Here is a 115,343-nt window from a genome sequence, read left to right on the forward strand (position 1 = left end):
TCTGGAACGAATACGAAATTTATTTATCGAAAAATGCTTAAAAATTGTATTTTATATAAATGCCTATGAGGCATTTAATTATTTTTTAGGAGGGTATAGATGTCTACTCGATTATTTATTGTACGACACGGTGAGACATCGTGGAATAAGTTAAAAAAGATTCAGGGTATTAGCAATGTTGATCTTACTGATGAAGGAGTAAAACAAGCTTATTTACTTTCACAGAGATTAAAATACGAAAAAATAGATGTAATATTTTCAAGTGATTTAGATAGGGCGTATAAAACCGCATCTTTGATTGCAAAAGAATTTGATTTAGATGTAATAAAATTACAGGAATTTAGAGAAATATCTTTTGGTGTATGGGAAGGCCTTACAATTGATGAAATAGAAAAGTTGTATAAAGATTTATATCATACATGGAGGACAAATCCTTCTGAAGCCATAATTGATGGAGCAGAAAAGCTGGAAGCCGTACAGAAGAGAATATTAAGCATGACGTATAAAATAGTAGAACAATATAAAAATAAAAATATATTAATTGTTTCACATGGTACATCTATAAAGGCTCTTATTTTAGGTTTACTGAATTTGGATTTGAGCTTTTACCCCAAAATAAGGCAAGACAATACAGCTTTAAATATAATAGATATAAAAGATGATGGCAAGTGTGTGCTTGTACTGTTAAATGATACGTGTCACTTAAGGAGCGGTAATAATTGAAAAAAGTGTTTGTTATTGGTTGTGGTGCGGCAGGAATGATGGCTGCATTGATGAGCTCTATTAAAGGCAATAAAGTAACTATATTTGAAAAAAATGATAGACCTGGCAAGAAGCTGTTGATAACAGGCAAAGGCAGGTGCAATGTAACTAACACCGCAACAATAAAAGAATTTATAGAAAATACTCCAACAAATGGTAAATTTCTTTATAGCGCATTGAATAGATTTTCAAATAGTGATTTGATTGAGTTCTTAAATAAGAATGGTCTTATGACTAAAGTTGAAAGAGGAGGAAGAGTTTTTCCTGTTTCAGATAGATCAAAAGATGTCTTAGATGTGCTTTTAAAACTGATTAAGGCAAATGGGATAGATATTCATTACAATGCCAGAGTTACTGATATTTTATCTGATAGTTCGCGCGTGTTAGGTATAGTTGTAAATGGAAAAAAGGAGTATTGCGATAGCATAATTTTGTCAACTGGCGGATTGTCATATCCATCAACTGGATCTACAGGAGATGGATATGATATGGCAAAAAAGTTAGGACATACAATTATAGATCTGCATCCTGCCTTAGTCCCGTTTGTAACTGCTGAAGATGTAAGTGGAATGATGGGATTATCACTTAAAAATATTAATGCAAAATTGTACGTAAATGATAAGTTTATAAAAGAAGAATTTGGGGAAATGCTTTTTACGCATTTTGGACTGTCCGGACCTGTTATATTAACATTAAGCAGTTATATTAAGAATATTAATAAAAGTAATGTTGTTATAAAATTGGATTTAAAGCCGGCTTTAACATATGAAAAACTTAATGATAGAATACAAAGAGATTTTAAAAAGTATTTAAAGAAAGAATTTAAAAATTCTTTAAATGATTTACTACCACGTTCCTTAACTCCATATGTAATTAAACAAAGCGGTATTAATCCTGATAAAAAGGTTTCGGAAGTATCAAAATTAGAAAGAAATGCTCTGGTGCATGCTTTAAAAGAACTTGTATTCCACGTAATATCAAAAAGACCTATAAAAGAAGCTATTATTACTTCTGGAGGAGTAAGTACAAAAGAGATAAATCCTAAGACAATGGAATCTCGATTAATTAAAGGACTATTTTTTGCTGGTGAGATAATTGATGTTGACGCGTTAACAGGTGGATATAATCTTCAAATATCTTTTTCAACCGGTTATTTAGCTGGAATAAATTCTTAATAAAAAGTCTCCTTTCGCATTTTTTTATATATTTTGCATAAAATATATAAGAATGCATAAGGAGGATTATTATGGGAAAAAGAATAAAAAAATCAGGGCATGTGTATTTTATCAGCTTTGATAATTTAATAGCTTTTTTTGTCATGGCTGGTTTTTTAACAGTAATAATTACGCAGGTACTTATGTTAAATGATAATATCAGGGTCTTTTTAAATTCAACTGAAAAAATAGAAGGCATTAATATCAATACATATTTATCAAAGGATGGTACGTTGAAACTAGAATTAGTTAATATGGAAAAAGCACCGAGTGCATATGTACTTATAAATGGTGATCCGAAGTATAGCTTTAAAAATAAATCTGTGGATATTAGCATTAAACAGGGAGAGCTGATAGAAATCGATGGAACAAAATATAAACAAACATTGTATATTAAAGTTGCTGATTCAAGTGATAATGTAATAGAACCGCAAAGAACTGCAGTGGTAAAAGTTAATGGGGATATTGAAGTTGTTGGGCGTGTAAGGTTAAAATGATGTTGTTATAACATCATTTTTACTATATAATTATAAAAAGAGGATAAAAGAAAGGAGTATGATGTCCTATAAAAGCAATTAGAGGCGCAATAACGACTGAAAATACAAAAGAAGACATTTTTAAAGATACAATTAATCTTATAGATGAGATCTTTCGCTGTAACGAAATTAAACCTAACGATGTTGTATTGATATTTTTTAGTGCCACAAAAGATATTAATTCTGCATATCCAGCCGAAGCATTAAGACACCATGGAATTACTGATATTCCTATGATGTGTTTTCAGGAAATGGACGTTTCAGGTAGCCTTGAAAAATGTATTCGAGTTATTGTATTTATTAATTGTAATGATGATAAGAAAGTTAAGCATTTGTATTTAAAGAATGCAAAATTGTTAAGACCGGATTTATTGAATATAAAAGTTGCTATTGATGGTCCAGCCGGTGCAGGAAAGAGCACAGTCGCTAAAAAGCTAGCAGAAAAGCTTAATTTCACCTATATAGATACAGGTGCAATGTACAGAGCTTTGACATATAAGACTATCATTGAAGATATTGACATAAATAATAAAGATAAAATTGTAGAATTGGCTTCCAAAATTGATATTAAATTAGAAAATGATAGAGTATTGTTGGATGGTATAGACATTTCAAATGAAATAAGAACCCCGATTGTTTCAGAGAAAGTGTCATTAATTTCTAAGATACCTGAAGTAAGGGAAATAATGGTAAATTTGCAGAGACAATTGGCGAACAATGGTAGCGTTATAATGGATGGAAGAGACATAGCAACAGTTGTGATGCCTAATGCACAATTTAAATTTTTTTTAACAGCCAGTGCTGAGGTAAGAGCAATGCGGAGATATAATGAATTAGTAGAGAAAAAAATTTCCGTTAGTTATGATGATATATTAAGGGACATTAAAAAAAGAGATAAAATTGATATGGAAAGAGACATTGCACCTTTAAAAAAGTCTGATGATTCCATTGTAATTGACACATCAGACATGACGATAGAAGAAGTTGTTTGTAAAATGTATGATATTATTGTTAGTAAATAAAGGGGGACAACTGATGTTTTATTATATCGCAAAATACATTGTTCTCTTTATTATAAATGTAATTTTCAGGATAGAAGTTGAAGGTTATGAGAATATTCCTAAAGATGGGCCTATAATTATTTGCCCAAATCATATAAGTTTTCTGGATCCACCTATTATTGGAGCAGTTTTTACACGAAGAATATTTTTTATGGCAAAAGCCGAGCTTTTTAAAAATCCTATTTTTAAATTTGTTTTAAGCAATGGATTAGGTGCATTCCCAGTAAAAAGAGGCACATCTGATTTAGCCGCTATCAAAATTGCCTTAAATCACTTAAAAAATGGACATGTTGTAGGGATTTTTCCTGAAGGTACCAGGAGTAAAACAGGTGAACTTCAAAAAGCAGAGCCAGGTGTATCATTGTTATCAGTTAAAGGTAAGGCACCTGTTTTACCAATTGGAATAAAGTCAACATATAAGCTATTTTCAAAAGTTGTGATAAAAATTGGTAAGCCTATTTATTTTGATGAATATCAAAATGTTCATTTGACGTCTCAAGATATGGCAAATATAGGTGAAAAGATTATGTTTGAAATTTCTAAATTGATCTAGGAGGATATAATGAAAATATTAATAGCAGATAATGCAGGGTTTTGCTTTGGTGTAAAAAGAGCCGTAAAAGTAGCGTATGATCAAATAAATCGAGATGATAATAGACGGACATATACTTATGGGGAACTTATACACAATCCACAAGTAGTAAGGGATTTAGAAGATAAGGGAATAAAAACAATAGATGGAATTGATAATTTAAAAGAAAATGATAGAATAATTATTAGAACTCATGGTATACCAGAGAAAACATATAAAGATTTAAAAGAGAAAAAAATTGAATTAATTGATATGACTTGTCCTTTTGTAAAGAGAGTCCAAAAGATAGTAAATGGTTATTATAAAAAAGGTTATACTATCGTTATAATAGGCGATAAAAATCATCCAGAAGTCATAGGAGTAAATGGATGGTGCGACAATTCAGCTTATGTGATAGAATCAGTAAATGACGTTCAATTGCTACCGTATATTGACAAGGCTTGCGTTGTGGCACAGACAACGATAACACAAAAAATGTGGGAAGATAGTTTGAATTTATTAAAACTTAAAGTTAATGAATTGGTATCATTTAATACAATATGTGATGCTACAAACAAAAGGCAATCATCTGCTGAAGAGATATCTAAAAAAGCTGATGTGATGATTGTTATCGGTGGGAAAAACAGTTCGAATACTCAAAAATTAAAAAGAATATGCGAAAAGAATTGTAAGAGAACTATTCAGGTGGAGAACGCTGACGAAATTGATTTAAGTATTTTTAATGATAATGATATTGTAGGTATTACTGCAGGTGCTTCAACGCCAGATTATTTAATACAAGAAGTGATAAACAAAATTGCAATTAATAGAAAGGAAGATACTAATGGATGATTTTATGGATGAATATTCTTTTAATCTAATTCATGCAGGTGATATTGTTAAAGGTAAAATTATAAAAATACTTAGTGATGGGATTATAGCGGATATTAGCTATAAGGCCGATGCATATGTTCCTAAAGACCAATTGTCATTAGATCCAAATTTAGATATTAACAAATTTTTTAATGTAGGAGATGAGATTGATCTTTACATAGTTAAAAGAGAAGATGAAAACGGTGATGTATTAGCATCAAAGATAAAAGCAGATACAGAATTAGCAAAAGAAAAACTAGATACAGCATATAAAAATGGTAATATTTTAAGTGGAAAAATCATAGAAATAATCAAAGGCGGAGTACTAGCTGATATTTTAGGTGTAAAAGCATTTATACCTGCGTCACAGCTTGATATACATTATGTAAATAACTTAAACGATTATCTAGGGGAAAATGTCAAAGTAAAAATTATAGATTATATACCGAATAAAAAGTTGATAGCATCTCAAAAAGTTGTATTAGAAGAGGAAAAGTTAAAAAAGAAAGAAGAATTGTTGAAAACTTTACAAGAGGGACAAGTAATTCAAGGTGTAGTAAAATCTATAACTAAATTTGGTGCATTTATAGATATAGGTGGTATAGATGGACTAATACCTTTAAGTGAAATTTCATGGGTCAGAAATAAAAATATAAATGATATATTGCATATTGGCGAAAAAGTAGATGCATATGTTGAAAGAATAGATAAAGAAAAGGTCACATTAAGTTTGAGGAAACTCATTCCTGATCCTTGGACAACTATTAGTGCAAAATTTAAAGTTGGCGACGTCATCTTGGGTAAAATAGTAAACATAACAACTTTCGGCATATTTGTAGATATTAGTGATGGGGTAGAAGGTCTTGTACACAAAAGCGATTTATTAAAAAATATTAAAGAATACAGAATTGGGGAAAATATTTCGGTTGAAATACTGAATATTGATACTAATAATAAAAAGATGAGTCTAAGAGAAATCGATAAAAATAACGAATCCTATGAATTAGAAAGAGAAGAGTTGAATGTATCTATTATAGATAGACTTCAAAGTATAAAATAATTATTCATGGGTGTTATGTAAAATAGCTTGACAAAAGAAAAAAATCTGATAAAATTTATCTTATTGAATATCCGTACTTTTAAAATGCGAGGAGGCAAGATAATAGAATGAATGCTTTGGGTCGCCATATATTGGCAGAAATTTATGGTTGCGATGAAAATGTTCTTGATGATTGTGAATTAATAGAAGACATAATGGTAAAAGCAGCTATTGAAGCAGGTGCTGAAGTTCGTGAAGTTGCTTTCCATAAATTCAGCCCCCAGGGCGTTAGTGGAGTTGTAGTTATTTCAGAATCACATATAACAATTCATACTTGGCCGGAACTAGGGTATGCAGCCGTTGATGTGTTTACCTGTGGAAATAATGTGAATCCTTGGAATGCATGTAATTATTTAACGAAAATGCTAAAGGCAAAAAATATGACCGCTACTGAGGTAAAAAGAGGGGTTTTTGAGCAACCTGTCAAAGTTGTAAATATGTAATTTTATAAAATTTATTTTTATGTATATTTGATATTTAATGTGTTAATAATATTAATGAACCTCACAAAATACATTGAGACCCCCTTTACATCATTTAAGTGGCTAAGTTTAGCCACTTTTTTTATCATGATGTGAACACTTGGAGGTGTGCTTATTTTGAATTATGACGAATTTTTACTGAAGATATTTAATTTAACTGGTATAGATTTATCACTTTATAAAGAAAAACAGATGAAAAGAAGAATAGATTCATTTATAGCAAATAATAATTGTCAAAGTTATGATATTTTTTATGATAGACTTACTAAAGATACAAAAGTGTACAAAGAATTTTTAAAATATATTACGATAAATGTAACAGAATTTTTTAGGAATTTTGATCAATGGATGATACTTAAGAATGAAATACTTCCCAAGATAATCAAAAAAAACATGAGAATTTGGAGTGCTGCATGCTCAACAGGTGAAGAAGCTTATAGTCTTGCAATGATAATTTCAAACTTTATTGATCTAAACCAAGTGAATATTATTGCGACTGATATAGATGATGTTGTACTTGAAAAGGCTAAAAAAGGAATATATAGTAATAAGAGTTTAGAAAAAGTTCCTAAGGAATATTTAAAATATTTTTCGTGCTATAATGAGAATAACTATATAATTTCTGAGGAATTGAGAAAAAATATTGTTTTTAAAAAGCATAACTTGTTACTAGACAAATTTCCTGAAAATATTGATTTGATTGTATGTAGAAACGTATTAATATATTTTAATGATAAAGCGAAAGAAGAAATATATAAAAAATTTTATTCGAGCCTTAGCACAGAAGGCATTCTTTTTGTTGGTAGCACGGAGCAAATTATTTTTCCGTTTAAATACAATTTTACACCTGTTAAGACATTTTTTTACAAAAAAATGTCTAAATAGTTGTGAATTTAACATAAAACTTAGAATATAGTATAATATTATTATGGATTCATACTCAAAAATATTTTTCATAAACCTTTAATTGTTATATAATATAATGTTGTGATTAATTTAAGTGGAGGTACGTATTTGATGAGTGAAAGAAAAGAAATACTAGTCTCAGATGATGATATTAAAAAGCAAAAAGAGATAATAAACCAAATGGCTGTTTTAAATAGAGATAGATATCCAAAGTTTCACATAGAAACATACGGTTGTCAAATGAATGTCCATGATTCAGAAAAATTAGCAGGTATGCTAACTGAAATGGGGTACACACATACTGATAATTTAGAGGATGCAGATGTTATCCTCTTCAATACTTGCTGTGTCAGAGAACATGCCGAAATAAGGATATTTGGCAGAGTGTCACAGCTTAAAGAACTAAAACAAAGAAAGCCTAATATAATATTAGGAATTTGTGGATGTATGATGCAAGAAAAAGAAGTTGTTGAGGCTATAAAAAATGATTATCCATATATCGATATTGTATTCGGTACACATAATTTATTTAAATTTCCAGAGCTTTTACAAGAATCATTGAATTCAGATACTACTATTATAGACATTTGGGATGACAATAAAAGCATTGTAGAAGATATCCCCATAAGGCGTGCAGAAGGTTTAAAGGCATGGGTAAATATTATTTACGGGTGTAATAATTTTTGCACATATTGCATAGTGCCTTATGTACGTGGAAGAGAAAAAAGTAGAGAGCCTCATGATATTTTGAATGAAATAAAATCTTTAGCTAATGAGGGCTTTAAAGAAATAACGCTGCTTGGTCAAAATGTAAATTCTTATGGCAATGATTTACCTATCAAAATAGATTTTGCTGATCTTTTATATATGATAAATGATATTGATGGTATAGAAAGAATAAGATTTATGACTTCACACCCAAAAGATATTTCTGACAAATTGATTTTTGCTATGCGGGATTTGGACAAACTATGTGAGCACTTGCATTTACCAGTCCAATCTGGTAGCAATAAAATACTTGAGAGAATGAATAGAAAATATTCAAGAGAAAGATATTTAGAAATCATTAATAAATTAAGAGATAACATACCGGGTATTGCTATAACCACGGACATAATAGTAGGTTTTCCTGGCGAAACAGATAAGGATTTTCAAGATACACTGGACCTTGTAAAAGAAGTAAGATACGATTCAGCATACACATTTATTTATTCAAAAAGAAAAGGTACGCCTGCAGAAAAAATGTCAAATCAAGTCGATGAAGATATTAAACATAAGAGACTTGAAGAATTAATTAATTTGCAAAATATAATAAGCATTGAAAAAAATAACGAAATGAAAGGGAAAGTCGTAGAAGTTTTAGTTGAAGGTACTAGCAAAAGAGATAGTGAAAAATTAACTGGAAGAACAAGAACAAATAAAATTGTTCATTTTAAAGCGAAGCCTGAATTGATAGGTAAGTTTGTTAATGTAAAAATAATAGATACAAAAGCTTGGACTATGCAAGGAGAATTAATAAGTGAGTAGATGTGATAAAGATGTCATAATTGAAAAAGCAATAGAATTAGGCAAACTTTTAGCAAATTCTGATATATTGAATGATTTACGTGAAGCGGAAATTGCCTTTTTAAATGACAAGGAAGCGCAATTTTTACTTGAAGATATTAAAAAATTGAAAAAAAATGGCGATAAAAAAGAAGTTGGCAATTTAAGACTGAAGCTTTTAAAATTAGATAGTTATAGAAGATTGCTAGAGGCACAGGAGACTTCTAAAAAATTAATAGAAGAGATTCATGGTATATTGAATTATTATATAAATGGGACATTACCTAAGTGTGATGGTAATTCCTGTGCCAATTGCTCTAGACGTTGTATGAGTAATGAATAAGTTATTAGGGCTTATCTTTTTATGTAGTTGGAGGTAGTTTTTGATGCCATACACTCCCATGATGGAACAATATTTTAAAATAAAAGAAAAATACAAAGATTCAATTTTATTTTTTCGTATTGGTGATTTTTATGAAATGTTTTTTGATGATGCTATTATTGCAGCTAAGGAATTGGAAATAGTATTAACAGGTAAAGATTGCGGACAGGATGAAAGAGCACCAATGGCTGGAGTGCCATTTCATGCTGCTGATTTTTATATAGACAAGCTTGTGAAAAAAGGCTATAAAGTAGCAATTTGCGAACAACTGGAAGATCCCGCATCTGCTAAGGGATTAGTTGATAGAGATGTAATTAGAGTTTTCACTCCTGGTACGGTTATAAATACAAATTCTATAGAAGAAAAGAGCAATAATTATCTTTTATCAATCTTTAAAGATGAGAATAATTACGGATTGTCCTTCGTCGATGTTATGACTGGTGATTTATTTGTAACGCAGATAATTAAATGTGATGATATAAGGAAAATTTATGATGAAATAATGAGATATAATCCTTCTGAAATAATTGCAAATAACGATTTTTTTAGTTTAAAAAAACTTGTAAGAGTAATTAATAGCAGTAAAATTTATATTAATAAATACGAAAACAACTATCAGGATTTTGAAAGCATAATATCTAATCAATTTAATAAATCGCTTAATGAGCTAGGATTAGAAGGGAAAAATTATGCGATTAAATCATTGACAACAGTTTTAATATATTTGAAAGAATTACAGAAAGTACAGCTTAGTCAGCTAAATAATTTGACTTATTATGAAGACAATTCATTTATGTTGCTGGATAATAATACAATTAAAAATTTAGAAATTGTACAATCTCCTAATAGAAATAATTCCAGAGATGGAACATTATTAAGTGTATTAGATCAAACTGTTACACCAATGGGTGGAAGACTTCTTAAAAGATGGATAGAGGAGCCTTTAATAGATATTGAAAAAATAAATTTGCGGTTAGACTCTGTTGACGAACTTTTTAATGATTTTAAAGGTAGGTCAGATTTAAGGAATGCTTTAAAAGGAATTTATGATTTAGAAAGACTTTCCAGTAAACTTGTGTATCAAAATATTAATGCAAAAGACTTATTGTCTATAAAGGTTTCTATTGAAAGGCTTCCAAAGATAAAGGATTTAATTAGTAAATATAATTCAATTTATCTTAAAGAAATATTTTTAAAATTAGATACACTTCAAGACATATATGATTTGATAGATAAATCAATTAAAGATGAACCATCAACTTCCGTAAAAGAAGGAAACATCATAAAAGATGGATTCGATAAAAATGTAGATGAATTGAGAAAGGCTGCGACAAATGGAAAGTCATGGATTACAAATCTTGAATTGAATGAAAAAGAAAGAACGGGCATTAAGACTTTAAAAGTGGGATATAATAAAGTATTTGGGTATTTTATTGAAGTATCAAAATCTTATATATCGTCGGTTCCACAAAATTATATAAGAAAGCAGACATTAGCGAATGCGGAAAGATATATAACTCCTGAACTTAAAGAGATAGAGGAGAAAATTTTAGGTGCCGAAACGAAACTTGTAGAACTTGAATATGAAATCTTCAATGGCATAAGAGAACAAATAAAAAATGAGATTAACAGAATACAGATGACTTCAAAGTATATAGCTGTTTTAGATGTACTTACATCGTTGGCTATGGTGGCTGAATCAAATAATTATGTCAAGCCAATTGTCAATGACGGTGATAGAATCTTAATAAAAGATGGCAGACATCCTGTAATAGAAACTATAGTGGATGATTCGTTTATATCGAATGATATAGAAATTGATGAAAAAAAGCCTATTATGATTATAACAGGACCTAATATGGCTGGAAAGTCTACGTATATGCGTCAGGTTGCTTTGATAGTATTAATGGCTCAAGTTGGTAGCTTTGTTCCTGCTTCATATGCTGAAATAGGCATAGTAGACAGAATTTTTACGCGAGTAGGTGCATCAGATGATCTATTTTCTGGACAAAGCACTTTTATGGTTGAGATGAATGAAGTATCTGTTATATTAAATTCTGCGACGCAAAAGAGCTTAATTATACTTGATGAAGTTGGTCGTGGTACGAGTACGTATGATGGAATGAGTATTGCTTGCGCCATTCTCGAATATATACACGATAAAATAAAGGCGAAGACAATGTTTGCCACTCATTATCATGAATTGACTAAATTAGAGAACCAACTAAATGGCATTAAAAATTATAATATATCAGTTGATGAGACGAACGATGAGATTATTTTTTTAAGAAAAATAATACCAGGTTCGGCAGATAAAAGCTATGGTATACAAGTTGCCAAACTGGCTGGACTGCCGAATGATGTCATTGATAATGCAAAAAAAATATTAAACAGCCTTGAAAATAGCAATGGAGAAGTTGCAGTTGAAACAGCCGCAACTCAAATGGATATATTTAGTTTTGAAAAAGATGCTTTAATTGCTGAAATAGCTGATTTGGACATAGAAAATATTACACCTATACAGGCATTGAATTATTTGTATGGCTTAAAGAAAAAAGCCCTATCATTAAGGATGTGATTAAACATGAATAAAATAAATCTCTTGGATGATGAATTGATAAATAAAATATCTGCAGGCGAAGTTGTAGAAAGACCTGCATCAATTGTCAAAGAACTTGTAGAAAATTCAATTGATGCAGGAAGTAATAATATTACAGTAGAAATAATGGACGGTGGAATACCTTATATCAAAGTATCAGATGATGGTTGTGGCATGGATGAAATTGATGCCGTTTTAGCATTTGGGCGTCATGCTACCAGTAAAATTAAATCTATTAATGATCTCTTTAACATAGAAACTCTAGGCTTCCGTGGCGAAGCATTAGCCAGTATTGCTTCTATCTCAAAAGTTTTGTTAAAAACTAAAGAAGAGAACTCCTTGTATGGAACATTAATAAATGTTGAAGGCGGAAAAATAATAAAAAAAGTTAAATGTGGCTGCCCAAAAGGATGCAGCATAGAAGTAAGAGACATATTTTATAATACACCTGCTAGGAGAAAATTTTTAAAGCGTCCATCGACAGAGGCCATGTATATCACTGATATGGTAGCAAAAATAGCTCTTTCAAGACCCGATATATCATTTAAATATATAAAAGATAAAAAGATTGAACTTCAGACATCAGGAAATAACTCTGTTAGCGATGTTATTTTAAGGCTATATGGAGATGAATTATATTCTTCTTTAGTTCAATCAGAGTATACCAATGAATATTTAAATGTTAAAGTGTTTTTATGTAAACCATCATATACAAAAGGGAATCGCAATATGCAGATATTATTTGTTAACGGCAGATTTGTAAAAAACAAAGTGTATAATGTCGCAATTGAAGAAGTGTATAAAACATTGATACCTATAAATAGATATCCTGTTGTAATTACATATATAAACATTGATCCTAGGAAAATAGATGTGAATGTACATCCAACAAAATTAGAAGTAAAGTTTTCTGACGAAAAAGAAATCTTTGACTCTATTTACAATACTATTAAAAATGCTTTAAACAAGTCAAATCTTATACCTGTTGTAAAATATGAGAAGAAGTTTACTTTTTCAGATGTTGACAAAGATTATAAGCATGAGCAAACTCAAATTAATCAATTTGAAAGGACAACAAAAGAAATTACAAATCACAGTGGAGATGTTCCTTTCATTAAAGACGAAACAATATCTAGCTCTAATGGAAGCAATAAGAATATATATTTTGATAATGATAAAATTAGTGAGACAGTTCAAGATAAATATATAAGCAATTTTAATAGTTTACCTGATAACAATGATGATAAGTACAAACTAATTGGTGTACTTTTTTCGACTTTTATAATTGTAGAAAAAGATGATATGGTGTATTTGATTGATCAACATGCTGCACACGAAAGGATACTGTACGAAAGATTTATGAGTAAATATAACAATGTTCAAGGAAAACAGACTACGATACCAATATTGGTGAATATTGAACCTGGTGATGAAGAAATTATTAATGAGAACATAGAATTATTTAACAAATTGGGTTATAAATTTGAAAGCTTTGGGAATAATTCAATTATATTAAGAGAAGTACCTGTAATATTAGGACAGCCAGAATCAAGACAATTGTTTATAGATATAATTGATAAATTACGAAACGGAGATTTTAATAAAGATATCAAATTAAAAGAAGAAAATATTATTATGATGGCTTGTAAAAAAGCAGTTAAAGCTATGGATAAATTGTCAAAAGAAGAAATTAAATCTTTATTTGATGAACTAAAAATAACAGAAAATCCGTATACATGTCCGCATGGGCGACCTGTAATTATTTCAATTAAAAAATATGAAATAGAAAAGATGTTTAAAAGAATCATGTAGAGGTGTTTCAATGGCAATACCATTGTTAATTATTGTAGGACCGACAGCTTCAGGGAAATCAAAATTATCTGTAGAACTTGCAAAATTTTATGATGGCGAAATAATATCCGCTGATTCAATGCAGATTTATAAGTACATGGATATTGGAACTGCTAAAATCACAGATGAAGAAAAGCAAGGTATACCACATTATATGATCGATATAGTTGAGCCGAATGTAAAATTTAGCGTTGCGGAATTTGAAAAAATGGCAAAGCCGATAATAGATGATATTTACAAAAGAGGAAGATTACCTATTGTTGTGGGGGGAACAGGGCTTTATATAGATTCTTTAATATATATAATGAATTTCTCTGATTACATTGGAAACGACGATTTTAGATCTGCTTTAAAAAATATTGCTGAGGTACTTGGAAATGATTATTTATTTAATAGATTAAAAGTTGTAGACCCTAAAATGTTTGATAAACTTCATCCTAATGATCTGCGAAGAATTATAAGAGCACTAGAGGTATATCAATTTACAGGCAAACCGATTTCGGTTTATCAGGAATTGAGCAGTAAGAGAATGAATCCGGAGTACGATGTAATAATGATTGGCTTGAATTTTAGAGATAGAAATAAATTATATAAAAGAATTGATGACAGAGTAGATATTATGTTGAAAAATAATTTAGTAAATGAAGTGGTAAATTTACTAAAAATAGGGTATAATAAGTATGATACTTCAATGCAGGCTTTGGGATACAAAGAAATTGCAGAATACTTAGATGGAAATGTCACATTTGATGAAGCTATTAGTAATTTAAAAAAAAGAACAAGGAGGTATGCAAAAAGACAAATAACTTGGTTTAAAAGTTATAAAATCATAAATTGGTTTTATGTAGACGACTATATCGACTTTGAAGAACTTAAAAAAATATTATCTGTTTTTTAGCAGGAAAATTAAATTTTAAGTAGAATATTAATTATTATTACACAACAATAGAAGGGGGATGGCTATATGAATCAAAAGGCAGCTATCAATTTACAGGACATATTTTTAAACCAGGTAAGAAAGGAACATATCGCTGTAACTGTGTACTTGATTAATGGCTTTCAGCTAAAAGGCATAGTTAAAGGGTTTGATAATTTTACCGTTGTTTTAGAAACAGACAATAAACAACAACAACTTATATATAAACATGCTGTTTCTACAATAACGCCTTTGAAACCTGTGATTTTTACAACGACAGAAAAAGATGAAAAACAACAATAATGTGGTGAAATACGAGAAAACAGTATTAGAGTTAGCTAATACTGTTTTTTAAAATATTGGAGGTGTGCATTTATGAAAATTGGATTCATAGGAACGGGTAATATGGGCACAGCATTAATAAAAGGCTTAATTAATTCAAAGTATGTGCCTTCAAATTCAATATGTGCGTTTGATATTTCTAAAGACAAGCTTATGAAATTAAAAGAAGAATTAGGTATTAATATAGGAAACAGCAACAAAGAAATAGCCAAAGAATGCGATGTTATAATTTTAGCTATAAAGCCAAATGTATACAATGACATTTTGTTAGAGATTAAAGATGATATTGATGAAAATAAAATTATAATAATAATTGCTCCTGGTATAACTATTGAAAGTGTAAAAAATATTTTAAGAAGAGGTAAAGTAGTACGTACGATTCCAAATACTCCAGCTTTAATTGGTGAAGGTGTTACAGCTATATCTTACCCAGAAAATATATCATCAAATGATAAAGAGATAGTAGAAAAAATATTCAGATCATGTGGCGAAGTTGTTGAAGTAAAAGAAAATTTGATAGATGCAGCAATGGCTATTTCAAGCTGTAGTCCAGCTTTTGTATATATGTTCATTGAATCATTGGCAGATGCAGGCGTCTCACTAGGGCTACCACGGGATGTGTCGTATAAATTAGCATCAAAAGCTGTGTCAGGTTCTGGCAGTATGGTGTTAGAGACAGGCATGCATCCAGGTTATTTAAAGGATATGGTAACATCGCCTGGTGGAACTACAATTCAAGGTGTGAGAACACTGGAAAGGCTAGGTTTAAGAAGTGCTTTGTTTGAAGCTGTAATTTCATCTTATGAAAAAGTAAAGGGAAATTAAGATGGCAAATATTCCTGAAATAGACATATATACTGATGGAGCGTGCAGCGGTAATCCTGGACCTGGTGGTTGGGGCGCTGTACTTATTTATAATGGCATAAAAAAAGAAATATCAGGATATGAAGAAAATACAACCAATAATAGAATGGAATTAACTGCTGTAATAAAAGCGCTAAGTTTACTTAAACGCTCGTGTAAAATTAATATATATAGTGATAGCAGTTATTTGATAAATGCTTTTAATCAAAAATGGATTGAAAACTGGCAAAAAAGAGGCTGGCTTAAGTCTGATAAGACACCTGTTGAAAATAAAGATTTGTGGCTTAAACTTTTGGATTTATCATCATGTCATGATATTAAATGGATAAAAGTTAAAGGCCACTCTGATAATGAATATAATAATAGGTGTGATAAACTTGCCACTGATGAAATTAGAAAACACTCAATTTAATTTAAAAAGGTTTTTCTCCAATTATACGAAATAGTTATTTCGTATAATTGGAGATGGAAATTATATTGGAGGTGAATTCACCAGATGCGTATTTCTACAAATAATAATATTGAACTGCCACCCATCCTCGAAGAATTTCTTAATTATTTCTCTACTATAAAGGCTAGATCACCTAATACAGTTAAAGCCTATGAATATGATTTAGTATTGTTTTTTCGATTTATAAAAGTTAGAAAAAATTTAAGTTCTGATTCGGATTTTGATCAAATAGACATTAGCGATGTTGATATCTCTCTTATTGAATCTATAGATTTAAACGACTTATATGCTTATTTGTCATTTGTTACACATGAGCGGTCTAATACTCCTCCTGCTCGTGCTCGCAAAGTTGCCAGTCTTAGATCTTTTTATAATTATCTTTATGCAAAAAGAAAAGTTATAACTAAAAATCCTGCTTTAGAGCTAGAATCACCTAAACTCGGGATTAGACAGCCTGTGTACTTGACCCTAGATGAAAGTATGAAATTACTTGATTCTATAGATGGTCCATTTAAAGAACGTGATTATGCTATCATTACCCTATTTTTAAATTGTGGACTTAGACTATCAGAATTAGCTAATATAAATATAAGTGATATTAAGGATGATAAATTAACCGTCATTGGCAAAGGAAACAAGCAACGAACAGTTTATTTAAATGATGCCTGTATATCAGCAATAAATGAATACTTAAAAGTGAGACCGCACGATGGTGTTAAAGATAAAAAGGCACTATTTTTAAGTAAAAGATTGCAAAGGATTAGCATAAAAACAATACAATACATAGTAAAAAAGCATTTAAAAGACGCTAATCTTGATGGCAAAAAATATTCTACACATAAATTAAGACATACAGCAGCTACGCTTATGTATAGATATGGAAAAGTTGATATTAGAACATTACAAAGGCTGTTAGGACATTCAAATGTGTCGACAACGCAAATCTACACACATGTCGACGATAGCCAACTTCGAGATGCGGTAAGTAAAAACCCCCTCTCGGAATTGAATTCTAATAATAAGAACTAGTGTTTGATTTAATGATGTAATTATGCTATAATAAGTATAAGTTTGGAGGGGTTAAATTGTGAAAGACAAATCTAAAATCAGCCTAAAGCAACAAGAAATAATTGAATTTATTAAAAGTGAAATTAATCGAAAGGGGTATCCCCCATCTGTCAGGGAGATTGGTAAAGCTGTTGGTTTAAAGTCTACATCGACTGTTCATGGTCATCTATCACGACTTGAGAAAAAAGGTTATATAAGAAGGGATCCAACAAAACCCAGAGCAATTGAAGTTTTAAATAACGATAAAAGAGACTTAAGTGATGTGATAAAACTCCCTGTGATAGGTAAAGTTACTGCAGGTTCGCCGATACTAGCAGTTGAGAATATTGACGAATATTATTCTATTCCAAGAGATCTCATTGTTGGTTATGAAGGAGAAAGCTTTATTTTAAAAGTTCGCGGTGAAAGTATGATAAACGCTGGTATCCTTGATGGAGATTACATAATTGTAAGAAAACAATCATATGCAGATAACGGTGATATAATAGTAGCTTTAATTGAAGATGAAGCAACTGTGAAGAGATTTTATAAAGAAAGCGATCACATTCGTCTGCAACCAGAAAATCCTTCAATGGATCCGATTATAGTAGACAATGTTATGGTTTTAGGAAAAGTTGTAGGCGTTATAAGAAAACTCAAATGAATGTATTTTTCATTTGAGTTTTCTTAATTATATCTTAATAAATCCTTTTTCAATCATATTATTTATAGCGATCATAAGACTAAGTTTTACCTGATAATATGACAACCCGCCTTGTATATAAGCTGTATACGGCTTTCTGATGGGTGCGTCAGCACTTAATTCTATAGATGCTCCTTGTATAAAACCACCTGCTGCCATAATAACTTGATCATTGTAGCCTGGCATGTTCCATGGCTCCGGTACAACATGAGAATCAACAGGTGAACCCTTTTGAATGCTTTGAATAAAAGTAATTAGCTCTTCTTTTGTTTTAAATCTAACTGCTTGAACGATATCAGTTCTTGATTCGTTAAATTTTGGTAAAACGTCATAGCCCAGCATTTCCATAATTCTCGATAAAATTATTGCACCTTTTAATGCATTACCTACGATAAGTGGTGATAAAAACAGCCCTTCTAAAATTAATCGATTTATATTTAATGAAGGGCCTACTTTCTTCCCTATTCCAGGTGCATATAACCTATAAGCAGCATTTTTGACAAGTTCCTTTTTCCCTATTACATATCCTCCTGTAGGCGATAATCCACCACCAGGATTTTTTATAAGAGATCCTGCAACTAAATCAGCTCCAACATCGGTTGGTTCAAGTTCTTCGGTAAATTCACCGTAACAATTGTCCACAAATACAATTAAATCTTTCTTTTTATTTTTAATCTTTTCTATAGTATTTTTGATATCATTGATGGACAATGAATTTCTAAAATCATATCCTTTTGACCTTTGAATCATAACCATTTTCGTTTTATCAGATATGGCACCTAAAAGCTTATCAATATCAATTTTTCCACTTTCTAAAAGTGGAATTTCTTTATATGTTACGCCGAAATCAATAAGTGAACCAGTATTATTATCTCTTTCCTTCCCTATCACATCTGCAAGTGTATCATAGGGAGTTCCACAAGCCGATATAAGCTCATCGTTAGGTCTTAATACAGCATAAAGGCATAAGGATATTGCATGAGTTCCAGAAACAATTTGAGGCCTTACTAAGGCGTCTTCAGCACTAAATATATCAGAATATATTTTTTCTATTGTGTCTCTTCCGATATCTCCATATCCATATCCAGATGTTCCATTAAAATGAATATCACTTAAATGATTCTTTTGCATAGCATATAAAATCTTATATTGGTTTTTTTCTACTAATCTTTCTACTTTTTTAAACTCCTCCCTAACATCTTCTTCAGCTTTTTCCAGCAAAAAAATAACATCTTTTGGGATGTTGAACTTTTCTATAAGTATGTTCTCACTAGACATCATTCTTTCAATCCTCTCTAATATCTATGGAATCAATTATCATTAAATCATCTTTTGTTATAGTTTTTTTGTTCATAATTCTAACAGCATGTTTTCTTATAGCTCTCTCAATTATGTTTCTAACTAATCTGGCATTCCCGATTTCCCTTGTTGTGTTGTCATTAATTAAAACTTTCATGATTTTTCTTTTTGCACTGTCAGTTAGTATATACTGCCTATTTTTAACCATTAATTCAGCAATTTGCAACAACTCATCGATTGTGTAATCTGGAAAATCTATTTGTATAGGAAACCGAGATCTCAATCCTGGATTTGTATTTAAAAAATACTCCATTTCATCTCTGTAACCCGCTAGTATCAAAATAAATTCGTCTTTATAATCTTCCATTGCTTTTACCAATGTATCAATTGCTTCTTTTCCAAAGTCTTTGTCTCCACCTCTAGCCAGTGAATAGGCTTCATCCACAAATAATATACCACCTAATGACTTTTTTACATTTTCTTGTACTCTATGGGCAGTATGTCCTATATATTCGCCAACAAGATCAGCTCTTTCGACCTCTACTACGTGCCCTTTGCTAAGGACACCAATTCCTTTTAAAAGCTTACCAAGTATTCTAGCAACAGTTGTCTTTCCAGTACCAGGATTACCCTTGAAAACCATATGTAATACGATTGGGTCTGTTGCCAAACCTGCATTTTTTCTTTTAATTTGCACCTGTTCCAATGCATATAGCTCATTTATTATTTGCTTGACCTTATTTAAACCAATTAATGAGTTTAGCTCTTTTAATGCCTCTATCTCAAGATTTTTATCTTTATCAATGTTTTTATTTTCTTCAGATTTTGCTTTTCTTTCAATTTTATAATTATCAAAATTTACAGGCCATATACTCATTACAATCACATCCCAATATATAGATAATATGTTTATATTATTTTATGATATTGGGATGTGAAATGTTCTTTTTATTTGTTATGGACGAATTCTAGACAGTGTCCTTGGAAATGGTATGCATTCTCTTACATGTTCGGTGTTTGTTATCCAAGCCACAGTTCTTTCAATACCTAAACCGAAGCCAGAATGAGGAACCGAACCATATTTTCTTAAATCTATATACCAATCATACATTTCAAGCGGCAGATTTTCTTCTTTTAATCTTTTTATTAGTAAATCATAGTCATGTATGCGCTGGCTACCACCAATAATTTCTCCATATCCTTCTGGTGCAAGTAAATCAGCACACATTACGACTTCAGGTCTATCTTCTTTTGGTTGCATGTAAAAAGCTTTGCATTTTGCAGGATATTCGGTTATAAATACAGGTTTATCAAATTGATTTGACAAAAATGTCTCATCTGGAGAACCTAAATCATTTCCCCACTCAATTTCATAGCCGTTTTTCTTTAATATTTCAATTGCTTCATCGTACGTTAGTCGCGGAAAAGGTGTTTTAATTTTTTCTAGCTTGCTTAAATCTCTTCCTAATTCTTTTAGTTCTTTTGACCGATTTTCCAAAACAGATTGCACTATGTATTCTACAAGCTTCTCTTGTATTTCCATATTTTCGTAATGGTCTACAAAGGACATTTCCGGTTCTACCATCCAAAACTCATTTAAATGCCTTCTAGTCTTAGATTTTTCAGCTCTAAATGTCGGCCCAAAGCTATAAACTTTTCCTAAAGCCATTGCAGCTGCTTCTTGGTATAGCTGACCGGTTTGGGAAAGGTATGCATTCTCACCAAAATAATCAATTTGAAATAAGTCGGATGTTCCTTCGCATGTGGATGGCGTTATAATTGGTGAATCAATCCTTACAAATCCATTGTTATTTAAAAACTCTTGAATAGCTTTGATTACCTCATGCCGAATAGATAGAATTGCATGCTGTTTTGGTGTTCTTATCCAGAGATGTCTATTATCTAATAAAAAGTCTACACCATGCTCTTTTAAGGAAATTGGATAATCATTGAAAGCCATTTGAATCAATTTAATGCTTGAAATTGTAAGCTCATATCCGTATGGAGATCTATCATCTTTTCTAACTACACCTGTAACTGTTATGGAAGATTCTTGCGTTAATTTGTCGCACAGTTCAAAAACATCTTCTGCTACTTCGTTTTTTACTACCACACCTTGGACAAATCCAGAACCATCTCTAATTATTAGAAATTTTATTTTACCACTGGATCTTTTATTGTACAACCAGCCTTTTATTGTTACTTCTTCCCCCACAAAATCCTTCATTTCACTTATACGTATTATATTCATTTTCATTTACGCCTCCTATCACGTAAATTATAGCATAATTATATTTATACTTCTATATCAGCTTGTACATCTTCAATGTTATTTGCATTCAATAACGGCTTTACAACATTTTCTATATATTCTATTGTTTGATTTTCAGCTCTGCCAGTGAATTTTTTAGGATCTAAAATATTGTCAATTTCAACATCAGATAAATTTATCCGTTCATCTTCTTTCAAATAATTTAAAAGTGGATTTTCCCCACCTTCTTTAATTACTTCTTGAGCCTTTAATGAATTTGTGCGTATGACTTCATGTAATTCTTGCCTGTCACCGCCTTTTAATACACATTCCATTAGTATAGCTTCAGTAGCCATAAACGGTAACTCATTCATTACATGCTTATTTATTATTTTCATATTTACTTTAAGTCCAGACGCTACATTTAAGTACAGATTTAATATTGCGTCCGTTGTAAGAAACATTTCTGGAATCACAATTCTTCTGTTAGCTGAATCATCTAGTGTTCTTTCGAACCACTGAGAAGATGATGTTATAGATGAATTTAATAGGGCTGTAATAACATATCTGCACAGTGATGCCATTCTTTCACATCTCATAGGATTCCGCTTATATGCCATTGCAGATGAACCTACTTGTTTTTCTTCGAAAGGTTCTTCAATTTCTTTTAAATGTTGTAATAATCTTATATCATTGCTAAATTTATGGGCACTTTGAGCTATTTCGCTTAATACAGAAAGAAGAATAAAATCGTACTTTCTTGTATATGTTTGACCTGTTACATCAAAAACGTTGCTAAAGCCCATTTTTTTTGCCACAAGTTTATCTAGTCTTTTTACTTTTTCTTCGTCACCATTAAAAAGTTCCATAAAGCTAGCCTGTGTGCCTGTTGTGCCTTTGACACCTCTAAGTTTTATATTTTTAAGCCTATATTCTAAGTCTTCATAATCAAATATCAGATCTTGAATCCAAAGGGTTGCTCTTTTCCCAACTGTAGTTAATTGTGCCGGCTGAAAATGAGTGAAACCCAAAGTAGGTACATTTTTGTATTTTATAGCAAAATCAGAAAGCACATCAATAAGCTTAAGCAATTTCTTTTTAATTAATTGGAATGCCTTGTACATAAGTATTATATCCGTATTATCATCGACAAATGCAGATGTTGCTCCTAAGTGTATAATAGGCTTTGCTTTAGGACATTGAAGGCCAAATGCTCTTATATGTGCCATAACATCGTGACGAAGTTCTTTTTCAAATCTTTTTGCGTCCTCATAATTTATATCTTCAGCATGCATTTCCATCTCTTCGATTTGTTCATCAGTTATGTTTAGTCCCAATTCCTTTTCGCTTTTTGCTAATGCTATCCATAATTTTCTCCATGTTTTAAATTTTTCATCATCAGAAAATATTTGAGCCATTTCTTTACTTGCGTATCGTGTGATTAAAGGATTTTCATAGATACTTGACATAGTTGCCTCCACTTTCTAAATATTTTTTAAAAGATTTTCAATTCTATTAAGACCTTCTTCAATATTTTTTATTGAAGTAGCATATGATAATCTTATATAATTATCATTTCCGAATGGAAGACAAGGAATTACAGCGACTTTAGCTTTTTCCAAAACAAAGTTTGCAAAGTCAACAGATCCATTTATTATCTTTCCGCTTATATTCATTCCAATATATTTGCTTATATTCACTATTACATAAAATGCTCCTTGAGGCTTAATGCACGTTAAACCGTTTATTTTATTTATTCTTTCCACAATGTAATCACGTCTTTTTTTAAATTCATTAACCATGTTTTCAATAATATCATAACCGGTACTCAATGCTTTAACACTGGCGTATTGTGCTATCGTATTTGGATTTGATGTCATATGGCTTTGAATATTGCTGATAAGATTTGCTATTTCCTTGTTTGATGCGGAATATCCTATCCTCCAACCTGTCATAGAATAAGCCTTCGACATACCATTGATTATTATAGTCAAATTTTTTATTTCATCATTAAATGACGCTATGCTTATATGTCTACCATCGTAAATTAATTTCTCATATATTTCATCGGAAATTATAAAAATATTATGCTTTACAGCAAAATCAGCAATATTTTTTAATTCTGTTTCATTGTAAACTGCTCCTGTAGGATTATTGGGGCTATTTATTATAATTGCTTTTGTTCTATCAGAAATTGCTTCTTCTAGTTGTTCTACGGTAACTTTAAAATTGTTGCGTTCGTCAGTCTCAACAAAGATTGGAACACCATTAGCTAGTTTAACCATTTCCGGATAACTAAGCCAATATGGTGATGGGATTAAAACCTCATCTCCTGGATTTAAAATAGCACATAAAGTATTGTATATTGATTGTTTTGCACCATTTGAAACTACTATTTGCGACGTTTCATATGATAAGTTATTATCGTTTTTTAATTTACTTACAATAGCTTCTTTTAACTCAATAATCCCTGAAGTAGGCGTATACTTTGTATAACCTTTTTCAATTGCTTCAATAGCAGCCTTTTTTATGTAATCAGGTGTATCAAAATCCGGTTCTCCAGCGCCAAAGCCGATGACGTCTATTCCAAGTGATCTCATTTTATTTGCATTAGCAGTTATATCCAGCGTCAAAGAAGGGCTAATACTACGTGCTTTTTCTGATAATTTCATGATTCCACCTCCAACAATATATTTATTATTTTATCTTATTTTTGATATTATTTCTACACCAAATTACTTCCTTTAAGTTTTTCTATATACTTATAATCTAGTTTTACAGTTCCAAGCAAATATTCTCCATCCACGTCTACTCCATGAAAATCAGATCCACCTGTTATTAATAAGTTATTTTCTAATGCGAAATTCTTAAAAAATTCTATATCAGTCTTACTATGTTTAGAATGATATACTTCTATCCCTTTTAAACCATTTGCAATTAGATGTTTTATAATTTCTTTGTCAATTAAAAGTCCAGGATGAGCTAAAACTGGAATGCCGCCGGCATTTGTTACCATTTTGATTGAGTCAAAAGGATGTAATCTGTATCTCTTAACATATGCAGGTTTATCTTCGCCTATATATTTATCAAAAGCTTCTTTTACGCTTTTGGCATAACCTGCTTTGACTATCGCTCTTGCTATGTGTGGTCGTCCTATAAACGACTCTTTTGTATGTGATAATACATCATCATATGTTATATTGATGCCCATTCCATTAAGCTTTGATATTATAAGTTTTGCACGGTTAACCCTTGATTCCCTAATATCTTTAAGCTTTTCCATTAAATCATTATTTTTATAATCTATGAAATAGCCCAATATATGTACATCTTGTCTATCGTCATATGAATTCAACTCAATTCCCGGTATTATTTCTATACCATATAATTTTGAAGCTTCTTTGGCTTCATCAATTCCATCTAACGTATCGTGGTCAGTTATAGCAATTGTACTCAAGTTTTCATTTTTAGCCATTTGTACTACTTCTTTTGGTTTACATGTTCCATCAGATTTTGTTGTATGTATATGTAAATCGCCAAACATTTATTTCCACTCCTAATATTAAACTAAAAACAACCTATTTTGCAGGTTGTTTACCTTGGTTCTACAATTAATTTAATGGCAGTTCGTTCTTCGCCATCGATTTCAATGTCTGTGAAGGCTGGTATACAAATCAGATCAATACCACCAGGTGCAACAAAACCCCTTGCTATTGCTACTGCTTTTATTGCTTGATTTAATGCACCCGCACCTATTGCTTGTACCTCAGCTCCACCGCGTTCTCTAAGTACTCCAGCTAGTGCACCTGCTACTGAATTTGGATTGGACTTTGCTGAGACCTTTAAAACCTCCATCGTATATCCCCCTTTTAATATATCGAATACATTATCTATATTCTACAAAAAAATTAAAAATCCTTCTTTAACGATATTTATATGTAATTTTTGTTTATTCTATAAATATCAATACACTTTCCTGTATTTTCATCAATATTTATGACTAATCCATTTATCTGTGCAGGTCCTTTTGCTATATCAAATTTTACAGGGATAGACGATGTAAATTTTTTTATTATCTTATCTTTATCCATTCCGAGAACTGAATCATATGGTCCTGTCATACCGACATCTGTTATAAATCCCGTGCCACCAGATAAAATTTTTTCATCAGCTGTTTGAACATGTGTATGTGTCCCATATACGCAGGACACTCTTCCATCTAAATAATGCCCTAAAGCTATTTTTTCTGATGTTGCCTCTGCATGAAAATCTACAAGTATTATATTCGTATGTTCTCTCAATGCTTTTACTTCATCGTCTGCAATTAGAAATGGGTTCTTATTACATTGCATAAACACAGTCCCTTGTAAATTTATAATTCCTATTTTAACGTTGTTAATATTTAGTAATGAAGAACCTCGCCCAGGTGTATTGGGAAGGTAATTTGCAGGTCTAATTATCCTTTTTTCATCATCAATAAAATTGAATATCTCTTTTTGGTCCCACACATGATTTCCCATTGTTAATGCAGATATTCCCATTTCAAAAAGCTCATCTGCTACTTTTCTAGTTATTCCATTGCCCCCTGCCGCATTTTCAGCGTTAGCAATAACCAAATTTATTTTATTTTCTTCAATTATTTCCTTTAATTTCTCTTTTAATATATTTCTTCCAACTCTTCCAACTATATCGCCTATAATAAGGGTATTCATAGAAACCTCCATTCTCTATACATAATATTATTATATTACTTTAATTAGAATTTATAAATCTAATTATAAATCTAAAAGCGTGCATATGCACGCTTTATTTCAAATTTATTTAGCATAGTCAACTGCAATTGTTTCCCTAACCACAATAACTTTAATTTGCCCAGGATACTCTAATTCCTCTTCAATCTTTTTAGTAATTTCTCTAGCTAACATAATTGTGGATTCGTCATCAATAATTTCAGGTTTTACCATTATTCTTATTTCGCGTCCAGCTTGTATTGCAAATGACTTTTCAACACCATCAAATGAATTAGCGATTTCCTCCAATTTGTTTAGACGTTTCAAATACGATTCAAGTGTTTCACGCCTTGCGCCAGGTCTTGCTGCTGATATGGCATCTGCAGATTGAACTAAAACCGCTTCAACAGTTTGCGGCTCAACGTCATTATGATGTGCCATAATAGCATGAATTACTTCATTAGACTCATGGTATCTTTTTGCAAGATCAGCACCTATCATTACATGAGGACCTTCTATTTCATGATCAACTGCTTTTCCTATATCATGTAGCAATCCAGCTCTTTTGGCTATATTAGCGTCTGCTCCTAATTCATACGCCATAAGTCCTGCTAAATGTGCAACTTCAATTGAATGTTTTAATACGTTTTGTCCGTAGCTAGTCCTAAACTTCAATCTTCCAAGTAATTTAATCAATTCAGGATGAATTCCATGAACACCTGTTTCGAATGTTGCTTCTTCTCCAGCTTTTATAATGACATTATCTACTTCTTTTTTTGCTTTCTCTACCATTTCCTCAATCCTAGCAGGGTGTATTCTTCCATCTTCTATCAATTTCTCCAATGCTATACGTGCAACTTCTCGCCTTATTGGATCAAATCCAGAAATAACTACAGCTTCAGGCGTATCATCAATAATCAAATCGATACCTGTTAAAGTTTCCAGAGTCCTGATATTTCGCCCTTCTCGTCCAATAATTCTTCCTTTCATTTCATCGTTTGGTAAAGCGACAACTGAAACTGTGGTTTCAGCTGCGTGGTCAACCGCGCATCTTTGAATAGATGTAACTACTATTTCTCTAGCTCTGCTTTCAGCTTCCTCTTTCGCTTTTGCTTCTATATCTTTTATCATTAACGCAGCTTCATGAGAAATTTCATTTTTAACATCATTCAACAAAATATTTCTGGCTTCTTCTCTAGTTAATTCTGATATTCTTTCTAATTCTTCAACTTCTTTTTGATGCATAATTTTAATTTCTTCTTCTAAATTGCTAATTTCTTTTTGCTTTTTTTCAATTAAAGCATCTTTTTGTTCTAATGTTTCGGCTCTTCTATCGAGAGACTCTTCTTTTTGGATTAAACGCCTTTCCATTCTTTGAAGTTCGCCTCTACGATCCCTTACTTCCTTTTCCAGATCTGTCCTTTGTCTGTGAATTTCTTCTTTTGCTTCCAACAGCAATTCTCTCTTTTTATTTTCACCATCTTTTTTTGCATTTTCCAAAATAGTACTGGCCAATTCTTCTGCACTTTTTATTTTGGATTCCGCTATAAATTTACGTACGAAATATCCGATAAAAAGACCAATTGCTATAGCGATTAATACAAATACTGCTAAAATTAGTGGACTAATGTTGTTAATACGCCTACACCTCCTTTGTTGATACTCATTTTATATTTTAGTCCTATTTCAAAATTATGTCAAGTTAGGCTCCTTGCCAATCTCCATGATTAAGAATATACTATGTGTGAACCATTTTCATCTTTTGTTATTTCTATCGAGTATGGAAAACTATCTTTAAGTTCATCTATATGCGTTATAACAATTATTAATTCAAATTCATCTTTTATCATATTTAAGACATCAATAATATTTTGACGCCCTATTACATCTTGTGACCCAAAACCTTCATCTATTATTAATGTTTGTAAATTAACTCCTGCTCTTTTTGATAAAAATTTTGATAGTGCAATTCTCAATGCAAAGTTAATCCTGAAGGCTTCACCTCCACTGAATAGTTCATATTTTCTTTTGCCAAGTTCATCAGAGATCTCTATATCAAGGGTTTCCTGTACCGAACCACTTTTATTAGTCTTTTGAGTTAATAAACTTACATACATTTTCCCATCTGAAAGTTTAGAAAGAAAATTATTTGCTGTATCTTCAAATTCTGGCAGAGCATTCTCGATTATAAGTGCTTGTATGCCTTTCTTGCTAAAGGACCTTTCTAATATCTCATAATAATGTATTTCAGTCAAATAATTATCTTTTTCTTTATTTAAGTCATCAATTTTCGTTTCTAAATATTTGATCCTGCTTATTCTGTCAGAAATTGATGCTAAATTTGCATTCAAGTTTAGAAATTCATTATTTGAAATATCTAATTTTTGTTTTAGAGATTTAATATCATTTATTAATACATCGTATCCGCTGCATTGAGATTTAAAATACTCCAAAGCTTCTTTGTCTTTTTTTAAGTTTTCAGTGTACATGTCTATCGTTTTTTTATAATTGCTGTATGTGTTTTGATAATCAACAATATTTTGTTTTGAGATATTTAGCCTTTCATATTTCTTTTCATAATCTCTATATTTTTCATATTTAACTTTTATGTCTTCATAAAATTCCACTGAAAAATTCAACTCTTTTAACTTATTTTCAATTGAAGCCAACTTTTCTATTTCTTTAACTGCATATCTATTGCTATTTAAACGATCTGATATATCTTCTATTTTTCTTTTTAATTCATTTAACTGGTTTAAAAGATTTTCTTTGTCTGATAGATTATTTTTTAATGTGTTTATATTAGCAACTAATCTTTCACGCTTTTGTTGTAAAATCGATAGATTTTCTCGCTCTTCTCTTAAAACTTCTAAATTATTTTGTTCTTTTAAAATTTTATCTTTGAGTATAGATATTTCTTTTTTATACCCATTAATTTTTTCTTTAAAATCGCCTAGCAAACTACTTTTCTTATCTTGATCAAGAGGCGAATTACACAAAGGACATTTAGCATCTGTTTTTAATATCGTATTATAATTTTCTTTAAGTTCATTAATTCTATCGTTGCAGCCTTTAAATGAAGCTTTAAGTTCGGCTATTTTTTGAGTGCACTTTTGGATTTCATCTTCATTATTCATTATTTCATCTTGTAAATTGCTGAGCTTTTCTAGCTCTTTTTCCAGAGTTTCTACTTCTTTAGTATTATTTTCAATATCTTTATATTTTTCTAAGCTTTCATTGTATTTAAATTGCAAATTCTTAAGCTCTAATTCGGTTTCTTTTTTCAATAAACTAATATCGTTTTTTATTTTCATTTTATCTTTTTCAAGAACATTAAATTGCATATATTTATTATCTAGCTCTTTTAATTGATCTTGCAATGACTTAAAAGTATTGTAACCTTCAATAATAGAATCTTCATTTTTTATAAGTTTGTTGATTTCATTTATTTTATTTTTAAGGTCACTCAGCATAAATTTATATTCTGAAATGACTTTTTCATCCATTTTAATTCTCTCGATGTATTCATTGTACTTTATTATAGTATCGTCCATGTTTCGCTTTTTTTCTTGCAATATGTTCATTTCATTGTTTAACTTATCAATTTCAGATTTTTTTTCATTGCACTTTTTAGATAATTCTTCCTTTTGATTGATTAATTCATTTTTATCTTTTATTTCATTCATATACAATTTTAATTGTTCATCTATTATATTAACTTTTTTTTCATATTCATTTCGCTTTAATTTCGACTTTTCTTGTAATTTGTCATAGATATCTAAGCCCAATACTTCTGAAAATATTTCTTTTCTTTTAGTAGGATCAGCCTCTGAAAAGAAACCGTATTTATTTTGTGGCATAAATGACGATGCTACAAAAGTGTCATAATCCAGCATAATGGTTTTTTCAATCTTGTTTTTTGTGTCTTCCAATTTTTCTTGAGTTAATGATTTTAATGTTCCATCATCGTTTATAATATTAAATTCCAAAATGGAATTTGAATTCCTTTTTTTCTTTCTTAAAATTCTATATTTAGTATTATTGATTTTAAATATGAATTCTACTTCCATTTCATCAGCACCAATTCTTATAAGGTCATCACTGCCTCTGCCTGCACTATCCAATCCTCTGGCTCTTCCCCATATACACCATGTTATAGCATCCCAAAGTGCTGACTTACCATTTCCGTTTTTACCTACGATTGCTGCTACATGAAACCTTGTAAAATCCATCACTTCATGTTCAGAATAAGACATAAAGTTTTTTAAAGTGAGTTTTATTGGTACCATTTATTTATTCACCTCTTCAATTAGTTCTTTATATAAGAGGGAGGCTCTTTTTAATAGCTCATTTTTATCCACATCTAAATCAATAGATAAGAAATATTTTGAAAGTGCATCTAAAGGGTTTAGTTGTTCGTTAATCTCGGGATTCCTTAAGGCTCCTTTATCTATATCAAAATCCCTTTTAATTCCAACAAAATAATATGAATTTTGAATAAAATATTTATTAATTTCTCTATATCGTATATGTTTATCAATCTCTTTTGTAGTTTTTAAATTTAATCTTACAATAGATTTACTAAGATCATACCTTTTTAATTTGTCTAATATTTCTTCAGTAGGTGAAATATTGCTTTTGACTTGTATATTAATGGTTTTGAACTCTCGTGAATTTGTACTGATAAATTTATGTAGTACTTTTTCACCATCTATAATAACATGGCAAAATCCCTTTTCATCCCTTTCTTCTCCAAAATCTATTTTCTCTATACTTCCACTGTATACTGTAAGAGGTGTATCCCAGACAACTTGATATTTGTGTATATGTCCAAGAGCTACATATTTATATTGATGTCTAGCAATAACACTTATAGGAACGACGACGTCGTCACCAATCATTATACTTTTTTCACTGCTTGTTACGGCACCTGTGACTGATAAGTGTGCGGATAAAATTGATGGTATCGATGAATCAAGTTTTGATGTCAATATATCTAAAATCGTATTTATTTTTTCTACCATTTTTTTGTTGATATCATCGATACTTAAATTTTTGCTTTCTTCCAGTTTAAGTAAAAAACTCTTTGGGAAATATGGCAGACACGCGATTTGTATTGGACCGTTTTTAGTTTTTATAAGAAAAACGTCTGGTTTATTTGCCACATATACATTGTCTACATCCAGTATTTTATATATATCGAAGGCTCTTGCTTTTGAATCAGAATTAGGCTGATCATGATTCCCATTGTTTATGACGACAGGTATGTGTTGTGAAAGGCGTTTAATCCTTTTGGCTAATTCGCGTTGCTGTGTAGGATTTGGCTCTCTCGATTTATACATGTCACCCGAAATAACAGCTATATCACAATTTTCTATTGAATAATCGACAAACTTATCAAAAGCATTTAGGAAATCTTCCAATCTTGTATTTAAACCGGTTTTTTTATTGATAGTTCCATAATTTTCAATGCCAATATGTATATCAGCGGTATGAGCGATATTTATCACAGTGTTCACCTCTTCTAGTTAATCTGGAAACAATTCATCGATCTTTTCTTTTTCTATTAATTCCAAAAAAGGCTTATCTATAAAGTCACTATCATTAAAAGTTGAAACATCCTTATAAAATTCCTGATCATAATTTCTTGTCTTAATAACAACTGGCATTGGTACAGCATGGCCTATTATTAAAGCTTGTTGCTTTTGGTCAAGGCTTGCCAATACATTCCTTAATTTTGAAGCGTTATTTACACCAGATAAGAATGAACTTATATCATTGTCATCTTCTAACCTGCATGTAATCTTTGTGCCAATCTGTGACATTACTTCTGTATCAATTTGAGATGTTCTCTGATCCACAATCAACAACGTAACATTATATTTTCTCATTTCTCTTGCTATTTCTCCCATTGTAGTCTCTTTAGATATAGATGGATCTAAAAATCTATGTGCTTCTTCCACTGTAATGACTAAAGGTAAGGGACCTTTGCTGTTATTTGCTATAGCTTCTTCTGATTTTTTAACGTACATGTCATGTATATGTCGCGTTATTATGTTCGCTACTAGCATGTAGCCTAATGTAGAGACATTACCAAATTCTATTACGACATTTATTCCATTCTGTAAATAATCCATTATCTGTTTAATACAGTCATTTGGAGTTACATTCATCAAAAAAGGCAGTTTTGTGAACCTTTCTAATTTTCTTCTTAAAGCTTGCAGTGAACTTCCATTAGCACCTATTTCCAATGCATATTCATCGATTTCTGATGCATCAATGTTTAAAAAGTTATACAACCAATTATTACCTTCTTTTTTCATTATTTGATATATACTCTCAATTGCTGTGCTATTCAAATTCAACATAGAATTTAAAAGCAAAATATCATCAGGAGTTATCTGATTGTAAGCTATATTTAAAACACCGTCTATAGGTACTTGCCTTCGTAAAGAAGATTCTCTATCTAAAGTAAATATAGCAACTTTACTCCCAAATAATTGCTTTAATCCTTTTACATAACCGCTGTTTTCACTTTTTGCACCATAACCATATTCGTTGTGTGCATCAAAAATAAGGCTTACAGCAAGCTTAGATTTTACTAATCCAGACAACAATAGTCTTGTTAAGTACGTTTTTCCTGTACCTGCACGTCCAAAGATACCTGTGCTTCTTTCGACAAGTTTTTTCAAATTTATGCAAATTGGAATGTCCATTTCAGGTGGTGTACCGATGTAGAAATTCTCATCAGAAGGTTCTCCAAAAACTGCATATATATCGTCTTTATCTGCATCTAAAGCATATGAACCATAAGATGGTATTGATTTAACAGTTAATGGATTTTGATTTTCATCAACTTGTATCATTGGTGATAGTGTAATAACACCGTACACTCCTGTTCCTTCTATTATTTTTTCATCTATCTCGCTATCAAAATCTGTTCCACTTATCATGATTTGAGGATTCACAGCTTCATATTTAATATCTGTTACCATGCACAAATATTTATTTTTCTTTCCGGCGACAACAACAAAATTGCCAACTTTTATATCCTCTATAATGCTGTCTCCTGTAAGCTTAATATCTAAACCTGATGATATAGAGCCTCTAAAAAGTTTACCTTTCATATGTTACACATCCTTTTTATTGTTACATATCTATCAAAATCATTTTTCAATAATCTTATTAATTCCTTGCCTACATCTATTAAATAAGATTCTTCATGGTTTGTAGCATAATATAAGTTTCTTATAGCAGCTGCAATAAGTTCATCTTCTACACCTGTTTTTCCATTTAATATATATTTTATAAAGTTGAGATCTTCCCTTATACAATTTAGATCATTATCATCACATTGATAAGTAAATGCATGTATTTTTACTGGCTTAGGAGGGACTAATCCTATATACCTGTCTTTTTTATAGCCTATTATTTGAACATCGAAATACGTATGCATCAATTCAAAAATCTGCGGTTGTTGCATTTTCAACTCTTCTTCGGATAATCCAAATGCAACTGGCCTCCTTGTTTGATCATCACTCATCGTGGAAACATTGTAGACAATACCATATATAGTTATGTCGTTTGATATTGCCTTTACAAAACTTCCAAAATCAGGACCGTCATTTAACTTTACAGATTGGCATGTAAATCTCAGTGTACTTGTTTCTATTACTTCGCCAATATGATTTTTCATAAAATACTACTCCTTTTTCTCTGTGTTTTATATGAACGTGATATTTTGATGCCATTTTTTACATATAAATTTGACAGAATATTGTAAAACAGATCCCTATCAGCACCTGTAACAACGGCTTGTTCATGTGCTTCTGATAGCGATATAGGATATCCATTCCCTTTTTTTGACTGATCATAGCATATGAAATGTACTAAATCTAAATTTCTTTTATCATTTGCAACCCAATATGGAATTTCTATTCTGGCAATTTCATATCCGGTATTGAGATAAAAGAATGCAATTTTATGATCACCGTAATTTTCCAATATATGTGATGTACTTAAAAATAATGGAGACCTCTCTCCATTTTTAAGTATTTTTAAAAATAAATCTGCGTCATTTATTTTGTTTATCATGCTGCATGGCAAACTTTTATCATTTTTTAAATAAGGACAATTATTGCAATTTACAAAATCTTGTGGGCACAATGATATCCGAAGCATATTTATAAAATCATTGCTTTTAGGTGAACTAATGTACCCAACAATAGGTGTATTAAACTTTTGAGCAGTATCAAAAGTTGTAAGTATATTGTCAATTATAAATTGCTCATTAGGATCTCCCTGCACCATCCATTCAATCAAAGTGCCGTCAATAAAAGCGATTTTATTTTCGTCTTCTACTCTTGATATACATTCGGCAACTTTGTTGTATTCCATAATTGTTCTTTTAAATGTTATATCTTTTGCGCTAATTAATGTTTTTATTCCACCATACTCCTTATATAGATCATCTTCATTAAAATATAAAGTCGGTTCTGATTTTAATTCGGCATTTGAATTTTTCCCGTAATTAAATATCACATAGCCTATGTTTATCAAGTAGCATAAGCGAACTTCATGCCTATCAGGCATTATTTGAGAACCATCTACTGCTATAACACTGTAGTTTTTTGCTACTTCGCATACAGGTTTTGTATCATTTAAGCTTTCGATAGGAATTGCAGTAAGCCAAGATGTTTTGCTTGACTTTATCTTTTTAATCAATTCATCTTCCGTGCCCTTTACTTTATTAAACTCATCAAGAGCATATTTTAAATCCTTAATCAGTTCATTAAATACATTTTTTTCGCTTTTTATTAAAGCATTAATTAATGGAATCAACTTAGAGCTATTTAGCAATTTATTTAACCTCCTCATCTAAGAGGACTTTATTTATGTCTTCAATCATGAATCCCTTTCTGAACAAATAATTTTTGATTTTTAATTTGTCATTTGTGGAAACACGTTTTTTGATAATCAATTTTTTAATCGTATCTATTTCATCTTCATATAATTGGTCAAGCTTAGATGTAATTATTGAAGGATCAATTCCTTTTCTATAAAGCTCATTGTATATTCTATATTTGCTGTAAAGCCGTTCCTTTTTTTCTTTTATATATAACTCTGTATAATATTCATCATCTATGTAACGCTGTTTAATCAGTTTTTCTAAAACATTATTGATTATAGAATTATCATAACCCATCGATTTTAATTTATTTATAAGTTCCTTTTTGGTTCTCATAGAATATGAAAGAAACTTTATTGAATCATTATATGCACTTTTATTAATCAAGTAGTTTACATAATAATTATATTGTTCCTCATTTATGTCAATTCCTTCTTCTAAATTAAATTCTTTTTTTTCTTCATAAGAAACTGAAAATGCATATTTATTGTCAATATAAACATTAAATCGCATACTATTGTTTTTTTGTTTTTCAATGTTCGTAATCTTCATTTTATCACCTTTTATAGAAAAATAACCCTATATAGGGTTACTATTCTTGTTCAATTTCGTCATCACTAACTGACTTCTTTGTTGTTACTAAAAGATTAAAATTTTCTCTAATTTTATTTTCTATTTCATCTGCAATTGACTTATTATCTTTCAAATATTGTTTTGCGTTCTCTCTGCCCTGTCCAAGTCTTATGTCGCCGTAAGAATACCATGCACCACTTTTATCAATTATATCGATGCTTGCAGCTAAATCCAAGATGCTGCCTTCTCTAGATATGCCTTCGCCATACATAATATCAAATTCTGCTTGCTTAAATGGAGGTGCAACTTTATTTTTTACAACTTTTACCCGTGTTCTATTGCCTACAACATCATTGCCCTGCTTTATAGCATCTACTTTTCTTACATCAAGGCGAATTGTAGAGTAAAATTTTAAAGCTCTACCGCCAGGAGTTGTCTCCGGATTTCCAAACATTACGCCAACTTTTTCTCGAAGCTGGTTTATGAAAACAGCTACAGATTTTGTCTTACTTATAATGCCAGATAATTTTCTTAAAGCTTGTGACATAAGTCTTGCCTGTAATCCTACATGAGCATCTCCCATATCACCATCTATCTCTGCTTTTGGAACGAGAGCAGCAACAGAATCGATTACTATTACATCGATAGCACCGCTTCGCACAAGTGCCTCCACAATCTCAAGAGCTTGTTCACCTGTATCAGGTTGGGAAACCAATAAATTATCAATGTTAACACCAACGTTTTTGGCGTATGCGGGATCCAATGCATGTTCTGCATCGATAAATGCACCAGTTCCTCCTAATTTCTGTGCTTCAGCTAATATATGCAATGCAATAGTCGTTTTGCCAGAAGATTCTGGGCCAAATATTTCTATGATTCTTCCTCTTGGTACTCCTCCCACTCCCAAAGCTATATCAAGGTCAATAGAGCCAGTCGAAATAACCTCTACATTAAGTTTACTGTTATCACCAAGTCTCATTATCGAGCCTTTTCCAAATTGTCTTTCGATTTGACTTATAGCCATATCAAGGGCTTTTTGTTTTTCTATCATAATTTCTCCTCCCGCCAAATTTAGGCAATCTTCATAATTCAATTATATATTAGGAAAATTTAATAGTCAATTTTTAAACCAGTCAAATGTCTTCTCAACATGTCAAGTGCATGCATTGCAGAATTTAATCTTACTTTATCTCTATTACCATTTGAAATTAATTTTTTTACGTATATTTCATCTTTGTATGCAAGTCCAATGTAGACTAATCCAACAGGTTTTGCAATCGTACCTCCACTTGGGCCAGCTATTCCTGTAATAGAAAGTCCGTAGTCTGTTTTTGAAATATTTTTTACGTTCATAGCCATTTCTCTTGCTGTCTCTTCACTTACAGCCCCATGTCGTCTGATAATCTCACCTGAAACCCCCAAAATATTTTCTTTTGATTCGTTACTGTATGTTATTGCACCAAATTTAAAGACTTCAGAAGCACCTGGTACGCTTGTAATTTTTTCTGATAACAACCCACCTGTACATGATTCAGCCGTAGAAAGCGTAGATCCTTTGTCTTTCAACAAATTAAGAACTATTGATTCCATAGTATCATCATCTACACCAAAAATATATTCACCAAAAATTTTTCTTAAACTTACTTCAATGTCATCAATCATTTTTTTGGCTTTTTGAACATCATCGGACTTGGCAGTTATTCTTAATGTAACAAAACCATTTCCAATAAGTGGCGCAACAGTTGGGTTTTTTGATAACAACATATCACTTACCATCGTCTCAACTTTTGATTCTCCTATGCCAAATATTTTTATTACCCTAGAAACAATGATGTCATTGCTTAATGACTTTAGGAATGGGTAAACATAATTATTAAACATAGGTATCAATTCTGAAGGAGGTCCAGGCAATATTACAACTTTTTTACCGTTTTTTTCAAAAATACATCCTGGTGCAGTACCATTGTCATTTGGCAAAATTTTAGAACCTTCTGGAAATAAAGCCTGCTTGTAATTATTTTGAGTCATTTCTCTCATTGATTTTTTAAAATAAGATTCAATCTTTATTTTTGTATCTATGTCTACAACAAGCTTAAGTCCAAAAAACTCTGCCACCGTTTCTTTAGTTAAATCATCCATTGTTGGACCTAAACCACCAGTTAATATTATGATATCAGAGCGATTTGAAGCAATTTTTAGACATTCCAAAAGTCTACTTTTATTATCACCTACATTAGTTTGAAAGTAGACATCAATTCCCAATGAAGTTAACATTTCAGATATAAATTTTGCATCTGTATTTGCTATTTGTCCAAGAAGAAGCTCTGTACCTACAGATATTATCTCACATTTCAACAATAACACCTTCTCATTCTAATATTATGTTTCTACATTTTACAATATAATCTATGCCTGAATAGACTGTCAAAAATAATGCAAGATATATTGCTACAGTAGAAAATGGAAAAAAGATATATTCAAACGGGTAATTATTTAACATTAGAGAAATAATTGCTATTATTTGAAATGTAGTTTTATATTTTCCAAGATTACTAGCTGCAATTACGACTCCTTTATTAGCACCTATTGTTCTTAAACCTGTTATTATAAACTCTCTAGATAAAATAATTATCACAATCCAACTTTGAATACGACCAAGCTGAATTAAAACAATTAAAGCCGAAGAAACCATAATTTTATCGACAAGGGGATCCATAAACTTACCTAAATTTGTTATCTGATTGTACTTTCTTGCAATATATCCGTCTAGTTTGTCAGTCAAGGAAGCAATTGCAAATAAAACTGCTGATATTATGTTGCCGTATTTAATACCAGATAGCATAACAATTATAAAAAAAGGAACCAATATTAATCTTGCTATAGTAATTTTATTTGCTACGTTCACAACAACTCCCCCATTAAATCATAATCAAATGCTTTGGAGATTCTAACTTTAACAAAATCGCCAATATTTAATTTTCTATCTGACTTGACAAAAGTAACTCCGTCAATATCGGGTGCATCAATATAACTTCTACCATAATATAAACCGTCTTTATAACCCTCTATAACAATTTCTAATTCAGTACCTATTAAGCTCTTATTATTATTTAAAGATATATTTCTTTGTAAGAGCATTATTTCGTTGTACCGTTTTTGCTTTATTTTTTCTGGAACTTGATTTGGCATACCATATGCTTCGGTATCTTCCTCTCTAGAATACGTAAATACACCCAATTTATTAAATTTCTTTTCTTTGATAAAATCTTTCAAATCATCAAATTCAGTATCTGTCTCACCTGGAAATCCAACTATAAATGTTGTCCTTATTACCATTCCAGAAATAGTACGAAGTTTGTCTATTATTTCTTCAATTTTTTCTTTTTGTGTATTTCTTTTCATCCGTTTAAGAACATTATTATTTGAATGCTGCAATGGCATATCAACATATTTCAGTAATTTGCTATTTGTTCTGATCTCTTCTATTAGTTCATCAGTTATGCTGTCTGGATAAGCATATAAAATTCTTATCCATTTTATTTCATCTATTTTAGACAATTCTCTCAATAAAGTTGGTAACATAAATTTCTTATATATATCAATACCATATTTTGTTGTATCTTGTGCAATCAAAATTAATTCTCTTACACCATTTTTAGCCATTATTTTTGCTTCATTAACTAAATCCTCAATTTTAACGCTTCTATAATGACCTCTAAGTTTTGGTATTATGCAAAAAGAACATTTATTATTACACCCTTCTGCAATCTTCAAATAACCATAATGTTTTGGAGTACTTAACATTCTTGGTGAGTTTGCATCATCTAATTCATCAGCATGGCCATATTCTAAAACACGCTTGCCATTTAAAGTACTTTCAATTATTTCAGATATTTTTAGAAAATCACCAGTTCCTATGACTGCGTCTAATTCTGGTAAATTGCTTAGAAGCTCTTCTTTATATCTTTCGGATAAACAACCAGCTGCTATTAAAGATTTTAATCTTTTTTCTTTAAGCTTACCCATTTCAATTATATAATTAATTGATTCTCGCTTAGCACTTTCAATAAATCCGCAAGTGTTTATAATCAATACATCGGCATCATTTTCGTTATTTACAATGTTATATCCTTTTTCTTTTATTATTCCAAGCATTTTTTCAGAATCAACTGTGTTTTTTGCACAACCCAGTGATATTATTCCGACATTTACCATTTAAAACTCCTTTCATTTAATTAATTCTTCTTTATTTACAAAGAAAAGTATATACTATATAAATTATATTGTAAAGAATATTATCTACCCGTTATCTTTTTTATTTCCTCTTCTGAAAGCAATATTTGCCTTGGTTTGGAACCATCATAACCGCTTATAATTCCCTTTTGTTCCATTTGATCTATTATTCTAGCTGCTCTGGCATACCCTATACGAAGCCTTCTTTGCAACATTGATATAGAAGCTTGTCCGGTTTCTACAATAATATTAATTGCATCGTTCATTAATTCATCTTCTTCTATATCTTTATTTAATGAATTTTTAGGCTCAACAAATATTTCTTCATATTTTGGCTCTGATGTATTTGTTTTTAAAAAGTTTACTATATCCTCTACCTCTTTATCAGATATAAAAGCACCTTGAACGCGTATTGGTTTTGATTCACCAATCGGATAGTACAGCATATCACCTTTCCCTAGCAATTTTTCTGCACCTGCCATATCCAATATGGTTCGCGAATCTATTTGAGATGTTACTGCAAATGATATTCGTGATGGTATATTAGCTTTTATGACACCTGTTATTACATCTACTGAAGGTCTCTGTGTTGCAATCACTAAATATATACCAGCAGCTCTTGCCATTTGTGCTAATCTGCATATGTATTCTTCTACTTCGGCAGGTGATACCATCATAAGATCTGACAATTCATCAACAATAACGACTATTTTAGGCATTGCATTGACGCCATGTATTTTATTATATCCATCAATATCTCTAACATTGTTTTCTGCAAAAGTTTTATACCTTTCTGTCATTTCATTGACAGCCCAGTTAAGAACACCTGCAGCTTTTTTAGGATCAGTAACAACAGGTGTAAGTAAATGTGGAATCCCATTATATATGTTTAATTCAACAACTTTTGGATCTATTAATATCATCTTCACTTTGTCGGGTGAAGCTTTAAACAAGAGGCTTACAATCAACGTATTTATACAGACACTTTTACCTGAACCTGTAGCACCAGCTATTAATAAGTGCGGCATTTTAGATAAATCAGCAACAACTATATTTCCAGCGATATCTTTGCCTAATGCTATTGTTAAATCTGATTTGCTATCTCTGAATTTTTTCGTATCTATAACTTCTCTAAGGGTTACAACTGATATCTTTTCGTTTGGTACTTCAATACCAACAGCAGATTTCCCTGGAATTGGCGCTTCGATTCTTACAGATGGTGCCGCAAGGCTTAATGCAATATCGTCAGTTAAACTAACTATTCTACTAACTTTAACACCAGGACTTGGCTGTATTTCGAATCTTGTAATAGCTGGTCCTCTGCTGACCTGAATTACCTTTGCGTCAATAGCGAAGTTTTTCAAAGTTTGCTCTAATTTTCTAGCGTTTTCTATTATTAAATTATTATTAAGTTTTTGCTGTGGTGTACCTTCTTTCAACAAAGTTATAGGAGGATAAATATAATTATCACTTGCTTTTTCCACATTTCCATTTTTAGTTTTTGACTGATTCTTATAATCTATGTAATTAGCTTTTTCTTCTTTTTCTTCGAAAACCGGTTGGATAATTTTAAATTGTTCGTCATCTTTTTCCTCTATTTTTTTTCTTTCACTTTTACTTATAGGCTCCTTTTCTATTGTAGTTGGCATATTGTCTTTATTTTCTATTTTTAGTATCTTTTTTTTGCTTTTATATAAGTCTATCAATTTATATATGTATTTATATGCTGATTTTATAGCTTCAATGAAAGAGATATCTGTAAGAATTATGCCACAAATGATTAATGTGGCGATTAATAGTAGCCAACTTCCTACGATTCCCAAAAACTTGATAAGTACGAATACAATAATAGCAGCAATCGCACCACCACCTGAGTTTTTATTGCCATATTTTACACTATCGATCACATAATTTTTAAAAAGTCCAATATCATGATACAAATATATTTGAGCTATACTTATAAAACATAAAAATATAATTAATAGATAAATAATTTTCTTATAATCTAAAAAGTCTTTACTTTTAAATAAAAGAAATAATGCATATATAAAAATTAATAGAGATAAGGCATATGCTCCAATACCAAATAAACTTTTTAACAAAATTACTATTTCTTTACCAACTATACCAGTCGTATCTGAATAAAGGCTAATCAAGGAAATAATTGAAAAAGTTAAAAATATTATACCAAGTACTTCATCGCTGAAATTGTTTTTTGCTTTTGCTTTCATTATTATCACCCAATAATTAATTCTACATTTTTCATTAAAATCCTTTTTCTCAAAAAAATAGATGTGCTAAACACATCTATTATAGCATAATTTATATTTTTTTAAAATCAATTGAATTTCCTGGCATATATTTAGTTTCTAAATAATCATTCGGATTTGTTGAATATAACCTTATAATTTTATACCTGTTTTCTTCTTTTTCTAAAAGAAACATTTTTCCTTCTATATTTGTTTCAATAATATTATCTTTTATTTCATCGCGATGTTCAAATATAAGCTCATATGGTATTATTGTATATAACATTACATATCACCTTTTATTTTCTTTTTCTTTAATCAACTGTTGAAGTTTATTTATTGCTTCAGAAACACCTCCAACCTCATCAATTAGGCCATAATCTACAGCTTCTTTACCTACTAAAATGGTACCGACATCATTTGCTAGTTCTCCTATTTTTAGCATAAGATTCATAAAAGCGTCTCTTTTAATTCTTGAATTTCTTATCACAAACTCAACTATTCTGTCCTGCATTTTATTGAAATAGTCAAATGTTTGAGGCACACCTATTACTAATCCTGTCATCCTTATAGGATGGATTGTCATTGTTGCACTTGGCACTATAAAAGAATAATTGGACGACACTGCTAGAGGCACACCTATACTATGCCCACCACCTAATACAATTGATACTGTTGGTTTCGATAAGCTAGATATCATTTCCGCTATAGCTAATCCTGCTTCAACATCACCTCCGACTGTATTTAATAGTATCAATAGGCCTTTTATTTGAGGATTTTCTTCGATAGCTACCAGCTGTGGAATTATATGTTCGTATTTAGTTGTCTTGTTCTGCGGTGGCAAAATAAGGTGCCCTTCAATTTGGCCAATTATTGTAAGACAATGTATACTACTTTCGAAGTTTGGTAAATTTGTTTGTCCAAAACTCTGTATGTTCTGTTGTACTGCTGTGTTCGTTTGTGGAGGTAAGTCATCATTTTTAAATGTATCCATTTTATCACACTCCTATAAATTTAGTATAAAAAAATTAGCGCATATTATGCGCTAATTGTAATTTTCTAGCTTAAATTCATCGTGTAAAACTTTAACAGCTTTATCTGCTTTATCTTGACTTACAAGGCATGATATAGTGTTATGAGAGTCAGCCGTTTGATAAATTTCAATGCCATTTTCAGATAATGATTTTATTATTCTTGCCATGACACCTGGCACACCACGTATTCTGTTGCCAATTATTGAAACTTTACTGCAATTTTTCCTTTTTTCGTATTTTATTTGATTTTCATTTAATAACTGTTCTAATTTTGCTAAATCAAACTCAGAAATAGTAAATATTTTTTTGTCAGGGAAAACATTTATCAAGTCAATGCTGATTTTTGCTTCTGCAATTTTCCCAAATATATCTTTATCATCTTTATCTAAATCCATAATAATTTGAACTCTGTTATTCATATTTGCTATTCCTGTAACAAGATTATCAGATTCATAAATATTATTATAAACATTATTGTATTGAGTAATTATTGTTCCAGGGCTATCAGTCATTGTATTTTTTATTATCAACGGTATATTGCCTCTCATTGCAATTTCTACTGCGCGTGGATGTATAACTTTAGCGCCTTGTTCTGCTAGTTGAAAAACTTCATTATAACTTATTCGTTTCAATATGTGTGCGTTAGCTACAATTCTTGGATCAGCAGTCATAATGCCATCTACATCTGTATAAATTTCGACAGCGTATGCCTTCAATGCTTCGCCCAGCAGTGCAGCGGTCGTATCACTGCCACCTCTACCTAATGTTGTCACATCACCATCTACTGTTATTCCTTGAAAACCTGCCACAACAGGAATTATATTTTGATTTAAAGCATCAAGAATGTACTGCGGCTCTACTCTAATTATTTCTGCATCTCCGAAATTATCATCTGTAATGATTCCTGCTTGTCCTCCAGTAAAAACTTTTGATTTATAGCCTCTGCTGATCAATGTATTGGCAAAAATTACGCTTGAAATGATTTCACCACAGGACATTAATATATCAAGTTCTCTTTTGGGTATATCCTTATATATGGATTTTGCAAAGTTAATCAATGTATCAGTTGCATAAGGATCTCCACTTCTTCCGATAGCTGATACTACGACAACAGGCATAAATCCTTGTTCAATAGCATCTACTACTTTTGATACTGCCATGTTTCTTCTTTCAGCTGTTGATACTGACGTGCCTCCAAATTTTTGAACTAAGATGTTCGTATTAACCACCCTTTCATTATATGTCATGCCAAATAAAAAATCATTTTAATAATATTATACTTTATTGTGTTAATAAAGGAAAGTACATTTTCCTTTATTAACAATCATAAAAATTTTCTCATCCTATCGAGTTCAACTTCAACAATTATCATATCGTTACCTATTTTTTTAACGTATTCCCATGGTATTTCTACATAATTAGGCTTGCTTCTAAAAAGAGAGCCTTTTGATTCGTATACAATAATTGAATTTATTTTCCCTGTATTTTCATCTATTATAAGATCTGAATCTTCTATCAAGCCAAGTTTTTTGCCGTCATTTAAATTGATGATTTCTTTATTACCAAATTCACTTAATCGCATTTTACCCTCCCTCTAAAATTATAGACCTGTATGGCCAAAACCATTTTCACCTCTTTCAGTATCATCTAATTTAGATACTTCTAATATCTCTGGTAATTCTACTTTATTTATAATCATTTGGGCAATTCTAAGACCTCTTTTGACGATAAAGTCTGATTTTCCTAGATTAATAATTATTAATTTAATTTCACCTCTATAATCAGAATCAATGGTACCAGGTGAGTTTAACATTGTTATACCATTTTTTAGCGCAAGTCCACTTCTAGGACGAATTTGTGCCTCATATCCTTCGGGTAATTGTATCATTATACCTGTTTCAATCAATTTAATTTCGCCTGGTTTTATTATTACATCTTCTTTAACTTTTGCATACAGGTCCATGCCTGCAGCACCACTGCTCATGTATTTTGGCAGAGGCAAATCTAAAGCGTCATCGGTTTTTTTTATTTTAAGTACTATTTTATTGTTCAATTTTCAACCATCCTATCTGTTTTTCATTTATATTTCCTACTACAGAAATTCCTAACTGATCTATATTAAATATTTTTTTTGCAAGATTATTTACATCTTCATATTTAATAGACTTTATTTTATCTATTATATCATCAACAGTGTAAATTTTTCCTAGAAAAAGTAGCGATTTTCCTATTACAGACATTCTGCTACTAATGCTGTCCATATCCATTAAAATACTTATTTTAAGTTGTTCTTTAAATTTGTCGATTTCATCTTCTGAAAAACCATTTTCTTTTACGCTGTATATTTCATCATTTATAAGTTCATATACGTCCTTCAAATTTTCAATTGATGTGCTAGCAAATATTGTAAACGCACCTGTGTCAATATATGTGGATGGATATGAATATATTGAATATACAAGTCCTTTTTCTTCGCGTATTTTTTGAAATAGCCTAGAGCTCATACCACCTCCAAAGGCATTGCTAATAATAGATAGAGAATATATATTTTCAAATGAGTATTTTATGCTAGGCATACTTAAGCATATATTTACCTGTTCAAATTCTTTGCTTTTAAAAATAATTCCTTTTTTCCAGATGGGCTTTTCCACTATTTTGCCTGTTTCGGAAGACATAACGTTTGATGTTTTTTCAGCAATAGAATCAAATATTGAATCGTCAAAATTTCCAGCGATAGAAATAACAATATTCTCTTTTATATAATTGCTTTTATAATATTTTATTATTGTGTCTCTATCCATTGATTTTATGGTGCCTTCTGTGCCAAGAACCGGAAATGACAATGAATTGCCATTCCAAATAAGGCTTGACAACATGTCATATGCAAGATCCTCTGGAGAATCATTATTCATGTTTATTTCTTCAATGACAACTTTTTTTTCTTTTTCTATATCATCACAGTTGAAAAGAGGATTAAATACCATGTCAAAAAGTACATTAATTGCTTTTTCTACGTATGACTTGTATACTTTAACGTAAAAGCAAGTACTTTCTTTTCCTGTAAATCCGTTTAGCTGTCCTCCAATGTTATCAATTTCTTCTGCAATGTCTTTAGCATTTCTTCTTTTTGAGCCTTTAAACACCATATGTTCGATAAAATGAGATATACCATTTTGTTCTTTTTTTTCATGTCTTGAACCTACTTTTAGCCATATTCCTATATAGACTGAACTAACGTATGGCATTCTATAAGCTACTACGTCTATATCATTAATCTTCTTTTGTATGTACATTTACTACCTCCTCGATCATTTTAAAATATTTGAAACGTTGGTAATTACATAACCTTTCTCCTTTAAATCTTTTATAATATTAGGCAGCGCTTCTACCGTTCCTTTAGTGGGATGCATTAATACAATTGCTCCATTGTGTGCTTTTTTTACAACTCTGTCGATAATATTGTTAACTCCTGGGTTACTCCAATCAATGGTATCAAGACTCCAAAGAATAACTTTATATCCCAAATTTTCAGCGGTCTTTACAACGTCATTGTTAAAATCGCCGTATGGTGGAGCAAAAAGATTGGGTTTAACGCCAGTTATTTTTTTAAGTACATCTCCAGCTTTTGTGATATCTTCTGTATATTTTTCCTTGCTCCACTGCGTATATTTAACATGGGTATATCCATGACTTGCAATTTCGTGGCCTTCTTTTGAAATCTGTTTAACTATTTCTGGATTTTTTTCTGCCCATTGCCCTTCAAAGAAAAAAGTTATTTTTATATTATTTTCTTTAAATATTTCTAACATTTTTGGAATATATTCATTTCCCCATGCTACGTTGCACGCAAAAGCTATCTTTTTTTCGTTAGCATCTCCTCTATATATAGGATCATTTGTGTTAAATGTAGCTATAGAATGATTAATTAATATGCCTAATAAAATTATTGCAATAATTATTACTAAAATCAATAAAATAGTAGATTTTTTAGGGTATTTTATATAATATATTTTCAATGCTAACACCACCTTATCTATTTTCTTACTAAATTTTATTAGATGGTGTTAACATATATTACATTTTTATTAAATTAAATGGCAAGTTAACTTTTAAATTAAATAAAAAACATAAACCATAAGTGGTTTATGCATTTTACATTTCCTTGTCATTTTTAGATTCGTCTGGCAAAGCATCTTTCCTTGATAAATTTATTCGTCCTTGTTTATCAATCTCAGTTACTTTTACTAAAATTTCATCTCCTATGTTTACAACATCTTCAACTTTATTTACATGTTTTTTATCTAATTTTGAAATATGCACTAAGCCTTCTTTTCCGGGTGCAATCTCAACAAATGCACCAAATGAAGCAATTCTAGTAACCTTACCTAAATATATTGCACCAACTTCCACATCTTTTGTTATAGCTTCAATAATCATTTTTGCTTTTTCGCCTGCTTTTAAATCAGTAGATGATATAAACACTCGTCCATCATCTTCTATATCTATTTTGACACCTGTATCAGCAATTATTTTATTTATTGTTTTACCACCAGCTCCAATTATATCCCTTATTTTTTCAGGGTCGACATTTAAGCTAATTATTCTTGGAGCATAAGGAGATAATTCCTTTCTAGGCTCTTTTATTGTTTCTAACATTTTATTCAATATAAAAAGTCTACCTTTTCGTGCTTTTTCTAGTGCTGCTGATAGAATGTCGCGATCAATACCAGCAATTTTTATATCCATTTGAATTGCTGTTATTCCTTTTTCAGTACCAGCTACTTTAAAATCCATGTCACCGAGAAAATCTTCTATTCCTTGTATGTCTGTCAGAATCGATACCGTTTCACCTTCTTTAATTAGTCCCATAGCAACACCTGCAACAGGCGCTTTAATCGGGACACCAGCATCCATAAGAGCCAGTGTGCTTCCACATACACTTGCTTGAGAAGTAGAGCCGTTTGAACTTAGTACCTCCGATACCAATCTTATTGTATATGGAAACTCTTCTTCGGATGGTATCATAGGCTCTAGTGCTCTCTCTGCTAACGCACCATGTCCAATTTCCCTTCTTCCAGGACCTCTTAATGGTCTTGTTTCACCAACACTAAAAGGAGGAAAATTATAATGATGCATATATCGCTTAGATTCTTCATCACCTAATCCATCTAATATTTGTATATCTCCAAGCGGTCCTAATGTTGCGACTGTCATCACCTGTGTTTGTCCACGAGTAAAGACTGCTGAACCATGTGTCCTAGGCAAAACTCCTATATCACAAGTTATAGGCCTGATATCATCAAGTCCTCTTCCATCTACTCTTATTTTTTCTTCAGTGATCATTTTTCGCATTTGCTCTTTTGTAATTGTATATAGAACCTCATCAATATCAGCAAGGTTATCTGGATATTCATCTTTAAAATGCTCCAATACCTCTTCTTCAACTTTGTCTATGTTATCATTTCTTTCCTTTTTTTCCTCTGTTCTAAGTGCATTATATATTTTTTCTGTTGCAAATTCTCTGACAAGGCGTTCTAAATTGCTATCTATTTCATGTATTGTTACTTCTGCTTTAGGAAGCCCCACTTCTTTTACAATTCCCTCAATGAAATCTACTATTTTCTTTATGTACTCATGAGCATACATAATTGCATCTAACATTACTTCTTCTGGAACTTCATTAGCACCTGCTTCAACCATCATAATAGCATCTTTTGTACCAGAAACAGTCAAATGGAGATCGCTTTTTTCCCTTGTAGCCAAATCAGGATTAATTATAAATTTTCCATCTACTAGCGCTACTGACACGGAACCCGTAGGGCCATTAAATGGAATATCTGATATAGATAATGCAACTGAAGACCCTATCATAGCTACAATCTCTGGCTGTACATCAGGATCAACAGACAAAACAGTAGCAATAACTTGTACGTCGTTTCTATAACCATGAGGAAACAATGGCCTTATAGGCCTATCTATCAATCTTGATGTTAAAATAGCTTTTTCTGTAGGCTTACCTTCTCGTTTAATAAAACCACCTGGTATTTTACCCACAGAATACAGCCTCTCTTCATAATCAACGCTTAACGGAAAAAAATCAACGCCTTCTCTCGGCTCTTTTGAAGCGCAAGCTGTTACTAATACCACTGTATCACCATATCTAACAAGTGCACTACCATTAGCTAGTTGCGCAAGCTTTCCAGTTTGAACTATTAATTTTTTTCCAGCAAGGTCAAGTTCGAAATTTCTTTCCATAATATCCTCCTTTCATTCTTAATATATTTTTTTCATTTAACAAAAGCTTTAATACAGAAAAAAGAGCGAGGTTACCCGCTCTATTTTCTTAAATCTAACTTTTCAACGATGGCACGGTACCTGTCCATATCCTTCTTCATTAGATAATTTAATAATCCTCTTCTTTGACCAACCATCTTAAGCAAACCACGTCTTGAATGATGATCTTTTTTATGAACTTTTAAATGTTCATTTAAAGAATTAATCCTCTCAGTTAGTAATGCGATCTGAACTTCTGGAGATCCAGTATCCTTCTCATGGATTCTGTTTTGTGCAATTATTTCATTTTTTCTTTCTTTGTTTAACATGATTTCACCTCCGCTTTTAAATTCGCCGAATAGCATTGATACCGCCGGTGAACGAATATCAAAGCTATGGTAACTACGGATATAATTTTATCATAAAAATTTAATTATGTAAAATATAATTATGAGATTTTGCAAATATATAATCTTCTTTCATTTGCTCTATGAGTTCTTCTTCACTATTAAATTTTATTTCATCGCGTATACGCTTAATAAATTCAACTTCTATAAACATACCATAAATATTTTTATTAAAATCTATTATGTATGTTTCTACAGACAAATTATTGACATTAAAAGTAGGATTAATACCAACATTCGTTATGCCCAAAAAATATTTATTAAGTATTTTTACTTTTGTTAGATATACACCATTTAAAGGCAGGATATAATCTCTATCAATGCTTATATTTGCAGTTGGAAATCCCAGCTTTCTTCCGACCTTTCTCCCGCTAATGACATAACCTTCTAAGCTGAAATATCTTCCAAGACACTTGTTGGCTTCTTCAATTTTACCTTCTTGAATCAAAGAACGTATATAACTGCTGCTAATTACGATTTCATTCAACTTCACAGGTTCAATGACTTCTACTTTATAATCATAGATTTTAGAAAAACTCTTAAGCAGCTGAATATCGCCACTGGCCCTGTAACCGAATCTATAATTTTCTCCTACTATAGCAATTTTCATATTTAATTTGTCAATGAGAATATCTTTAATAAAATTTTCAGGTGAAAGTAATGAAAAATCTTTATTAAAGTCATAAATTATGGCATAATCGAGCATAAACTTAGAGAATTCCTCTAATTTTTTTCTATTAGTTATTAAAAGTTTAGGAAATTTATTTTCACATATCGTCTTCATTGTATGCTGTCTAAATGTGAAAGCAGAGCTTGATATTTTGTTAACCTTAGATAATTCAATGGCTTTTTTTATTAATTCTTGATGTCCAAGATGAATTCCATCGAAATTTCCAAGAGCGATCACCTTTTTATCATTATACTTTTTTATATTATATTCATCGAGTATTACCAATTAGTCATCAGCTCCAACTAATAATCTTTCAACATATATTTTAGAACTATCTACTTTGCCAATGCCAATAAACAAATTATCTGGATTATACAATTTAACAAAATTAGAATTTACGTCTAAATAATTGTTTTCTATCGGGCGCCCATGTATTATTTTTTTGTAGTCAAAATTATTAAGGTAAACATCCGGAAATGGCAAAACATTACTCATTTCAATCATGTTGTATTTATCAGTCTTAATATCTTCTAATGTGTATGAATTCTCTAGTGAAAATGGCCCAACACTTATTCTAATTAACATTGACATATATCCTGCGATATTAAGCTTATCACAAACATCTCTTACAAGAGCCCTTATATATGTGCCTTTTGAGCACTTTATATCAAACATAATTCTGTATGGTATATCATATGATACAAGTTTTATATCATATATGCATATTGGTGAAGCCTTAATTTCAATACTTTTACCTTCTCTCGCATATTCATAAAGTTTTTTTCCATTGATTTTTTTTGCAGAATAAATAGGTGGTACCTGTAAAATATCACCTTTAAATTTCGTTAGAACTTCTTGTATTCTATCAATAGTAAAAATTTTTACAGGTGTTGCATTTGTTATGTTTCCAAACTTATCAATACTGTCTGTTGAAAATCCAAAAGTTATCTCTGCCCTGTAAGTCTTGCTTTGTGATACTACATACTGGGATAGTTTAGTTGCTTTCCCAATACATATAGGCAAGACGCCAGCTGCTCCTGGGTCAAGTGTCCCAAGATGTCCTATCTTTTTTATGTTAAATTTTTTTCTTAAAAATGATACAACATCATGTGACGTCATACCAGGTGGTTTTAATACATTTAAAAATCCATCCATTAATATCACTCATTTAGCTCATTTTTTATTAATTCTAAAACTTCATTTTTTACCTCATTTATACTGCTATTTTTTGAAAAACCCGACGCTCTAACGTGCCCACCACCATTAAATTTTTGGGCAATTTTATTTACATCTACGTAATTTTTCGATCTTAAGCTACCCTTTATCAAACCGTCTTTTTCTATCAACATAACTGCGACTTCCACACCATCTATGTCTCTTCCAAAATTAATAATATTCTCAACATCTGATATCTCTGTTCCCGTTTCTATAAAATCTTCTTTTTTTAATTCCATATATGCAACTTTTTTATTAAAATAAAGTTCCATTTTGTCTATAGCTCTGCTTATTAATTTTAGTTTGCTGTATTTTATGTTGTGAAAAATTATATCAGAAATTTTGCTTACAGAGACCCCGTTATTTATTAAATCACCAGCAACTTCATGAGTAAATGATGTTGTTGAACTGTACATAAAATTCCCTGTGTCTGTAACAACGCCTACATATAAACTTTCTGCTATTTCTTGATCTAAATCAATACCTAGTATTTTTATTAACTGATAAACAATCTCTGCTGATGAAGCTGCATTTGTATCGACATAATTCATATTAGCGTACAAAGTATTTGATACATGATGATCTATATTTATTGACTTAGGAACTACTCTTAATAATTCTTTTGCACTTCCCATTCTCTCAGCATCTGCACAATCTACTGCTATGAGTAAGTCTGCCCTTTTATTGATCGGTTTTGTGATTTTATCTGTGTACGGCATGAACTTATAAATATCAGGCACAACATCATCGATGAATATAGATATATCCTTATCCAATTTCTTCATTGCTTTATATAAAGCTGTAATACATCCAATACCATCTCCATCTGGTGATACATGTGTTACGGCAATTATTTCTTTTGCTTCATTTATGGAATCTAATATGTCGTTTAAAATCATTTGTCTTCACTCTCTTGTTTATCTAATTCTCTCAATATCTTTGAAATATGGGCGCCATATTCTATCGAATTGTCTATTTCAAATATCAATTCAGGAGTATATCTTAATTTAATTCTTTTGCCGAGTTCATGCCTTATAAAACCTGTTGCGCTCTTTAACCCTTCTAAAGTACTTTTTTTCTCATCATCATTGCCATAAACGCTAATATAAATTTTTGCATACCTTAAATCCTTTGTAACTTCAATATCGGTTATGCTTGTCATATTACTGATTCTTGGGTCTTTTATTTCTTCGAAGATCATTTTACTTACTTCTTTTTTTATTTCTTCTGACAATCGTCCACTTCTGTAATGCACTTTTATTCATCCTTTCAGCGGGGTATTTCCTCCATCTGATATGCTTCAAGCACATCGCCTTCTTTTATATCATTAAATCTTTCAATGCCAATTCCACATTCAAATCCAGACTGTACTTCTTTCACATCGTCTTTAAACCTCTTCAGAGAAGATATCTTTCCTTCGAAAATCACTATGCCATCTCTTACAACTCTTATATTTGCATTTCTAATTATTTTTCCTTCTATAACATAACATCCTGCTACATTTCCTACATTAGGAACTCTAAATACAGCTCTAACTTCAGCTTTGCCTAACTCTTTCTCTCTGAATTCTGGTTCTAGCATACCTTTCATTGCTGCTTTTAAATCATCTATTGCATCATAAATTATTCTATATAGCCTTATATCGACTTTTTCTTTTTCAGCCAGAGATTTAGCTTTGCTGTCAGGTCTTACATTAAAACCTATTATTATAGCATTAGAAGCAGAAGCAAACATAACATCTGTTTCAGTAATAGCTCCTACTGCTCCATGAATAACTCTAAGTCTTACATCATCATTGCTTAATTGCTCAATCGAATTTTTTAAAGCCTCCACAGAACCCTGAACATCCGCTTTTAGAATAATATTAAGTTCTTTGACATTACCCTCTTTTATTTGATTAAACAATTCATCAAGTGATATTTTCTGCTTTTGCATTATTTCTTCTTCTCTGTACTTTTCTTTGCGTTTTTCTGCAATCGAACGAGCTTTTTTCTCATCATCCAATACTACTAGTATGTCACCTGCTTTTGGAACATCTGATAAACCCAAAACCTCAACAGGAATCGACGGTGTTGCTTTTTTTACTTTTCTTCCTTTATCATCAAACATGGCTCTTACTTTGCCATAAGCTGTTCCAGCGATTATTACATCTCCCGTCTTAAGGGTTCCCTTTTGGACTAAAACTGTCGCAATAGGACCTCTATTTTTATCAAGTTGTGCTTCTATTATTGTCCCTCTAGCTGGCCTATTTGGATTAGCTTTTAATTCTAACATTTCCGCTTCTAATAATATCATTTCCAATAAATCGTCAAGTCCTATATTTTTCTGTGCTGAAACATTGACACAGATTGTATTACCACCCCAATCTTCGGGTATTAAGCCTTGTTCAACTAATTCTTGTTTTACTCTATCCGGATTTGCATTTGGTTTATCAATTTTGTTTATAGCAACAATTATAGGAACATTGGCAGCTTTTGCATGATTGATTGCTTCTATTGTCTGAGGCATTACGCCATCGTCAGCGGCAACAACTAGCACTGCAATATCTGTAACACTAGCACCTCTTGCTCTCATGGCTGTAAATGCTTCATGTCCAGGTGTATCTAAAAATACAACCTTCTTCCCATTTATTTCTACAACAGATGCCCCAATATGCTGCGTTATTCCACCTGCCTCATGCTGAGTAACATTTGTTTTCCTAATCGCATCCAATAAAGATGTTTTCCCATGATCTACATGCCCCATAACAGTCACGACAGGAGGCCTCGGAAGAAGATCTTTTTCATCATCTTCTCTATCTAAAATTTCAAGATCATCTTCATTTTCTTCTTTTTTTTCTAATAAAAAACCATATTCTTCAGCAATTTGTGAAGCATTTTCATAATCTATTTGTTGATTTATGGTTACCATTATTCCCTTTGCAATTAACTTTTTAATGATATCTGATGGGTTTATTTTCATTTTTTCAGATAGTTCTTTAACAGTAATAAACGCAGGTATTGATATTATCTTAACCGTATCATTTTGCTGTACATTCATGTTATTTTCTTTAGCTTTTTTGCCATCAGATTTTTTCTGTTTTTTAGTAGATTTTTTTGAAGGTTTTTCATTAATTTCTTCATATTCATCTAATAAATCATCTGTTTCTGTTTTTTCCTTTTCAGTTAACAAATCTATTATTAAACTTACTTCATCGTCTTCTAAAGTACTCATATGGTTTTTCACATTAATATCTAAATCATTGAGCTTTGATATCAATTCTTTACTAGTTAATTTTAATTCTTTCGCTAATTCATAAACTCTAGTTTTTGACATTTTATTCACCTCCATTAGTTAGAACCTCCTCTGCTTCAATTATTAATTTGTTGGATAGATTAACATCTGTAATGCCAATTACTGCTGTATCACCTTTTCCTATACTTTTCCCTATATCTTCTTTATTTCCTACTATTAAATATGGGATACTCTTGCTATTACATAAATTTATAAATTTTTTCTTTGTATTATCGGAAGCATCTGTAGATATTATAACTAAACAAACCTTTAAACTGACAACACCTTTTTCAACTCCAAGACTTCCAGCTAATAACTTACCAGCCTTTCTGCACAATCCCAACATTGAATAAAATTTATTCATTTGAAACCTCTTTTCTCATTTGCTCAATAATATCTTCAGTCAGCGAAGTTTCTAATGCTCTTTCTATTTTTTTTGACTTTAAAGCCTTTTCAAGACAATCAATGTTTTTACATATATAGCAACCTCTTCCTGACATCTTTCCTGTAAGATCGACTTGGATATCATTGCTATGAGCTTTTTTGACTATTCTCAATAGTTCTTTTTTTGGTTTCATCTCTTGACAACCAAGGCACATTCGCATAGGAATTTTTTTTGCCTTCATATTCACCACCCCGACATTAAGATTTGGACGCAGATTCACTTGTTATATCAATTTTCCATCCTGTTAATTTAGCAGCCAGTCTTACATTCTGTCCCTCTTTGCCAATCGCAAGAGAAAGCTGATAATCGGGAACAACAACTCTGGCTATTTTTTCTTTTTCATCAATATCTATACTTAAAACTTTTGCCGGACTCAAAGCATTAGTCACAAATTCTTGTGGTTTTGAGCTCCACTTTACAATATCTATTTTTTCACCTTTCAACTCATTTACAACCGCTTGTACCCTAGCACCTTTATATCCAACACAAGAACCCACTGGATCTACATTCTCATCTTTCGTGTATACAGCCATTTTGGTTCTTGAACCTGGTTCTCTTGATATACTGCGTATTTCCACAATTCCTTGCTGTAATTCTGGCACTTCCATTTCAAAAAGTCTTTTTACAAGGCCAGGATGTGAACGAGAAATCAGTATTTGTGGCCCTTTTGTTGTCTTTTTTACTTCGACTATATAAACTTTTATTCTGTCTCCATGATTATAAGTCTCATTTGGTATCTGTTCATTCGGTGTCAATGTCGCTTCGGCTTTCCCTAAATCCACCAGTACGTTTTTTCTTTCAATTCTTTCTACTATTCCAGTTACAATCTCTGATTCTTTACTCAAGAAGTCTTCATATACTATGCCACGTTCTGCTTCTCTTATTCTCTGAACAACAACTTGTTTCGCATTTTGAGCTGCTATTCTTCCAAAAGATTTTGGTGTAACTTCGATATCAACGACATCACCAACTTGATATTTTTTACTTAACTTTTGAGCATCTTCTAAACTTATTTCGAATAAATCATTATAAACATTCTCAACAACAGTTTTTTGTGCATAAACTTTAACATCGCCGGTTTCTCTATCCATTTTTACTTTTACATTCTGAGCAGTTCCATAATTTTTTTTATATGCTGAAACTAAAGCAGCCTCAATTGCTTCAAACATCGTGTCTTTAGGGATACCTTTATCTTTACAAATTTGATCAAGTGCCTCAATAAATTCACTATTCATTAATCTCCCTCCTTCAATTCAAAATTTAATTACAGGTTTAACTAAACTTATATCGTTAATATCAAACTCTTTTCTTTCACCATTGTCCGTTATTACTACTTTGTCATTAATTAATCCCACAAGCTCTCCTTCATACTTTTTCTTTTTATCTATTGGCTGATATAATGAAACTTCAACTAAACTACCTTTAAATTTATCAAAATCTCTTTGCGTCTTTAATGGTCTATCTATACCAGGTGATGATACTTCAAGTATGTAGCTATTTTCTATTGGATCCACTTCATCAAGTTTTTCACTAAGATACTCACTAATTATTTGACAGTCGTCTAAACTAACTCCACCCTCCTTATCTATATAAACTCTTAAATACCAATTGTTACCTTCTTTCTTGTATTCAACATCAACCAATTCAAAATTGTTTTTCTCTATAGCAGGAGCAACAAGATTTCTTGTTAACTCTTCAATTCTCGACAATCTGATTACCTCCTTATCTTATCTTCCTAGTTTAATTTTGTGTAAAAAATACAATTATATAATACGAAAGAGTGGGAAATCCCACTCTTAAGCTTAATTTCTATTTTGCCATAACAATTATAACATACACAAATAACCAATGCAACACTAAAATAAACTTAATTGGTTTGATTCAGGTACATCCTGCAAACATCTGTGTTGTTTTAAAATGTCAATTACCGTCTTGCTAATTCTGGTTCTATTTCTTAAATCTTCTATAGACAGGAATTTCCCGTTTTTTCTCTCTTCTGCTATTATTTTTGCAGCCTGTTTTCCAATTCCCTCTAAAGAATTCAATGGAGGCAATATCCCGTCTTTAGTAATAAGAAATTTAATTGCATCAGATTTATATAAATCCACATCGGTGAATTTTAAACCTCTTAAATACATCTCTAGTCCAACTTCCAGTATTGTCAATAATCCCTTTTCTTTAGCTGTAGCATTATTTCCTTTTGATTCAATCAACCTTATATTCTCTTTTATCTTTTCTATAGAATTCATTATATCTAAGTTAAACTCATCTGCTCTAACTGTAAAATATGTTGCATAAAATGCCTCTGGATAATGTACTTTAAAATAAGCAATTCTAAAAGCCATAATTACGTATGCAACAGCATGCGCTTTAGGAAACATATATTTAATTTTTTTACAAGATTGTATAAACCAATCTGGAACATCATGTTTTTTCATCTCTTCAATTTCTTCATCTTTTATGCCTTTTCCTTTTCGAACACTTTCCATTATTTTGAACGACAATTTTTTATCCATTCCTTTGCTGATAAGAAACAACATTATGTCATCTCTCGTAGAGATTACTTCTTTAAGGGTTGCCTTCCCTTCTTTTATAATGTCCTGTGCATTATTTAGCCACACATCAGTACCATGTGAAAGACCACTAATTCTGACAAGCTCAGCAAATGTTGTAGGTTTAGTGTCTACAAGCATTTGCCTTACAAATCTGGTACCAAATTCAGGCAGACCCAAAGTGCCAACTGTGCAATTTATATCTTCTGGCTTAATATTAAGCGCGTCAACACTTGTAAATAAACTCATCGTCTCTTTATCATCTAATGGTATTTCTCTTGCATTAACACCTGTCAAGTCCTCCAACATTCTAATTACCGTCGGATCATCATGACCTAATATGTCGAGTTTTAGCAATCTCCCGCTTATAGAATGATAATCAAAATGGGTTGTTATTATATCGGAGTCTTGTGCATCCGCAGGATGCTGTATTGGAGTAAACTCATAAATATCTCTGTCTTTAGGTACTACCATGACACCGCCGGGATGTTGGCCGGTTGTTCTCTTTGCGCCAGTACAACCCATAACCAATCTTTTGATCTCTGCATTGTGCACTAATAAGTTTTTTTCTTCAAAATACTTTTTGACAAATCCATAAGCAGTTTTATCGGCTAATGTACCAATAGTACCTGCTCTAAATACGTGTCCTGTGCCAAAGATTTCTTCCGTATATTTATGAGCTATTGGTTGATAATCGCCAGAAAAATTGAGATCTATATCAGGTTCCTTATCACCTTCAAAGCCGAGAAATACTTCAAATGGTATATCATGACCATCCTTTTTCATCTTTGTACCACAATTTGGACAATTTTTATCAGGCATGTCCACACCGGAACCATAACTTCCGTCTAAAGCGAATTCGGAATATTTACATTGAGGGCATATGTAATGTGGTGGCAATGGATTTACCTCTGTTATTCCACTCATAGTTGCCACAAATGACGAACCAACAGAGCCCCTCGAACCGACTAAGTAACCATCATTTAAAGATTTTGTAACTAATTTTTGTGCAATAATATACATCACAGCATAGCCATTATTTATGATAGAGTTTAACTCCTTGTCTAACCTCTTTTCCACTATTTCTGGCAACTTTTCACCATATATTTCATGCGCTTTATTAAGTGTCAATTTTCTTAATTCTTCTTCTGCGCCTTCTATTGACGGAGGAAAAGTACCATCAGGAATTGGTTTAACATCTTCTATTAATTCAACTATTTTATTAGGATTGTCAATAACTATTTCTTTAGCAGTTTTTTCATCAAAGTAATTAAACTCACTTAACATTTCTTCTGTTGTTCTAAAATACAATGGAGGTTGTCTATCAGCATCTTTAAACCCCTTTCCATACATCAATATTTTCCTATAAACATCATCCCAAGGATCTAAAAAATGCACATCACAAGTGGCAACAACAGGCTTTTTAAAGCGCTTTCCAAGTTCATAAATGCGCTTATTTATTTTTATCAGTTCTTCTTTACTATTGACTTCGCCTTTATCGATTAAAAATTCATTGTTGCCTAGCGGCTGTATTTCAAGATAATCGTAATACCTAATTATTTCTTGCAATTTGTCGTCATCAAAATTTGATATCAATCCTCTAAAAACTTCACCCTGCTCACATGCAGAGCCGATTAACAACCCTTCTCTCATTTGTGTTAACAAACTTTTAGGAATTCTTGGATTTCTGTGGAAATATTCCAAATTAGACTTTGATACTAATTCATATAAATTTCTTAATCCTTTCTGATTTTTGACAAGTATTATTACATGATATGTAGGCATTTTTTTTATGTCAACTTTATTCTTCAAATAACTATTTATTTCATTTACTTTTTCTATGCCGTTCTCTTTCAACTTATTAATACTTTTAAGAAAAATTTCAGCAGTTGCTCTAGCATCATCTACAGCTCTATGATGATTTTCAAGTGAAACTCCAAGATGCTGTGCTACAGTGTCCAATTTGTAATTTTTAAGATTTTCATACATATGTCTGCTTAACTCTAAAGTATCTAAAACAGGATTGTCCACTTCAATACCAAGATTTTTAGCTTTTGTTTTTATAAACGTCACATCAAAGTTTGCATTATGTGCTACAAGAGTAGAACCTTTTATAAATTCCAAAAATTTAGGCAAAACTTCATCAATTGGTGGATATCTTTTAACCATATCATCTGTTATTCCAGTCAATTTTGTTATAAAGTTTGATATATGAATTTGTGGATTTACAAAAGTCTCAAATGTATCTACTATTTGGCAATCCTTTATCTTAACGGCGCCAATCTCAATAATACTATCATTGATACTTGACAAACCGGTAGTTTCAATATCGAATACAACAAAGCTGTCATCAATAGTTCCTGATGCGTTTCCACTGACGATCGGAACACCATCGTTGACAAGATAGCCTTCCACACCGTAGATGACTTTGACACCATATTTTTTAGCAGCACTCTGAGCTTCAGGATAAGCTTGCAAGACTGCATGATCTGTTATCGCTATGGCCTTGTGCCCCCACTCAGATGCTCTTTTAATTAAAGACTCAGCAGAACTTACGCCGTCCATACTGCTCATTTGGGTGTGTACATGCAATTCTACTCTTTTTTCTGGTGAATTGTCAATTCTCATAATTTTTTCAGCAACTTCAATATCTTTCGCATTTATGATTAAATCTCTTTCATATTTATCGTATATGACTGTTCCACGTACTTTAACGCAGCTTCCTACTTTTAATTTATCTTTAATTGCATTGTACTTTTCATCACTGAAAAATGCTTTAACTGAAAATGATGACGTATTATCTGTTATATCAAATGTCGTCAAGTATTTAGATTTAATTTCTCGTAATTCTAATGCAAATATTTCTCCTTGTATTGTTACATCATCGCCTTCTTGAGATATTTCAGAAATTTTTATGACTTTTGAATTTATCTCTTTGCCAAGTAAAACTTTTTTGTCATCATTATTGACATCGCTTGCTGCCTTTTGTGTATCTTCAGTTGGAGTTGTAATTATATTATTTACAATCATTTCTTCGTCTTTTTGTATCTTTTTATTAACTTTACTATTTAATGACTCATCAAAACCTAAAATAAGTTCTACATTTAAGCCATAATATTTTTTTATCAATTCACAAATATATATATTGATTTTATTTTTCTTTAAGAAATTGTAGGCTACTTCATTTGACGCTTTTATTAAAACCTGTTGGTTGTCTTCTATACAGATATCACAAGACTTTATAAAACTTAATGTTCCAGGGTATTTTTCACTTGCTTTTTTTACAATATCCTCCCAATGATCACTTATAATCGAAGAAATATCATTGATATCTGAACCTTTAAATTTAAACTCTATATTTTGTAATTGTGGAATTTTTGATTTAATAGTAGATTTTAAATTTTCTAATTTCGTTATTTCTTTTTCTAAATTAAAAGGTAAATACAATATAAGCTTTTTTTCTTTCAAGGAAAGACTTATTTTATTTATTTCTACATCGTTTATACCGAGATCATCTTTAAAAAAAGAAGGTAGCATTTAAATGCACTCCTTACATCCATACCTTTAAAATATCTTTGTACATCCTTAATCTGGCTCGAAAGCCCTTAATAAAACCTAATTTTTCTTCTTTCATAATATGAGTCATATTTTCCAATTGTACGTGTTGTACTCTTAGATTTTTCTCTTTAGCATATTTTGTCAGCGCAATTTCTATCCCATATTTTAAAATGTCTATATCTTTATCATTTATAAACTCTAAAAATAAATCCTTTTTTAAAGCTCTCTGCCCAGACAAAAAAGGTGCTATCTTTTGTGCTAAATCTGTTCTTTTTCTTCCAGAAGAAAATACACCCACTGTCATGTCACAATTATTTTCTAAGACTGGTTTCACTAATTTACTAAAATGATTTGGAGTGAAACCGACAAGATCGGCATCCAGCAGAACTAAAACATCTCCTTTAGCTATCTGTATTCCTCTTTTTACAGCTGCACCCTTTCCTAAGTTTTTATCGAAATTTACTAATTTGACATCAAAAAGCAACACTTCTTTTTCAGTGTTGTCTGTTGAACCATCATTTACCACAATTATTTCATCTATAATATTGATTTTTTTAAGTACGTTTAAGACATTTTTTATATTTTTCTCCTCATTATACGCAGGTATAATAACAGATATCATGATGATTTCTCCTTTAACATATCATATAGTTCTTTCATAAACTCATCAAAAAGCCTATCTTCCGGTACTTTTTTTAGCACTTTTCCGTGTTTAAAAATAAGACCTTCACCTGCCCCACCTGCTATTCCTATATCTGCTTCTTTCGCTTCTCCTGGACCATTAACTGCACACCCCATTACAGCTATTTTTATATCTTCTTTAATGCTGGCAGTCGCATTTTCAACCTTTTTTGCCAAATCAATTAAATTGATTTTTGTTCTTCCACAAGTTGGACACGATATGATTTCTACTCCGCCTTTTGATAATCCCAATGATTTTAATATTTGCTTACCTACTTTTACCTCTTCAAGCGGATTGCCAGTTAATGAAACTCTGATAGTATCTCCAATACCCATATACAACAATGTTCCTATGCCAATTGAAGATTTTATTGTTCCAGAACAACTTGTTCCAGCTTCTGTAACACCTACATGAAGCGGATAATTTACTTTCTCTGAAATTAGTTTATACGATTCTATTGTAAGTGGGACATTTGAGGTTTTTAAAGATATCACTATATCATAAAAGCCACACTTTTCTAATAAAGAGACACTTTTAAGAGCACTTTCTACAATTCCTTCTGCTGTTACGCCACCATATTTATTTAAAATATCTTTTTCCAAGGAACCAGAATTTACTCCTACTCTTATAGGAATACCACTATCTTTGGCAGCATCAGCGACTAATTTTAACTTGTCTTCACCTCCAATATTTCCTGGATTTATTCTAATTTTATCTGCTCCATTCTTTATTGCCTCAATTGCAAGCCTATAATTAAAGTGAATATCTGCCACAATAGGGATATTTATTTCCTTTTTTATTTCTTTAATTGCGTTTGCAGCTTCAAAATCAAGCACCGCTACACGAACAATATCGCAGCCAGCATTTTGCAAATCTCTAATTTGATTGACGGTTTTCTTTATATCTTTAGTGTCTGTATTTGTCATTGACTGTACGGCAATTGGATTGTTTCCTCCTATATATATGTTTCCGATCCTTACTTCTTTTGTTTTTTTTCTCATATAATCACCTTTTATTTAAAGATATTTATTCGAATCAAATCTCTGTATGTAGCAAACAGTATAAGCGCAATTAACAATATAAAGCCAATGTAGTGTACAAAGCCTTCTTTTTCAGGATCGACAGGTTTTCCTCTGATTTTTTCTATCAGCACGAATAAAATCCTACCACCATCCAGCGCGGGAAACGGCAGTAAATTTAATAGTCCTAGATTTACGCTTATAAGCGCAGTAAATGCCATTAAATTCAGTATACCAGACTTTGCCTCTGTACCAATTGCTTGAACTATACCAACAGGCCCCATTAAATCATTTGCAGAAACTTTACCAGTTATAAGCATGTACAAGGATAAAATTATCATTTTAGAGAAAAAGATTGCCTGCTTCGTGCCAGTACTAAAAGCTAAAAGTAGAGATCTTTTATATTGAGGAACAATTCCTATCATTGGCTTTGAAGCATTTTTATCATAAGTTGGTACAATACTTTTAGTTAAAATTACGTTATCTCTTTCTATCGTGAATTTTAGTTTAATTCCACTGTTTGAATTAATTATATTTTGCAGTGTATCCCAATCATTTATTTTTGTATTGTTTACCATTACTATTTTATCACCTGGTATAATGCCGGCTTTTTCTGCTGGATATCCACTAAGTACTGAGCCTACAATCGGAACTGGACTACCAACTATGTAGAAAACTATAACCAATAATATAAATGTCAATAATATATTCATTAAAGGCCCCGCTGCAAAAATTCCTAGCCTTGTGTACCATGGTTGATTAGTTACAGCTCTTTTGTCATTAGATGTTTCATCTTCACCTGCTAAAGCACAAAAACCACCAAAGAGCATTAACCTAAATGAGTATTCTGTTTCCCCGTATTTTTTTGAAAAGATCTTTGGTCCAAAGCCAACAGCAAATTCATTAACTTTTGTACCAGACAATTTTGCAACTATAAAATGTCCAAACTCGTGGATCGTAACTAAAATGCTCAATACAATTACACTTACAACAACATAAAAAAATATCACTTATCTATCACCTCATATACTCACTCTTAATTTTCTCCCTTATTTCTCTATCTACTTCTATTATATCATTTAATTCTGGATTAATGATGTTTTTATGATTATTCATATATTTTTCTATTATATAAGGAATGTCATTGAAAGAAATTATTTTTTTTAAAAACAATTGAACTGCAACCTCATCTGCGGTATTTAATACAGTTGTCATTGTTCCACCTTCTTTTAATGCGTCGTACGCCAGTTGGAGGCATCTAAAAGTTTTAATGTCTGGCTTTTCAAAGGATAACTTTCCAATTTTTGTTACATCAAGATAAGAGACACCGTCTATATATTTTCTGTTGGGAAAATTAAGTGCGTATTGAATCGGTATTCTCATATCCGGAGTTGCCATTTCTGCAATAATACTACCATCTATAAATTCCACCATAGAATGAATTATGCTTTCTTTGTGAACGACAACTTCAATTTTATCTATGGGCATGTCAAAAAGCCATTTAGCCTCTATAACTTCAAATCCTTTATTCATTAGTGTAGCAGAATCAATGGTAATTTTTTTTCCCATTTTCCAATTTGGATGCTTTAAGGCTTCCTCAACAGTAACGCATTTTAATTCATCCACCGTTTTGCCTCTAAATGGTCCTCCCGAAGCAGTTATTATCAATCTATTTACAAATTCTTTTTTTCCTGATTGAATGCACTGATATATTGCATTATGCTCACTGTCGACAGGCAGTATATTTACATTTTTCTCATTTGCCAGTCTTTTAATTATGTGCCCACCTGTAACTAAGCATTCTTTACTCGCAAGTGCGATGTCATGTCCCGCTTCAATTGCTTTTATAGTGGGTATAAGAGCTGCAATGCCTTCAATCGCTATAACAACCATTTGGATATTTGGAAGAGAAGCTACTTTATTTATTCCTTCCTCACCCGAAATTATTTCCGTTCTTGTGTTTATCATTTTCTTCAATGATAAAGCTTTGTCATTGTCTTTCACAGCGACGAATTCCGGTTTAAATTCTTCAATCTGCTCTTTCATCAGCTCTATATTATTATAACATGTTAATCCAATAACTCGAAATTCGTTTGACTTTCTTACTACATCAAGAGTTTGTGTGCCAATAGAACCTGTAGAACCCAATATAACTATATTTTTCATGTTATGCTCCTTTCATTTGTAAACATACGTAAAAAAGATATAAATATATGGAGATACAAATAAAATGCTATCAAATCTATCTAAAATACCGCCATGACCAGGGATGATTTTGCTAAAATCTTTTGTGTTGCAGTTTCGCTTTACTAATGAAGCAAAAAGATCACCTATCTGAGCCACTAGACTTCCGGTAATGCTTAAAGCAATTATGTAAAAAATATTTATCTGCAATTTTTCTTTAAATAGATATGCAAAAATAATGCAACCTATCAACGAACCTATTATACCGCCTATAGAACCTTCAAAAGTTTTATTTGGACTTATAGTAGGACATAATTTACTTCTACCCATATGCTTTCCTACAAAATATGCGAATGTATCAGTTAACCATGATATGATAAATATAAGCCACACTAACAAGTACCCATTATTAATATCTCTTATTTTCCCAATATAAGAAAAGAAAATGATATAGATAACACCTGCCATTGTGATTGAAGTATCTTTTAAATTATATTTTCTCTGTAGTATTGGCACAGTAAAAATGATTATAGCTATCAATACAATGACATCCATAGTATAGTAAGAATATCCTAAAATATAAAAAAATAAAATTGTTATATACCCTATATAATTTATTGGTTTTATATCGATATTTTTAAAAACAGTATAAAATTCATTTAATCCCATAAGGCTTACTGCTGCCAAAAATAACCTTAAATACCATCCTCCTGCTATTAATGCTGCAAAAACCAAAGGAAGGCCAATTATTGCACTTGATATCCTTTTTTTTAACATAAATTCAACTCCTTAATTTATATACCGCCAAAACGTCTGTTTCGCTTCTGATAATCTATAATAGCTTCTAAGAGGTGATTTTTATCAAAATCAGGCCATAAAATATCAGAAAACCATAATTCTGAATATGCAGATTGCCATAACATAAAATTGCTTATTCTCAATTCACCACTAGGCCTTATAATTAAATCGGGATCAGGCTGTCCTGCTGTATACAAGTTATCAGCAATAATTTGTTCATCTATATCATTTAATTTTATTTTGCCATCTAACAATGATTTGCCTATCTTTTTAACAGCATTGACTATTTCATTTCTTCCACCATAGTTTAAGGCAATGTTTAAAGTAAGTCCTTTATTATTTTTTGTTATTTCTTCTGATTCTTTAATCTTGATTTTACATTTCTCAGGTATTTTTGACAGGTCACCAATAAAATTTAATTTTACATCATTTTCATTCAATTCATTTATTTCACGTCCTAAATATTCTATCAGCAGGTCCATTAATCCATTTACCTCTTCTGCAGGTCTTTTCCAATTTTCCGTTGAAAATGCATACAATGTCAGATACTTAATGCCAATTTCACATGATGCTCTAACTACTCTTTTTACTGCCTCCATACCAGCTCTATGACCAAGTGTCCTTATAAATCCTCTTTTTTTTGCCCATCTGCCATTGCCATCCATTATAATTGCTACGTGTTTTGGGATATTGTTCATATCTAATTTTTTCCCCATCTCGTGAGCAGTATTTTTCTTTCGATTTATAATAAAGCTCATTAATTTTCCTCCTTATAATATGGGCAATACCCCCTCATGTGAGGGGGTTAAAATTCAGCTACTATAACCGTTAATGTGCCATCTTTAAATTCAGTTTTAATAACGCGCTTTTGATATCCTTTATAGTGTTTTATAGGTTCACTTATTTCTATTTCATATTTAATGTTGTTCTTATCTAAAATTTGTTTAACAGTCTCAATATCATAGCCAATGATATCAATCAAAATTCCATTATCTCCTTCTCTTTTTGCTCTAAAATTTTATCTATCTCTTTTATATATTTATCAGTAAGTTTTTGTACACTTTCTTCACTTTTCAATTTTTCATCTTCAGATATTTCACCATTTTTATCCATTTTCTTTATAATATCATTGGCATCTCTTCTAATTTGTCTCACTGCGACTCTTGCTTCTTCACCTTTTTTATGCACAAGTTTTACAAGTTCTTTTCTTCTTTCTTCCGTAAGATCAGGGAAAACTAATCTAATTATTTTTCCGTCGGATGTAGGATTTATATTCAAATCGGATTTTTGAATAGCTTTTTCTATTTCTGATATTTTTGATGTGTCCCATGGCTGTATGATTATTACTTTCGGTTCTGGTGCCGTAATTGTTGCTAACTTGTTTATTGGTGTCATTGTACCATAGTAATCAATTGATATTCTATCTAGAAGTGCAGGGTTTGCTCTACCAGCCCTTATAGACATTAACTCATTTTTTAAGACTGCGATTGATTTTTTCATTTTTTCTTCAGTATTTTTTAATAAATCATCCATTAGACTATCCCTCCTTAACAATAGTACCTATTTTTTGACCCATTATTACATTTTTTATATTGCCTGGTACAGTTAAATTAAAAACAATAATTGGTATATTGTTGTCCATGCATAGAGAAGTTGCGGTTGAATCCATCACACCAAGTCCTTTGTTCAGTACATCAAGATATGTTAATTTATCAAATTTTATTGCATCTTTAAACTTCATAGGATCTTTGTCATAAACACCATCTACTTTTTTTGCAAGAAGAATTACTTCTGCATCTATTTCAGCAGCTCTTAAAGAGGCTGTCGTATCTGTAGAGAAGAAAGGATTACCTGTGCCTGCCGCAAAGATCACAACTCTCCCCTTTTCAAGATGCCTAATAGCTCTTCTTCTAATGTAAGGTTCGGCTATTTGTCTCATTTCGATCGCTGTCTGTACCCTTGTTTCTACACCCCTTCGTTCTAATGCATCTTGCAGTGCGAGTGAGTTGATAACCGTAGCAAGCATGCCCATATGATCAGCGGTAGTTCTATCCATCCCTATACCTTCTCTACCTCTCCAAATATTACCACCTCCAATCACAATGCCAATTTGAATTCCCATTTCTTTGACTTCTTTTATTTGATCAGCAATTAAATTAACAGTTTCAAAATCGATTCCATAACCTGCACTACCAGATAAAGCTTCTCCAGATATTTTTAATATTACTCGTTTGTATTTTACAGACATTAGAACACCTCATTTTATTATTCTATAGAAATATTAAAAATCCTTCACAAATCTATTAAAAATAGGACACAACCGTGTCCTATTTTGGTTGCCTATTTAATTTTATTCTTCCTCTTGAGGATTTTCAATACCTTCTCCTCTTTCAAATCTAACAAATCTTCTGATTATTATATTTTCACCAAGTTTAGCAATTAATTCGTTTAATAAATCTTTTACCGTTTTGCTGTCGTCTCTTATATACAATTGTTCTAATAGACAATTTTCTTTGTAGAATTTTTCCAGACGTCCTTCAATAATTTTGTCAATGACTTGTGCTGGCTTACCTTCATTTAGTGATTGTGCTTTTAAAATTTCCCTTTCTTTTTCAATGACTTCTTGTGGTACATCTTCCCTTTTTATGTATTGTGGATTCGCTGCAGCGATTTGCATGCATATTTCTTTTACAAAAGACTTGAAATCCTCTGTGTTTGCAACAAAATCTGTTTCACAATTAACTTCTACAAGAACACCAATTCTGCCTCCACCATGAATATATGATTCGACTAGTCCTTCATTTGCCGTTCTACCAGCTTTTTTTGCAGCTGCCGCTAATCCTCTTTCACGCAATAAATCAATAGCTTTTTCAATATCTCCATTAGAATCAGTAAGCGCCATTTTACAATCCATCATACCTGCTCCAGTACGCTCTCTAAGCTCTTTAACCTGTTGTGCAGAAATCATTTTTAAACCTCCATCCTTATATAATTTATGGTAAGGACAAGAAAATTCCTTACCACACTAAAATTATTCTTCAACAGCAGTTAATTGTTCACCTTGTTTAGCTTCAATTACAGCGTCAGCTATCTTTGAAGCTATCAATTTTACAGCACGAATTGCATCATCATTTCCTGGTATTGGGTAATCTACTTCTTCAGGATCACAATTTGTATCAACGATGGCTACTATAGGAATATCGAGATTTTTAGCTTCTGCAATAGCGATTGCTTCTTTTTTAGGATCCACAACAAACAATACTGATGGAATTCCGTTCATATTTTCTATTCCACCGAGGTATTTTTCTAGTTTTTCTTTTTCCTTTTTGAGTTTGATAACTTCCTTTTTAGGCAATACATCAAAAGTGCCATCTTCTTCCATACGTTTTAATTCTTTTAATCTCTCAACTCTGCTTCTAATCGTCTTGTAGTTGGTTAGCATTCCACCAAGCCATCTTTGATTGACATAATACATTCCACATCTTTCGGCTTCTTCTTTTACTGAATCCTGAGCCTGCTTTTTGGTACCTACAAATAAGACCGTACCATTGTTTGAAACAACTTCCTTAATAAAATCGTAAGCTTCCTCAATCTTTTTTACCGTTTTTTGAAGGTCTATTATATATATCCCATTTCTTTCGGTAAAGATATACGGAGCCATTTTAGGATTCCATCTTCTTGTCTGATGGCCGAAATGCACACCTGCTTCTAATAATTGTTTCATTGATATTACCGACATGTTTTCACCTCCTGGTTATTCCTCCGTTCAAATCATCTCATAAAACGACCCTTTAGGCACCAGTTTTAAGATCCTTGAACGTGCGTTATCCACAAATTAATATATTATATTATGATATAATTGTCAATATATATTTTATATTTTAATATCCATATGACCTAACAAAAATTTTTTTCTGCCCTTAGATAAGTTATCATCAACCACTTCATTTTTATCTTTCTTTATATATGGTTTATCTGATTCATTAATCTTATTTGTTCTACTCTTTTTTATCTCATTTTCATTATTTATCATTTCCATAAATTGTCCAATAAATACATCAGGTCTTTGTATTTCAACTTGTTTTATATTACTTATATCTACCATTTTAGGTATTGCGACTTGTAAATCTATCGGATTTACTGACATTCATCTTCCCCCTTTACCCTATAGGTAAAATATCTATATCTGCACCATTTCTCATAAATGTAACATATTTAACAGGGTCTTTTATCTTTCTTGATACATCATCAATCGTTATTTTAGTTCCGGGATAAACTGTATCATGTACTTTAATTATACCATACGATTCTTTATTTTCATCTGAATTTAATTCTTTATATTCATCATACAAAAGTCTGTTTTCATTTTCTAATTGCAATAATGATTTTAATGTCTTCTCGTAAATAGCTTTTTTGTCTTCCGGTATACCTATTTTATTAAGATATAATATTATTTTGTTTAATCCGTCGATAGATTTTTCATTTTCTGCAATTTTATTAATTATTTCTTCTTTTCTTTTTCTTTTTTCAGGAGATTCGCCGACTATCAACTCTGTCTGGACATACATCTTTGAACCAACGTTAATTGCTTCGATTTCTCTTGCCGCAATTACGACACTGCCTACAATCAAACCTTTGCTACCAATCAATTTAACAGAACTATTGCTTTTGACATTACTATACATTATCGCTTCGCTAACAACATCACCTTCAGCTGTTATATCACAGTTTTGCAAATATTTTGAAACAATTTTTCCACCTGAAATTATTTTTGCTTTTCCACTTCCTTGTACACCTCTATGAATTATAATGTTGCCTTTTGCTATTATGGTAGATCTTTCAACAACACCATATATTTCTATATCTCCATCACTTTCAATTTTATAACCTGAACTTATATTATTGTAAATTTTTATGCTTGCAAAAGTTCTAATATTTCCAGTTGAGGCATTAACGTCTTTCAATTCAATCAAAGGATTCACATTTACTTTTTGATCTTTTTTAAAAATGTGCCCATCAATAGAGGAAAAAAGACAATCATCTTTTATGTACGTGTTTTTACCTAATGGTAATTTTGCATCTTTTCCTTTATTTGCTTTAACTATTTCGCCAAATATGTTCATTCCATCAATGCCATCTTCAGGTTCTATTTTTTTGGCTATGATCTCATCCTTTTTGATGCTTTTAAAAATCTGCAGCTCTTTGTAATCGACTCTTCCATCATCAAGTACTTTTGGTTCAAAGTTATTATCAAAGTCAATTAAGAATTCCACGTGGCCATCTTTCCCACTTACAGGCTTTTTCCCATGTGCTATTAAATATCGTTCTTTTAGATTGGGGGATTCACATATTTTTTTAATCGTACTTTCAATTATTCCAAAAGTGATATTGTGTGATTTTAATAAATCTAAAAGACTATTTTCATCTAAGACAATTCCATCATTTGAAATATTCTCTACTAATAAATAAGCCGCCATCTTATCAGATGTTATTTCTAGTTTACAAGAATATTTTAAATCACTCACTTAAATGCCCCCCAATTTTTTAGAAAATTATATCAAATCATTTAACTTTTCTTTTAATTTTTTTATTGCCTTAGAATGAATCTGTGATATTCGTGATTCTGTCAAGCCCATTATTTTACTGATTTCCTTGTAGTTTAAATCTTCATAATAGTATAATGAAATTATTAATCTTTCTTTTTCTTGTAGCATATCTATGGCTTTCGCAATATTTTGTTTTAAATCGTACATCAAAACCTCATTTTCTGGATTTGTAATCTCACTCTCTGTTATTGAAGAAATTTTTAGATTGTTTTCAATTACTTCATCCAGAGAACTTATATATCCAGCATTCATATAGCTTAACGTTTTTAAAACATCATTTTTTGATAACTTTGTTGCATCCATAATTTCTTCGATTGTTGGCTCTCTTTTGTATTCCTGTTCTAATCGCTCTATTGTTTTTTCAATGCTTTTATATCTCTTTTTTAGGCTTCTTGGTATCCAGTCTTTTTTCCTAAGATAATCTATTATTTCTCCTTTTATTCTTATTGATGCATATGTTTCAAATTTTACTCCTTTTGATATGTCATATTTATTGACTGCATCAATTAAGCCAATCATACCTTGGCTAATAAGGTCATCTACATCTTCTTTGCTTATTTCTGATAAACAAATTCTTTTTACTATGTGCTTTACAAGTGGCATATATTTTATAATTATGTCTTCTTTCGAACTACCATCTTTTAGTTTTTCATACTTATCCCATAAATCTTGTTCGAGTAGTGACATCTTTATACATTCCTTTCCTACCCTAAATAAATTTTATTCCATGTCCAATCGTTTTAATTAACAATTTCCCATTTTCTGAATCGAATTCAATGGTTCTACCATAGTTTCCACCTGTGTCCTCGGATATTAATGGTATATTCAAAGAAGCTAAAACATCTTTAGTGGCAATTACGTTGCGGGTACCTATATTCATGATATCTAAATTTGCTTTAGTCGCAAACATTTGTGCACCACCTGCAATTTTGCTGACTATATATCTTTTTTCAGCACCTGCTTCTATCATCATATCTATCAGTGCACTGATTCCTGTATCAGCGAATTTTAATTTGTTTGAATTGTTTTTACTTAGGGTGCTGTATGGCAGCATAATATGTACAAGTCCCGATATTTTAGTCATTTTATCATAGAGAACAATCCCCACGCATGATCCGAGACCGACAGTTATCAATTTGCCTGGGCATTTAGCAATTTTTGCGTCAGCCATGCCTACTCGAAAAGTAAAATTATCCATCTAATTCAACTCCAAGTGCATTAAGTATTTTATCGAAAGATTCTATATCTGGTATAAGAAAGAAGTCACCTTTGATTAGTTTGCTGCCTTCAAAAAACTCTGTTTCAATAAATAAAATTTTGTCTGATAATTCACTGAATTTTATTGCGGGCACACTCAATATGGCACCAGCCATATCAATGCTTATTGCTGGCGGTGATATCTTCATATCTAAGTTTGTTAATGTAGATAGTGATGAAACATAGCTTCCTGCCATTATATTCCCTATCTCTTGTAATGCAGATTTCTCAATATCACTAAATTCTTCTCCTACGTTGACACCCATCAAATATTCTATCAAGTAAGAAGCACTTTCAATATCAAGAGAAAATAAAATATTTCCTTTCACACTACCTTCGAGATCAAAATATATGCCAACAATGATTGCATCAGCCAATCCAAATATATTTTGAACTTCATTAAAATCCATTAATTTAACTGATGGTATTTTCATATCTATTTTTTTCCCTATAATTGAAGCTAAAGCAGTTATCGCGTTCCCTGAGCCTATATTACCAAGTTCTTTAAGTATGTCGATACATGTTTCATTAAGTTTATCTATATTCATAGCTTCACTTCCTGCTGAGTAGTCAGTTTGTCTATATCAAATAGCATTAATATCCTATTGCCAATTTTGCCTATTTTGCCGATAAAACTTTCTTTTTTGTACAAATTGCTGTTTACATCTATTGAATCTATATTATCATCATGAATTTCTACAACTTCATTTGCATTATCTACAATGATTCCAATGACAATATCATTGTTTTTTATTATTACGATTCTTGTATCATCATCAAATTCAACTTCGCATAATTTCAACAACATTCTAAGAGAAATTACTGGTATTATTTCACCTCTTAAGTTAATGACACCTTTTACGAAAGAAGGCGCCTTTGGAACCCTTGTTATTTTCGTAACTTTCTCAATAGATTGCACTTTGTCTATTTCTATTCCATATTCTTCACTTCCTAATCTTGTTACGACAAACATGCTCATGCTCAACGCCTCCTTTTAAAATAAATTATTTGAATCTATGATAAGTGCAACTTGTCCATCACCAAGTATCGTTGCACCGGCAATTATTTTTACATTGCTTAAATATTTACCCAATGGCTTTATTACTATTTCCTGCTGTCCAATAAGTTCATCAACACTACATGCTGCAAGATTATCACCTTTTTTTATTATTACGCAGATAAAATTATCACTGTCTTCATTTGACTTCAGATCGAGAATATTGTGCAATCTTATAAGAGGGATGACCTTACCTCTGTACATAACTACTTCTTTACCCTGCACTAAATGTATTTCATTTTTATTCTTGTTTACAATCTCTGATATTGAGTTTAATGGAAAAGCATATTTTTCGTTGCCTACCATGACTAACAAAGCTTGAATTATTGCTAAAGTTAATGGCAGTTTTATTATAAATTTTGTGCCTTTGTCTACTTCTGTTTTAACTTCAATAGATCCATTCAAAGATTCTATTTTATTTTTTACTACATCTAGTCCAACACCTCTGCCTGAAATATCAGATATCGTATCAGATGTGCTAAATCCAGGTTCGAAAAGCAACTTTATCAATTTTTCATTTGATAGTTCTTCAACTTCATCAGCAGATAGCATTCCTTTTTCATAAGCTTTATTTTTTACTTTTTCAAAGTTAATGCCAGAACCATCATCACTCACTTCGATTATTACATTATTGCCTTCATGATATGCTTTGAGATTAATAACACCTGTCTCAGGCTTGCCTTTTTTTACACGGACTTCTGGTGTTTCTATTCCGTGATCTATAGAATTCCTCATTAAATGTACAAGTGGATCACCTATTTCATCAATTACGGTACGATCAACTTCTGTATCCTGGCCATACATATTAAGCGTAATTTTTTTATTTAATTCCCTAGATAAATCTCTGACCATGCGTGGAAAACGGTTAAACACTCTTTCAACTGGAACCATTCTGACTTTCATTACCGCATCATGAAGGTTTGTCGTTATTCTTTCTAAATACTCAATCGTTGAAATCGTATCGGGATTTTTTTCGTTAGATTCAATGCCTTCAAGACGCGTTTTAATTATAATCAACTCACTGACAAGGTTCATTAAATTGTCTAATCTCTCAATATCAACTCTAACGCTTTTATTAGTCTTACTATGTTTTATTTGATCATTTGAGCCTAGATTTGTTGGTCCGAATTTCTTATTATCTTTAATTTCCTTTGAATACAACAATTCCTCTATATTTATATTTTTTATTTCTGAAATCGACATTAGCTTAGATTTTATAACATCTTTTTCATGTTTGCTGATTAAATGAACTGTAAATCTATCATCAAACTTTTCATCCTCTATATCTTCCACTGAAGGTGTAGAATCGACAATATCTCCTAGATTATCTAAAGTATTAAAAACAATAAAAGCTCTTGCCGACTTCATTACACAATTTTTATCTATGACCACTTCTATGCTGTAAGTTTTATAGCCTTGAGATGCAGCCTTTTCTATTATGTCTTTTTCATATACATTTATATTGTTGCTGTCAAGAGATTTCGAATTTTCAATATTCGTCGCTGCTACTTCTTCTTTCGAATTATTTGTTTCTAATAATTCAATCAAATTTTCAATGTCATATGAATCGTTTCCACTTTCAGATATAATTCCTGTCATTGAACTTAATGCATCCATGCATTTAAATAATACATCCATGAGGTTGCTGGTAACTTTTATAGAATTGCTTCTTATTTCTTGCAAAACATCTTCCATTTTGTGTGTCAATCTAGTCATGTTTTCAAAGCCCATAGTAGCAGCCATTCCTTTAAGTGTATGAGCAGATCTAAATATTTCATCAATAATATGTGAATCCTCTGGATTTTTTTCAAGTTGAAGAAGATTTTCATTTAAACTCTCAATATGTTCTTCAGATTCTTCCAAAAATATCTCTAAGTATTGATTTGTATCCATTTCTTTTCCTCCTTTTCGTTTTTATAAATTTATTTGTCGCCTTTTTAATTTTCTTTGCTCTTTAAAAATAAATGATATTATCTTTTCTCTCAATCTATCTTCTATATCGGCATATTGTACAGCTATTTCATACCCATCTTCAAAAAAATTACATCTGATAACTTTACACTTTTGTGCGATTTCTTCAAACTCATCGTCTAAATTTAAAAAACAAATTATTTCAGTTCCCACTTCTAATTTTTTCTTAACTTTTGCCCGAAAACCTCCTCCACTTATATCTTTTATGACTCCCTTTTCCATTATTTCACTGTCGTCAGATTTCTTATATTTAAATTCCATTATCTTCTCTAATCTAAAGAATTGCCTTCTTTGCAACTTCTCAATATCAGTTATTCTTTTTAATTGTATAAATGAAATATTACCTAAAAATCTATTTATTACAATGCCATCAAATGTATATATACCGTTTTTATTAAAAAAAGTAATGTTCAATTTTGCGCCGATCCTTACTGGAACAAAGTGTCCATTGTGCATTGGAGCCTCAATCAATAGAGTACCATCAGCCGAGATATCATCAATTTTCGATGTATATTTGTTATTACTTTTGCCTATACTTATTTCAATCTTTTGCCCTGGTTTTATGTTCTCCATTGTAAATACCTCCGCTATTTAAAAGCATTTTTTTAAATATTCCAAGAAGACCTTCTTTCTTTTTAGTGCTTTTATGATTTGTGAGGTTTTCTGCAATTCTTGTGATATCTTTTGAAGGCTTGCTTGATTGGTACTTCAAAATTATAGGATTTTGCGCTTTTATGCACTCACTTATCCTCGCATCCTCATGAATGTATCCTAAATCGTTAATTGTAGTACCTAAAAAGTTTATCAGTGCATTATTTAATCTTTCATAAACAGATACATATTCGCTTTGATTTGTAACTTTATTAACTATTAAATATAGATTTTTATCGCTTAATTCTTGTATTGATTTTATTAAAATATAAGCATCCATTATGGCAGTCGGTTCCGGCGTAGTAACAACAACTACATCGTCTGACATATCGATAAAACTTTTAACTGTTTTATTGATTCCCGCACCAGTATCGACAATTACATAATCAAAGTAATTATCAAGGATATTGATATTGTTGAAAAAAACATTCAAATCAATATCGCCATTTATAAGGTCAAAGTTTCCACCCGTTGATATAAATTTTACTCCAATTGGACCATCATTAATAACATCTATTATTTTTTTGTTACCATATAATACATCGTATAAAGTAAATTTAGATATAACACCTAATTCTATCTCTGCATTTGAAAAACCTATGTCTGCATCAATAATTAACACATTATATCCAAGCTTTCTCAATGCTATAGACAAATTAACTGATATACAAGTTTTACCTGTCCCACCTTTGCCACCGGTTACAGTTATTACTCTACATCTTTTCATATTGTTCTGTTGGAATAAATATCTTAGCCTCTCAGCTTGATCCATGTTAATTCCCCTTCAAAATATTTTGTGCTATCATTTTGCTATCAGCTAAGCAAATATCATCAGGAACTATCTGTCCTGTTGTTACATATGATATAGGCTTTTTCGAATAATATATTGAATTTAAAATGACACTGTAATTGTCTGTTTCATCTAATTTTGTAAAAAGCAAATTGTAGTCATTGATAAAATCATACGACTTAATAATTTTTTTAGCATCACTGTTTTTCGTTGTTGCACTTAAGCACAAATATATATCATCATAAGAACCATACTGTAAAAAAGTCTTCAGTTCTTGCATTTTTCTAGAATCCGTATGACTTCTTCCTGCAGTATCAATCAACACTATATCATAATTGCTTATTTCACTTTCCAATCTATTTAAATCAAAAATGTTGTTAACTACCTTTACTGGCACTCCTAAAATTTCACCATATATCTTTAGCTGTTCAGCACCTGCGATTCTAAAAATGTCTGCAGTTATCAGCAATACATTTTTCTTTTCCCTTAATATTAAGTGAGAAGCTATTTTTGCAATAGTCGTCGTTTTACCTACACCTGTAGGACCGATAAAAACAACACGTTTTTTTTCATTTAAGCAGTTTATCTTTTTTGGCGGTCCAATAAAGTTAACGATTCTCTTTTGCAATATCTTTATATTGTCGTCGGTTATTTCGCTTATTCCTTCGGTTAAGATTTTAGTTAAATCTTCATCAACACCTATGTAAATTAACTTATCTCTTAAATCCTTTTTGTCATCTTCTCTATTTTCACTTTTTTTAAATTCTCTTAAAAGAGATTTAATTTCATACAAATCTTTATAAAAGATATCTCTTTCATCAATTTTATTTTCTTCAACTGCTGCCAGTACTTCAACTTTCTTCTTTTTGAATAACCCTTTAAGTCCCTTTTCTTTATAACTATTTTGTTGTAGAATAATAGCATCACTGCCCATTTCAGTTTTTATCATTCTTAAAGCATCCTGATAATTATCCGCTATATAGCGCTTAACTTTCACTTAATTTCACCGTCCCTACAGAAAATACCTCTATATTTGGTAAAAGCTCGTTATAAGATAAAACGACTATATCTTTCGATATCTGTTCAACCAACTTTCTTAAATAAAATCTAATAATTGGTGCAGTCAGTATAATAGGCTGTTCTCCTTTAATTGTCAGTTTTTTCATGATGTTGTGAATTGCTTTTAATATTTTTTGCATTGCATCAGGTGAAAGAGCCAAATACGAACCATGGTCTGTCTGGTTAATTGCATTTTGAATGGATTTCTCAATTTCTGGATCTAGTGTTATAACTTGAAGCTTTCCATCCTTCGCATATTTGTTTGTAATAGCTCTTTTTAATGATTGCCTTACATACTCTGTTAAAACGTCTGTATCTTTTGTACTTGGTGCATAATCAGCAAGTGTTTCCAATATAGTAACCATATCCCGTATTGAAATTTCTTCACGTAACAAATTACACAATACTTTTTCAATATCACCCAAACTCAACAATTTCGGCACAATCTCATCAACAAGTGCTGGATTTGTCAATCTTATGTTATCCAGCAATTCTTTAACTTCTTGTCTTCCCAAAAGCTCATCGGAATATTTTTTGATTACACTAGTCAAATGCGTTGATATTACAGATGGAACATCTACAACTGTACATCCCAGCATTTCGGCTTTTGATTTTTCACTGTCATCAATCCATAATGCCGGCAGCCCAAATGCAGGTTCTCTAGTGCTGATGCCTTTTATATCACTATTCATTTCGCCTACTTGCATGCATAGGTATTTATTTACGTATACATTACCTCTTCCAACTTCATTACCTCTAATTTTTATTATGTATTCATTTGGTTTAAGTTGAATATTATCTCTCAATCTCACCATAGGCACAACCAAGCCTAAATCTAATGCTATTTGTCTTCTAATCATTACGATTCTGTCCAATAACTCGTTGCTTGCTATAGGAATCAATTCATATCCAAATTCCAGTTCAATAGGATCAACTTGCAAAAGATCGTATGCGCGTTTTGGATCTCTAATTTCCTCCAATTCCTTTAAATCTTCGTTTTTGACTCGCTCGCTTTCTGTATTTTTCTTTCTATTAGAAAATCCTAAATATGTAAATAAAGAACCAATGATAAGCAACGGAATAGCGGGAAGCATAGGTATAAATGCCATTAAAATAAGCAATACACCTGTAATTTGCAGCACTCTCGGTTCTCTCAAAAGCTGTTTTATCACATCGTTGCCCATATTTGTTTCCGATGCTGTTCTTGTTACTATAATGCCGGTGGCTGTTGATATAAGTAAAGCAGGTATTTGACTAACTAGTCCATCACCAACTGTTAAAATTGTATATGTATTTATTGCTTGATTTATGTCCATCCCTTTCATAGTCATTCCTATGATTAAACCAGCTATTATATTTATAATCATTATTACAATTCCAACAATTGCATCGCCTTTTACAAATTTACTTGCACCATCCATTGAGCCAAAAAATTTAGCTTCTTCTTGAATCTTTCTTCTTCTTTCTTTTGCTTCCTTATCATTTATAATTCCTGCATTTAAATCAGCATCAATCGACATTTGCTTACCTGGCATTGCATCTAATGTAAATCTTGCTGAAACTTCAGATACTCTTTCGGCTCCTTTTGTTATGACAATAAATTGAACAATTGCTATAATTATAAACACTAAAAAACCAACTATAGGATTATTGCCAATAACGAAACTGCCAAAAGCATGTATCACATTTCCTGCAAATCCAGACGTTAAAATTAGCCTTGTAGAGGAAATATTCAGGGATAATCTCATCAAAGTCGTTATAAGCAATATAGAGGGAAATATAGAAAAATCCATTGCATCTTTAACATACATTGTCGTAAGCAATATAATTATTGACAGCGAAATATTTAAGATCAGCAAAAAGTCTAATAAAATTGATGGTACTGGAATGATTATAATTAACACAATCCCTACGACAAACATTGCTGCAATTAAATCTGAAAATTTCAAAATATCCCTCCTACTCACCTCTTAAGCTGTAAACATATGCCAAAACTTCTGCTACTGCCTTATATAATTCAGGCGGTATGCTGTCTCCAATATCAGTCGTTTTGTACAATGATTGAGCAAGTGGCTTATTTTCTACAATAGCAATCGAATATTTAATTGCTTCTTCTTTTATTCTCTGAGCGATATAGTCTTGGCCTTTCGCAACAACTACAGGAGCATCATTAATTTCATTGTCATACATTAAAGCAACAGCTATATGGGTTGGATTTGTAATAACAACATCCGCTTTTTTAATGTTTTGTATCATTCTCCTCATAGAAATTTGTCTTTGTTTCTTTTTAATTTCTGATTTTATTTGAGGATTGCCTTCAGTCTCTTTAAATTCTTCTTTTATGTCTTCCTTGCTCATTCTCAAATTTGATTCGTAATCTCTCCACTGGAATATATAATCAACAACACCAAGAACTATTAATACTATAAAAATTCTCAATAATATACCGCCAAATATATTTAAGCTGTACTTAATAAGATCCTGAACTGACATATCTAATAGCTGAGGTATACCTTTATACTGCCCTATTAAAAATGAGTACATAACATAACCTAATATTCCTATCTTTACAACCGCTTTTAAAAGCTCAAGTATGGTTCTTCTCGAAAACATTCGTTTAATGCCTTCTAATGGATTTAGTCTTTCTAACTTTATATTTAATGATTCCGAAGTGAATACAAATCCAACCTGTGCATATGTCGATACTAGTGCAACTAAAAAGACAGTTGCAACTGTAGGCAGTATCAATTTCAGAAAAACAGGTAAAATAATCTCAAACAATTTATATATTCCATTAACTGTAAATGTATTGTCGCTAGCGCCTCCATAATTTAGAAATAAGTATTTGATAAGATTCATAATCTCTTCAATGCTATTTTGCACAGTGAAATATATAACCAAAAATCCAGCTATTGTTATTATTGCTGAAGTCACTTCCCTGCTCTGAAAGACTTGTCCTTTTTTTCTCGCATCTTGTCTTCTTTTAGGTGTTGCTGGTTCTGTCTTTTCACCGGCGAAAAGTTGTAACCTCAATCTGCGTCATCCTTTTACCATAGATTTTAAAAGCAAATATATATCAGAGTACATCCCGTTGAATAAAACATCTATGATTGCTAAATACATTGGCAACATTATAAATAATGTGAATATGCCGATAAATATTTTAATAGGCATGCCAATCATAAATACATTTAGCTGTGGAATCGTTCTTGAAATTATGCTTAATGTTATATCAGTAAGCAATGTTGAAAGAACGATTGGTGCACTGATTCTGAAACCTAGCACAAACATATCTGATACAATCTTCGTAAAAACAACATTGATACTTTCTGAATGCAAAAATGCGGTACCAACAGGTATCAAACTATAGCTCTGAAACAGTATTACAAACAATTTGTGATGTCCGTTTATCAGTAGGAATAATAGCAGCGTAAGTATGTATACAAAATTTCCAACCAAAGGCACCTGTGTCTCTTCACCTGCAGCAAGAACATTGACAATGCTAAAACCCAATTGATAATCTATTATTTGTCCAGCCAAATAAATAGCACTAAATGAAACCATGGAAGCTAGGCCAATCAATAAACCAACCAAAAACTCATTAAACACAATTACAACGTACTGATATAAATTATTTGCATCGATGTTTACCTTCACTAAATCAAACATAATTATCGATGTAAAGAAAGCAAGGCCAATTTTAAACATCGAAGGCAACGATCTTGTTCCAAACAGTGGTGTCAGTATAAAAATACCAAGCATTCGCACAAACACTATTAAGAAGTATTGTACATTGTTTAAAATGTAATAACTCAGTTCCATTTTTATCTACTTAATAAAATTATTAATGTTCAATATTAATTTTTGTGTATAATTAATTAATATTGTTAGCATCCATGGCCCAAACAATATTATAGAAGCAAAAATAGCTAAAATCTTCGGTACAAATGTCAAAGTCTGCTCCTGAATCTGTGTTGTCGCTTGAAATATACTTATAATGAGTCCTATCAATAGAGATACAATTAAAAGCGGCGCTGATACAATCATTGTTACCATTAATGCTTCCCTTCCAATATCAAGAACTACTCCAGGATCCATTATTATCCTCCTTATCTAAAACCTATTACCAATGATTTGGCTAATATATTCCAGCCATCTACTAAAATAAACAGTAAAAGTTTAAATGGCAAAGAAATAAGTACAGGCGGTAACATAAACATTCCCATGGACATTAATACACTGGCAACAACCATGTCTATAATCAAAAATGGTATGTATATAATAAAACCAATCTCAAATGCCGTCTTAAGCTCACTAATAATAAACGAAGGAATAACAACTCTTAATGGTATGTCATTCACACTTTTTACTTTAATTTTAGCCAGATTTATAAATAAATTCAAATCATTTTTTCTGGTCTGTTTTAACATAAAATTTTTTAAAGGATCTCTTGCTTTGACATATGCTACTTGTGGGGTTATTTTCCCTTGCATATAGGGTTGTATTGAATCATTGTTTATTTGCACACCAACAGGTGCCATTATAAAAAACGTCAAAAATAAGGACAATCCAATTAAAACTTGATTAGGTGGCATTTGCTGTAAACCCAAAGCATTCCTCAAAAATGATAAGACAACAATAATTCTTGTAAAAGAAGTCATCATTATGAGTATTGAAGGTGCTAAAGTTAATACAGTTAAAAGAAGAACTATCTGAATACTCGATGTTATGTCATTCGGACCTGATGGTGCATTTATTGTAATCAGTGGCGAAGCAGAACTCGATGCTGCATATGTAACTTTAGTCAACAGAATTAATGAAATTAGCACAACCCCACTAATTTTTTTTATATGTATCATGTTCATTACCACCTAGATTTCTCATTGATAATTTCTTTAAATTATTTAATGAAATATTTAAACTTTGCTTGAAACTGCTGTTTTTATCCTTCATCTTAACATCATCAGCAGTTAAAGTCTTTATATATACAATAGAATTATTTGTAACACTAAATAGCAAGTATTCATTGCAAACTTTGATTATATATAAATTTTTATCTTTGCCCAAGTTCAGATGATCAATAATGTCAAAATTATTTCCTTTATATATATTCAAAGCCTTTTTATTGATAAATGCTGTTACATAATAAGCCAAAAAAACTACGAATACAAATATTAAAAGAAATGTAACGGCTTGAAAAACCACGCTATCGCTAGACATCAAAATTCCTCATTTCAACATTTTTTTGACAGCTTCAATTACTCTGTCAGGTTGAAATGGCTTTACTATAAAATCTTTAGCACCTGCCTGTATTGCTTCAATAACCATAGCCTGTTGTCCCATGGCCGAGCACATAACTATCTTAGCATTAGGATCTTTTTTTACTATTTGTCTTACTGCTTGGATGCCATCCATTTCTGGCATTGTAATGTCCATCAATACCAGATCCGGTTTTTCTTGATTGTACTTTTCTACGGCTACTGAACCATCTTCAGCTTCTATAACACTGCCGAGATTATTTTTTGTGATTATATCCTTTATCATCATTCTCATGAAAGCTGCGTCATCTACTATCATAATTTTGCTCATAATCAATTCCTCCTTAAATTATAATGAATTAATTCTTTTGCTTTGCTTTACAATATCTAATATTCTCACGCCAAAGTTTTCATCAATAACAACAACCTCTCCCTTAGCAATAAATTTCCCATTAACTAATATATCTACAGGTTCACCTGCCAATTTATCAAGCTCTATTATTGAACCTTCATTAAGTTCAAGTATATCTTTAATCAATTTTTTTGTCCTGCCTAATTCTACAGTAACATTTAAAGGGATATCCATAATTAAATTTATATTTTCCTTTTCTGCCGTTGTAGGTTCATCTTCATCGTCAAACTCTCTAAAGATAACAGGTTTTACATCAACTTTTTCAGCTTTATGCTTAACTGTTGATTTAACTTCATCGCTAAATTCATTATTTATTCCTTTAGTACCAGTTTTTATTATATCATCATCTTGTACACCTTGAAAAGATTCCTTAGGAGAATTTTCTACATTTTTAGACATAACTTGCTCAACAAGTCGTTTTGCAAATGCAATTGGAATCAACTGCATAATTTCGCTGTCTATTATTTCTCCAACGACCATTTTAAATGCAATCTTTACTACATAACCATCTGGAAAAGAAATATTTTCGGGTAGGCCTTTATTAAAGTCTACAACAAATGCCCTTGGAGGTGATATATTGATGCTTTCACCAATTAAAGTTGATAATGAAGTAGATGCAGATCCTATCATTTGGTTCATAGCTTCACCAATTGCACTTAGATGCAATTCTGTTATTTCACCTTCGGTAACATTTCCATCGCCACCCATCATTAAATCAGTAATACGAAGTACATCTTGTTCCTTTAATATTAAGAGATTGTTGCCTTTAATTCCCTCTGTATATTCTACTTCAACACCTACATATGGTATATTAAATTCCTTCTTTAGATTTTCCCAGTTAATTATGCTTACTTTCGGTGTCGTAATAGTCACTTTATTTCTCAAAAGGGTGAACAAAGTTGTTGCAGAAGTCCCAAAACTAATATTCCCTATCTCTCCTAAAACATCTTGTTCTTCTTCAGTTAGTGTCACATCACTGCTATTATTATCGTTGTTAGTCATCCCGCTCAATAATGCATTAATTTCATCTTGTGATAATATATCACTCATCAGCATCATCTCCTTCGCTGCAAATCTCAGTTATCTGAACGCAATATTTCTTATTTTTAATACCTGGAACACCTAAAAACTTTGTTTCATCGTTTATTTTTATTTCAATTGGATCTTTGTATTTTTTATTTATTTCTAGAATATCACCTTTATTAAAGTTCAATAAATCCCTTACCGTTATCTTTGACATGCCAATAACAGCCTTTAAAGGAATGTATGTATTGCTTATTTTATCTTTTATAATTCCAATATCACACGACTGCTTCTCCGCGTTTGAAAACCAAGTTTTAGTTGTAAGGAGCGGTAATATTGGAACAATTGTTATATGTGGCAGACAAAAATTTATCAGTCCTTCATTATCGTTTATTTTTAAAGACATTGTACATAAAGCAATAGTTTCATTAGGAGAGATAATCTGAGAAAATTGTGAATTTGTCTCTATTCTTGTTATTTCAGGATTAAGTTCTATTACATTAATCCAAGCATCTTTAATCAAGGGTAAAAGTTGTGTTGTAATTCTGCTTAAAAGTCCCATTTCAATTTCTGTGTAATCTCTCTCTACAGTATCAGCAGTTCCAATCCCACCTAATATTTTATCAATTATAGTAAAAGTAGTATTATTGTTAAATTCAAGTATAATTGGCCCATCTAAAGGTTTTGCATCAATTACTGCAATAAAAACAGGATTAGTCAGTGAATTGCTAAACTCGTAATATGTTATTTGCTCAACTGATACTATTGAAACTTGAACAAGCGTTCTTAAATATCCTGATAAAAATGTTGTAAAACTTCTTGACATGTTTTCAAAAATCATTTGGAGAGTTCTCAATTGTTCCTTTGAAAATTTGTTCGGTCTTCTGAAATCATATGGTTTAATTCTCGTCTCCTGCTGACTTTCCTTAATCTCCTTAATATCAAACTCACCGGAATTCATTGCTTTTAATAATTCATCAATCTCATTCTGCGATAATATGTCCGCCATGAGAACTCTCCTTCCTATTGAACAATAAAGTCATCAAAATAAACATTTGTTATCTTATCTGCACCTAAAATCTTATTAATTTCATTTTTTATTTCGTTCTGAAGTTTAGATTGTCCAGCTGAACCTTCCAAATCTTGAGCAGTTTTATTTCTTAGAATTTGAAGTATTGCATCTCTTATTTTTGGATTTTGATCTTTCAATTCATTTAAAACATTTTTGTCATAAACCTCTAGTTCAACACCTGCTTTGATAAATTTATCATCACCTTTTAAATTTGTAACAAATTCATCTCCCGGAGAATAATTATAATATACTATTTTAGCTGGTTTTGAATTATAGTTGAAATAGAAAAATGCACTTCCAAATGCTATAATTATAACTAGCAAAATTATTATTATGATGTTATTTTTCATGACAACACCCCTACTATATTTAAGAAATTAATTCTTGCTATTTTAGGCCTCTCCTTTATAAACAACAAAACTTATATGATCAAAATTTTTCGTTTATATTCAATTACTTTTTCGATAATCTCTTCTTTTTTTTCTTTCACAACTACTTTCTTGCCGCTAATCAAACTTATAACCGTATCAGGAGTTTCTTCTATAAATTCAATCATGTCAGCATTTACTGTAAACTCATCACCATTTAATTTCGTTACATTTATCACTTAAAAAACCCTCTTAATCAATTATAAAATTAATTCAATCATCTCTTGAGATTGACAAGGTCTTGCAATATCTCATCTGATGTTGTGATAACTTTTGAATTCGCCTCAAATCCTCTTTGTGTTGTAATCATATTAGCAAATTCATTAGCAAGATCAACATTAGACATTTCAAGTGTTCCAGGGTTTATGGTGCCTCTAGTTCCAGTATTTGCAGCGCCAATCATTGGATCGCCAGAATTGACCGTGTTTATGAACATCGTGTTTCCAACTTTTTCTAAACCTTGTGTATTCTGAAAATCCGCCAGCGCTATTTGACCAATCACTTGCGTTCTGCCGTTTGAATAAATACCACTTACAACACCGTACTGGTCTATATTTATACTTTCTATTGAACCGGCTTCATTTCCATCTTTACTTAATTCTCGTATATCTGTTGAACTAGAATACATTGTGAGATTTGAAAGATCTATTGTTATATTCGTTCCATCTCCCAATGTAGCATTTGTGTTTGTAATCGGCAATGATGATACATTAACCGAAAAAATACTTCCTGCCGGATTAGTTATCAATCCATTTGAATCAAATTGTATAGACCCAATAGTCACTGGAGATGCTGACAAATCATTTCCATCAAAATTTGTTATTGCAGCATCCCAATTTCCCGCATTATCTTTTTTGGTAAATTGAATCGTTGCCACATGGCTTCCGCCTTGTGAATCATATATAGTCACATTATAGCTGACAGAGCTGCCAATGCTTGTGCCAGCATCTAAATTGCCACCCAATTGAATCAATTTTGTAGAAGCAGGTGACGTACTTGACCAATTTTTTATACTAATAGGCGATAAATTACCCGTGTCGGTATTTACCGTTTTACCATCTTGAGATATCCAACCCATTACTTTATATCCGTCTGGTGTTACAAGATCTCCATTGGAATCAAATGAAAAGTTTCCAGCTCTTGTATATAAATTTGCACCACCGTTATTGACTATAAAAAATCCATTGCCATCAATTGATAAATCTGTCGGATTATCTGTTCTTTGGGAACCGCCATTCGTAAATAAAGTATCTATCGATGCTATGGCAACACCAAGGCCCACTTGCTGAGGGTTTGTGCCTCCGCCGCTACCCTGCGGCGCTGATGCTCCTTTTATTGTTTGATTAAATATCTCTTTAAATGTCATTCTGCTTGCTTTAAAACCAACAGTATTTACATTAGCAATATTGTTGCCTATCACATCCATCTCCGCTTGGTGTGCTTTTAAACCAGATACTGCTGAGTACATAGACCTCAACATGATTATTCCTCCTATTCTAAATTTCAATTTTTATTGATCTGATACTGAAGTAACTGAATCTAATGAAACATTTGAACCTTGAACTTCTAAATAATAATTACTTCCATCAAATTTAACTGCATCAACTTTTCCAGTAATAGTTGAGCTACTACCATTTGAATCTATGTTTGCAGAGATTGTTTTACCTAATAAACTATAGGCTTTAACAGCATTAAAGCTGTTGTTTAAGTTTAGCATTTGCTCTAAAGCTGAAAACTGTGCCATCTGTGCAATAAATTCTTTATCGTCCATAGGATTTAATGGATCTTGATTTTCCAGCTGAGTGACAAGAAGCTGTAAATATTCATTTTTTCCTAATTCTGAATTTGGATTTGTAACCTTTGTCCCATCAGTATATGTATTTATGTAGCTATTATCGTAATTCGTATTTATTGCCATTCTATCACCTCCTTTATACAACCACATCTACGTGACCGTTGGATACAGTATTGACTGTTGAAAAACTATGTGATTCCAGCTCTGCGGTTTCATAATCATCATAATTAATCCTTATTCTATTGTAATTTTGATTTTTGTATTTTTTACCGCTATTTCCCTGTCCATTGTACTGTGATGTAAATTGCATATTTCTATCGACAGACACATTAAAGCTGTCAATTTTTATGCCTTTTGACTCCAACTGATTATTAAGTATGTTTAAATTTGCTTCAATTTGATGCTTAACTTTTTCATTGTCGGTTAAAATATTTGCCGTTAAACTTCCGTTCACAGATTTTATGTCGATCTCTATATTCCCTAAAAAATCAGGTTTAAGTTGAATTTTTATGTTTGACTCGGTATCTGATTTTGTTATGTTAACATTTTTTACAATTTGATCAATTATGTCCGTTGTCTGTATAGGGCTTTTAGCATCTAAAATCTTTTCAGTATTTACTGTTAATTGCTTATTTTGATTTTCATTTAAAACAACAATGTTGTCAGGTTTTAAATCGATTATTTTATTATCTTTTGTTAGATCAATTTTGCTATCGAGTTTTTTTGATATATTTTGATTTTTGTCAGTTACAAGCCTATCAACATTTTCACCATTATTATCATTTTGATTTTTACTCTGATTTCCGTTTTGATTTAAATTTTCATCTTTTAAATTATTATCAGTTTTTGCAATGAAGCTATTTATATTTGTATTTTTTTCATTATTGTTTACGTCTGTATTTATATTTTTGCTATCATTGACAGCTACCATTTGCTGTTTTATATCATCACTATTCGCACTTAACTTCAACTTGATATTATCATCTTTTATCTCTGCATCATTAGAACTAACTAGAATTTTCGTATTTTCTATATTGGTATTTTTTAGTAAACTTAAAATATCTTTTGAATCAATATTTAAGCCAAATTTTTCATTCAATATTTTAGTAATCGTATTTACCAAGTATTGCATATTAATTTCATCTTTGTTTTGACTATTCTGTATTGCACTGTACAATTGGTTTATAATGCTTTCTTCTATTGATTGCAAATTCGATTGACTTATAACCTTGTTTATAGTTAAATTATTGTTTATTAAATTTAAAATCATATTTATTATGTCTGATAGTTGTTTGATATTTATAGTTTCATTTTTATTGCTATTGAAGTTTTTATTTTCATCTTTACTTCCATTTTGAACGACTTTAATAAAGCTTTTAAAATCTGCAACTTTTTTGTTCGTAGATTTATCATCACTTTTTGCCGGCATAACTCCATTTAAAATATTCATAACTTGTATCACCTAATCATCTCCTTTCTATGGCACAGTTGAAGCATTTGTATATAGTATCTTTGTTATATCTGCAGCTTTTTTGGGATCCAATTGCTCTAGTATTTTAGATGCATTGTCTTTATTCATATTACCTAAAATACCTATCAAGATATTATTGTCCGTTATTTGATTCAATATATTTGCTGCATTTTGTGGGTCCATATTTTCATAGTAAGTAGCCAAAGTCTTTAAATCGGTTTTTTTAGAGTTTACCTGCACCTTTAAACTATTTAGCTCATTTTGCTGTTTTTGAAGCTGCAATTGTAATTCATCAATCTGTTTTTGCTTATCGCTTAAACTTATTTCCGCATTTTGTAATTCTTTTTGTTTTGTATTAAGTTCACTAGTCAACTTTTTCAGCTCATCAGCATAATTAGTCGTTGGTTTAACCTGTATTAAGCCTTTTAAAATCGGTATGTTGCTAAAATATTTTAAAGTATGATTGCTAATTCCACCAATATTAAAATAAAATAACAGGCCAACAACCAGAATTATAAAAATTGCAATAAAAATAATTATAATTAATCTTAGCGGTCTTCTTTCATTTCCAGTTTCTTCTTTTTGCATTGATTAACCTCCTAAAGTAGACCTAGCAACTTTATATGATATTTGCTCATCGATAATTGAATTTTGCTCTAGCAATGACTGATATTTATACTCTTCATATTTTTTTTCTTTTAAATTTTCAAGTGCTTCTTTTTCCTTACTAACCTCTCTTAGTTTTCGTCTTTCTTTCTCAATCTCATTCTCTAAAGTTTTCAAAATTTCATTTTGCTCATTATATTTTTCGTACAATGTCTCCAAATATAAATTAAATTGTTTTAAATTCATTGCAGATATGCCCATCATAGCATTCATTTCATTTTTCTCAATTGTTTCATTTATCTTAATAAGAATTTCATTGAGTTTATTTTTTTGCAATTCATATTTTGAAATTAATAGTGCCAATTTCTCTTTTTCCATCTTTTGCTTTTGCTCTTTGATATTAAGTACAGTTTCCAATGAATATCTAAATTTTTTCACATTATCACCTATTTAAAATATTTTTTAGCATATTTAGTTCATCTTCAAAGTTATAATTTTCGTCTGTAGTCTGTTTTATATAATTTATCATATCGTCGTGTAATAAAATTGCTTCATCTATTTTGGGATTACTCCCTTTTGCATAAGCACCTATATTAATTAAATCTTCTGACTCCTCATAAACTGATAATATACTTTTAAATTTCGAAGATAAATTTTTGTGTTCATCTGATACAATATCATTCATAACTCTGCTAATACTTGCTAAAATATCTATTGCAGGATATTGCCCTTTATTTGCAAGCTTTCTTGACAAAACTATATGTCCATCTAATATGCCTCTGACAGCATCTGTTATCGGTTCATTTAAATCATCACCGTCTACCAAAACTGTATACAGAGCTGTTATAGAGCCATTTTTTGCAGAACCCGCTCTCTCTAATAACTTAGGAAGAACCGAAAAAACTGAAGGTGTATAACCTCTTGAAACTGGAGCTTCACCAATAGACAACCCTATTTCTCTTTGTGCCATAGCAAATCTTGTAACAGAATCCATCATAAATAAAACATCAAGCCCTTGATCTCTGAAATATTCTGCAATAGATGTAGCAGTCATTGCACCTTTAACTCTCATCAATGCTGGTGTATCAGAAGTCGATACGACTAAAATCGATCTTTTTAAACCGTCCTCACCCAAGTCTTTCTCAATAAACTCATTTACTTCTCTTCCTCTTTCGCCAATTAAAGCAATTACATTAATATCAGATTTGGCATTTCTGGCTATCATTCCAAGTAGAGTACTTTTTCCTACGCCACTACCAGCAAAAATACCTATTCTCTGTCCTTTACCACATGTAAGCAAACCATCTATCGCTTTTATGCCAAGAGGCATCGCTTCCCTTATTCTCTTTCTCTCAATGGGATTCGGCGGAACATTATTAGTGCTTACTAGCTTCTTAAATTTTATGGGTCCCTTCCCATCAATTGGATTGCCTAATGCATCTATAACCCTTCCAAGTAACTCTTCTCCAACTCCTATCTTTAATTTTTGCCCTGTAGATATAACACTATTTCCAGGCCCTATGCCATCCATATCTCCTAAAGGCATCAAATAAACTTTATCATCTTTAAATCCCATCACTTCAGCATAAATTGTATTTCCGTTTATAGACTTTATCTCACAAACATCTCCGACATTTGATATTGGACCAATGCTTTCAATTGTCAAACCAACAACTTGACTTACTTTTCCATAATACTTTATAAAGCTTTTGTCCCGTAAAACAGTCTTATATCTTTCAAAAAAATTACTACTGATCATTTAAAACACCTTTTAGAACATCTTTTAGACTTTCTAACTGCGTCTTTAAACCCGAATCAATCATTCCTGACGGAGTCTGCACAATACAATCGTACTTATCTAATGATATATCTCTTACTATGTTAATGTCATCAATGAATTTTAAATTCTTTAATACTTTGTCTTTATTTTTAATCAGGAATTCATAATTTTCGTCACTTACTCTGACTGTCACTGTATTTGAAGCTTCGTAATTTTCCAATCCTTTTTTCACAAGATTAATAACTAAATCTCTGTTTTCTTCCATATTTATATCAATTATCTTTTTCACACAATAAATTACCGTTGAAACAATATCACTCTCTACTTCTTTTTGTAAATTTTTTTTCTCATCTAATATCATTTCTTTTATCTCTCTTGCTTCCTTAAGTATAGCAGAAGTTCTATTTTTACCTTCATCTATTCCTTTATTTAAGCCTTCTTTATAGCCGCTATTAAACCCGTCTTTATATCCGTCTTTCTTTGCATTTTCCTTTATTTCTTCTGCTATCATTTTTGCATCATTTATAAGCTTTTCTGCCTCATCCTTAGCGGATTTAATAATGCCTTCCTGAATAATGCTAATCTTCTCAAGTTTCTTCTTAAATTCTATATATTGTACAGAGTCATTATCATTAATCTTATCATTTGATAAATTATTTAATTTCTTAATATGAGGCTTTTCAATAACAACAGGTGATGAATTTATACAATCCTTATTCTTTAATATCCTATACAATTATTTCATCACCTCCACCTCTAGATATAACTATTTCCCCGGCTTCTTCTAATCGTCTTATAATATTTACAACTTTTTGCTGTGCTTCTTCAACATCTTTTAATCTAACTGGGCCCATGTATTGAATGTCTTCTTTAATCATGTCTGCCAATCTCTTTGACATATTACTATAAATAACCCTTTGAACTTCTTCGTTAGATCCTTTAAGTGCCAGAGCAATATCGTGATTGTCTACTTCTCTCAAGACTCTCTGTATTGAACGATTATCTAACGTTATAATATCTTCAAATACAAACATACGCTTTTTAATTTCTTCTACAAGCTCAATGTCTTTAGTTTCAAGTGTATCAATAATATTTTTCTCTGTAGAGCGATCAACCGCATTTAAAATATCCACTATCGTCTGTATGCCACCTGTTGATGTATAATCTTGTGTAACTAAAGATGACAATTTCTTTTCTAATATTCGTTCAACTTCCTTTACAATTTCAGGCGATGTAGCTTCCATTTTTGCAATTCTCATAGCCACATCAGACTGAATATTTTCAGGAAGCGATGATAATATAACACCAGCCTGTTGGGGTTTTAGATATGATAGTATCATCGCTATTGTCTGAGGATGTTCGTTCTGTATAAAGCTTAATATCTGAGATGGATCTGCACGCCTGACAAAATCAAAAGGACGCACTTTCAATGTAGATGTAAGTTTATTAATAATTTCTAAAGCCTGTTGAGTTCCTAAAGCCTTTTCTAAAATTTCTTTTGCATAGTCTATGCCGCCTTCTATTATATACTCTTGAGCTATACACATATTATAAAAGTCATCCAAAATCTTATCTTTTTCTTCGGGAGATATATTCCTTATATTGGCAATTTCCAAGGTAAGCTGCTCTATTTCTTCTTCTTTTAGATGTTTATATATTTGTGCTGCTGTAGCTGGTCCTAAAGCAATTAAAAGCATAGCACATTTTTGTTTACCTGTGATAGAACTTCTTGCCAAAGTAGACACCACCATCCTATTCTTCGTTGAGCCAAGTTCTGATTAATTGCGCAACTATGTCTGGCTTTTGCTTTATAAATTTTTCTATTTGTTTCATCTTTTCATCTTTTTCACTAGTTACATCTAATTCTTCTATTTCTTTTCCAGGCTCCTCAGTCGACATAGCTTCTTCTAAATTAGTAGCAGGAATTAACTCTTTGTTCTTCTTTTTCATAGCATAGAAGACACCTCCCGCTAAAAGCAACGCACCTAATATTATTAACCATACGTATGGGAATGTTTGCTTTTGAGTATTTTTCATTTGATTCAATAAATCAGTATTAAATTTAATGCCCATAACTGAGACAGATACGTTCTTTCCGCCAGCAGCATTTGATACAAGATCTGTAAGCTGCTGTTTCATTGTAGGGCTTAAATTATTGTTGTTTACTACAACACTCAATGATATATTCTGTATTTTTCCTTGAGCTGACGTAAGAGTAGTTTTTATTTGATTAATCTCGTAATTTATTGTTGTATCTGTTTTGCTATAATTTGAATTGCCATTGTTTTGAGTCGTGTATGTTGTACTACCAGGAGGATTATTAGTTGCCGTACCAGCCGGTGCACCATTGCTGGAACCATTTGCAATTTCTTTTATCGTTTGTGTACTTCTTATAATTCCATTATTGTCTATAACAGGCTGCCATTCTACTTTGTCTTGCACTTGTTTATCAAAATTCAAATTAACACTGGCTCTTACGATTACATTTCCGGGTCCAAAAACTTGCTCCAAAAGCGATTGAATATTATTCTGCAGATCATTTTGAACTTTCATTTGAAGAGCATATTGAGAACTTGCACCGTCAAGTGAATTATCATTTTGAGCGACTAAAACTTTTCCGTTCCCATCAATAATAGTTACTTTGTCTGGGCTTAGTCCTTCTACACTTTTTGATACAAAGTTTGTTATTCCATTGATTTGCTGATTCGTTAATGTAACACCAGGCTTTAATTGTAACATTACAGCTGCTGTTGATGAATTGTCATTATTCGACAATACAAAATTGTTCTCATCTGGAACAACTATATTGACTTTAGCATCCTGAACACCATCAATAGCTTTTAGTGTATTTTGTATTTCATTCTGAACAAAGTATATGTATTTCTGCTTTCTCTCCTGGTCTGTTGTAGCAAGAGAATTATTCATAGCATCGCTAAAGCTAAAACCATCTTGCGGAATTCCTTCTGTTGCAAGCTGTATTCGCGCTTCGTCTTTATATTGAGCAGGAACTAATATTGTGCTTCCGTTCCCTTCAATTTTGTATGGAATTTTCAATTCATTTTTTAACTTATCAACTACTGCACCAGCATCTTTGACACTTAAATCAGAGTATAAAACTTCGTAATTAGGTCTATTAATAATATACACTAGTAAAGCTATACTACTAATTAATAATAATGATATTATTCCAATCTGTATTTTTTGTTTTTTATCAAATTTGTTCCAAAAATTATTAATTTGACTTCTTATATTGTTTATAAAAGAAGGCATCAATTCACCTCATCTCAAAAGGTATTAAACCGGCATCCTCATTATCTCCTGATATGCAGCAAGTATTTTATTTTTTATTTGGATTGTAAGCTCCAACGCAATGTCTGCTTTTGTCGCATCAATCATTACATTATGTATATCGTTGATATCGCCAGTAACCAACATCTGATCATCTTGCTGTGATTTAAGTTGTAAATTATTTACATCAGCAATTGCAGTTTTCAGAATATCTCCAAAAGAAGTAGAATTGTTTGTTGTGCTAGAAGCACTAATGCTTCCCATAGAGTTTATTTGTGAAATGGGATTTATCATTATTTCTCACCTATGCCTTTCCGATTTCTAATGCTTTTTCTATCATTGATTTTGCAGAATTAACAGCAGTGACATTGGCCTCATATGCCCTTGTAGCTGATATCATATCAACCATTTCAGAAACAATATTGACATTTGGATAATTTACATAACCAGTATTATCTGCATCTGGATTGCCCGGATCGTACACTCGATTTAGTGGAGTTTTATTGTCATCCACAATTGATACAACTTCAACACCATTTCCAACTGCCTGAATTCCCTTTGCTGTATTAAGCATATCGCTAAAACTATTTTGATTATCTATTTCTTTCAACACAACGAGTTTTCTCCTGTATGGTCCACCATTAGATGTCCTTGTCGTATCTACATTTGCAATATTTTGAGAAATGACATCCATCCTCAATCTTTCAGCTGTAAGACCTGTAGCACTTATATCAATAGAATTTAAAAAGCCCATTATTAATTACCCCCATCTTTTATTGCCGTAAGAATAGAATTTAATTCACCACTAACTCTTTGCGCTAATGCACTGTAGTATAGCTGATTTTTTGCCAAATTCGACATTTCTACATCAATATCTACATTGTTACCATCTAGTCTCATTGAAGTACTATTATCCTGCACAATTTGCGGTTCAATATTATCAATTGACGTTGAGTTAATAGGTATATGATTTTTATCTGTTACAAAACCTGCTAATTTATTGGAATTTATTGCATCATTTAAGATACTTTCGAAATTAACGTCTGATCTTTTAAAACCTGGTGTATCAACATTAGCTATATTATTAGAAATAACCTCATCTCTCAGTTCGGATGCATCTAATGCTTTACTCATAAGGTCGACTGTATTAAAATTTATTCCCAACATTTGCATTCCTCCAATCAATAATACTAATATTCGACACAAAGATGCATTTTCCTTTAAAATTTTTTCGTTTTAGCAGAATATTTTAGCATTAATGACGTATTATATATAAGTAAAGAAATATATGTCAGTATTTATCAAATTTTGTCAAAATATATTATATCACTCAGCAAATTTAAAGACCATAAGAAAAAAGTCCTAAATTTCTTTAGGACTTTTTAATCTTACCGTTTTAATTTTTTAAGCTCATCGATCAATTTATCATTTAGAATCTTAATATGTGTTCCTTTCATACCAAGTGATCTTGATTCTATAACACCAGCACTTTCAAATTTTCTTAAAGCATTTACTATAACCGATCTTGTTATTCCAACTTTATCAGCTATCTTGCTGGCTACAAGAAGCCCTTCATTTCCTTCTAATTCTTCAAAAATATGCATAACAGCTTCTAATTCTGAATAAGAAAGAGTTGCTAAAGCCATCTGCACCACAGTTCGTTTTCTTTCATCTTCTTCTATTTCATCATTTTTAGACCTAAGTATTTCTAAACCTATAACTGTTGCACCGTACTCAGCCAATATAATATCATCATCAGTAAACTTATCTCCATATCTTAAAAGCATTAATGTTCCAAGTCTATTTCCTCCTCCAAATACAGGAACAATTGTCTCAAATAAATTATCATTTTTTATAAGCGTTGCTTTACTTTCTTTAGTAAGATTTGCAGATGTCTCTGCTATTTTTAAGAGCTCATCATTGTAATCTTCAGGAAGCTGCATGCTTTTTATAATTGACTCATCTAACTCGCCACTATATTCATCTAAATTGCGTCCCAACAGCTTTCCTCTTCTGCTTACAATAAAAACATCGCAATTTATAACATCTTTTAATATCTCAGACAATTCATTAAAATCAACTGGTTGAACGCCAGTTTTCTGAAGTACCTTATTTACCTTTCTGATTTTTTCCAGAAGTAATTCCATTATTATCCTCCTCATTAAAGTATATACTTATTAACATCAAATTTACTTAAATTATCTTTTAATTGCTCATCTATATAATTTCTGTCGATGATCACTTTTTTACCTGTTATCTCAGGAGCTTCAAATGATAACTTTTCAAACAACTTCTCCATCACTGTATGTAGCCGTCTTGCTCCTATATCTTCTGACTGTTGATTTATAAGATAAGCAATTTCAGCTATTCTATCTATAGCATCATCAGAATATTCAACATCTACACCTTCAGTTTTTAAAAGAGCCGCATATTGTTTTGTCAATGCATTTTTAGGTTCTTTTAAAATTCTTATAAAATCTTCTTTTGTCAATGGCTTTAGCTCAACTCTAACCGGAAATCTTCCTTGCAGTTCGGGTATTAAATCACTTACTTTTGAAACGTTAAAAGCACCTGCTGCTATAAAAAGTATATAATCTGTTTTCACAGGTCCATACTTTGTCATAACAGTACTGCCTTCTACTATTGGCAATATGTCTCTTTGAACTCCTTCCCTGGATACATCAGGTCCATTTGTATATCCACTTCCAGCAATCTTGTCGATTTCATCTATGAAAATTATGCCATCTTGTTCTGTCCTTTTTATAGCTTCGTCGATTACTTCATCCATATCGATTAAATTTTGCGCTTCTTCAGACTCTAATATCTTTTTAGCCTCTCCTATGGGCACTTTTTTATATTTTTTCTTTTTAGGTAAAATGTCTGAAAACATATCTTGTAAATTGATATTCATCTCTTCTGAACCTATATTTGAATACATTTCAAGTATTGGTGCAGCAGAATCCGTTATCTCAATTTCGATAACTGTATCATTCAATTCCCCATTTCGTATTTTTTCTTTTAATTGAGCTTTTTTTAGTTTGATTTCTTGCTGTTCATCATCTTGAACTTCATCATTGCTTGGTGCATTGAACAAAAATTCAAAAGGATTTTTCTGCCGTTTGTTTTTTCTGCCATTTAATAAATAATCTACTATCCTTTCTTCTGCTAATTCTTTTGCCCGCAGCATAACATTCTGCATTTTTTCCTGTTTAACCATGCGAATTGCTGACTCAAGCAAATCTCTAATCATTGACTCAACATCGCGTCCTACGTATCCCACTTCAGTAAATTTAGTAGCCTCTACTTTTACAAACGGCGCTTCAACAAGTTTTGCTATCCTTCTCGCAATTTCTGTCTTACCCACACCAGTAGGACCTATCATCAAAATGTTTTTTGGAGTAACTTCATCTTTTATTTCATCAGGCAATAAATTCCTACGAAATCTATTTCTAAGCGCAACAGCTACAGAACGTTTAGCTAAATCTTGACCTACTATATATTTATCAAGCGCATCTACAATTTCTTTTGGGGTATAATTCTTCACACCAAGTCCCTCCTTATAAACTTTCTACCGTTATATGATCGTTGGTATATACACAGATTTGCGACGCTATCTCAAGGGACTTTCTGGCAATTTCTTCCACAGATAAATTAGTATTATACCTTAAAGCGAGTGCTGCAGACATTGCGAAATTGCCACCTGAGCCTATTGCTATCACATCGTTATCTGGCTCAATCACTTCACCATTGCCAGATATAACTAACGTTACGTTTTTATCCGCAGCAATTAAAAGTGCTTCTAGTTTTTTTAAAACCTTATCTTTTCTCCATTCCTGTGCAAGTTCTACAGCAGCTCTTTTTAGATTACCACCATACTGCTCCAGTTTTTCTTCAAACATTTCAGACAATGTTAATGCATCAGCTACAGAACCTGCAAAGCCTATCAAAACTTCATCATTGTACAATCTTCTTATCTTTTTTGCTCCATGTTTTAAAATTGTATTCTCCCCAAATGTAACTTGTCCATCACCAGCTATAGAAACTTTATTATCTCTTCTAACAGCTACAATTGTAGTACCTTTAAACAATTTTTCACCCCCCAAAAACAATATAATATTAACACAAAATTTATAATGTTTCAATAATATTTCAAAATTTTTTATATATTTAAATTACTTTACATAATCGCAATTACTACATTTAATTACCTTATTTCCTTTGATATATTTTTCCATAAGTAAATTTCCACATTTAGGGCATGTTTCATTTATTGGCTTATCCCAAAACATAGTACCACACTGAGATGAATTTTCACAAGCATAGTATGTCTTTCCTCTTTTACTTTTCTTAACAATTATTTTCCCTCCACATTTAGGGCATATTATTCCTGTTTCTTCATATAGCGGTTTAGTGTTTTTGCATTCAGGAAATCCCGGGCAAGCCAAAAATTTGCCATATCGCCCATATTTTATAACCATATTTCTACCGCAAAATTCACATTTTATATCTGTAACTTCATCTTTTATTTCAATGTCTTTCATCTGCTCCTCTGCAACCTTTAAGGAATCATTAAAATTATTATAAAATCCATCAATTACATCGCACCATTTTTCTATACCTTCTTCTATCTTATCAAGTTGTTCTTCCATTTCGGCAGTAAATTTTACATCCACAATATCTGGAAAAAATTCTTTCATCACGTCTGTTACGATAAAACCCAATTCAGTTGGCTTTAAGTTTTTCTTTTCTTTTATTACATATCCTCTTTCAAGCAGTGTAGATATTATAGGAGCATACGTGCTGGGCCTTCCTATTCCTTTTTCTTCTAGTTCTTTTATCAAAGTGGCCTCAGTATATCTAGCAGGAGGCTGTGTAAAATGCTGTTCAGGCTTTAACACCTTCAATTTTAAGTGATCTCCTTTTTCAAGTAGCGGAAGTGTTTTTTCTTCAATATTTTCAGTATCTGCTTCCTCAATATATACCGTCATAAATCCCGCAAATTTTAGTTTAGAGCCGCTTGCTTTAAAGATATAATTTTTATTAATAATATCCATAGTTATCGTATCATATAGAGCTTGTGACATCTGGCTTGCTAAAAACCGGCTCCATATTAATTTGTATAGCTTATATTGATCTGGTTTTAATGAATCTTTAATCTGGTCCGGATCTAAGTTTATATATGTAGGTCGTATAGCTTCATGAGCATCCTGAATATTTCCTCCTTTCTTTGTATATGTTGTATTAGGATTTGCATATTCTTTCCCATATTTTTGCAGTATATATTCATATGCAGCTTTTTTAGCCTCTTCAGATATTCTTGTAGAATCTGTTCTCATATAAGTTATTAAGCCTAGACTTCCTTCCCCTTTTATTTCAACTCCTTCGTATAATTGTTGCGCAATCATCATAGTCTTTTTTGCAGTAAATCCAAGCTTTTTAGAAGCTTCTTGTTGCATCGTACTTGTTATAAATGGAGGAGAAGGATTTCTCTTTTTAGTGCCTGTTTTGACATTATCTACGATGTAATCATCTGCCAAATCTTTTATAATGTTATTTACATCATTTTCATTTTTTAAATCTATTTTTCCATCTTTTGTTCCATAAAACTTTGCTTCGAAATACTGCGTTTTCTTTTCCTTATACAAAAAAGCAGATAAGCTCCAATACTCTTCAGGCTTAAATTCTTCTATTTCTTTTTCCCTATCACAAATTAATCTTGTGGCAACTGACTGAACTCTTCCAGCGCTTAGACCTCTTTTTATTTTTTTCCACAGCAATGGGCTAATATTGTAGCCTACAAGCCTGTCAAGTATTCTTCTGGCTTGCTGCGCATCAACTAAATTCATGTTTATCTTTCGAGGATTTTTAATAGCATTTTGTATCGCATTTTTTGTTATTTCATGAAACTCTATTCTGCATTTATCATTGACATCTATATTTAAAAGATTAGCAAGATGCCATGATATAGCTTCCCCTTCCCTATCAGGGTCTGTCGCAAGGTAAATTTTCGAAGCATTTTTTGCTTCTTTTTTTAATTTCTCTATTATTGGTCCTTTGCCACGAATCGTTATATATTTGGGCTCGAAATTTTTCTCAATATCTATGCCAAGCTGACTTTTTGGCAAATCCCTTATATGCCCCATCGAGGCTTCAACTTTATAATTTTTTCCTAAATATTTATGTATTGTTTTAGCCTTTGAGGGTGATTCAACTATTACCAATGATTTTTCCATTTCGATACCTCCAAAACATTAATTTATTATATCAAACTTGTAGGATTAATCAAAACTTTTTTCATATTTATTGCCAGGTAATCTAACAATAAGCCCTTTAAACAACAATGATGATAAAAGATAATTTACTTTAGATACAGGAAATTTCATTATTTCAACTAATTCTTCTATATCTCTTGGGCAATCTACTATCGCCATGTATAATTTTTTCTCTTCACTGCTTAGTGTATTAATCAATTGATCATTTATTCTTGCTTTTATATCTTCTCTAAAATTATATTCCTCAAGTATGTCACTGCTACTCGTCACCAATTTTGCACCCTGCTTAATTAATTCGTTTGTTCCCTTGCTATAAGCACTGGTAATAAATCCTGGTACCGCAAATACATCTCTTCCTTGTTCTAATGCAAATTTTGCAGTAATTAGAGAGCCACTTTTAACCCCTGCTTCAACTACTACAACTCCTAGAGACAATCCGCTTATTATCCTGTTTCTTGCAGGAAAATTCCCGGCAAGAGGTAGATAATCAAGTGGATATTCCGACACAACTGCTCCATTTGAAATTATATCTTCCATCAATCTCTTATTTTCTTCTGGATATACTATATTTACTCCACACCCCAGTACAGCTATAGTTCTACCACCTGCTTTGATTGCTCCTTTATGCGCTAGACTGTCAATTCCTCTAGCCATTCCACTTACTATTGTAAATCCATGTTTCGATAATTCATAAGAAAATTTTTCTGATACTGATTTTCCATATGATGTGGCATTTCTAGAGCCAACTATTGCCATTGATAGCTCATCAGATTCTTTAATATCGCCTTTTACATATAAAACTTGCGGAGCATCGTATATTTCTTTTAATAATTTTGGATATTCATCATCATCTATCAACAGAACTTTTATTTTTTCTTTGTTCAATCTTTCGGCATATGCATAAGGGTTTATTTTCTTTGCATCTAATATATTTTTATACACTCTGATATTATTAACAACATTTTTCAGCTCTTCATTATCAGATTTATAGACATTTTCTGCACTTTCAAAGTAATCTATCAGCTTCTTATAAGTCTTTGCACCTACATTGTTGACTGAACTAAGCCATATAGAGTAAATTTTGTTTTTATCCATTATTACACCTCAAATTAAATATTTAAACATTATCATTATAATAATAAAAAGAAAAAAATAAAAGAAGGTATTTTATATATTTTTGTCGAATAAGAATAAGTTGGGTGATAAAAATGTCTGAACAGTCATTAAACATAAAAAGCTTAAAAGAACATATATACAATTACGGTTTGAATATTGATGGTTTAAAATTAAATGATAATGCTTTAAAATGGTTTGATAAGGAAAGATTAAGAATAGAGAATTTGACACAATACGAAAGAGAACTTTACAAATTAAACTACAAGGCAATAGGGGGCGTAGACGAGGTTGGCAGAGGGCCATTAGCTGGACCTGTCGTTGCTGGATGTGTTGTACTTCCTAAAGACGTATTTATACCGGATGTTAATGATTCAAAAAAATTAGGCGAAGAAAAAAGAGAATTATTATCAGAAGTTATTAAAAAGAATGCCATTGCTTATGGAATAGGAATAATAGATAATGAATACATTGACAGCGTCAATATATTGAATTCGACTTATGAAGCTATGAGAATCGCTATCTCAAAAATTGATGTAGAAATTGACTGTTTATTAATTGATGCTGTAAAAATACCAAATATAGACATAATGCAAAAGCCTATTATAAAAGGCGATATGAAAAGTATTTCTATCGCTGCAGCATCTATAATAGCAAAAGTAGAAAGAGACAACTTGATGAAAAAATATGATGAATTATATCCACAATATGGCTTTAAAAAAAATAAAGGCTATGGAACAAAAGAACATATTGAAGCGATAAAAAAATACGGCCCGTGTCCAATACATAGAAAAACATTTTTAAAAAAGATAATAGGAGAATCGAATATATGAATAACAAAATATTAGGTAATCTAGGAGAGAGCATCGCTGAAAAATATCTGTTGAAATCTGGATATGTCGTTGTTAGTAAAAATTTTAGATGTCCTATTGGAGAGATCGATATTATAGCTCTTAATAAAAATAGCCTAATCTTTGTAGAAGTTAAGACTAGAACTTCTACAAAATTCGGCTATCCAAAAGAAGCAGTAAACTACTACAAAAAAATAAAATAATTAAAGTTGCAGAAACTTTTTTATCGTATAATAAAAAGTACGCAAATTATTTATCTAGATTTGATGTCATTGAAATATTAATTGACCCAAAAACATTTAAACTAAATAACATAAATCATATCAAGAATGCTTTTACTTTATAGGCAATAGTCCCATTTTATCCTTGACTCTTTCTATAGTAACCTTTGCTATACTGCTGGCCTTTTCAGCTCCTTCTTTTAAAATTTCGTTAATATAATTTAAATCTAAATTCTTGTAATTATTCTGAATTTCAGAAAGCCTCTCTACTATTACGTCTGCCAGTTCTTTTTTTAATGTGCCGTATCCTTGTCCTTTGAATCTCGCTTCTGCTTCTTCAATGCTTATATCTGTAAATGAGCTGTACAGCGTTAATAAGTTACTTAAGCCAGGCTTATTTTCTGGGTCATATCTTATTACATTTTCTGAATCAGTTACTGCCCTCATGATCTTTTTCTTGATTTGAGAAGGTTCATCTAATAGGTTTATTTTGCTATATTGATTTTCACTGCTCTTGCTCATCTTTTTATCAGGTTCAGTCAAGCTCATTATTCTCGAACCTGTCTTCAAAATCATCGGCTCTGGCACCACAAAAGTTTCACCAAATCTGTTATTAAACCTTATAGCTATATCTCTAGTTAGTTCCAAATGCTGTTTTTGGTCATTGCCGACAGGAACAAAATTTGTATCATATAACAATATATCGGCAGCCATCAAATCTGGATATGTGAATAATCCAACTGAAACGGTCTCTTTTCCTTTACTTTTATCTTTAAATTGTGTCATTCTACTTAATTCGCCGAAATAAGTCATACATTGAAGCAGCCATGCAAGCTCTGGATGCTCTGGAACATGTGATTGTACAAATATGATTACTTTTTTAGGATCAAGACCTATTGCAAGATAAAGACCCGCCAATTCTATAGATTTTTTTCTTAAAGTTTCTGGATCCTGCGGAACAGTTAATGCATGTAGATCAACAATGCAAAATAAACAGCTGTAATCATTTTGAAGCTTTACAAATTGCCTCATTGCACCGAGATAATTGCCTATATGAATATCACCTGTTGGTTGTACACCTGAAAAAACTCTCTGCATATATCACACCTCTTTGCTTTAATTGCTTATATATTTATTGCTTAAATTCCTGTATTGAAATGCTTCCGCCACATGTTCATATTTAACATCAATACTCCCGTCCAAATCCGCAATCGTTCTTGCGACTTTTATTATTTTATTATATGCTCTGGCACTTAGACCTAGCTTGTCAAAGTAATCTTTAATCATTTCAGTCGTTTTTTCATCAAGCTTTATATACTTTTTTATCATATTATTCTTTAACTGAGAATTGAAAAATATACCGCTCCCACGATATCTTTGCAATTGTATCTCCCTTGCTTTTTTTACTCTATTCCTAACTACCTCTGATGTTTCAATGTTATTATTGTCTTCAAAATACTTCTGCTTGTCGACGCGGTTCACTTCCACATGCAAATCAATCCTATCAAGCAGTGGGCCTGAAATCTTATTTTGATAGCGCCTTATTTCATTTGGCGTACACCTACACTCGTGAGTCGAATCACCTAGATAGCCGCATGGACATGGATTTAAAGCAATAATTAGAATTACCTTAGCAGGATATGTAAAAGTTGCATTTACTCTAGATATCGTTACAAACTCATCTTCTAACGGCTGTCTAAGTGCTTCTATAGCATCCCTTCTAAACTCAGGAAATTCATCTAGAAATAAAACGCCATAATGTGCCAATGAAACTTCACCAGGTTTTGGAATTCTACCACCACCAATTAACGAAACTGTCGAAATTGTATGGTGAGGAGCACGAAAAACCCTATTTGTTATTAAAGATGCATTTTCAGGCAGTGTCCCTGCTATACTATGTATCTTTGTCACCTCTAAAGCCTCTTCTAAAGTCATTTCAGGTAGTATTGTTGGAAATCTTCTTGCCAGCATAGTCTTTCCTGAGCCTGGCGGTCCTACCAACATTATATTGTGCCCACCAGCAGCAGCTATTTCGAAAGCTCTTTTTACATTTTCCTGCCCCTTTACGTCAGAAAAATCTATATCATACTTTTCTCTTTTAAAGTATTCATCAATATCTATTTTTACCTGCTCAATTGGTTTTGTGCCATTAATGTATTCAACTACATCATTTAATGATTTTACGGGTATCACCTGAATTTCTTTTGTTACAGCAGCTTCTTTTGCATTATTGTTAGGTAAGATTATCCTTTTTACTCCGTATGACCTTGCATCCATTGCCATAGGTAAAGCACCTTTTATAGGTCTTAAAGAGCCATCAAGTGATAGCTCTCCCAGCAAAACCGTATCACTACCAACAGGTTTCACTTGCCCTGTACAGATAAGTATACCTATAGCAATGGGCAAATCAAATGATGTACCTTCTTTTTTTGTGTTTGCAGGCGCTAAATTAACAGTGATTTTTTCTACTGGAAATTCATAACCGCTATTTTTTATGGCAGCTCTTACCCTATCTCTTGACTCTTTTATTTCTGTATCTCCCAGTCCAACAATATCAAATGACGGAAGTCCATTGGATATATCAACTTCCACATCTACTATATATCCATCGATGCCCATGATTGCCATGCTTTTTGTTATAGATAGCATCAAAATCCCCCTAATCAGGCCTTTCAAGAGATATCTTCCCAAGTTTGCCTGTGCGAAAATCTTCTACAATAATTTTTGATGTACGCTCCGTATCAATATGCCCACCAGACGATAAACAGCCTCTCATTTTGCCTATTTCTCTTAATAAGTCATACAAATCAATGTCAATATTTTGAATCTTATATCTTTGCATCAAAAGCTCTGGATACTCTTGTTTTAAAATTTTTAGTAAACTAAATGCCAATTCTTCATGGTTCAACAATTCATCTTTAATTGCAGCTGTCAATGCCAGCATAATTCCAACATGCTCATCTTCAAATTTTGGCCACAGTATTCCAGGCGTGTCCAACAAATCAAAGTAAGGAGTCCGTATCCACTGTTTTGCTTTTGTTACCCCTGGTTTATTGCCTGTCTTTGCACTTTTTGTTTTTGATAGCGAATTTATAAGTGTTGATTTGCCCACATTAGGTATACCCACTATCATTGCCCTTAATTTGGCCTTTATTCCCTTTTGTCTTTTTCTATCTATTATATTGCTACATTCTTTTAAAGTCAATTCATATATTTCTTTAATACTGCTGCTATTCAATGAATTTATATTAAGGCTTGCAATCCCTAGCTTTTTAAAATATTCATTCCACATTTTATTAACAGCAGAATCAGATAAGTCAGCTTTATTAAGCAGAATAAGTCGTTTTTTATTTTTTACCAATTCATCTATAAGAGGGTTTCTGCTACTTTTAGGAATTCTTGCATCAATTAATTCATACACAATATCGACTATTTTTAAATTTTCTTCAATTAAACGCTTCGTTTTTGCCATATGGCCTGGATACCATTGATACATAAGTTCCTCCATATATTGAAAAAGGGACTAATCAAGTCCCCTTTACTTTTTCTCTTGAATTTTAGCAGCTTTACCAACTCTATCTCTTACATAATAAAGTTTAGCTCTTCTTACTTTGCCTTTTCTTACTACTTCTATCTTTTCAATTCTAGGTGAGTGAAGTGGAAATGTTCTTTCTACACCAACACCATAAGAAATACGTCTTACAGTAAAATTCTCTCTCAGTGAGCCACCGCTTCTTTTAATCACAACTCCTTCAAAGACCTGTATTCTTTCCTTGTCACCTTCAATAACTTTATAATGTACTCTTACAGTATCTCCTACATTAAACTGAGGTACTTCTCTCAATTGTTCTTTTTCAACAATATCAATTAAATTCATTTTTTCCCCTCCTTTCAAATATCTGAATACCCTATTTGCATAAGATAATCAATATCTTGTTTGGTTAAATATTTCTTGTCCAAGAGATCAGGGCGTAAATTTAATGTAAGTTCTAAAGACTTCTGTCTTCTCCATTTAGCTATCTCCGCATGATTACCAGACAGTAACACTTTAGGCACTTCCATACCGTTAAAATTTTCTGGTCGCGTATATTGAGGATATTCTAGTAAACCGTTATAGAAAGACTCATCCATAAAACTTTCATCTTGTGGCAAAACACCGTGTATCAACCTTGATACAGAATCAATAACTGCCATTGCAGCTATTTCGCCACCAGTCATGATGAAATCTCCCATTGATATCTCTTCATCTATCACTGAGTACGCCCTCTCGTCAATTCCTTCATAATGTCCACACAATAGTATTATTTCATCATATCTTGAAATTTCTACAGCTTTTTTCTGATCAAACTTTTTCCCCTTAGGGCCCATATAAAAAACCGGCATATCTTTAGATGATTTGACAGCATTAATTGCATCGTATATTGGTTGAACCATCATAACCATGCCATACCCGCCACCATATGGGTAATCATCCGTTTTTTTATGTCTATCCTTTGAATAGTCCCTGATATTAACCAAATTTACTTTAATCAAATCTCTTTCAATAGCCCTTTTTAAAATGCTATTTCTAAGTATTCCTTCAAACATATCAGGGAAAATCGTCAAAACATTGAATATCATTATAGTCCCTCCAAAAGGTGGACTGTCATTTTACGCTCTTTAATGTCAACCTTTTTTATTACATCTTTTATGGCAGGTATCAAAATATCTCTCTCATCGGTTTTTACAACATAGACATCATTTGCACCGGTTTTTAATACATCCTTTAATATGCCTAATTCTTTTTGATCATCTGTATATACTTTCATGTTTAGCAAGTCTTTGATAAAATATTCATCATCATCCAGCTTTACAGCATTGTCTCTTTTTATCTTTATCAACTTGCCTTTTAATTTTTCTGCTTCATTTCTATCATTTATTTCTTTAAATTTTACAATCACAAGATTTTTTATAAATCTGACTGTTTCAACATTTAAAGAAGTTTTACCTGTTTCCTCAAATATATAAACATAGTCTAAATCATAAAATCTATCTAAATGATCTGTAAGAGGAAAAACTTTTACTTCTCCATTTACACCGTATGCAGATGTTATCTTACCTACGGATAAATAATCATCCATGAAAATCACCTAAATTATTTCTACAACAACGCGCTTCTTTTCCTTTGTTGCAGCCGCTTTAACAACTGTTCTAATAGCTTTTGCAATTCTCCCTTGTTTTCCAATAACTTTTCCCATGTCTTCTGGTGCAACTTTTAACTCTATGATTATTGACTGCTCGCCTTCAATTTCATTAATCTGCACTGCATCAGGATTGTCAACAAGAGATTTTGCAATGAACTTTACCAATTCGCCCATAGATTATCCCTTCCTAAAACAGAGATTTTAATTATTAATTTTATCAAATATACCTTCTTTTTTGAATAGAGCCCTAACCGTGTCAGATGGCTGTGCTCCAACTTTTAACCATTTTATAGCTTTTTCTGAATCAATTTTTATTTCTTTTGGATTTGATACTGGGTTATAATAGCCAATTTCGTCTATAAATCTACCATCACGTGGAGACCTTGAATCAGCCACAACAAATCTATAAAATGGAGATTTTTTAGCTCCCATTCTTTTTAACCTAATCTTAACTGCCACTTTATCACCTCCTTCTTATGTGAATTATATTTATCTGAAAAATGGCATTCTTCTTTTGCCAATTTTCATGTTTTTGCCTAAATCCGTAAACTGCTTCATCATTTTTCTAGTCTGCTCAAATTGCTTTATCAGACTATTTACTTGTTGAATGGATGTACCACTGCCTGCAGCTATCCTCTTTTTTCTGCTGCCATTGATGATAGAAGGATTTTGTCTTTCTTCCTTAGTCATTGATTGAATTATTGCTTCAATTCTTTTTATAGCCTTATCACTTACATTTACACCCTTTAATTTTGACATATTTACACCAGGTATCATAGAAAACAGCTGATCTATCGGACCCATATTTTTCAGCCCCTGCAGCTGCTCAAGGAAATCATCGAAAGAAAACTGCTGCTCTAAAATCTTTTTTTGAAGCTCTAATGCTTTTTTTTCATCTATTTGGGACTGAGCTTTTTCAATTAAACTCAGGACATCGCCCATGCCCAAAATCCTTGATGCCATTCTGTCGGGATGAAATACTTCTATATCAGTTAACTTCTCTCCCGATGCTATAAATTTAATAGGCTTATGTGTAACAGCCTTTACTGATAATGCTGCACCACCTCTCGTATCGCCATCCAGTTTTGTTAATATAACACCGTCTATATCAAGCTTTTCATTAAATGACTCTGCCACATTGACGACATCTTGACCAGTCATTGCGTCCACAACCAGAAGTATCTCATTTGGATTTACAGCATCTTTTATATTTTTAAGCTCATCCATAAGTTCTTCATCGATATGAAGTCTTCCAGCCGTATCAATTATTACAACATTATAATTATTGTTTTTGGCAAAGTCAACAGCACCTTTTGCAATATCAACAGGTGTCGTTTTGTCACCCATAGAAAACACCGGTACATTGATAGATGATCCGACAACTTGAAGCTGTTTAATGGCTGCCGGTCTATATATATCACATGCAACAAGAACGGGATTTTTACCTTTAGATTTTAAATAATTAGCAAGTTTGCCACTTGTCGTCGTCTTACCGGAACCTTGCAACCCAACCATCATAATAATTGTCGGAGGCTTATCGCTGAAATTAATCTTGCTTTCTTTAGAGCCCATCAAAGCTGTCAATTCATCATTGACGATCTTTATGACATGCTGCGCAGGCGTAAGGCTTTCCATTACCTCTTGTCCTAAAGACTTTTCAGTAACAGTATTTATAAATTCTTTAACAACTTTAAAATTGACATCAGCTTCTAGAAGTGCTATTTTGACTTCCTTCATCGCTTCTTTTACATCTTTTTCACTTAACTTTCCTTTACCTCTAAGCTTTTTAAATATATCCTGAAGCTTTCCAGTAAGACTCTCAAAAGCCATTAAAAAACCTCCTAAAATATCTTCTTTACAATTCTATTCCCTCTAGCTCTTTTTGTATGTCGTCTAAAACTTTTAAAGCTTTTTCATCTGAAATATCATTTTTAGCTTTATCTATGATGAACTTTATTTTATTTATTCTCTCACTTTCAATATTGTACTTTTTGACAAGTCCCAACTTTTCTTCGTAAAATCTTAATACACTCTCGGCCCTTTTGAGCGAATCGTAAACACCCTGTCTCGAAATATTAAGCTCCTGCGATATCTCGCCTAATGAATAGTCATCCATATAATACATTTTAAATATATCCATCTGTTTACCTGTAAGTAGCGAGCCGTAAAAATCAAATAAAACATTCATTTCCACAAAATCTGTATTCATAAATACCACCTGTTAAGGTACTGAGCTTTACAGATAAATTTTATATGAGAAAAATTATTTTGTCAAGTTTTTTATTCTATATTGTGGTTAACCTGATACAAAAAATAATATACTCAAAATTGGAGTATATTATTTGGAGTACTATAATAAAAATGCAGTCACAAAACTCACGAAATACGATAAAATTATTAATGTATGAAAGTGAGGAATGTACAATGACTGCCTATGAAAAACATTTAAGGAAGAAGCTGTTAAATTATCAGACGAAATTGGGCTTGCCAAAGCATCAGAACAGCTGGGTATCCCATATGATACCCTTTCAGGATGGAGACAGAAACGTAAGAAGTACAATGAGAAAGCACATGTTGGAAACGAAAATAAACGTACACAAAGTCAAAGCAGCCGGGAAAATGAGCTTGAAAAAGAGAATGCAGAGCTACGCCGTGCAAATGAGATATTAAAGGATACCCTTGCTTTTTTCGTCAAAGACAGCGGGATTCATATATTGCAAATTATCTGGATTGGCTTAAAATTTAGTGTTTTGACCATCAAACGGGAAATACTTATTGAATATCCATAGCATAATTGGTTATATTAATAGCCAAGCGCAAAACGTTGAAGTGCCAAATTATCAACAAGTAACTTTCTCCGCCATACCAAATCCCGGTATAAAGCTATTATATATTATTTTAATTTTAAACTTTTTGCAATGTTCAAAGCGGTTTGTTCATCAACATCAGCAGTATTAAAATATAGGTCATAAGCAATCTTTTTTTCCTTGATAATAAAAAACAGGTGTACCTGCTCGGTTACAGTTGTTTCACCAGATGCAGCCGGGGGTGTAATTTTAAGTTTTTCCTTCACTACTTCCGTAAAAAATCCTTCAAGTGTTTTTGATTCGATAACTTCTGAATGGTTTGGCTCAAGCTGTGAAATTGGTTGTTCTGGATAATATCCTATAATATCCAGTCCACCTATCTTTTTGTTTTCTTTCTTAAATGCAAGTATATTCCCATCTAATTTCTCTGCTGTCCATTCTTTTGGAATTGAGATTTGATAAAGATCGGTTTGAATGTTTTGTTTCAATTGTGTATTTTGGGATTGATTCAATTGCTGTTCAGGATTAGTGTTAAGTTTTTTGGTTTCATTTGAACAAGATGTAAAACTCAACAAGAATATGACTGAAAATAGCAAAATAAAGAATCGATTCATTTATATGCCTCCGTTTTGTAATAATTTTACTTAATTAATATTATACGCGTTGAAAGAACCACTTAAAAGGGAATCTTTCAACGCATATCAGCTTACTTTTAATACGAGAATGTCGCTATTGCACCCGATGACTTATCAGAGTTATCGTAGTAATAGTGGCACATTTGAATATAAGTTTTTGTTCCCTGGTCAGCCCAATATTTTGTCCCCCATTGAGACATTTTACCTGAGCTTTGTGTTCCAGGCTGTCCTTGTGTACCTGCCAAGTATTGTGTTTCAAAAACAGCTCCACTTGAATTTTCTAACCCTACGCCTCCAACATTATTTATTGCAGTTGTAGTGGAACTTACCTCTGTATTATCAATAAACACTTGGTCTGCTGTTGTATCTTTTACGTCAGCATTAAGCGAAGGCCACTTTGGATGGTAAACATGATACCAGCCGTACATTTTAACAGCCATTGCACCTGCTTTTAACGATTCCGAAGGCCAAGTTGAATACCATTCATTGGGAAGTACGTTTTTTACATAATAGTAGAAATCTGTACTTATTGTTTTGTGGTAATTGGGATCCGATGAAGAACGATCATGATAAACCCTTATGTAATCAGGACGTACGTGATCGCCTGTTGATAACACTCCCATTGGAGCTTCTTGTATATCTGCAGAGTTTATTCCTTTTTCAATTTGAATGCCGCGGTAACTGGCTTTATTACTTTCAATAAGCTTTCCTTCTTTATTAACAATATCACCATTGATTCGAGCTTTAATTATTTTCAGTGCTTCCTTCTCATCTTCGCTGCCAAATCCATAACCAGCGGGTATAAGTATTTCCAATGGAGCATCTGACATTTCAATTACTTTCCAATTGTCGGCTTCCTTGCCCAACACTACTAAGTTATAATTTACTCCATTGAAGAAATATTTGTTCTCTTTTTTTACTCTGTAATCTATCCCAACCAAATATGCCTGAACTTCATTATACTGCTGTTTATACTGGGATAGATTAGTTAATTGGGCAACCACATCATCTGAAAGGGCTTTCATTTCCTTAATTTTTGCTGATTTTACATTAAATATACCCAACCCATTCTTTGCATTATCAGCGTCATTGATAAACCCTTGAATACCTTCTCGATTTATATTTGCCTGTAGATCAACATAAGTTTTCCAATCGCCTTTGTTGATTGAATCGACAAGCAAATTGACAACTGTCTGAGAGTTATCAACTTTATCATTAACACTTACTGCAAATGCGGATGAGAGACTTAATACGAGCATACATACTACTATCAAAAATGTAACTGTACGTTTCATTGCAATATTCCTCCTTGTTTTTTTATGATTGACTTTACACCCCTTTGGGTGTATCTTTGTAGTGCAAGGCTCTCTAATATCCTCTTAATCAAAGACTTTAAGTGGTCAGAATTAGGTGGATAAATTGGAGCCTTTTTTGTTGCCTGATAATGTATCCGGTGACCTTATATTTAACATGATGTGTACCTCCTTTCGCTTTTCTTTAGTTTTTTGAGGAAGTCCCAATTAACCATTTGGAGTTGTCAATAAAAGTACAGTCTGAAAACTCACGAAGTAAATTTTTGTATATGAACGAAGCGTGTTGAAAGTTCATATCTATGAGTAATGTCTGCATCTATACAACAATGAATACATTTTAAATTACATCTATTAGTTAGTTCAAAACCAATTGACTTGATATTATTAGATTCAAAAGTATTATTAATAAGCTTTTTATTAAGAAGTCTATTATAAACTTCTGTTATAAATTTTTTATCTTCATTATCTATTATGCAGTTATTTAATTCCTCAATATCTAATCTATTATTTACAACATATTTAAATATATCATATACTTCCTTTTGATATTCTAATCCATTGTCCACTTTTTCTATTATATATTACAACGTTGTTATCATATTCAATGGTATGCGTATAATTACTAAAAACAATTTTTGAAGGGTTCACATGTACACCGCCCTCCATTTATAATTTTTAATTTTCTTTTAATATCTCACTCATTCTCAGATTCTCACGATCTTCAAAGAAGCTCTCATTTATATTAATGCTATTTATTTATGAATTTTACATGTGATAAGTAACCTAAATAAGCTTCTATTGTTTTTTCCATATTTTGGCTTATGGATTCCACTTAAGCTCATGTGTCATACCCTCCCATGTCTCACA

General features: G+C 31.5%; 122 protein-coding genes and 1 pseudogene (1 of these 123 running past the window's edge). 23 read left to right on the forward strand and 100 right to left on the reverse strand.

The window, feature by feature from the left end; all coding sequences use genetic code 11:
• The 20 genes and pseudogenes from TTHE_RS06730 to lexA all read left to right on the forward strand — a co-directional run.
• Positions 1-41 carry the 3' end of a MurR/RpiR family transcriptional regulator gene (locus tag TTHE_RS06730; protein WP_013297837.1) on the forward strand. It extends 823 nt beyond the left edge of the window, so 41 of the gene's 864 nt are visible here — the last part of the coding sequence; its start codon lies beyond the left edge, outside the window; it ends in the stop codon at positions 39-41.
• Between the two features lie 58 nt (positions 42-99).
• Positions 100-723 (forward strand): histidine phosphatase family protein, encoded by a 624-nt coding sequence (locus TTHE_RS06735; protein ID WP_013297838.1) that lies wholly within the window; start codon positions 100-102, stop codon positions 721-723.
• On the forward strand, positions 720-1,937 hold the full coding sequence (locus tag TTHE_RS06740; protein WP_013297839.1) for a BaiN/RdsA family NAD(P)/FAD-dependent oxidoreductase: 1,218 nt from the start codon (positions 720-722) through the stop codon (positions 1,935-1,937). Before TTHE_RS06735 ends, TTHE_RS06740 begins: the two co-directional genes overlap by 4 nt.
• Before the next feature lie 71 nt (positions 1,938-2,008).
• Complete coding sequence (locus TTHE_RS06745) at positions 2,009-2,473, forward strand: hypothetical protein (protein ID WP_013297840.1); 465 nt, start codon at positions 2,009-2,011, stop codon at positions 2,471-2,473.
• 77 nt (positions 2,474-2,550) lie between these two features.
• Entirely contained in the window at positions 2,551-3,534 is a 984-nt protein-coding gene (gene cmk, locus TTHE_RS06750; protein ID WP_340371410.1) for a (d)CMP kinase, read from the forward strand.
• Positions 3,535-3,547: 13 nt separating this feature from the next.
• Positions 3,548-4,126, forward strand: a complete 579-nt coding sequence (locus tag TTHE_RS06755) for a lysophospholipid acyltransferase family protein (RefSeq protein WP_013297842.1) — start codon at positions 3,548-3,550, stop codon at positions 4,124-4,126.
• A gap of 9 nt (positions 4,127-4,135) precedes the next feature.
• Positions 4,136-4,996, forward strand: a complete 861-nt coding sequence (locus TTHE_RS06760; RefSeq protein WP_013297843.1) for a 4-hydroxy-3-methylbut-2-enyl diphosphate reductase — start codon at positions 4,136-4,138, stop codon at positions 4,994-4,996.
• The gene (locus tag TTHE_RS06765; protein WP_013297844.1) at positions 4,989-6,077 is read left to right on the forward strand and encodes a 30S ribosomal protein S1; all 1,089 of its coding nucleotides are present in this window, start codon (positions 4,989-4,991) and stop codon (positions 6,075-6,077) included. The genes TTHE_RS06760 and TTHE_RS06765 overlap by 8 nt, the downstream gene beginning before the upstream one ends.
• A 107-nt stretch (positions 6,078-6,184) precedes the next feature.
• The gene (gene speD / locus TTHE_RS06770; RefSeq protein WP_013297845.1) at positions 6,185-6,559 is read left to right on the forward strand and encodes an adenosylmethionine decarboxylase; all 375 of its coding nucleotides are present in this window, start codon (positions 6,185-6,187) and stop codon (positions 6,557-6,559) included.
• A gap of 156 nt (positions 6,560-6,715) precedes the next feature.
• Entirely contained in the window at positions 6,716-7,483 is a 768-nt protein-coding gene (locus tag TTHE_RS06775) for a CheR family methyltransferase (RefSeq protein WP_013297846.1), read from the forward strand.
• 132 nt (positions 7,484-7,615) lie between these two features.
• Positions 7,616-9,031: a tRNA (N6-isopentenyl adenosine(37)-C2)-methylthiotransferase MiaB gene (gene miaB, locus TTHE_RS06780; protein ID WP_013297847.1), complete on the forward strand. Its 1,416-nt coding sequence runs from the start codon at positions 7,616-7,618 to the stop codon at positions 9,029-9,031.
• Positions 9,024-9,392 carry a YlbF family regulator gene (locus tag TTHE_RS06785; RefSeq protein ID WP_013297848.1) on the forward strand — a complete coding sequence of 123 codons (369 nt, stop codon included), beginning with the start codon at positions 9,024-9,026 and terminating at the stop codon, positions 9,390-9,392. The genes miaB and TTHE_RS06785 overlap by 8 nt, the downstream gene beginning before the upstream one ends.
• A 43-nt stretch (positions 9,393-9,435) precedes the next feature.
• Positions 9,436-12,009, forward strand: coding sequence for a DNA mismatch repair protein MutS (gene mutS, locus TTHE_RS06790; RefSeq protein ID WP_013297849.1), 2,574 nt, complete (start codon positions 9,436-9,438; stop codon positions 12,007-12,009).
• A 6-nt stretch (positions 12,010-12,015) separates the two neighbouring features.
• Positions 12,016-13,842, forward strand: coding sequence for a DNA mismatch repair endonuclease MutL (gene mutL, locus TTHE_RS06795; protein ID WP_013297850.1), 1,827 nt, complete (start codon positions 12,016-12,018; stop codon positions 13,840-13,842).
• 10 nt (positions 13,843-13,852) lie between these two features.
• Positions 13,853-14,802: pseudogene (gene miaA / locus TTHE_RS06800) on the forward strand (tRNA (adenosine(37)-N6)-dimethylallyltransferase MiaA).
• Between the two features lie 43 nt (positions 14,803-14,845).
• Positions 14,846-15,100 (forward strand): RNA chaperone Hfq, encoded by a 255-nt coding sequence (hfq, locus tag TTHE_RS06805; RefSeq protein ID WP_013297852.1) that lies wholly within the window; start codon positions 14,846-14,848, stop codon positions 15,098-15,100.
• 72 nt (positions 15,101-15,172) lie between these two features.
• Positions 15,173-15,964 carry a pyrroline-5-carboxylate reductase gene (gene proC, locus TTHE_RS06810; protein ID WP_013297853.1) on the forward strand — a complete coding sequence of 264 codons (792 nt, stop codon included), beginning with the start codon at positions 15,173-15,175 and terminating at the stop codon, positions 15,962-15,964.
• Position 15,965: 1 nt separating this feature from the next.
• On the forward strand, positions 15,966-16,415 hold the full coding sequence (rnhA, locus tag TTHE_RS06815) for a ribonuclease HI (RefSeq protein WP_013297854.1): 450 nt from the start codon (positions 15,966-15,968) through the stop codon (positions 16,413-16,415).
• An 84-nt stretch (positions 16,416-16,499) separates the two neighbouring features.
• Positions 16,500-17,483: a tyrosine recombinase XerC gene (locus tag TTHE_RS06820; protein ID WP_013297855.1), complete on the forward strand. Its 984-nt coding sequence runs from the start codon at positions 16,500-16,502 to the stop codon at positions 17,481-17,483.
• 58 nt (positions 17,484-17,541) lie between these two features.
• Complete coding sequence (lexA, locus tag TTHE_RS06825) at positions 17,542-18,165, forward strand: transcriptional repressor LexA (protein ID WP_013297856.1); 624 nt, start codon at positions 17,542-17,544, stop codon at positions 18,163-18,165.
• Positions 18,166-18,192: 27 nt separating this feature from the next.
• On the opposite strand, the gene TTHE_RS06830 is transcribed toward lexA, so the two are convergent.
• The 88 genes from TTHE_RS06830 to dprA form a co-directional block, all read right to left on the reverse strand.
• Positions 18,193-19,485, reverse strand: a complete 1,293-nt coding sequence (locus TTHE_RS06830) for a methionine gamma-lyase family protein (RefSeq protein WP_013297857.1) — start codon at positions 19,483-19,485, stop codon at positions 18,193-18,195.
• Positions 19,486-19,489: 4 nt separating this feature from the next.
• Positions 19,490-20,380 (reverse strand): stage V sporulation protein K, encoded by an 891-nt coding sequence (spoVK, locus tag TTHE_RS06835; RefSeq protein ID WP_013297858.1) that lies wholly within the window; start codon positions 20,378-20,380, stop codon positions 19,490-19,492.
• Between the two features lie 78 nt (positions 20,381-20,458).
• Positions 20,459-21,760 carry an asparagine--tRNA ligase gene (gene asnS, locus TTHE_RS06840; protein ID WP_013297859.1) on the reverse strand — a complete coding sequence of 434 codons (1,302 nt, stop codon included), beginning with the start codon at positions 21,758-21,760 and terminating at the stop codon, positions 20,459-20,461.
• A 38-nt stretch (positions 21,761-21,798) separates the two neighbouring features.
• Positions 21,799-23,223, reverse strand: coding sequence for an adenylosuccinate lyase (purB, locus tag TTHE_RS06845; protein WP_013297860.1), 1,425 nt, complete (start codon positions 23,221-23,223; stop codon positions 21,799-21,801).
• A gap of 15 nt (positions 23,224-23,238) precedes the next feature.
• A complete protein-coding gene (locus TTHE_RS06850; RefSeq protein ID WP_013297861.1) occupies positions 23,239-24,426 on the reverse strand; it encodes a pyridoxal phosphate-dependent aminotransferase in 1,188 nt (395 codons plus the stop codon).
• Between the two features lie 53 nt (positions 24,427-24,479).
• On the reverse strand, positions 24,480-25,298 hold the full coding sequence (locus TTHE_RS06855) for a PHP domain-containing protein (protein WP_013297862.1): 819 nt from the start codon (positions 25,296-25,298) through the stop codon (positions 24,480-24,482).
• A 50-nt stretch (positions 25,299-25,348) separates the two neighbouring features.
• Positions 25,349-25,609: a stage V sporulation protein S gene (locus tag TTHE_RS06860; protein WP_013297863.1), complete on the reverse strand. Its 261-nt coding sequence runs from the start codon at positions 25,607-25,609 to the stop codon at positions 25,349-25,351.
• 77 nt (positions 25,610-25,686) lie between these two features.
• Positions 25,687-26,466 (reverse strand): TIGR00282 family metallophosphoesterase, encoded by a 780-nt coding sequence (locus tag TTHE_RS06865; RefSeq protein WP_013297864.1) that lies wholly within the window; start codon positions 26,464-26,466, stop codon positions 25,687-25,689.
• A 105-nt stretch (positions 26,467-26,571) separates the two neighbouring features.
• The gene (gene rny, locus TTHE_RS06870; protein ID WP_013297865.1) at positions 26,572-28,122 is read right to left on the reverse strand and encodes a ribonuclease Y; all 1,551 of its coding nucleotides are present in this window, start codon (positions 28,120-28,122) and stop codon (positions 26,572-26,574) included.
• Between the two features lie 89 nt (positions 28,123-28,211).
• Complete coding sequence (locus TTHE_RS06875; protein WP_013297866.1) at positions 28,212-30,773, reverse strand: sbcc family protein; 2,562 nt, start codon at positions 30,771-30,773, stop codon at positions 28,212-28,214.
• Complete coding sequence (locus tag TTHE_RS06880; RefSeq protein WP_013297867.1) at positions 30,774-31,994, reverse strand: metallophosphoesterase family protein; 1,221 nt, start codon at positions 31,992-31,994, stop codon at positions 30,774-30,776.
• Positions 31,995-32,012: 18 nt separating this feature from the next.
• Positions 32,013-33,611 carry an ATP-binding protein gene (locus TTHE_RS06885; RefSeq protein ID WP_013297868.1) on the reverse strand — a complete coding sequence of 533 codons (1,599 nt, stop codon included), beginning with the start codon at positions 33,609-33,611 and terminating at the stop codon, positions 32,013-32,015.
• Positions 33,608-34,180, reverse strand: coding sequence for an HAS-barrel domain-containing protein (locus TTHE_RS06890; protein WP_013297869.1), 573 nt, complete (start codon positions 34,178-34,180; stop codon positions 33,608-33,610). Before TTHE_RS06890 ends, TTHE_RS06885 begins: the two co-directional genes overlap by 4 nt.
• Positions 34,177-35,343 carry a DNA double-strand break repair nuclease NurA gene (locus tag TTHE_RS06895; RefSeq protein ID WP_013297870.1) on the reverse strand — a complete coding sequence of 389 codons (1,167 nt, stop codon included), beginning with the start codon at positions 35,341-35,343 and terminating at the stop codon, positions 34,177-34,179. The genes TTHE_RS06890 and TTHE_RS06895 overlap by 4 nt, the downstream gene beginning before the upstream one ends.
• Before the next feature lies 1 nt (position 35,344).
• Positions 35,345-35,944 (reverse strand): regulatory protein RecX, encoded by a 600-nt coding sequence (locus TTHE_RS06900; RefSeq protein ID WP_013297871.1) that lies wholly within the window; start codon positions 35,942-35,944, stop codon positions 35,345-35,347.
• Positions 35,945-35,984: 40 nt separating this feature from the next.
• A complete protein-coding gene (recA, locus tag TTHE_RS06905; RefSeq protein ID WP_013297872.1) occupies positions 35,985-37,016 on the reverse strand; it encodes a recombinase RecA in 1,032 nt (343 codons plus the stop codon).
• Positions 37,017-37,075: 59 nt separating this feature from the next.
• Positions 37,076-38,320 carry a competence/damage-inducible protein A gene (locus TTHE_RS06910; RefSeq protein ID WP_041587443.1) on the reverse strand — a complete coding sequence of 415 codons (1,245 nt, stop codon included), beginning with the start codon at positions 38,318-38,320 and terminating at the stop codon, positions 37,076-37,078.
• 13 nt (positions 38,321-38,333) lie between these two features.
• On the reverse strand, positions 38,334-38,870 hold the full coding sequence (gene pgsA, locus TTHE_RS06915; protein ID WP_013297874.1) for a CDP-diacylglycerol--glycerol-3-phosphate 3-phosphatidyltransferase: 537 nt from the start codon (positions 38,868-38,870) through the stop codon (positions 38,334-38,336).
• The gene (rimO, locus tag TTHE_RS06920) at positions 38,867-40,180 is read right to left on the reverse strand and encodes a 30S ribosomal protein S12 methylthiotransferase RimO (RefSeq protein WP_013297875.1); all 1,314 of its coding nucleotides are present in this window, start codon (positions 40,178-40,180) and stop codon (positions 38,867-38,869) included. Before rimO ends, pgsA begins: the two co-directional genes overlap by 4 nt.
• An 80-nt stretch (positions 40,181-40,260) precedes the next feature.
• Positions 40,261-42,429: an FtsK/SpoIIIE family DNA translocase gene (locus TTHE_RS06925; protein ID WP_013297876.1), complete on the reverse strand. Its 2,169-nt coding sequence runs from the start codon at positions 42,427-42,429 to the stop codon at positions 40,261-40,263.
• Between the two features lie 91 nt (positions 42,430-42,520).
• Complete coding sequence (locus TTHE_RS06930; protein ID WP_013297877.1) at positions 42,521-42,733, reverse strand: YlzJ-like family protein; 213 nt, start codon at positions 42,731-42,733, stop codon at positions 42,521-42,523.
• 6 nt (positions 42,734-42,739) lie between these two features.
• Positions 42,740-43,441 carry a ClpP family protease gene (locus TTHE_RS06935; protein WP_013297878.1) on the reverse strand — a complete coding sequence of 234 codons (702 nt, stop codon included), beginning with the start codon at positions 43,439-43,441 and terminating at the stop codon, positions 42,740-42,742.
• A gap of 51 nt (positions 43,442-43,492) precedes the next feature.
• Positions 43,493-44,728, reverse strand: coding sequence for an aspartate kinase (gene dapG, locus TTHE_RS06940; protein ID WP_013297879.1), 1,236 nt, complete (start codon positions 44,726-44,728; stop codon positions 43,493-43,495).
• A 77-nt stretch (positions 44,729-44,805) separates the two neighbouring features.
• Entirely contained in the window at positions 44,806-45,063 is a 258-nt protein-coding gene (locus TTHE_RS06945; RefSeq protein WP_013297880.1) for a YlmC/YmxH family sporulation protein, read from the reverse strand.
• 18 nt (positions 45,064-45,081) lie between these two features.
• Positions 45,082-45,534 (reverse strand): dUTP diphosphatase, encoded by a 453-nt coding sequence (dut, locus tag TTHE_RS06950; RefSeq protein ID WP_013297881.1) that lies wholly within the window; start codon positions 45,532-45,534, stop codon positions 45,082-45,084.
• Positions 45,524-46,774 carry a M16 family metallopeptidase gene (locus TTHE_RS06955; protein WP_013297882.1) on the reverse strand — a complete coding sequence of 417 codons (1,251 nt, stop codon included), beginning with the start codon at positions 46,772-46,774 and terminating at the stop codon, positions 45,524-45,526. Before TTHE_RS06955 ends, dut begins: the two co-directional genes overlap by 11 nt.
• Before the next feature lie 15 nt (positions 46,775-46,789).
• Positions 46,790-47,437: a polysaccharide deacetylase family protein gene (locus TTHE_RS06960; protein ID WP_423250151.1), complete on the reverse strand. Its 648-nt coding sequence runs from the start codon at positions 47,435-47,437 to the stop codon at positions 46,790-46,792.
• A gap of 196 nt (positions 47,438-47,633) precedes the next feature.
• Positions 47,634-49,739, reverse strand: a complete 2,106-nt coding sequence (locus TTHE_RS06965; protein WP_081441846.1) for a polyribonucleotide nucleotidyltransferase — start codon at positions 49,737-49,739, stop codon at positions 47,634-47,636.
• Between the two features lie 77 nt (positions 49,740-49,816).
• Entirely contained in the window at positions 49,817-50,083 is a 267-nt protein-coding gene (gene rpsO, locus TTHE_RS06970) for a 30S ribosomal protein S15 (RefSeq protein WP_013297885.1), read from the reverse strand.
• A 100-nt stretch (positions 50,084-50,183) separates the two neighbouring features.
• On the reverse strand, positions 50,184-51,116 hold the full coding sequence (locus tag TTHE_RS06975; protein ID WP_013297886.1) for a bifunctional riboflavin kinase/FAD synthetase: 933 nt from the start codon (positions 51,114-51,116) through the stop codon (positions 50,184-50,186).
• On the reverse strand, positions 51,117-51,986 hold the full coding sequence (truB, locus tag TTHE_RS06980; protein WP_013297887.1) for a tRNA pseudouridine(55) synthase TruB: 870 nt from the start codon (positions 51,984-51,986) through the stop codon (positions 51,117-51,119). It lies immediately after the preceding gene.
• 5 nt (positions 51,987-51,991) lie between these two features.
• Entirely contained in the window at positions 51,992-52,945 is a 954-nt protein-coding gene (locus TTHE_RS06985) for a DHH family phosphoesterase (RefSeq protein ID WP_013297888.1), read from the reverse strand.
• Positions 52,942-53,301, reverse strand: coding sequence for a 30S ribosome-binding factor RbfA (gene rbfA, locus TTHE_RS06990; RefSeq protein ID WP_013297889.1), 360 nt, complete (start codon positions 53,299-53,301; stop codon positions 52,942-52,944). The genes TTHE_RS06985 and rbfA overlap by 4 nt, the downstream gene beginning before the upstream one ends.
• A gap of 14 nt (positions 53,302-53,315) precedes the next feature.
• Entirely contained in the window at positions 53,316-55,376 is a 2,061-nt protein-coding gene (infB, locus tag TTHE_RS06995; protein WP_013297890.1) for a translation initiation factor IF-2, read from the reverse strand.
• The gene (locus tag TTHE_RS07000; RefSeq protein ID WP_013297891.1) at positions 55,363-55,683 is read right to left on the reverse strand and encodes a L7Ae/L30e/S12e/Gadd45 family ribosomal protein; all 321 of its coding nucleotides are present in this window, start codon (positions 55,681-55,683) and stop codon (positions 55,363-55,365) included. The genes infB and TTHE_RS07000 overlap by 14 nt, the downstream gene beginning before the upstream one ends.
• Positions 55,676-55,945, reverse strand: coding sequence for an RNase P modulator RnpM (gene rnpM / locus TTHE_RS07005; RefSeq protein WP_013297892.1), 270 nt, complete (start codon positions 55,943-55,945; stop codon positions 55,676-55,678). Before rnpM ends, TTHE_RS07000 begins: the two co-directional genes overlap by 8 nt.
• Positions 55,946-55,961: 16 nt before the next feature.
• Positions 55,962-56,999 carry a transcription termination factor NusA gene (nusA, locus tag TTHE_RS07010; protein WP_013297893.1) on the reverse strand — a complete coding sequence of 346 codons (1,038 nt, stop codon included), beginning with the start codon at positions 56,997-56,999 and terminating at the stop codon, positions 55,962-55,964.
• An 18-nt stretch (positions 57,000-57,017) separates the two neighbouring features.
• A complete protein-coding gene (gene rimP / locus TTHE_RS07015; RefSeq protein WP_013297894.1) occupies positions 57,018-57,473 on the reverse strand; it encodes a ribosome maturation factor RimP in 456 nt (151 codons plus the stop codon).
• Between the two features lie 147 nt (positions 57,474-57,620).
• On the reverse strand, positions 57,621-61,853 hold the full coding sequence (locus TTHE_RS07020; RefSeq protein ID WP_013297895.1) for a PolC-type DNA polymerase III: 4,233 nt from the start codon (positions 61,851-61,853) through the stop codon (positions 57,621-57,623).
• 13 nt (positions 61,854-61,866) lie between these two features.
• Positions 61,867-62,496 carry a glycosyltransferase family 2 protein gene (locus TTHE_RS07025; protein ID WP_013297896.1) on the reverse strand — a complete coding sequence of 210 codons (630 nt, stop codon included), beginning with the start codon at positions 62,494-62,496 and terminating at the stop codon, positions 61,867-61,869.
• Entirely contained in the window at positions 62,493-63,557 is a 1,065-nt protein-coding gene (gene ispG / locus TTHE_RS07030) for a flavodoxin-dependent (E)-4-hydroxy-3-methylbut-2-enyl-diphosphate synthase (RefSeq protein WP_013297897.1), read from the reverse strand. The genes TTHE_RS07025 and ispG overlap by 4 nt, the downstream gene beginning before the upstream one ends.
• Before the next feature lie 11 nt (positions 63,558-63,568).
• On the reverse strand, positions 63,569-64,585 hold the full coding sequence (gene rseP, locus TTHE_RS07035; RefSeq protein ID WP_013297898.1) for an RIP metalloprotease RseP: 1,017 nt from the start codon (positions 64,583-64,585) through the stop codon (positions 63,569-63,571).
• Positions 64,586-64,592: 7 nt separating this feature from the next.
• A complete protein-coding gene (gene dxr / locus TTHE_RS07040) occupies positions 64,593-65,741 on the reverse strand; it encodes a 1-deoxy-D-xylulose-5-phosphate reductoisomerase (RefSeq protein WP_013297899.1) in 1,149 nt (382 codons plus the stop codon).
• Positions 65,742-65,753: 12 nt separating this feature from the next.
• A complete protein-coding gene (locus TTHE_RS07045) occupies positions 65,754-66,536 on the reverse strand; it encodes a phosphatidate cytidylyltransferase (RefSeq protein ID WP_013297900.1) in 783 nt (260 codons plus the stop codon).
• Positions 66,537-66,553: 17 nt separating this feature from the next.
• Complete coding sequence (locus tag TTHE_RS07050) at positions 66,554-67,315, reverse strand: isoprenyl transferase (protein WP_013297901.1); 762 nt, start codon at positions 67,313-67,315, stop codon at positions 66,554-66,556.
• Positions 67,316-67,362: 47 nt separating this feature from the next.
• Positions 67,363-67,539 carry a hypothetical protein gene (locus tag TTHE_RS14380; RefSeq protein WP_013297902.1) on the reverse strand — a complete coding sequence of 59 codons (177 nt, stop codon included), beginning with the start codon at positions 67,537-67,539 and terminating at the stop codon, positions 67,363-67,365.
• A complete protein-coding gene (gene frr, locus TTHE_RS07055; RefSeq protein WP_013297903.1) occupies positions 67,536-68,090 on the reverse strand; it encodes a ribosome recycling factor in 555 nt (184 codons plus the stop codon). The genes TTHE_RS14380 and frr overlap by 4 nt, the downstream gene beginning before the upstream one ends.
• 4 nt (positions 68,091-68,094) lie before the next feature.
• Positions 68,095-68,805, reverse strand: a complete 711-nt coding sequence (pyrH, locus tag TTHE_RS07060; protein WP_013297904.1) for a UMP kinase — start codon at positions 68,803-68,805, stop codon at positions 68,095-68,097.
• Between the two features lie 102 nt (positions 68,806-68,907).
• Complete coding sequence (gene tsf, locus TTHE_RS07065) at positions 68,908-69,525, reverse strand: translation elongation factor Ts (protein WP_013297905.1); 618 nt, start codon at positions 69,523-69,525, stop codon at positions 68,908-68,910.
• Between the two features lie 63 nt (positions 69,526-69,588).
• The gene (gene rpsB, locus TTHE_RS07070; RefSeq protein ID WP_013297906.1) at positions 69,589-70,296 is read right to left on the reverse strand and encodes a 30S ribosomal protein S2; all 708 of its coding nucleotides are present in this window, start codon (positions 70,294-70,296) and stop codon (positions 69,589-69,591) included.
• Between the two features lie 135 nt (positions 70,297-70,431).
• On the reverse strand, positions 70,432-70,704 hold the full coding sequence (locus TTHE_RS07075) for a hypothetical protein (RefSeq protein ID WP_013297907.1): 273 nt from the start codon (positions 70,702-70,704) through the stop codon (positions 70,432-70,434).
• Between the two features lie 13 nt (positions 70,705-70,717).
• Entirely contained in the window at positions 70,718-72,082 is a 1,365-nt protein-coding gene (locus tag TTHE_RS07080; protein ID WP_013297908.1) for a DUF342 domain-containing protein, read from the reverse strand.
• 27 nt (positions 72,083-72,109) lie between these two features.
• Positions 72,110-72,850: a sigma-70 family RNA polymerase sigma factor gene (locus TTHE_RS07085; protein ID WP_013297909.1), complete on the reverse strand. Its 741-nt coding sequence runs from the start codon at positions 72,848-72,850 to the stop codon at positions 72,110-72,112.
• A 22-nt stretch (positions 72,851-72,872) separates the two neighbouring features.
• On the reverse strand, positions 72,873-73,361 hold the full coding sequence (locus tag TTHE_RS07090; protein WP_013297910.1) for a chemotaxis protein CheD: 489 nt from the start codon (positions 73,359-73,361) through the stop codon (positions 72,873-72,875).
• Entirely contained in the window at positions 73,354-73,968 is a 615-nt protein-coding gene (locus TTHE_RS07095; protein ID WP_013297911.1) for a chemotaxis protein CheC, read from the reverse strand. The genes TTHE_RS07090 and TTHE_RS07095 overlap by 8 nt, the downstream gene beginning before the upstream one ends.
• Positions 73,965-74,399 carry a chemotaxis protein CheW gene (locus tag TTHE_RS07100; protein WP_013297912.1) on the reverse strand — a complete coding sequence of 145 codons (435 nt, stop codon included), beginning with the start codon at positions 74,397-74,399 and terminating at the stop codon, positions 73,965-73,967. Before TTHE_RS07100 ends, TTHE_RS07095 begins: the two co-directional genes overlap by 4 nt.
• A gap of 15 nt (positions 74,400-74,414) precedes the next feature.
• Entirely contained in the window at positions 74,415-76,370 is a 1,956-nt protein-coding gene (locus tag TTHE_RS07105; RefSeq protein ID WP_013297913.1) for a chemotaxis protein CheA, read from the reverse strand.
• Between the two features lie 21 nt (positions 76,371-76,391).
• Positions 76,392-77,021, reverse strand: coding sequence for a flagellar brake protein (locus TTHE_RS07110; protein WP_013297914.1), 630 nt, complete (start codon positions 77,019-77,021; stop codon positions 76,392-76,394).
• On the reverse strand, positions 76,990-77,871 hold the full coding sequence (locus TTHE_RS07115) for a MinD/ParA family ATP-binding protein (protein WP_013297915.1): 882 nt from the start codon (positions 77,869-77,871) through the stop codon (positions 76,990-76,992). The genes TTHE_RS07110 and TTHE_RS07115 overlap by 32 nt, the downstream gene beginning before the upstream one ends.
• Before the next feature lies 1 nt (position 77,872).
• Positions 77,873-78,886 (reverse strand): flagellar biosynthesis protein FlhF, encoded by a 1,014-nt coding sequence (locus TTHE_RS07120; RefSeq protein WP_013297916.1) that lies wholly within the window; start codon positions 78,884-78,886, stop codon positions 77,873-77,875.
• Positions 78,876-80,897: a flagellar biosynthesis protein FlhA gene (gene flhA / locus TTHE_RS07125; RefSeq protein WP_013297917.1), complete on the reverse strand. Its 2,022-nt coding sequence runs from the start codon at positions 80,895-80,897 to the stop codon at positions 78,876-78,878. Before flhA ends, TTHE_RS07120 begins: the two co-directional genes overlap by 11 nt.
• Positions 80,898-80,907: 10 nt before the next feature.
• Positions 80,908-81,981 carry a flagellar biosynthesis protein FlhB gene (flhB, locus tag TTHE_RS07130; protein WP_013297918.1) on the reverse strand — a complete coding sequence of 358 codons (1,074 nt, stop codon included), beginning with the start codon at positions 81,979-81,981 and terminating at the stop codon, positions 80,908-80,910.
• A gap of 6 nt (positions 81,982-81,987) precedes the next feature.
• Positions 81,988-82,770, reverse strand: coding sequence for a flagellar biosynthetic protein FliR (gene fliR, locus TTHE_RS07135; RefSeq protein ID WP_013297919.1), 783 nt, complete (start codon positions 82,768-82,770; stop codon positions 81,988-81,990).
• A gap of 6 nt (positions 82,771-82,776) precedes the next feature.
• Positions 82,777-83,046 carry a flagellar biosynthesis protein FliQ gene (gene fliQ, locus TTHE_RS07140; protein WP_013297920.1) on the reverse strand — a complete coding sequence of 90 codons (270 nt, stop codon included), beginning with the start codon at positions 83,044-83,046 and terminating at the stop codon, positions 82,777-82,779.
• 11 nt (positions 83,047-83,057) lie between these two features.
• Complete coding sequence (gene fliP, locus TTHE_RS07145; RefSeq protein WP_013297921.1) at positions 83,058-83,807, reverse strand: flagellar type III secretion system pore protein FliP; 750 nt, start codon at positions 83,805-83,807, stop codon at positions 83,058-83,060.
• Complete coding sequence (locus TTHE_RS07150) at positions 83,785-84,168, reverse strand: flagellar biosynthetic protein FliO (protein WP_013297922.1); 384 nt, start codon at positions 84,166-84,168, stop codon at positions 83,785-83,787. The genes fliP and TTHE_RS07150 overlap by 23 nt, the downstream gene beginning before the upstream one ends.
• Before the next feature lie 9 nt (positions 84,169-84,177).
• Complete coding sequence (locus TTHE_RS07155) at positions 84,178-84,537, reverse strand: response regulator (RefSeq protein WP_013297923.1); 360 nt, start codon at positions 84,535-84,537, stop codon at positions 84,178-84,180.
• Positions 84,538-84,555: 18 nt separating this feature from the next.
• Entirely contained in the window at positions 84,556-85,668 is a 1,113-nt protein-coding gene (gene fliY, locus TTHE_RS07160) for a flagellar motor switch phosphatase FliY (protein WP_013297924.1), read from the reverse strand.
• On the reverse strand, positions 85,661-86,650 hold the full coding sequence (gene fliM, locus TTHE_RS07165) for a flagellar motor switch protein FliM (protein ID WP_013297925.1): 990 nt from the start codon (positions 86,648-86,650) through the stop codon (positions 85,661-85,663). Before fliM ends, fliY begins: the two co-directional genes overlap by 8 nt.
• A 14-nt stretch (positions 86,651-86,664) precedes the next feature.
• Positions 86,665-87,063 (reverse strand): flagellar basal body-associated FliL family protein, encoded by a 399-nt coding sequence (locus tag TTHE_RS07170; protein WP_013297926.1) that lies wholly within the window; start codon positions 87,061-87,063, stop codon positions 86,665-86,667.
• Positions 87,064-87,134: 71 nt separating this feature from the next.
• Positions 87,135-87,320 carry a flagellar FlbD family protein gene (locus TTHE_RS07175; protein WP_013297927.1) on the reverse strand — a complete coding sequence of 62 codons (186 nt, stop codon included), beginning with the start codon at positions 87,318-87,320 and terminating at the stop codon, positions 87,135-87,137.
• 38 nt (positions 87,321-87,358) lie between these two features.
• Complete coding sequence (locus tag TTHE_RS07180) at positions 87,359-88,621, reverse strand: flagellar hook protein FlgE (protein WP_013297928.1); 1,263 nt, start codon at positions 88,619-88,621, stop codon at positions 87,359-87,361.
• Positions 88,622-88,651: 30 nt separating this feature from the next.
• Entirely contained in the window at positions 88,652-89,059 is a 408-nt protein-coding gene (locus tag TTHE_RS07185) for a flagellar hook capping FlgD N-terminal domain-containing protein (RefSeq protein ID WP_013297929.1), read from the reverse strand.
• Positions 89,060-89,072: 13 nt separating this feature from the next.
• The gene (locus TTHE_RS07190; RefSeq protein WP_013297930.1) at positions 89,073-90,398 is read right to left on the reverse strand and encodes a flagellar hook-length control protein FliK; all 1,326 of its coding nucleotides are present in this window, start codon (positions 90,396-90,398) and stop codon (positions 89,073-89,075) included.
• Between the two features lie 15 nt (positions 90,399-90,413).
• Positions 90,414-90,995, reverse strand: a complete 582-nt coding sequence (locus TTHE_RS07195; RefSeq protein WP_013297931.1) for a MotE family protein — start codon at positions 90,993-90,995, stop codon at positions 90,414-90,416.
• A 3-nt stretch (positions 90,996-90,998) separates the two neighbouring features.
• The gene (gene fliJ, locus TTHE_RS07200; protein WP_013297932.1) at positions 90,999-91,451 is read right to left on the reverse strand and encodes a flagellar export protein FliJ; all 453 of its coding nucleotides are present in this window, start codon (positions 91,449-91,451) and stop codon (positions 90,999-91,001) included.
• A 4-nt stretch (positions 91,452-91,455) separates the two neighbouring features.
• Complete coding sequence (fliI, locus tag TTHE_RS07205; RefSeq protein WP_013297933.1) at positions 91,456-92,772, reverse strand: flagellar protein export ATPase FliI; 1,317 nt, start codon at positions 92,770-92,772, stop codon at positions 91,456-91,458.
• Positions 92,762-93,529, reverse strand: coding sequence for a FliH/SctL family protein (locus TTHE_RS07210; RefSeq protein WP_013297934.1), 768 nt, complete (start codon positions 93,527-93,529; stop codon positions 92,762-92,764). Before TTHE_RS07210 ends, fliI begins: the two co-directional genes overlap by 11 nt.
• Complete coding sequence (fliG, locus tag TTHE_RS07215) at positions 93,522-94,529, reverse strand: flagellar motor switch protein FliG (protein ID WP_013297935.1); 1,008 nt, start codon at positions 94,527-94,529, stop codon at positions 93,522-93,524. The genes TTHE_RS07210 and fliG overlap by 8 nt, the downstream gene beginning before the upstream one ends.
• Positions 94,530-94,545: 16 nt before the next feature.
• The gene (fliF, locus tag TTHE_RS07220; RefSeq protein ID WP_013297936.1) at positions 94,546-96,063 is read right to left on the reverse strand and encodes a flagellar basal-body MS-ring/collar protein FliF; all 1,518 of its coding nucleotides are present in this window, start codon (positions 96,061-96,063) and stop codon (positions 94,546-94,548) included.
• Positions 96,064-96,087: 24 nt separating this feature from the next.
• On the reverse strand, positions 96,088-96,375 hold the full coding sequence (gene fliE / locus TTHE_RS07225) for a flagellar hook-basal body complex protein FliE (RefSeq protein WP_013297937.1): 288 nt from the start codon (positions 96,373-96,375) through the stop codon (positions 96,088-96,090).
• Positions 96,376-96,385: 10 nt separating this feature from the next.
• Entirely contained in the window at positions 96,386-96,835 is a 450-nt protein-coding gene (gene flgC, locus TTHE_RS07230; protein WP_013297938.1) for a flagellar basal body rod protein FlgC, read from the reverse strand.
• Between the two features lie 2 nt (positions 96,836-96,837).
• The gene (gene flgB / locus TTHE_RS07235) at positions 96,838-97,248 is read right to left on the reverse strand and encodes a flagellar basal body rod protein FlgB (RefSeq protein ID WP_013297939.1); all 411 of its coding nucleotides are present in this window, start codon (positions 97,246-97,248) and stop codon (positions 96,838-96,840) included.
• Between the two features lie 221 nt (positions 97,249-97,469).
• Complete coding sequence (gene codY, locus TTHE_RS07240) at positions 97,470-98,228, reverse strand: GTP-sensing pleiotropic transcriptional regulator CodY (RefSeq protein WP_013297940.1); 759 nt, start codon at positions 98,226-98,228, stop codon at positions 97,470-97,472.
• Between the two features lie 14 nt (positions 98,229-98,242).
• A complete protein-coding gene (hslU, locus tag TTHE_RS07245; RefSeq protein ID WP_013297941.1) occupies positions 98,243-99,625 on the reverse strand; it encodes an ATP-dependent protease ATPase subunit HslU in 1,383 nt (460 codons plus the stop codon).
• Positions 99,626-99,638: 13 nt separating this feature from the next.
• Positions 99,639-100,169, reverse strand: coding sequence for an ATP-dependent protease subunit HslV (gene hslV / locus TTHE_RS07250; protein ID WP_013297942.1), 531 nt, complete (start codon positions 100,167-100,169; stop codon positions 99,639-99,641).
• An 84-nt stretch (positions 100,170-100,253) separates the two neighbouring features.
• On the reverse strand, positions 100,254-102,314 hold the full coding sequence (gene topA, locus TTHE_RS07255; RefSeq protein ID WP_013297943.1) for a type I DNA topoisomerase: 2,061 nt from the start codon (positions 102,312-102,314) through the stop codon (positions 100,254-100,256).
• A gap of 45 nt (positions 102,315-102,359) precedes the next feature.
• On the reverse strand, positions 102,360-103,448 hold the full coding sequence (gene dprA / locus TTHE_RS07260) for a DNA-processing protein DprA (protein ID WP_013297944.1): 1,089 nt from the start codon (positions 103,446-103,448) through the stop codon (positions 102,360-102,362).
• A 113-nt stretch (positions 103,449-103,561) separates the two neighbouring features.
• Here dprA and TTHE_RS07265 point away from each other — a divergent pair, with 113 nt between their 5' ends.
• Positions 103,562-104,299 (forward strand): ribonuclease HII, encoded by a 738-nt coding sequence (locus tag TTHE_RS07265; RefSeq protein WP_013297945.1) that lies wholly within the window; start codon positions 103,562-103,564, stop codon positions 104,297-104,299.
• Positions 104,296-104,520 (forward strand): YraN family protein, encoded by a 225-nt coding sequence (locus tag TTHE_RS15140; RefSeq protein ID WP_231292625.1) that lies wholly within the window; start codon positions 104,296-104,298, stop codon positions 104,518-104,520. Before TTHE_RS07265 ends, TTHE_RS15140 begins: the two co-directional genes overlap by 4 nt.
• Positions 104,521-104,652: 132 nt before the next feature.
• Here the strand turns inward: TTHE_RS15140 and trpS are convergent, their stop codons facing one another.
• The 10 genes from trpS to ylxM are packed head-to-tail and all read right to left on the reverse strand — an operon-like array spanning position 104,653 to position 111,930.
• On the reverse strand, positions 104,653-105,636 hold the full coding sequence (gene trpS, locus TTHE_RS07275; RefSeq protein ID WP_013297946.1) for a tryptophan--tRNA ligase: 984 nt from the start codon (positions 105,634-105,636) through the stop codon (positions 104,653-104,655).
• Positions 105,637-105,654: 18 nt separating this feature from the next.
• Positions 105,655-107,187 (reverse strand): YifB family Mg chelatase-like AAA ATPase, encoded by a 1,533-nt coding sequence (locus TTHE_RS07280; protein ID WP_013297947.1) that lies wholly within the window; start codon positions 107,185-107,187, stop codon positions 105,655-105,657.
• A gap of 10 nt (positions 107,188-107,197) precedes the next feature.
• Entirely contained in the window at positions 107,198-108,034 is an 837-nt protein-coding gene (gene ylqF / locus TTHE_RS07285; RefSeq protein ID WP_013297948.1) for a ribosome biogenesis GTPase YlqF, read from the reverse strand.
• Between the two features lie 42 nt (positions 108,035-108,076).
• Complete coding sequence (gene rplS, locus TTHE_RS07290; protein WP_013297949.1) at positions 108,077-108,415, reverse strand: 50S ribosomal protein L19; 339 nt, start codon at positions 108,413-108,415, stop codon at positions 108,077-108,079.
• Positions 108,416-108,429: 14 nt separating this feature from the next.
• Complete coding sequence (trmD, locus tag TTHE_RS07295; RefSeq protein WP_013297950.1) at positions 108,430-109,158, reverse strand: tRNA (guanosine(37)-N1)-methyltransferase TrmD; 729 nt, start codon at positions 109,156-109,158, stop codon at positions 108,430-108,432.
• Positions 109,158-109,658: a ribosome maturation factor RimM gene (rimM, locus tag TTHE_RS07300; protein ID WP_013297951.1), complete on the reverse strand. Its 501-nt coding sequence runs from the start codon at positions 109,656-109,658 to the stop codon at positions 109,158-109,160. Before rimM ends, trmD begins: the two co-directional genes overlap by 1 nt.
• Positions 109,659-109,667: 9 nt before the next feature.
• On the reverse strand, positions 109,668-109,895 hold the full coding sequence (locus TTHE_RS07305) for a KH domain-containing protein (protein WP_013297952.1): 228 nt from the start codon (positions 109,893-109,895) through the stop codon (positions 109,668-109,670).
• Between the two features lie 27 nt (positions 109,896-109,922).
• Positions 109,923-110,180: a 30S ribosomal protein S16 gene (rpsP, locus tag TTHE_RS07310; RefSeq protein WP_013297953.1), complete on the reverse strand. Its 258-nt coding sequence runs from the start codon at positions 110,178-110,180 to the stop codon at positions 109,923-109,925.
• 30 nt (positions 110,181-110,210) lie between these two features.
• A complete protein-coding gene (gene ffh / locus TTHE_RS07315; protein WP_013297954.1) occupies positions 110,211-111,551 on the reverse strand; it encodes a signal recognition particle protein in 1,341 nt (446 codons plus the stop codon).
• Between the two features lie 25 nt (positions 111,552-111,576).
• A complete protein-coding gene (gene ylxM / locus TTHE_RS07320; RefSeq protein WP_013297955.1) occupies positions 111,577-111,930 on the reverse strand; it encodes a YlxM family DNA-binding protein in 354 nt (117 codons plus the stop codon).
• 215 nt (positions 111,931-112,145) lie between these two features.
• Between ylxM and TTHE_RS13965 the strand changes: the two genes are divergently transcribed.
• On the forward strand, positions 112,146-112,391 hold the full coding sequence (locus TTHE_RS13965) for a hypothetical protein (protein ID WP_155812171.1): 246 nt from the start codon (positions 112,146-112,148) through the stop codon (positions 112,389-112,391).
• A gap of 223 nt (positions 112,392-112,614) precedes the next feature.
• Here TTHE_RS13965 and TTHE_RS07330 read toward each other — a convergent pair whose 3' ends face one another.
• Both TTHE_RS07330 and TTHE_RS07335 read right to left on the reverse strand, forming a co-directional pair.
• Positions 112,615-113,142, reverse strand: a complete 528-nt coding sequence (locus TTHE_RS07330; protein WP_013297956.1) for a hypothetical protein — start codon at positions 113,140-113,142, stop codon at positions 112,615-112,617.
• Positions 113,143-113,240: 98 nt separating this feature from the next.
• Entirely contained in the window at positions 113,241-114,458 is a 1,218-nt protein-coding gene (locus tag TTHE_RS07335; RefSeq protein WP_013297957.1) for a SpoIID/LytB domain-containing protein, read from the reverse strand.
• Between the last annotated feature and the right edge of the window lie 885 nt (positions 114,459-115,343).

Source organism: Thermoanaerobacterium thermosaccharolyticum DSM 571 (assembly GCF_000145615.1).
Lineage (GTDB): Bacteria > Bacillota > Thermoanaerobacteria > Thermoanaerobacterales > Thermoanaerobacteraceae > Thermoanaerobacterium > Thermoanaerobacterium thermosaccharolyticum.

Coding starts and splice junctions, on each gene's coding strand:
- TTHE_RS06735 (WP_013297838.1), top strand. CDS start 100: ATGTCTACTCGATTATTTATTGTACGACACGGTGAGACATCGTGGAAT.
- TTHE_RS06745 (WP_013297840.1), top strand. CDS start 2,009: ATGGGAAAAAGAATAAAAAAATCAGGGCATGTGTATTTTATCAGCTTT.
- TTHE_RS06755 (WP_013297842.1), top strand. CDS start 3,548: ATGTTTTATTATATCGCAAAATACATTGTTCTCTTTATTATAAATGTA.
- TTHE_RS06760 (WP_013297843.1), top strand. CDS start 4,136: ATGAAAATATTAATAGCAGATAATGCAGGGTTTTGCTTTGGTGTAAAA.
- TTHE_RS06765 (WP_013297844.1), top strand. CDS start 4,989: ATGGATGATTTTATGGATGAATATTCTTTTAATCTAATTCATGCAGGT.
- speD (WP_013297845.1), top strand. CDS start 6,185: ATGAATGCTTTGGGTCGCCATATATTGGCAGAAATTTATGGTTGCGAT.
- miaB (WP_013297847.1), top strand. CDS start 7,616: ATGAGTGAAAGAAAAGAAATACTAGTCTCAGATGATGATATTAAAAAG.
- mutS (WP_013297849.1), top strand. CDS start 9,436: ATGCCATACACTCCCATGATGGAACAATATTTTAAAATAAAAGAAAAA.
- mutL (WP_013297850.1), top strand. CDS start 12,016: ATGAATAAAATAAATCTCTTGGATGATGAATTGATAAATAAAATATCT.
- hfq (WP_013297852.1), top strand. CDS start 14,846: ATGAATCAAAAGGCAGCTATCAATTTACAGGACATATTTTTAAACCAG.
- proC (WP_013297853.1), top strand. CDS start 15,173: ATGAAAATTGGATTCATAGGAACGGGTAATATGGGCACAGCATTAATA.
- rnhA (WP_013297854.1), top strand. CDS start 15,966: ATGGCAAATATTCCTGAAATAGACATATATACTGATGGAGCGTGCAGC.
- TTHE_RS06820 (WP_013297855.1), top strand. CDS start 16,500: ATGCGTATTTCTACAAATAATAATATTGAACTGCCACCCATCCTCGAA.
- TTHE_RS06830 (WP_013297857.1), bottom strand. CDS start 19,485: ATGATGTCTAGTGAGAACATACTTATAGAAAAGTTCAACATCCCAAAA.
- spoVK (WP_013297858.1), bottom strand. CDS start 20,380: ATGAGTATATGGCCTGTAAATTTTGATAATTATAAAATTGAAAGAAAA.
- asnS (WP_013297859.1), bottom strand. CDS start 21,760: ATGAAAATGAATATAATACGTATAAGTGAAATGAAGGATTTTGTGGGG.
- purB (WP_013297860.1), bottom strand. CDS start 23,223: ATGTCAAGTATCTATGAAAATCCTTTAATCACACGATACGCAAGTAAA.
- TTHE_RS06850 (WP_013297861.1), bottom strand. CDS start 24,426: ATGAAATTATCAGAAAAAGCACGTAGTATTAGCCCTTCTTTGACGCTG.
- TTHE_RS06855 (WP_013297862.1), bottom strand. CDS start 25,298: ATGTTTGGCGATTTACATATACATACAACAAAATCTGATGGAACATGT.
- TTHE_RS06860 (WP_013297863.1), bottom strand. CDS start 25,609: ATGGAGGTTTTAAAGGTCTCAGCAAAGTCCAATCCAAATTCAGTAGCA.
- TTHE_RS06865 (WP_013297864.1), bottom strand. CDS start 26,466: ATGAATACCCTTATTATAGGCGATATAGTTGGAAGAGTTGGAAGAAAT.
- TTHE_RS06875 (WP_013297866.1), bottom strand. CDS start 30,773: ATGGTACCAATAAAACTCACTTTAAAAAACTTTATGTCTTATTCTGAA.
- TTHE_RS06885 (WP_013297868.1), bottom strand. CDS start 33,611: ATGAAAGGTAAACTTTTTAGAGGCTCTATATCATCAGGTTTAGATATT.
- TTHE_RS06890 (WP_013297869.1), bottom strand. CDS start 34,180: ATGAAAAATCATATTGGCGAAGTAATAGAAACAAGTACACTGAGATTT.
- TTHE_RS06900 (WP_013297871.1), bottom strand. CDS start 35,944: ATGAAGATTACGAACATTGAAAAACAAAAAAACAATAGTATGCGATTT.
- recA (WP_013297872.1), bottom strand. CDS start 37,016: ATGATAGAAAAACAAAAAGCCCTTGATATGGCTATAAGTCAAATCGAA.
- rimO (WP_013297875.1), bottom strand. CDS start 40,180: ATGGTAAATGTCGGAATAATATCACTGGGTTGTGCAAAAAACACAGTT.
- TTHE_RS06925 (WP_013297876.1), bottom strand. CDS start 42,429: ATGAAAGCAAAAGCAAAAAACAATTTCAGCGATGAAGTACTTGGTATA.
- TTHE_RS06930 (WP_013297877.1), bottom strand. CDS start 42,733: ATGTTATATACAATAATACCATATGAGCTTATATTTGAACATCGCGAT.
- TTHE_RS06935 (WP_013297878.1), bottom strand. CDS start 43,441: ATGGATACATTTAAAAATGATGACTTACCTCCACAAACGAACACAGCA.
- dapG (WP_013297879.1), bottom strand. CDS start 44,728: ATGACATATAATGAAAGGGTGGTTAATACGAACATCTTAGTTCAAAAA.
- TTHE_RS06945 (WP_013297880.1), bottom strand. CDS start 45,063: ATGCGATTAAGTGAATTTGGTAATAAAGAAATCATCAATTTAAATGAC.
- TTHE_RS06955 (WP_013297882.1), bottom strand. CDS start 46,774: ATGTACATACAAAAGAAGATTAATGATATAGACGTAGTAGCTTATAGA.
- rpsO (WP_013297885.1), bottom strand. CDS start 50,083: ATGTTAAACAAAGAAAGAAAAAATGAAATAATTGCACAAAACAGAATC.
- truB (WP_013297887.1), bottom strand. CDS start 51,986: ATGGATGGATTTTTAAATGTATTAAAACCACCTGGTATGACGTCACAT.
- TTHE_RS06985 (WP_013297888.1), bottom strand. CDS start 52,945: ATGATTTTAAACGACATATTAGATTCCATAAATGAAGCAAAAGAAATA.
- infB (WP_013297890.1), bottom strand. CDS start 55,376: ATGGAGGTGAATAAAATGTCAAAAACTAGAGTTTATGAATTAGCGAAA.
- TTHE_RS07000 (WP_013297891.1), bottom strand. CDS start 55,683: ATGAATAAATTTTATTCAATGTTGGGATTGTGCAGAAAGGCTGGTAAG.
- rnpM (WP_013297892.1), bottom strand. CDS start 55,945: ATGAAGGCAAAAAAAATTCCTATGCGAATGTGCCTTGGTTGTCAAGAG.
- nusA (WP_013297893.1), bottom strand. CDS start 56,999: ATGAATAGTGAATTTATTGAGGCACTTGATCAAATTTGTAAAGATAAA.
- TTHE_RS07020 (WP_013297895.1), bottom strand. CDS start 61,853: ATGCTACCTTCTTTTTTTAAAGATGATCTCGGTATAAACGATGTAGAA.
- TTHE_RS07025 (WP_013297896.1), bottom strand. CDS start 62,496: ATGATATCTGTTATTATACCTGCGTATAATGAGGAGAAAAATATAAAA.
- ispG (WP_013297897.1), bottom strand. CDS start 63,557: ATGAGAAAAAAAACAAAAGAAGTAAGGATCGGAAACATATATATAGGA.
- dxr (WP_013297899.1), bottom strand. CDS start 65,741: ATGAAAAATATAGTTATATTGGGTTCTACAGGTTCTATTGGCACACAA.
- TTHE_RS07045 (WP_013297900.1), bottom strand. CDS start 66,536: ATGTTAAAAAAAAGGATATCAAGTGCAATAATTGGCCTTCCTTTGGTT.
- TTHE_RS07050 (WP_013297901.1), bottom strand. CDS start 67,315: ATGAGCTTTATTATAAATCGAAAGAAAAATACTGCTCACGAGATGGGG.
- frr (WP_013297903.1), bottom strand. CDS start 68,090: ATGGATGATTTATTAAAAAATACTGAAGAAAAAATGAAAAAATCAATC.
- pyrH (WP_013297904.1), bottom strand. CDS start 68,805: ATGTCTGTAAAATACAAACGAGTAATATTAAAAATATCTGGAGAAGCT.
- tsf (WP_013297905.1), bottom strand. CDS start 69,525: ATGATTTCTGCACAACAGGTTAAAGAGCTTAGAGAGCGTACTGGAGCA.
- rpsB (WP_013297906.1), bottom strand. CDS start 70,296: ATGTCGGTAATATCAATGAAACAATTATTAGAAGCAGGTGTGCATTTC.
- TTHE_RS07075 (WP_013297907.1), bottom strand. CDS start 70,704: ATGTCAGTAAATCCGATAGATTTACAAGTCGCAATACCTAAAATGGTA.
- TTHE_RS07085 (WP_013297909.1), bottom strand. CDS start 72,850: ATGTCACTACTCGAACAAGATTTATGGGATAAGTATGAAAAACTAAAA.
- TTHE_RS07090 (WP_013297910.1), bottom strand. CDS start 73,361: ATGGATAATTTTACTTTTCGAGTAGGCATGGCTGACGCAAAAATTGCT.
- TTHE_RS07095 (WP_013297911.1), bottom strand. CDS start 73,968: ATGAATATAGATAAACTTAATGAAACATGTATCGACATACTTAAAGAA.
- TTHE_RS07100 (WP_013297912.1), bottom strand. CDS start 74,399: ATGAGCATGTTTGTCGTAACAAGATTAGGAAGTGAAGAATATGGAATA.
- TTHE_RS07105 (WP_013297913.1), bottom strand. CDS start 76,370: ATGGATACAAATCAATACTTAGAGATATTTTTGGAAGAATCTGAAGAA.
- TTHE_RS07110 (WP_013297914.1), bottom strand. CDS start 77,021: ATGGAGAACATAAAACCAGGGCAAAAGATTGAAATAAGTATAGGCAAA.
- TTHE_RS07115 (WP_013297915.1), bottom strand. CDS start 77,871: ATGGATCAAGCTGAGAGGCTAAGATATTTATTCCAACAGAACAATATG.
- fliR (WP_013297919.1), bottom strand. CDS start 82,770: ATGGAACTGAGTTATTACATTTTAAACAATGTACAATACTTCTTAATA.
- fliQ (WP_013297920.1), bottom strand. CDS start 83,046: ATGGATCCTGGAGTAGTTCTTGATATTGGAAGGGAAGCATTAATGGTA.
- fliP (WP_013297921.1), bottom strand. CDS start 83,807: ATGATACATATAAAAAAAATTAGTGGGGTTGTGCTAATTTCATTAATT.
- TTHE_RS07150 (WP_013297922.1), bottom strand. CDS start 84,168: ATGTCTAGCGATAGCGTGGTTTTTCAAGCCGTTACATTTCTTTTAATA.
- TTHE_RS07155 (WP_013297923.1), bottom strand. CDS start 84,537: ATGAGCAAAATTATGATAGTAGATGACGCAGCTTTCATGAGAATGATG.
- fliY (WP_013297924.1), bottom strand. CDS start 85,668: ATGAGTGATATATTATCACAAGATGAAATTAATGCATTATTGAGCGGG.
- fliM (WP_013297925.1), bottom strand. CDS start 86,650: ATGGCGGACATATTATCGCAGAATGAGATTGATGAATTATTAAAAGCA.
- TTHE_RS07170 (WP_013297926.1), bottom strand. CDS start 87,063: ATGAAAAATAACATCATAATAATAATTTTGCTAGTTATAATTATAGCA.
- TTHE_RS07180 (WP_013297928.1), bottom strand. CDS start 88,621: ATGTTGAGGTCTATGTACTCAGCAGTATCTGGTTTAAAAGCACACCAA.
- TTHE_RS07185 (WP_013297929.1), bottom strand. CDS start 89,059: ATGGCAATAAATACGAATTACGATAATAGCTACATAAATACATATACT.
- TTHE_RS07195 (WP_013297931.1), bottom strand. CDS start 90,995: ATGCAAAAAGAAGAAACTGGAAATGAAAGAAGACCGCTAAGATTAATT.
- fliI (WP_013297933.1), bottom strand. CDS start 92,772: ATGATCAGTAGTAATTTTTTTGAAAGATATAAGACTGTTTTACGGGAC.
- fliF (WP_013297936.1), bottom strand. CDS start 96,063: ATGCCTTCTTTTATAAACAATATAAGAAGTCAAATTAATAATTTTTGG.
- fliE (WP_013297937.1), bottom strand. CDS start 96,375: ATGATAAATCCCATTTCACAAATAAACTCTATGGGAAGCATTAGTGCT.
- flgC (WP_013297938.1), bottom strand. CDS start 96,835: ATGGGCTTTTTAAATTCTATTGATATAAGTGCTACAGGTCTTACAGCT.
- flgB (WP_013297939.1), bottom strand. CDS start 97,248: ATGTTGGGAATAAATTTTAATACAGTCGACCTTATGAGTAAAGCATTA.
- codY (WP_013297940.1), bottom strand. CDS start 98,228: ATGGAATTACTTCTGGAAAAAATCAGAAAGGTAAATAAGGTACTTCAG.
- topA (WP_013297943.1), bottom strand. CDS start 102,314: ATGGAAAAATCATTGGTAATAGTTGAATCACCCTCAAAGGCTAAAACA.
- dprA (WP_013297944.1), bottom strand. CDS start 103,448: ATGGATAAAAACAAAATTTACTCTATATGGCTTAGTTCAGTCAACAAT.
- TTHE_RS07265 (WP_013297945.1), top strand. CDS start 103,562: ATGTCTGAACAGTCATTAAACATAAAAAGCTTAAAAGAACATATATAC.
- TTHE_RS15140 (WP_231292625.1), top strand. CDS start 104,296: ATGAATAACAAAATATTAGGTAATCTAGGAGAGAGCATCGCTGAAAAA.
- trpS (WP_013297946.1), bottom strand. CDS start 105,636: ATGCAGAGAGTTTTTTCAGGTGTACAACCAACAGGTGATATTCATATA.
- TTHE_RS07280 (WP_013297947.1), bottom strand. CDS start 107,187: ATGCTATCTATAACAAAAAGCATGGCAATCATGGGCATCGATGGATAT.
- ylqF (WP_013297948.1), bottom strand. CDS start 108,034: ATGTATCAATGGTATCCAGGCCATATGGCAAAAACGAAGCGTTTAATT.
- rplS (WP_013297949.1), bottom strand. CDS start 108,415: ATGAATTTAATTGATATTGTTGAAAAAGAACAATTGAGAGAAGTACCT.
- trmD (WP_013297950.1), bottom strand. CDS start 109,158: ATGATATTCAATGTTTTGACGATTTTCCCTGATATGTTTGAAGGAATA.
- rimM (WP_013297951.1), bottom strand. CDS start 109,658: ATGGATGATTATTTATCCGTAGGTAAGATAACATCTGCATACGGTGTA.
- TTHE_RS07305 (WP_013297952.1), bottom strand. CDS start 109,895: ATGGGCGAATTGGTAAAGTTCATTGCAAAATCTCTTGTTGACAATCCT.
- ffh (WP_013297954.1), bottom strand. CDS start 111,551: ATGGCTTTTGAGAGTCTTACTGGAAAGCTTCAGGATATATTTAAAAAG.
- ylxM (WP_013297955.1), bottom strand. CDS start 111,930: ATGAATACAGATTTTGTGGAAATGAATGTTTTATTTGATTTTTACGGC.
- TTHE_RS13965 (WP_155812171.1), top strand. CDS start 112,146: ATGACTGCCTATGAAAAACATTTAAGGAAGAAGCTGTTAAATTATCAG.
- TTHE_RS07330 (WP_013297956.1), bottom strand. CDS start 113,142: ATGAATCGATTCTTTATTTTGCTATTTTCAGTCATATTCTTGTTGAGT.
- TTHE_RS07335 (WP_013297957.1), bottom strand. CDS start 114,458: ATGAAACGTACAGTTACATTTTTGATAGTAGTATGTATGCTCGTATTA.